We start from the raw sequence: 115,343 nt of genomic DNA, 5'->3' as shown, positions 1-115,343 counted from the left end.
TACCATTTATTAGAATGACTATTTCCTGGGCGGAGTACAGGAAGGATAATCTGTCCTGTTTTTCCATCATGAAAAAATAGTTCATTGTACATGAATTGACTATAATAACCGTTAAACATTGACAATTGTTGACTGCCATGAGTTGGATCATCAGTTGAATCTACGTCAATAACTATTCTCTTACGATCAGATAAACTTGAAACATATTTGTATAACCACGCATCACAAAACTTAAAAACAGCTTGTTTGTCAAAGCTATTCTCAAATCTTGATATAGTAGGTTGAGAAGCCAAATCACCTTGAAGAACATCTTTGAATAAAGGATCGTTATGTAAATGATTAACATCATTGGCGTCTTCATAGCCTAACATGATCATATAAACCCTTTGTTTTAACTGATGCCTTCTGGTATAAGTAATAAATCTAGAGTCTCGAGTATCAGGCAAAAGTTTACTGTAATAATGAATCAATCTATGATCTGGTTCTAGTTTTTCAAGCATGATTAAAGATCCATCAGAACTAATTTCTGATGATGAAAAAGTTAATTCAACAGAAGTCTTCCCTCTATAAAATAATGTGTTTTTATTCCTCATTTTTGGGCCTTATATAAAGTCGTTGTTTTTTAGTTAACCCTACTAAAATTAACACTTTATACCCAATATTGAAATATAACCATGAATAATCCAGGCTAAATAGAGAGAAGTGAATATCTTAGCTAAGATAATAGTAATTATTTGAATGGTGTTTTTTTATATAAACAAAAACAGACAGCCGTATAATTGACTGTCTGTTCCTAGATTAAGAGTGAAATAATTATCTAACTAGCTTTAGTTACAGTTACAGTATATGTTTTAGTAAAAGATGTATCAGTAGAATTAGTTACTGTATAATCAACATTAGTACTCCCGTCAACAGTAAACTCCTTAGGATTTCCACTACTAGGAGAAGATACAGCAGTAGCGCCATTTTGTACTTCAATTGTAGGAGTTAGAGTTACTTTGCCACTTGGACTTTCTGTTATATCACTAGGAACTTCTAATTTTATAGTATTTAGAGCATGATCAATTGTTCCGACAATATCAGAACCTAAATTTTTATCACTATTACCATCAGTATCTTTTTTAAACTCAAACTTACTAATATAAGGCCCCTTAATTGCTTGAATAGTGTATTCTGTTTTAGATCCTAAATCAGTTGTCAGAGTAATTTTACTACCAACAGTACTAATATCTCCAGATACCGCTGAAGCAGGAGACAGAGCACATCCTGTACTAGGATTGGTAGTATGAGTATAACTTAATCCTGTTAAATTAAATTCACTTTGATTATTCTTAGGAAACTTTAATTTTATTGTTCCAGTATTGCCATCAGTAGGATGAGTTAATGCAGCATCTACCTCACCTGCAATGCCATTATCAACCTTAGCCCCTATTTTAAACTCTGTCAATTGCGGCGCTGCTTCTTTAGTTATAGTTACAGTATAAGTTTTCTCAAATGAACTTAAATACTTATTTTGAACTTTAACCGTTGGAATACCACTATTGAAATCCATAGAAGTAGATGTAAAAGTACCTGTCTCAGTAGAAACAGTAATACTAGGCTTTAGAGTTGCTAGATTAACCATATTGGCAACTGTGATGGTTATAGTTCCAGTCGTTAAATTAGTATTAGTGATGGTGCCAGTATACGTTTGTCCAGTAGGGAAACCCGTATTATCTGTATTCTCAGTCTGTTCAAACTTAAACGTTTCTATTTTAGGCTCTTTATAAACTTTTACATTATAAACTTTTTTTCCTCCAGCAGGGCATACTGCGCTGTACTCTACAGCAGTTGTATGAGAGCTGCTGAAATCAGTAGGAGTTGTATTAGCCTCAGTACTACTAGCTCCTCCTTTATACACTGTAACGTTAGAAGTGCCTGCAACAGTTGGTACTAACCCAGTTAAAGTAGCATCATGAGGAACTTTAACGATTATATTACTGCCATTAATATGACCTGTAATATTATCACTCCCAAGATTTTTATCATTATTAGGGGAGGCTATAGCAAATATAAAACTTTGTATTTGAGGTTCAGCGTTTTGAGTTACAGTTACATTGTAATCGCTTGTAGTTCCATCTTGAGCTGTTACAGTATATTTTACTGTGTTACTATCACTAAAATTTTGCGCTGTATTAGTTCCTCCTGAAGGATCGGTAACACTAGCTCCGTTATATAATTCTATATCAGGAGTTAAAGCATCAAGTACTGCATCATGTGGAACTTTTACAGTTACTGTTTTAGCATCATGATCTATAATTCCTGTTACATCTTGAACAATTTTTCCGGTACCACTATTACTTCCAGTATCTTTTTTAAACTTAAAAGACTTCATCTTAGAATTCGACGACTTTACAGTAACACTATATGTTTTTTTAGAACCATTTTCAGCTGTTACAGTATAAGGTACAGCTGTACCATAAGTAAATTGCGTTTCTGTTCCAGAAGTTGGGCTTACCGTAGCTCCTGGAGAAACTACTATTTCAGGGTTCAACTTTACAGTAGTATCATCTACTCCATCTAATACTATCGTCATATCTACTGTAATACTTGGAGCAATAGAAGTACCATCTTTTTCTATTTTAAACGACGTAATCTCTGCTACATTACTTAATGTACCTATAATCACATTATATCTTCTAGTAGTACCATCTTGAGCTGTTACAGTATATACTACTGGCGTACCACGTGTGAAACTTTGAGGAGTTTGATTTTGTGGATTAACCGAAGCATTAGCGCTAAATTCTATAGTGGGCTTTAGATCATTTAAATCTGAAACTGTATGAGGAATTTTTGCAATATTCACAGTTACATCAGCATCTCCAGTAGCTGCAGGTATACTAGCTGCTGAATAATCTTGGCCAAGAGGCTTATCAGTATTTACAGAATGTTTAAATGTAAAAGAAGTCATACTCTTATCATTAGAAAGGTTCTTAGTAACAGATACTGTATACTCTTTTGTTTGACCATCTTCAGCTGTTACAGTATAAACTTTGTTATTATTAGTATTATAATCATGGGGCGCAATTTCTGGACTTATAGTAGCTCTTTCATGCTTAGTTATAGTAGGAATTAAAGCTGTTACATCTGCTGCATTTGATACCTTTACTGCTATAGTTCCAGCAGCGCTATCAGTATTATTAGTAATTGTAACATCAGCTGTTCTGGCCCCAGCAGAAGACCTAGTTAATTTTAGACCTGTATTATTGGTGGTGTCTTTTGTAAATGAGAATACAGAAATCTTATTGTTTGAAGATAAGTCTTTGATATAGCTTACTTTATAAACCTTTGTTGTTTTTTCATCTGCAGCAGTTACTGTATAATTTACTGTCGTTGTGGTAATACTGTTTTCAGTAGTGAAAACTAGTTCTCCTGAAGTAATACTAGCTCCTGTATGAATTACTGTAGGCTTTAACGCTTTGTCTAAAGTAGCAGCATCAGATACATGTAATGTTATAGTATTAACCCCATCAGTTTGACTAATAACACCCTCTCTATCTGCAAAAATCTTACCTTCATTATTAGTCTTCTCTAATTTAAAAGAACTAATAGAACAATCACTAGCTAAAACTTTAGTTATATAAACAGTGTACTCTTGAGATTTTCCTTCTTTTGTTAAGGTAAACACCTTTTTATAACGTTGGGAAGAAGGCTTTTTACTAGTTTCCTCGGCAGCCCCTTCAGAGACATCCTCATTAGTAGCTTCTTCTACAACGGCTTCAAAATCAACTGCCTCACCACTAGCAGGAGATATTGTAGTCCCTTCACATGGGGTTATATTAAACTTTAAGCCATCTAAAACAGCTGTATGAGGAACTGTTAATGATATAGTATGCTCTTCAGCATTTATCTGACAGTCTATATTAGACTCTAATTTTTTCCCCGCATTCTCAGAATCAAGAAGGGAAAATGATTCTATACATATATTTAAATCCTCTTCTATAATGTTCTTTTTATCACAGGAGAAAATAATTACCGACAACAATACAAAAGAGAAAATAATACTCTTTAAAAAATAATCTTTCTTAAACATAATTTTAGTAATATGATTGGTTAAAAAAAAACAACAATTATCTAAATACCATAGCATTCAAAGTATTAGCAATAAGACTTATCCTACTCTCTACCCCAAAAGACAGAAAACAGAATATCTTAGCTAAGATAATAGTAATTATTTAACCGTGTTTCTTTATTAATAACATAAAAAATAAAAACAGACAGCCATAATAACAGCTGCCTGCCCTTAGATTAGAGTTGAAATAATCCTCTATTTGGCCGAACTATCTTCTTTTTTAGTTACAGTAACTGTATACTCTTTTTTAAAATCAGAATATGAAGAATTTGAAGATGTTACTGTATACTTAACTTCACCACTAAAAACCCTGGCTGTAACAGCAGGATCAATAGTAGTACTAGTATTTTCTCCCACATCAATTGTCGGAGTTAGCTGTGCTGTAGTTAAATCTACCGTACTAGGCACTTGTAAAGTTATAGTACCAGCAGCATGATTAATTACCCCATTAGCTTCAGCAGTTATACCTGTATTAGTTCCACTACCACTGCTATCAGCAACAACAAACTTAAAACTTTTAATATATGGCCCTTTAATTGCTTCTACGGTATAAACACTTTTAGAACCTGTATCAGTTTTTGTTAGAGTAAATGTTTTATGGCTTTCACTACTAATATCTCCAGATATCTCTTGACCACTAGTTGGACTTACAGTATATCCATTGTTATTAGGCTCAATAGTAGGTGTTAATCCTGTTAAAACAATATCAGTGCTATGGTTAGCAACATTATAAGGAAACTTTAATTTTATTGTTCCAGTATTGCCACCATCAGTAGGATCAGTAAACGTAGCACCTACCTCAGCTGCAATGCCTTTTTCAGGCTTAGCCCCTATTTTAAAGCTTGTCAATTGTGGCGCTGCTTCTTTAGTTACAGTTACAGTATATGTTTTAGTAAGTTCAGGCAAATCCTTGTTTGTAACTGTAACCGTTGGAGTACCACTACTGAAATCCGTAGAAATAGATGTAAAAGCAGTGGTCTCAGTAGAAACAGTAATAGTAGGAGTTAGTTTTGCTACATCAACCGTATTAGCAACTGTGATGGTTACAGTTTTACCTGTCTCATCAACTGAACCAACATATGTTTTATTAGCAGGGAAACCAGTATTACCTGTATTCTCAGTCTGTTCAAACTTAAAGGTTTCTATTTTAGGCTCCTTATAAACCTTTACATTATAAACTTTCCTTCCTCCAGCAGGACCCACTGCACTATATTGTACAGGAGTTGAATGAGAGCTGCTGAAATCAACAGAAGTAGAATTAGCATCAGTAGTACCAGTTGCTCCTTTATATACATTAGTATCAGCCAAAGTAGAAGAAGTTGTAACAGTTGGAGTTAAATCGGTTAAGGTGGCATCATGAGGAACTTTAACAGTTATAGTTCCAGAACTATGATCGATAGTTCCTGATATATCATTTCCAAGATTTTTACTATTGTTAGAAGCAGTCATAAACTTAAATGACTCTATCTGAGGAGCAGCATTTTGAGTTACAGTTACAGTATACTCAGTAGTGCTTTTTCCATCCTGAGCTGTTACAGTATATGTTACAGAACTGCTACTAAAATCTTGCGCTGTATTAGCTCCTCCTGAAGGAGCGGTAACACTAGCTCCGTTATATACTTCTATATCAGGAGTTAAAGCATCAAGTACCGCATCATGCGGAACCTTTACTGTTACTGTATTACCAGTTATACTATTAACCACAATATCTTGAACAATTTTTCCAGCGTTCTGATTAGTTCCATCACTAGGTTTAAACTTAAAAGACTTCATCTTAGAATTCGAAGACTTTACAGTTACACTATATGCTTTGGCAGTACCATTTTCAGCTGTTACAGTATACGTTACAGGTTGACCATAAGTAAATGTAGTTTCTTTCTTAGATTCTGGACTTACTGAAGCGCCTGTAGAAAGTGATATTTCAGGACTAAGACTCACAGTAGAATTATCTTCTCCATCTAATACTATTGTATAGTTTTCATCATCTGACTTAGTCCATTCTATTTCTGATGTAATCTTTGAGTTACCACTATGATCTGAGGGCTTAATTTTAAACAAAGTAATCTCTGCTAGTGCATCTAATGTAGGAATGGTTACATTATATCTTCTAGTAGTACCATCTTGTGCTGTTACAGTATATGCTACCGGCGTACCACGAGTGAAACTCTGAGGAGTTCCATTTGCTGGATTAACCGAAGCATTAGCACTTATTACTATACTAGGCTTTAGGCCTGTTAAATTTGTAATAGTATGTGGCATTTTTGCAATAGTTATAGTTCCTTCCCCTTCTCCAGTAGAAGGATTATTTATGGTGCTATCATAATCCTGACTATTAAAGTTATTCTCAGTATTTTCAGAACTCTCAAATTTAAAACTGCTTATCTCTTTATCATTAGACAAATCCTTAGCAACAGACACTGTATACTGTTTTGTCTGACCATCCTGAGCTGTTACAGTATAAACTTTAGTAGCATTATTCTCATAATTTTCAGCTGTAATTTCTGGACTTATAGTGGCATCTTTATGTTTTGTTATAGTAGGAATTAAAGTTGTTATGGTTGATGCATTTGATACCTTTACTGATATAGTTCCAGTATTAGTATTACCATTACTACTAATTGTAACATCAGCTGCTCTACTTTCTACAACAGCAGAAGATCTAGTTAATTTTAGACCTGTATTACTATCAGTGCTTTTTGTAAACTTAAATTCAGAAATTCTATTATCAGAAGATAAGTCTTTGATAAATATTACTTTATAAACTTTTATTTTTCCATCTGAAGCGGCAACTGTATAATTCACTGTAGTTGTGACTATATTAGTATCAGAAGTAGTGGAAACAGGATCTCCTGAACTAAAACTAGTTCCTGTATGAATTATTGTAGGATTTAGCTCAGTTAAAGTAGCAGCATCAGATACATGTAATGTTATAGTAGAAGGATCAGTATCATCAGATTGAGTAATATCACCCACTCTATCTGCGAAAATCTTAGTTTCATTTTTAGATTTTTCTAATTTAAAAGAACTAATAGAACAATCACTAGCTAAAGATTTAGTTATATAAACAGTATATTCTTGAGATTTTCCTTCTTTCGTTAAAGTAAACACCTTTTTATAACGTTGAGGAGAAGGCTTTTTAGTAGTTTCCTCAAAAGACCCTTCAGAAACATCCTCAGTAATAGCTTCTTCTACAACTTCTTCGAAATCAACTGCCTCACCACTAGCAGGGGATATGGTAGTCCCTTCACATGGGGTTATATTAAACTTTAAGCCATCTAAAACAGCTGTATGAGGAACTGTTAATGATATAGTATAATTCTCAGCATCTATATCACAGTCTATATCAGAACCTAATTTTTTTTCTTCATTTTCAGAATCCAGCAAGGAAAATGATTCTATACATACATTTAAATCGTCTTCTATAATGTTCTTTTTATCACAGGAGAAAATAATTACCGACAACAATACAGAAGAGAAAATAATACTCTTTACAAAATAATTTTTCTTAAACATAATTTTAGTAATATGATTGGTTAAAAAAACAACAATTCTCTAAATGCCATAGCATTCAAAGTATTAGCAATAAGACTTATCCTACTCTCTACCCCAAAAGACAGAAAACAAAATATCTTAGCTAAGATAGTAGTAATTATTTAACTATTTATTATATCAATTAAAAAAAACAGACAGCCCTATAATTGACTGTCTGTTCTTAGATTAAATCTGAAATAATTATCTATTAGTCCTAACTAGTTTTTTTAGTTACAGAAACCTTATAACCCTTCTCCATATTATCTGCACCTCTTACCGTATAATCAACAGTAGTATTACCATCAGGAGTAAAAGCCTGAGCAGTTGGGGTAGCAGGCTCAATAGCAGCACTATCCCCTCCAACCTCAATTGTCGGAATTAGAGTTATTTTATTACTATCACCTGTATCCATCGTCACGTCCTTAAGAACTTCTAACTTTATAGTATTATCCTCATGGTTAATTGTTCCGACAATATCAGAACCTAGATTTTTATCAGTATTACCACTGGTACTTTGTAAAAATTTAAAAGAACTAATATAAGGCCCTTTAACTGCTTGTACAGTATATTCCGAGGTAGAACCTAGAGTAGTTGTTAGAGTAATTTTTCTATTCCCAGTACTAATATTTTCTGATATTTCGCTAGCAGGAGTTAAAGTAAATCCTGTACTAGGACTGCTAGTGTAACTTAATCCCGTTAAATCAAAAGCATGTTCATTATTCTTGTGAAACTTCAACTTTATTGTTCCAGTAGCAGAACCTTCTTCATGAGTTAGGTCAGCAGTTACATTATCTTTAATACCCTTTGCAGTATTAGCATTTATTGAAAAACTTGTCAACTTCGGCGCTGCTTCTTTAGTCACATTAACAGTGTACTCTTTTTCAAATGAAGTTAAATCCTTATTCACAACTTTAACCGTTGGAGTACCACTACTGAAATCCATAGAAGTAGATGTAAAAGTACCTGTCTCAGTAGAGACAGTAATACTAGGCTTTAGAGTTGCTAGATTAACCGTATTAGCAACTGTGATGGCTATAGTTCCAGTCGTTAAATTAGTATTAATGATAGTGCCAGTATACGTTTGTCCAGTAGGGAAACCAGTATTACCTGTATTCTCAGTCTGTTCAAACTTAAAGGTTTCTATTTTAGGCTCCTTATAAACCTTTACATTATAAACTTTCCTTCCTCCAGCAGGACCCACTGCACTATATTGTACAGGAGTTGAATGAAAGCTGCTGAAATCAACAGAAGTAGAATTAGCATCAGTAGTACCAGTTGCTCCTTTATATACATTAGTATCAGCCAAAGTAGAAGAAGCTCCAACAGTTGGAGTTAATCCAGTTAAGTCTGCATTATTAGGAACTTTAACGATTATATCACTACCATTAATCTGACCTGTAATATCATCACTCCCAAGATTTTTATTATTGTTAGAAGTAGTCGTAAACTTAAATGTTTCTATCTGAGGTTCAGCATTTCTAGTTACAGTTACAGTGTAATCAGTTTTACTTTTTCCATCTTGAGCTGTTACAGTATATGTTGCTGAACCGCTACTAAAATCTTGTTCTGTATTAGCATCTTTCTCTTGCCCTTTTATGGTAACCTTAGAGCCCTTATTTCCTAATACTTCAGGGGTTAAAGCTGTGACAACTGCATCATGTGGAACCTTTACTGTTACTGTATTACCAGTTATACTATTAACCACAATATCTTGAACAATTTTTTTGCCAGCATCAGTTTTAAAACCAAAAGATTTCATCTTAGAATTTGACGACTTTACAGTTACACTATATTGTTTGATAGCACCATTTTCAGCCGTTACAGTATAAGTTTTGGCTGTACCATAAGTAAAGGTAGTTTCTGCTCCAGAAGCTGGATCTACTGTAGCTCCTGCAGAAAATTCTATTGCCGGTTTTAGATTTATACTATCATCACCTTCTCCATCTAATGAAATATCTATTTTATGAGTGCCATTAGTATTTGATATATGACCTTCTACCTCTGTCAATCCTGAGGGAAACCTCACGTTAGAATAACCACTATGATCTGACTGTTTAATTTTAAAAGAAGTTATCTCCGCTGTTGCATCCAATGCAGGAATGGTTACATTATAATTTCTAGTAGTACCATCTTGAGCTGTTACAGTATATACTGCCGGCGTACCACGTGTGAAATCCTGCGCTATCCCATTTCCTGGACTTACTGTAGCATTATCACTAAGTCCTATAGTAGGCTTTAGGCCTGTTAAATCTGAAACCGTATGAGGAATTTTTGCAATATTCACAGTTACATCAGCATCTCCAGTAGCAGCAGGTATATTCTCTGCTGAATAATCTTGGCCAAGAGATTTCTCAGTATTTACAGAATTCTCAAATTTAAAAGAAGTCATACTCTTATCATTAGATAATGTCTTAGAAACAGACACTGTATACTCTCTTGTTTGACCATCTTCAGCTGTAATGGTATAAGTTTTCGAATCCGCATAATTATGAGCTGCAATTTCTGGACTTATAGTAGCACTAGTATGCTCTGTAGTTATAGTAGGAGTTAGAGCCGTTATAGTTGCTGCAGTAGATACTTTTACATTTACGGTTCCAGCAGAATTATCAATTGTAACATCGCTTGCTCTATCCCCAGCAGAAGACCTAGTTAATTTCAACCCAGCATTATCGTTATCACTCTTTGTAAACTTAAACTCAGAAATTCTATTATTAGAAGATAAGTCTTTGATATATTTTACTGCATAAACCTTTGTTTTTCCATCTGCAGCAGTTACCGTGTAATTAATTGTAGTTGTATTATTGCCTGTATCAGTAGTAAGCTCTCCTGAAGTAATACTAGCTCCTGTATGAATTATTGTAGGCTTTAACGCTTTGTCTAAAGTAGCAGCATCAGACACGTGTAATGTTATAGTAGAAGGAGTAGTATCAGTAGATTCACTAATAACACCTACTCTATCTCCAAAAATCTTACCTTCATTATTAGTCTTCTCTAATTTAAACGAACTAATAGAACAGTCACTAGCTAAAAATTTAGTTATATAAACAGTATATTCTTGAGATTTCCCTTCTTTTGTTAAGGTAAACACCTTTTTATAACGTTGAGTAGAAGGCTTTTTGGTAGTTTTCTCATCCGCCCCTTCAGTGGTAGCTTCTTCCTCAATAGATTCTTCTACAACTTCTTCAAAATTAACTTCTTCACCACTAGCAGGAGATATGGTAGTCCCTTCACATGGGGTTATATTAAACTTTAAGCCATCTAAAACAGCTGTATGAGGAACTGTTAATGATATAGTATGCTCTTGAGCATTTATCTGACAGTCTATATTAGACTCTAATTTTTTCCCCGCATTCTCAGAATCAAGAAGGGAAAATGATTCTATACATATATTTAAATCGTCTTCTATAATGTTCTTTTTATCACAGGAGAAAATAATTACCGACAACAATACAAAAGAGAAAATAATACTCTTTACAAAATAATTTTTCTTAAACATAATTTTAGTAATATGATTGGTTAAAAAAACAACAATTCTCTAAATACCATAGCATTCAAAGTCTTAGCAATAAGACTTATCCTACTCTCTACCCCAAAAGACAGAAAACAGAATATCTTAGCTAAGATAGTAGTAATTATTTAACTATACTTATTTATTAACTAATAGTAACTACATAAAAAAATAAAAAACAGACAGCCGTATAATTGACTGTCTGCTCTTAGATTAAAGTTGAATAATAATTATCTATTAGCCTGAACTAGCTTTAGTTACAGTAACCTGATAAGTCTTTTGCATATTTTCTTTACCTGTTACTTTATATTCAACAGCGGTATTCAAAGTAAACTCCTTAGAATCCAAACTAGCAGGCTCAACACTGGCGTTATCTCCTCCCACCTCAATTGTAGGAGTTAGCTGTATTGGGGTTGAATCCGCCGCCGAACCAGAAAGCGTTACTGCTAGTTTTATAGTATCAGCATCATGGTCAATAGTTCCTACAACAGGAGTAGTTATACTTGTATTAGTATCACCAGTTTCAAACTTAAACGACTTAATAAACGGCCCTTTAACTGCTTGAATAGTGTATTCTCTTTTAGATCCTAGAGTACTTGTTAAAGTAACTTTATTGTTGCCAGAACTAATATCTTCAGATATTTGACTAGTAGGAGTTAGAGTAGCTCCCGCAGTAGCGGTGCTAGTATAACTTAATCCTTTTAAATCAAACTCACTTTCATTATTCTTAGGGAATTTTAATTTTATTGTTCCAGTAGCAGAACCTCCTTCATGAGTTAGGGCAGCAGTTACATTATCTTTAATACCCTTACCAGGATTAGCGTTTATTGAAAAACTTGATAAAACTGGTGATGATTCTTTAGTTACAGTTACATTATATGTTTTAGTAAGTTCAGGCAAATCCTTGTTTGTAACTGTAACCGTTGGAGTACCACTACTGAAATCCGTAGAAATAGATGTAAAAGCAGTGGTCTCAGTAGAAACAGTAATAGTAGGAGTTAGTTTTGCTACATCAACCGTATTAGCAACTGTGATGGTTACAGTTTTACCTGTCTCATCAACTGAACCAACATATGTTTTATTAGCAGGAAAATCAGTATTACCTGCATTCTTAGTCTGTTCAAACTTAAACGTTTCTATTTTAGGCTCCTTATAGACCTTAACATTATACACTTTCCTTCCTCCATCAGGCCCTACTGCACTGTATTGTACAGCATTTGAATGAGAAGTGTTGAAATCAACAGAAGTAGAATTAGCGTTATCAGTATTACAATTTTCTCCTGTACACACTGTAACGTTAGAAGGAGCGGTGCTAGCTGTAATAGTTGGAGTCAACGCATCTAAACTTGCATTATGAGGGACTTTAACAATTATAGTTCCATCATCGTTAACATCACCTAATATCTCTGTTGGAATATTTTTTGAAGATTCAACGCCAAATTTAAACGTTTTTATTTTCGGTTCAGCGTTTTTCTGAACAGTTACAGTATAATCAGTAGTACTAGTCCCATCTTGTGCTGTTACAGTATATTTTACTGTGTTACTATCACTAAAATTTTGCGCTGTATTAGTTCCTCCTGAAGGATCGGTAACACTAGCTCCGTTATATAATTCTATATCAGGAGTTAAAGCATCAAGTACTGCATCATGTGGAACATTTACTGTTACTGTTTTAGCAACATGATCTATAGTTCCTGTTACATCTTGAACAATTTTTTTACTACTATTATTTCCAGTGTCTTTCTTAAACCCAAACGACTTCATCTTAGAATTTGAAGACTTTACAGTTACTTGATATGTTTTTTGAGAACCATTCTCAGCTGTTACAGTATAAGTTTGAGCTGTACCATAAGTAAACTCAGTTTCTGCTCCAGAAGCTGGGTTTACTGAAGCGCTTGTAGAAAGTGATATTTCAGGACTAAGATTTACAGTAGTGTCATCTTCTCCATCTAATACTATTGTATAGTTTTCATCATCTGACTTAGTCCATTCTATCTCTGATGTAATCTTTGAGTTACCACTATGATCTGAGGGTTTAATTTTAAACGAAGTAATCTCTGCTAGTGCGTCTAATGTAGGAATGGTTACATTATATCTTCTAGTAGTACCATCCTCAGCTGTTACAGTATAATCTACAGCTGTACCACGAACAAAATTCTGTGCCTCTCCATCTGCTGGACTTACTGTGGCACTAGCACTGATAGCTATAGTAGGCTTTAGACCATCTAAACTTGTAACAATAGCTGGAATTTTAACACTTACAGCAACATCATTATCTCCAGTAGAAGTTATAGTCTCGGATGGATAATCCGTACTACTAGCAAAATTCTTATCAGTATTTTGAGAACTCTCAAATTTAAAACTACTTATTTCTTTAGCATTAGAAAGGTTCTTAGTAACAGATACTGTATACTCTTTTGTTTGACCATCCTGAGCTGTAATGGTATAAACTTTAGTGCCATTATTAGTGCTATAATCATGAACGTCTTCAGCTGGACTTATAGTAGCTCTTTCATGCTTAGTTATAGTAGGAATTAAAGCTGCTACATCTGCTGCAGTAGACACTTTTACCTTTATGGTTCCATTAGTGTCATTAATTTCAACATCACCTGTTCTACCTTCAGCAGTAGAAGACCTAGTTAATTTTAGACCTGTATTATTGGTGTTATCTTTTGTAAATGCAAATGTGGAAATTTTATTATCAGAAGATAAGTCTTTGATATATTTTACTACATAAACCTTTGTTGTCTCTCCATCTGCAGCAGTTACTGTGCAATTAACTGTAGTTGTAGTAATACTAGTGCCAGAATCGGTAGTAGAAACAGGACTCTCTGAACTAAAAGTAGTTCCTGTGTGAACTATTGTAGGAATTAAACCATCTAAAATAGCTGCATCAGACACGTGTAATGTTATAGTAGAAGGAGTAGTATCAGTAGATTCACTAATAACACCTACTCTATCTCCAAAAATCTTACCTTCATTATTAGTCTTCTCTAATTTAAACGAACTAATAGAACAGTCACTAGCTAAAAATTTAGTTATATAAACAGTATATTCTTGAGATTTCCCTTCTTTTGTTAAGGTAAACACCTTTTTATAACGTTGAGAAGAAGGCTTTTTACTAGTTTCCTCGGCAGCCCCTTCAGAGACATCCTCATTAGTAGCTTCTTCTACAACGGCTTCAAAATCAACTGCCTCACCACTAGCAGGAGATATTGTAGTCCCTTCACATGGGGTTATATTAAACTTTAAGCCATCTAAAACAGCTGTATGAGGAACTGTTAATGATATAGTATGCTCTTGAGCATTTATCTGACAGTCTATATTAGACTCTAATTTTTTCCCCGCATTCTCAGAATCAAGAAGGGAAAATGATTCTATACATATATTTAAATCCTCTTCTATAATGTTCTTTTTATCACAGGAGAAAATAATTACCGACAACAATACAAAAGAGAAAATAATACTCTTTAAAAAATAATTTTTCTTCATTTTTTTTTTAAAAAATAATTAATTACAACTTGCCAATAGCTTTGAATATCAAAGTATCAGCCACAAGCTTCATTTTAATTCTTCCCCTAAATAGAGAGAAGTGAATGTCTTAGCTAAGATAGTAGTAATTATTTAGTTGCGGTTCTTTTTTTAAGAGTCATAATATTCTTTAAACAGAAAAAGGGGCCTAAAAGCCCCTTACCTATTGTAAATAATTGATTTTTTTCAAACAGTTATAAAATAACTAATACTATTTTAATCCCCTAATTTAACTAGCTGAATTCTTAAACGTCAACTTATAGTAAGTAGCTGATGTTCCATCTTGAGCTACTACTCTAAACTGAATACCATGATCAGTAGTTGAAATAGCAAACCCAGCAGCAGTTGTAGGATCTGTTACAAGATGATTACTAATAGCAGTAAAATTAGCAGCAGTCACATCTATAAAAGCTCCATTTGGAAGTGTTAAAACATCTACTTTGAATTTAGTATTAGCATCAAAACTAACACTTTGCACCAATTCTTGGGCTGCACTTGATGTTCCAGTCATCGTAAGCTCAAATGGAGATGCTTGAGTTCCAGCGCCAGCATTACTACTAGCCTTCGTAGGATACATTGGACTTGCAGCTGTAGCACCAGCTTTTATTTTTTCATTAGGCTGACCAGATGTCCCTGTAGTAAACCCAAGCCCAGTAACTGGGGTTTTACCGCCAGTAGCAGTGCCAGTAGCTAAAACTGAATTTGTTGAAGGAGTATCATGAATAAACATCACTTTAAATGATTTTTTAGCAATAACCTTATCGCCTTCTTTTTTAGAGATTTCAAAAATCTTACTAACACCAGTTTTTAGTTCACTATGAACTAATTTAGTTGTAATAACATGATCAAAAGAAAGAGCATTAGCATTAGCATCTAATTTATTACCATCTAAATAAACATTTTCACCAAGTTTTTCTTTTAAAGTGATAGTAGCTTTTAATGTTACAGGAGTAGTACTTGTTAATTTTGTATTAAACGGCACTATTACTTTAATAATACTATCCCCTTCAATATCTGCTTCAAATTCGTCATCTAATTCAACAGCAGGAGTTTTTGTTATAAATAGAGCTTTATAAGCATCAGAAACATTAGCGTTAGGAGCTGCAGGGGTAGCAGGAGATGCACTAGGAGTAGAAGCAGCTTTTGTTGCTGTGGTCCTATTTTTAGCTTTTGTAAAGACAATGCTTTTAATATTTGCTATTTCGTTCCCTGTTTCAGTTTCTTCAGTTGATTTATTACAAGAAAAAACCACAAGACCAAAAGTCAGTAATGATAAAATATTTTTAAAAATTTTGTTTGTTTTCATATCTAATATTGTTAAAAAATAAATGTCAACGACCTAAATGAATAACTAAGCCATTGACCCCAAAATTAAAACACTAAGGTAGTAGCTTTATTTTAATTGAGAAGTTTTTTTATTTATCCCTTGAACTAAAATGAACATAAAAAAACAAGAAGCTGCCTCGGTTTTGAGACAGCTTCTTATTGTAAATATTAGATTCTTAAATCTTATTAAGAATCCTTAAACGTCAACTTATAGTAAGTAGCTTTTATTCCATCCTGAGCCACTACTCTAAACTGTATGCCATGATCAGTAGTTGTTATAGTAAACTCAGTTGTAGGATCTGTTACAGTATGATTAGCATTACCACTACCTATCTCAAAGTCCCCAGCAGTTGCTACATCTATAAAAGCTCCATCTGGAAGTGTTAAAACATCTGCTTTGAATTTTTTACTAGTCCATGAATCTTCCAGTTCCTTATCTGATCCTTTAGTCATTGTAAACGCATATGGAGAATCTTTAGTTCCTGCCCCAGCAGTAGTAGCCTTTACTGGGCTCACAGGACTTGAATTTGTATTTTTAATTTTGCTATTAGGTTCATCTGTGCTAGGCTTAAACACAAGAGCAGTAAGTTTACCATTAGTACCAGTACCAACATCTAAAACTGATTTTGTTGAAGGATCAGTATTATGAATAAAAACTACTCTAAATGATTTTTTAGCAATAACCTTATCGCCTTCTTTTTTAGAGATTTCAAAAGTCTTACTAACACCAGTTTTTAGTTCACTATGAACTAATTTAGTTGTAATAGCATGATCAAAAGAAAGAGCATTAGCATTAGCATCTAATTTATTACCATCTAAATAAACATTTTCACCAAGTTTTTCTTTTAAAGTGATAGTAGCTTTTAATGTTACAGGAGTAGTACTTGTTAATTTTGTATTAAACGGCACTATTACTTTAATAATACTATCCCCTTCAATATCTGCTTCAAATTCGTCATCTAATTCAACAGCAGGAGTTTTTGTTATAAATAGAGCTTTATAAGCATCAGAAACATTAGCGTTAGGAGCTGCAGGGGTAGCAGGAGATACACTAGGAGTAGAAGCAGCTTTTGTTGCTGTGGTCCTATTTTTAGCTTTTGTAAAAACAATGCTTTTAATATTTGCAATTGCTTTATCTGTATCAGTTCCTTCAGTCCCTTCAGTTGATTTATTACAAGAAAAAACCACAAGACCAAGAGTCAGTAATGATAAAATGTTTTTAACTATTTTGTTTGTTTTCATATCTAATATTATTAAAAAATAAATGTCAACGACCTAAATGAATAACTAAGCCATTGACCCCAAAATTAAAACACTAAGGTAGTAGCTTTATTTTTATTGAGAGTTTTTTATTTATCCCTTGAACTAAAATGGACATAAAAAAACAAGAAGCTGCCTCGATTTTGAGACAGCTTCTTTTTCAAATAAAAATTATCTGACTTTTTACTTTATCATCTTATAATTTCTGTTTATAAAATCAGTCAACTCTTTTCCCTGCAGTAAGTTTTGAGACAGTCTAGCTAAATCTAACATATGAGAAATTAATTCCTTTTGTCTATCCTCCTTCTCTTTTGATAGATTTGATATCAATGGATGATTAGCATTAACTACTACATTATACATATCAGGCATATTGCCCATGATCATACCCCCTCCCCCAACTTGTTGCATCTCTTTCATTCTTCTCATAAATTCTGGTAGAGTTATAATAAATGGATTTTCAGAAGAATCTAAATTTTCTATCTTAACTATATATTTATCCTTTTCTATATTAGATTCTATTATCTCTTTGAGCTTTTTCTGCTCATCTTCAGACAATTTAGCAAGAGGCTTGTCATCCTTATTTATAAGCTTATCTACATGATCTGAATCTACCCTAGCAAAAGAAATACCCTCGTTATCTGTTTCTAATTTCTGTATGAGATGTGGAACTATAGGACTGTCTAATAATAAAACTTCATAGCCCTTATCCCTAGCTGTTTGTATGTAAGAATGCTGAGCCTCTTTATCAGAAGAATACAATAAAACTATTTTACCGTCTTTGTCTTTATGAAGATCCTTAACCTTGTCTTTAAATTCCTCAAAAGTGAAATATTCTCCTTCTACTGTAGGGTATAGAGCGTACTTATCCTTTGCTTTTTTGTAAAACTTTTCCTCAGATAACATTCCATACTCTATAACGACTTTTATATCATCCCATTTAGATTCAAAATCTTTTCTGTCTTTTTTAAACAGATCCTCTAATTTATCTCCAACCTTTTTAGTTATATATCCCGATATTTTCTTTACCGCTCCATCAGACTGAAGATAAGATCTAGATACGTTTAATGGTATATCAGGAGAGTCGATAACACCTTTTAACATAGTTAAAAATTCTGGAACTATACCTTCTACATTATCCGTTACAAAAACCTGATCTTGGTATAATTGAATCTTGTCTTTTTGAATCTCAATATTGTTTTTTATCCTTGGGAAATACAATATCCCCGTCAAATTAAATGGATAATCTACATTCAGATGTATATGAAACAAAGGATCTTCAAACTGCATTGGATATAATTCTCTATAAAAAGACTTATAATCTTCCTCTTTGAGATCTGTAGCTTGCTTTGTCCAAGCTGGACTAGTATTGTTTACTATATTATCTACCTCTATTTTTTCCTCTTTAGCATCATCGCCTTCACCTGTTTTTTTAGTCTCTTGTCTAGTTCCAAATTTTATAGGTATAGGCAAAAACTTGGAGTATTTATTTAATAGAGTACTTATTCTACTCTCTTCTAAAAACTCTGTAGAGTCATCGGCTATATGTAATATTATCTCTGTCCCTCTATCTTGCTTATCTATATTTTCTATGGTATATTCAGGAGAACCATCACATTCCCAACGCACCCCTTTAGAATCTTCCTTATACGATTTAGTTAAGATCTCAACTTTTTTAGCAACCATAAAAGAAGAGTAAAAACCCAATCCGAAATTTCCTATTATATTTGCTCCTTCAGCCTTATCCTTGTAGAGATTGACAAACTCCTTTGCCCCTGAAAAAGCTACTTGATTGATATATTTTTTCACTTCTTCTTCGGTCATACCAATCCCCTTGTCTATAACGTGAAGCTTTTTTCCATCTTTATCTACTTTAATCTCTATAGTGAGATCTCCTATATCTCCCTTAAATTCTCCTATTGTAGATAAAACATTCAATTTTTTACTAGCATCTACTGCGTTTGATGTTATCTCTCTCAAAAATATCTCATGATCAGAATACAGAAACTTCTTGATAATTGGAAATATATTATCCGCTGTTACATCAATTTTTCCTTTTGTCATTTTTATATAGAGTTTAAATTAAAAATCTTCCAACGAAATAGTGTAGCTCAACTTATATGCCAAAAATAGCAATATGCCATAATGACACTATAATTTTAAGACTATAGATAATAATTAGCATTATAGCTGAAAAAGACCTGATTATCTAATATTTCAACAACTGTTGAAAGACTAATTTCCAAGCCTTAGCTCACTCAAGAACCTGTGTTTGATTAATAAAGTTGTATTTAATAGTTTTATTAGAAGGAATACTTTTCAGAACTTTCTAGACATCAGCTTTTTAGAAAAGTCATACAACATAGCTTTTTTATCTTCACTAACTGATACTTGAGAGAGAATCGTTTTAGCCTTGTGATAGTAATGCTCTATCTCCTCACATATATGATGCTTGACATTTAGTTTATCATATATCCCTTTTACTGAACTTATTTTCAGGTCATCACTTTCTCTCTTTCTAAACCAAAATAAGAGATCTTCTCTCTCAGTGCAATTAGCCAGCTCCAAGGCTTTAATAAATAAAAAAGTTTTTTTATTCTCCAATATATCACCACCTATCTTTTTACCAAAACTGACAGATGTAGCATATAAATCTAACATGTCGTCTTGAAGCTGAAATGCTATTCCGATATTTATCCCAAATTCATATAAAAGATCAATATCCTTCTGTTTTGCATTTCCCAATACAGCCCCTATTTTCAAAGAGGCCGCTATTAAAACCGCTGTTTTATATTTTATCATTCTAATATACTCGGACATCTCTATTTTCTCTATATCCTCAAATAAAATATCTAGCCTTTGACCTTCACATACCTCTATAGCCACAGTATTGAAAATAGAAAAAACTAATTTCAACACCTCTGCAGGCAATGCTTCTAAAAACTGATAAGACTTTATGAGAATAGTATCTCCAGATAATATAGCTGTATTAGTATCCCACTTGACATGCACACTGGGCATGCCTCTCCTTATAAGTGCATCATCCATAAGATCGTCATGGACCAGAGAAAAATTATGAAATAACTCCACGGCCAAAGCTGGCTTTATAGCTATCTCTATATTACTGTCAAATAACTTGTAAGACATTAAAACCAAAGTAGAGCGAACTCTCTTGCCCCCCAAGCTCAATATGTAATCTATAGGATCGTCATTTACATTCGATCTATTTAAATCTCTATAATCCTCTATCCTTTTATTGATGAGATTTACCAGTTCTTTTACTTCATCCATAGAAGATTATCAACGATATACTATTTAAGTGTTTATTTTTTTATTTTCCTTTCTTATATACAAAAACAAAAAGACTGCTAGTGCAGATAATAAAATATATGGAAAGGCCATCAAATATAAAATACCTGAATTCAACCCTTTGGCTATACTATTGCCCCCTTGTATAGAAGACTCAGCCACAACCTTACACATGGAACACTGAGAGTAAACATCTGTTGCTAAAAAGCAAAAACTGAGAAATAACAAAAGAATACACTTACCTCTAAAAGCTTTCATAACTAAATTATCAATAATAAGGTCTCATCATAACGTATACTAACACACCAGTTATAGCAACATACATCCAAATAGGAAAGGTCCAACGAGAAATTTTTTTGTGTAACTTATCATTTCTAGTTAAACCTCTATACACAGATAGCAAACACAAGGGAACCACAACCGCAGATAACAATATATGAGTTATGAGTATAAAAAAATACAAATATCTATAAAATCCTTCTCCCCGATAAGCAACAGGGGGATGCTGTATTTTAGAAATCACATACGATAATAAGAATAATATGGATAGCCCCAAAGCCATAAGCATAGTTCTTTTATGTGATTCTATACGCCTATTCTTTATTTGATATAATGCGATAAACAATAATACAGCTGTAGAAGCATTTAATAACGCATGGAATAAAGGCAAAGTACCAGCCTCCATATCAAAAATATTATATCTATCGGGCAAGTATATCAACACCCCTACAACGATGGGGATGATTATCGATATAATACTTATTACAGGTATAAAGATTTTGTCTGCTCGTTTCAATCTAAAATAATTATCAGTCATTTAATAATACTTTTATATCGTCAATGAGCTTATATATATCCTTCTTATCAGTTCCAGAATAAACAGCTTTGGGATTACCATCTTCGAACCTACTCCTTATTCTACCTCTCTTGTCTATCAATATAAAATTACCGTCGTGAAAGAAGCCTCCAGGGGAATCTTTATCCTCATTAGCACTGATAAAAAACTCTTGGGCCAGATTATATATATCTTGCTTTTCTCCTCTTAAAAAATTCCAAATCTTGGTGTTTGCTCCTAATTTTTCTCCGTATTCTCTCAAGACTTGTTCTGTATCATTTTCAGGATCTACCGTGAAAGATACTATTCTAAAATCTGCATTGCCAAAAAAACTGTTCTGTACAAAAAGCATGTTGTTATTCATTTTCTCACAGATATCTGGACAAGAAGTGAAAAAAAACTCTACTACATAAACCTTTCCTTTATAATCCTCACTAGAGACCAATTCTCCACTCTGATTTAAAAAAGAAAAAGAAGGAGAAGAATCACTTATAACAACCATATCAGAGTTTTCTTTTCCTCTTCTGATAAATAGCTCTTTGATTACCCAAATAAGGGAAATCAGTATAATTATTACAAGACCAAATCTTAATTTTTTCATATTAAATCAAAAGTGACTTACCTCCTTAATGACTTACTAGCTTTATCCTTCAGCACATATTCTTTCAAAAGAATAGTTATATCATCTTTTAAATTATTCAAATCTCCAACTGACTGGCTATTGTAAATGGGATCAACATCTGCTCTATTTTCGTATTTTCTGCCGCGCAAATTAAGTCCTTTGTCTAACAAAAACAAATACATAGAAGAATTGTCTATATCAATACTATCGGTATCGTATATCGATTTGAAAAGATCTCTAGAATCCTCTGGACTAAAATCTAAACACAACCACTTATCAGATTTATAATCTGATAGCCTAGAAAGAGATTTTTTTAATTCCTCCACACCCCCTGTACAAAAAGCAACTATCTGAAAATCTCCAGCCCTAAAATTTTTCTTATAAACCTTAGAAAAAATATTGAAAACACTATTTCTGCCATTCGAATCAGGTCCGCCAGCGAAATACAATACGGAAATCTTTTTATCTAAAAGTTCAAATAGCTCAGGATATTTTTTAAATACACTATCCCTTACAGCGCTCTCCCGAACTGACAAAAACTTCATGTGATGCTTCCCAGTAAACAGGAAGAGATATATCGCAGCTGGTAAAAGTATTATTACAAAGAGTATAAAGTATTTCTTTACTCTATGCATTATCTAATTGAATAATACTGAATTTATATAATCCGACTCTACTAATACTATAAAAGCCAAATATGGAATTAATATATACAAGGGTATAGTAATAGACCATGTAAATATTTTTCCTTCCTCCTTTAAATGCATAAAATACCAAACTATATAATAAGCCTTAGTGATAGTCAAAACCATAAAGGTCCAGTTCAACAGACTAAAACGTATAAATGAATTATCTACTAGCACACTAGGCTTAATAATTCCCAAAATTACCTCTACAGATGTGATCGCAAACAAGATAAAAAATGTAATCCAAATCCATCTTGTGCCGTGTTGATTATTTCCCATAACCTATCGTTTTATTATATCAAGTAAAAAAATGTAAATACAAATACCCATACTAGATCTACAAAATGCCAATAAAGACCTACCTTTTCTACCATTTCGTAGTCCTTGCTTTTTTCAAACGTCCCCAAAAGGACATTACAGAATATTATAAAATTCAACAATACTCCAGTGAAGACGTGAACACCGTGAAATCCAGTTATGAAATAAAAGAAATTAGCAAAAGTAGTATGACCGTACTCGTTTTCTATCAGATTTGCACCCCTAACAATTTTTGCGCCTTGAAAATACTTGGCAGTATCTTCATTTTTTATAAACTCATTGTTCACCCTAAGGTTTAAATCCTTATTAGAACTAAAAGCTAATCTAACTCTCTCTAATTCATCCATATCATTCTCTTGATCTGAAATAAAGTCTGAGATGGCTATCTTTTCATTTTTGTTATCCACAAAAAGAGCTATGTAATCACTTTTTAGTCTCATAGCCCCATGAGAACCACTTATAAAATTACTCCACTCCCAAGCCTGAGATAATAAAAACACAAGTCCTCCCAATATTGTCAAAAACATCCAAGTAGCACATCTATTCTTTTCATTCTTGTGACCAGCATCTACAGCTAAAACCATAGTTACAGATGACACTATGAGTATAAAAGACATAAGAGCGACATATAACATTGGATAATGTCCGTGTAAAAAAGGAAAATGAGTAAATACTTCATCAGCTATAGGCCATGTTCCGTGAGATTGATATCTCATAAAACCATACGCAACCAAAAAACCAGCAAAGGTAAGAGAGTCGGAAACTATAAAAAACCACATCATAATCTTACCATAACGAGCTCCCATAGGAGACCTTCTTCTCTCCTCTACAAAATCAGGATTAATAACCATATCTGCCATTGTTAACTACAATATTATATTACAAAATAAAAAAATGAAACCAAATATAACCACAAAACGCCTAAAAAATGCCAAAATATATTACCCAATGACATTCCTAAAATCCCCTTATCCCTATAAACACCTCTTAGATTATTAATTATCATAAATAAAAGAGATATAATTCCTGCCACTAAGTGAGCTAGGTGTAAAATAGTTATGATATAGATAAAAGATCCAGCTATATTGCTATTTTCCCCTGTGAAATATACTCCTTCATCTATTAATTGCCCAAACCCTATGAATTGCAACACAAAAAAAAGTATCCCTAAAAAAAGTGTGATGAGCAAGTAGACATTAGTAGCAGAAACCTCCTTTTTTTCTGCATATTTCTTAGAAATATGAATCGTTAAACTACTCAGTACAATCACTAAAGCACTCCAGTAAAAAGCTGAAGGCAAACGGACAGACATCCAATCCTCAGCCTCCCTTCTAACTATTACGGCACTAGTCAGACCAGCGAAAGTCATTGTCAAACTGACCATAGCAAAGTACAAAAGCATCTTATATGTTAAAGCTTTTTCCTCTTTATCTCTAGTTATTAGCATTATTTCATAAGATTATTTATTACATAAACTAACTGAACCAAAGGTAAATATATCAACCCAGCAAACATTAGATTCCTAGCTGATGAATCATCCTTTCTATCTATCAACCTTATGGAAAAAGATAAAAAACCAACACCTGATAAAGCTATAATAGTAGCTGATACATAAGATATCTTTAAACTATTAAACACATCCATAACGGGAAACACAGAGATGGGAATCAGACAGAGTGTATATAAAAATATCAAAGACATGACCACTCCATCTTTTTCTTTAGAAGGCAATAATTTGAATCCAGACCTTTTATAATCTTCGTGTAACAATATAGCAACCGCCCAAAAATGAGGGAACTGCCAAATAAACTGAAAAGCGAATAAAAATCCCGCTTCAACACCAAAACTATTGGTAGAGGCAACCCAACCTAGGGCAGCGGGCATAGCTCCAGGAAAAGCCCCTATAAAAACTGATAATGGAGTCACAGATTTCAAAGGGGTATAAGCAAATACATACAAAATAGAAGATAATCCACTAAAAATTGCAGCTTTAGCATTTAGGCTATACAAAAGACACAAGCCTATGCTGATAAATGAAAAACCTATAAAAAGACTCTTATCTACTGATATCCTACCAGATGGTAAAGGCCTGTTTTTAGTGCGATTCATCAACTTATCTAAGTCTCTTTCTATAATTTGATTGAATATATTAGATGAGCCCACAACTAGATACCCCCCCAATATCAACTTTAATAAGCCGTACCAATCTATGGTGGTTGATGCCAATATATAGCTACATACAGAAGAAAATACCACGCTGAGAGAAAGGCCGAACTTAGTCAATTCTTTAAGTTCAGAAAACGACACGCTAAAAGCCCTAACCGAAAGGGCGCTTTGAATCTTAGTGAACATACCGTCCGCGAATGTAAAGAAGATATTCGGGAAGAGTAAATAATTTTTATAAAACTTATGAACTAAAGGATATTTTTTCCGCATCTTTGCAGGCAGTTTTTTTAATTTACTGATGAATATGAAAAAATGCATAGGCGCTATAGGACTCTTTTTACTAGGTTGGAAAGTAGATTTTAAAAATATCAAAAACGCAAATGGAATTATAATAGGCGCCCCTCACACATCGAATTGGGACATGCCAATAGGATTGTTTTTCATATGGAGGACTGGAATAAAAACTAAGTTTTTAATAAAGGAATACTACACTAAATCCTTTTTTGGTTTTTTATTTAAGTGGTTGGGAGCTATAGGGGTTAAAAGGGGTGAAGGTATAGATAACTCTTCTTTGATAGAAGATATAAACACTTACTTGAACAGCAAAAAAAACGCCGTAATTGCAATTGCACCTGAAGGAACACGAAAAAGAGTCGAAAAGTGGAAAACAGGATTCTACAGAATAGCAAAAAAGGCAAACAAACCTGTTTGCTTGGGATATGCAGATTATAAAAAGAAAATTATAGGCATAGGACCTATAATTAAACTAACTGATAGTGTAGAACACGACATGACCTTAATAGAAGAATTCTATAGAGACATAACACCTAAAAATCCAGATAACTTCAATCCTAAAATATTCTAACCCTGTATAGCTTTGAGACTCATATCTATACTATTTATGGAATGAGTCAGCTCTCCTATAGATATATAATCTACTCCACACCGAGCATATTCTAACACATTACCCTTATCTATACCTCCTGAGGACTCTACCTCTAATTCCCCATTGATAATATTTACAGCCTCTTTAGTATCCGAACAAGAAAAATTATCTAACATAATTCTGTCTACCCCCTCCTTTACACTCATAATCTCTATTACTTCATCTACATTTCTGGCTTCTATCTCTACTTTTAATTTTAGATTATTACTCTTCAAGTAATCCGTTACTTTACTGACAGCCTTTTTAATACCTCCTGCAAAGTCTATATGATTATCTTTTAGCATTATCATATCGTAGAGCCCAAAGCGATGATTCTCCCCACCACCTATCTCAACAGCCCATTTTTCTATAACTCTGGCATTAGGTGTGGTTTTTCTAGTATCTAAAATAGAGACATCAAAATCTTTGACCAAATTGACGTATTCCCTAGTATTAGAACTGATAGCACTCATACGCTGCATGCAATTGAGAACTATTCGCTCTGATTTCAATATGGATTGAGGATTACCCCTTATGATAAATGCTATATCCCCCTTTTTTGCCAATTGACCATCGCTCATAAAGACCTCCATATCTAAGTCAGAATCTACCCTATTAAAGATTTTATTAGCCATATCGACTCCAGATAAAACGCAATTACTCTTAATCAATAATTTGGCTTGACTCTTAAGCCCTCTAGGAACACATGCTATAGAACTGTAATCACCCCCTCCTACATCCTCTCTTATAGCACTGTCTATAAATATCTCTATCTCCTTATCAAAACAATTTTCTAACATAGTTTATCTGACTCTAAAATAAATTCTATAACGCACTCGTCTTGATAAATTAAAACAGACAGAAAAAAATGTTAACTGCTGACATTTTTAATTAAACTGCTAAAAATACTTTTTAAATCTCCATGGGGATTTTTTTTAAGATCCTCCATCTTAATATCTCCAACTATGCTTCCCCCATCTATAAAAATAATTCTATCACAAATATATTCTACCTCTTGCAGTATATGAGTAGAAAATAAAATCGTTTTATCTCCTTTAAATTTCTTTATCAGAACCCTAAAATCCTCTAACTGATTAGGATCTAAGCCAGTCGTCGGCTCATCTAATATCAAAACCTCTGGAGAGTGAATCATAGCTTGAGCCAAACCTATCCTCTGCTTATAGCCCTTAGATAATTTATATATTTTTTTGTCGAGCTCTGTCCTGAGATTTAACATATCTATTATATCTTCTACTCTTTTCTTAGAATCATCCACTCTATAGATAGCAGCTACAAAACACAAATATTCCCTTATGTACATATCCGTGTACAGAGGGTTATTTTCAGATAGATAACCTATTCTGTTTTGAACTTGTTCTGTATCTGTCTCTACATTAAAGCCCGCTAACTCCGCTACGCCATCACATGCTGAAATATATCCGTTCAATATCTTCATAAGTGTAGACTTACCAGCTCCATTAGGACCTAACAATCCTACTATTTCTCCCTTAGGTATATCGAAAGATACACCGTTTAATATCCTTCTCCCATTAAAATACTTACTTAAATCACTAACTTTTATACTCATATTATTTGTTTGTACGCATTTATAAGTCCATTTGTAGAACTGTTATGAGATTGTATTTTTCTCTCATGGTTTAACTCATCCAATATATCAACAGCTATATTTTTACCTAATTCCACACCCCACTGATCAAAACTGAAAATGTTTAATATCACACCTTGGGTAAATATCTTATGCTCATACATAGCTATAAGACTACCTAAACTCCTAGGAGTCAGCTCCTTTATCATAATAGAATTACTAGGTCTATTTCCCACAAATAGACTAAATGGCTTTGTACAATTTATTTTGTTATCATCTATCCCTATTTCATCACTTTTTGAATCTCCTTGTGTAGAACTATCTATTTTTCCCATCATAAGTGCCTCTGTCTGCGCAAAGAAATTAGACATCAACTCTTTGCTGTAATTGTTTTTTTTATCAAAAGGCTTTACTACAACTATAAAATCAGAAGGTATTATTTTAGTTCCTTGATGGATTAATTGATAAAAAGAGTGTTGCCCAATTATGCCATCGCCCCCCCAAACAACTGGACCTGTTTGATAATTTACTCGTTTACCACTTCTATCTACACATTTGCCATTGCTCTCCATACTCAACTGTTGAATATATGGAACAAAATATTTCATACATCTATTATACGTGAAAATAGCTTCGGTATCCATTCCAAAAAAATTATTATACCAAATGCCTATCAGAGCTAATATCACAGGAATATTTCTATTAATTGGAGTGTTTCTAAAATGCTCATCCATTTGGTGACCTCCTCTGAGTAATTCTTTAAAATTATCGAATCCTATGTACAGAGATATAGTTAACCCTACAGAACTCCAAAGAGAATAACGACCTACAACCCAATCCCAAAACTCAAATATATTTTCTCTACAAATACCAAATTCAAGTGCTTTATCTATATGGGCCGTTACCGCTATGAAATGTTTTGATATACAACTCTCATCTTTGGCCGTATCTAAAAACCACTTCTTTACTAAATTGGCATTGATGATAGTCTCTCGAGTAGTAAAAGTTTTAGATGCAACTATAACAAGTGTAGTTTCAGGGTTTAAATCATCTAACACACCCCTTATATAAGCTTCATCTATATCGTTTATGAAATGTATATTCAGACGCGTTTTATAGCACTCTAAAGCTTTACATACCATTGTGACTCCAACACTAGACCCTCCTACCCCTATGTGTACTACATCTAAAATATGTCTGCCAGAATACCCTTTCCACTCCTTAGAAATAACTGATTCGCTATTTTTTTTTATGCGCTCTAATACCTTCTCTATATCGTTATATATGCTCTCACAACCCAAATAATAACTACTACTATCTCTACTTCTAAGGGCGGTATGAAGAACAGATCTGCCCTCTGTAAAATTTATGTTTTCCCCATGGAACATCTTCTCAATAGCACTACACAGATTCATCTCTTCAGCTAGTTTAAACAAGTAATCTAAAGTCTGTTGTGTTATTATATTTTTGGAATAGTCTATGAGTATATTATTAAATTCCACAGATAGTTTCTCGAATCTATTTTCGTCATTAGAAAATAAATCCTTCATATGAACTGGCTTGATAGAAACAAAATGCTCCTGTAGTTTTTTCCAAAATTTTGTCTCGGTGGGATTTTGTATTCCTAACATTTATACTATAAATCAGAAAAAACAAAATTAACAATATTTATAACCTGAGTTGAATTAATAAAAAAGCTCACCCCCTTGAATTTATTGGGATTTAAGAGGTTGTCGGTGTGACTACTTAATCAATTTTATATACTCGTGAAGCTATTTAGTCGAAATTTTACACTTTTTACACAGAGATATTCAAATGACTATAAATATAATTCTATTTAATCTTAATAAGATCAAGCCTTTTAAGTGTTTTTAACAAATAACTTATTAGTTAAATAGAAAAAACGCATCTAATTTTGATTCAAAATATTTTAAAAATGAAAAAAAATTATCTATTTATAATTGCAGTCCATATACTCAAACCCGTCTCTTTGTCGTAACGAGTCCACACAGGTCTTATAACACCATTATAAGCACTGATATTGTTGAAATCTCCAAAAAAGACATCTTCAGGGATTTCTTCAAATGGTTTTTCTGATATGACTTCATTTTTCCATGTAATACCACCATCTTCAGAAATGGCTAGACTTACATCTGTTTTTAAACCTTCGTAATTACTTCGATCGTAATAAACTATATATATGTATCCAGTGATAGGATCGACGCTCATCCAAGTAAAAAACTGATGAGACTTAGTGTTGTCCTGATTTACCCGTATAGGCTCAGACCAATTATCACCTTGATCTGTAGACTTAGATATCCAAATATCCGTATTGTCGCTTCCATTTCTCTGATCGCTCCAGTTTACATAAATAGTTCCTCTATATTTACTATCACTTCTATCTACACATGTAACTGGAAAGCCATTGCATCTACCTATGCCAGATATATGACCTTTTTTTCCTTTTTGTTTAGATATGACAAGTCCATCGTAAAACCAAGCTTTCCCATCGTCTAAACTCTTAAAATATTGGCCATCGTGATAGGAATTTATATTTTCAAGTTGAGTGAATTCATGGCATTTACCCATGCCTAATATATTCTGACTTCCTCCTCCTTCTTGTTCAGATATAACGAGGCTGCTATTATATAACCACGACTTTCCATTATCTAAACTCTTATTAAAATATATTTTATCATCATACGACCATGAGACATATATTTCACCATTTAATCCATAAGCGGATGCTGATGCTTTAGACTCCTCTTCAGATGTAGAAGACATAATCCTTTCTACTTCCCAAGTATTACCTCCATCAAAAGAGTAACAATAACAATCTAAAACAGCACCTACTATCATGTTTTTTGTATTGGTAGTATCTATATCTATATGAGGCTCACAAGGTCCAAGCCATCCATTCCCTTCTAACTCGGAATAGATCATCACATTTTTATACTTATTTTTTTTAGGTATAGAACAGGAACAAAAAAAAGACATGGATACTACAATCAAACAAAATCTTATCGCCATTGTTGTTATATTGTTATAAAGTTTAGAGATCATCTTTAAGCCAGTAAATTTAAAACCTGAGTTTGATATTAATATTGTTTCAAAACAACTTAAGGGGATTTTTTCTTAGCCATTTTAACGGACGAAATTACACATTTTCATTGCGATAATTAAATCTACATTCACACTCTTTTAGGTAAAAAGTGCAAAGATGATTCTATCTTTTCTATCTCATCCATCCTTCTCTATCTAAGCTTCTGTATTGTATAGCTTCGGTGAGATGTCTGACTTGTATATTTTCCAAACCTTCTAAATCAGCTATCGTTCTAGACACTTTTAATATTCTATCGTACGCACGGGCTGATAGATTTAGAGTATCCATAGCTCTTTTTAAAAGATCTTTTTCTATATCTGATAATTTGCAAAAATCTTCTATGTGTCTTTTGTTCATCTGAGCATTGTAATTGACATTATCGCAATGTTGAAACCTCTCTGTCTGTATATTTCTAGCTCTAACAACTCTCTTTCTTATTTCACTGCTATTCTCTGACTTTTCATCTTTTGATAACTCTTCGAAAACTATGCTCCATCCGATATGGAACAAAAAGCAAAATATGACATGTATAGTGGTAATCTACTTCGGAACTTTGTAAACAATCAGTTACAATCTATTAAAACAAAAAAGAAAATCTCTATAGGTACCAAAAGAATGACCAATCATCCAACTAAAGGGTCACAAACAGGTCTGTAGACCTCATAAGTAGTGTAAATAATACCTCAACAAAACCCGTTACAGTTGACAGTGGGAAGAAACAATATCGTAATATGATGAACAACGAGGGTAGTCTATTCTTGCAACCACTTCTGGAAGAAATAGAGCGAATAAAGCAATTAATGATTGATTAGTTCTTAGGTATATCTACGTAGGATATTTTGTGTTTTAATTTCTAAATTTATCGGCTTCAACAAAGTGTTAATTAGCAATGATAAAGAGTATTCGTATTGTCAATTTTAGATCGATTAAAGAAATCTATATTGAGCCAAACCCTCTATGTGCATTGATTGGTGCAAACAGTGTAGGAAAAACAAATGTTCTGAAGGCTTTAGATTTAATTTTAGGTGAAGGGTGGGCTACCAAAGCTAAGGTTGCAAAAGAGCTATTCAATAATACAAATAAACCTATCAAAATCAGAGTTGACTTTAAAACCCCCATCGAACATTCGTATTATGAGAATACTGTCAAAATAGACTATATCACTTTGTGCATGAAAATGTACCCAGAATTCAAATGTAAAGTACGCCTAAAGAATAATGACGACACAAAAGATTATTATGTCAGTGATGAATTTAAACGAAAATGTCATTTCATTCACATACCATCGAATAGAGATTTGAATAGTCAGTTAAGAGTGACCAACTGGACATTACTAGGGAAACTAATGCGTGAAGTCTATAAGAATTATGTAAATCATTACAAAGGTGATGAGAAGGAGTTAAGGAATGAATTTAAAGAACATATGGATAAGCCCAGACAATTCTTAGAAAAAGATTTTGATAAAGACAGTCTTACATTCAAGAAGTTTGCAGATTCTTTTACCAGTCATTGCGCCACCAACTCAGTTGGACTCGCTTCTGGGATGAAGCCAGAATTGAACATCTACAATCTTAACTGGTTTTATAAAACACTGCAAATTACGCTTACAGAAAACGATTCGAAAAAAATATTTGATTCTGATGAGGTGGGTTCTGGAATGCAAAATCTAATATTACTTTCCATATTCCAAACTTATGCAGAGCTTATGGGTGGTAATGTAATATTTGGAATTGAAGAACCCGAAATTTATTTGTACCCACAAGCTCAGCGAGCACTGTATAAGAGTTTTCAAAAGATTACAGAAACCTCTCAGATACTCTATACTACACACAACCCAAACTTCATTGATGCCCTTAGAGCATACGAAATAGAAATTCTTACCAAGGACAAAGAAAATGGTACAATAAATACCAAAAAGAATAATAATTTCATTAATAGAATTGAAGCAGGAAAGCAGCGGTTCAAAATCTACTCACATTTCAATACTGAAAGAAACGAAATATTCTTTGCTAAAAAAGTAGTTCTAGTTGAAGGTGATTCAGATAAAATATTCTTGCACCATGTTATTGAATCGCATTGGGGTATAGACTTAGATAGGAATGGTATTTCTATCATCAGCTGTAATGGAAAAGGTGGTGTGTCCTACTTCACGGGATTATGCATTGCAATGGGGATAACAAAGTATTTCAGTATATGGGATGAAGATGAAGCTTTGGACAACTCAAAGCTTCTTGAGAATACACTAGAATCTAAGAAAGGTATCCAATTGTCACCTAATCTTGAGGAATATTTGAACAATAAATTAGGTGCAAGATTAACTGGAAAAAATAAAATAAATGAAGCATACAAAGCAGCGGATGAGGACATAAATGCGGAAAACGCTACAGAATTATTTGGAGAATTAAAGGCATTTCTAGAAGCATAATCGTCAACACATTTTGTTAGATTTTATCACCATCAATATGCCGATCAAAGGTGCTTATTGGATTGTTTACTGTACCATTCTGCACCTAGGTTAGCACGTCATTGGACTAATTTATAACTGAGAATCATGTTCCCTGATTAACCTGGATTATCCATGGTTATATTTCATATTTGATATTAGGTGTTAATTTTAAGGGATTTTAACGAAATCTAGACCACTTTAGATATTCCCCAAAAATGAGTAATAAAAATACATTGTTTATAACCTGAGTTAAATTGACAATTACTTGGAAATACTCTATAAAAACGATAGATTTAACCTGAAAAATTTATATGACTATGAATAGTCTGGTTTAAAATGAACTATATAGATAAAAAAATCAAAGATGATTCTATCTTTTTCTATCTCATCCATCCTTCTCTATCTAAGCTTCTGTATTGTATGGCTTCGGTGAGATGTCTGACTTGTATATTTTCCAAACCTTCTAAATCAGCTATCGTTCTAGACACTTTTAATATTCTATCGTACGCACGGGCTGATAGATTTAGAGTATCCATAGCTCTTTTTAAAAGATCTTTTTCTATATCTGATAATTTGCAAAAATCTTCTATGTGTCTTTTGTTCATCTGAGCATTGTAATTGACATTATCGCAATGTTGAAACCTCTCTGTCTGTATATTTCTAGCTCTAACAACTCTCTTTCTTATTTCACTGCTATTCTCTGACTTTTCATCTTTTGATAACTCTTCGAAAGGCACGGGAGCGACTTCTATATGAAGATCTATTCTATCTAAAAGAGGACCTGATATTTTACTAAAATAACGTTGCATTTCTAATTGCGATGAACTAAAGTTGTTATTTGTATCTGGAAAATATCCCGAAGGACTAGGATTCATAGAAGCTACAAGCATAAAACTAGAGGGATACATCACTGTGAACTTAGCTCTAGATATGATTATTTCTCTATCTTCTAAGGGTTGTCTCATAACTTCTAAGACACTCCTTTTAAATTCTGGCAACTCGTCTAAAAAGAGAACTCCATTGTGAGCTAATGATATTTCGCCTGGCTGTGGATAACTTCCTCCACCTACTAATGCTATATCAGATATGGTGTGATGAGGTGACCTAAAAGGGCGTTCTGTCATAATAGAAATATTCTTTTTTATATTTTTAGTAACACTATATATCTTAGTTGTTTCCAATGCTTCGCTTAGAGTTAAGGGAGGTAATATAGATGGTAATCTCTTTGCCATCATAGTTTTGCCCGAGCCTGGAGATCCTATTAAAATGATATTATGTCCTCCTGCAGCAGCCACTTCTAATGCTCTTTTTACACTTTCTTGACCTCTTACATCTTCAAAGTCAAATTCGTATTTACTGGAAGTTTCTCCAAGGATTTTTTTAATATCTATCACATAGGGCTCCATAGATTTCTTCTTTGACAAAAACTGAGCTACATCGACGATATTATTCATCCCATAAACACTTATTCCATCTACTATAGCTGCTTCTTTTTCATTTTGTTTTGGAACAATCAACCTTTTAAAGCCTTCTTCTTTGGCCTTTAATGCTATGGGCAACACTCCTTTTATAGGTTGTAGATCTCCGTCTAGAGATAATTCTCCCATTATTAAATACTCATCCAATTCTAGAGCTTCTATCTGTTTGGAAGAGACTAAAATACCTATAGCTATACTCAAATCATAACAAGCCCCTTCCTTTCTTATATCTGCAGGAGCCATATTTATGGTTATCTTCTTACCTGGCCAATTAAAGCCATTGTTCTGAAGAGCAGAATATATCCTCTTGCTACTCTCTTTTACTGCATTATCTGGCAAACCGACTAGATAAAACCCCACCCCTCGATTTATATCTACTTCTATTGTTACTATATATGCGCTAATCCCATATAGGGCGCTACCGTATGTCTTTGTCAACATATTGAAATATGATTTTTTATTCTCTAGCCAATATATCTAAATAAATCATATCTGTTTAATCCTCAGTATTGACAATCCAGATCATATCAATACTAGCTTAATAAATATTTTGGTATTCTTATGAATTGATTTATTTATAGAACTCATATTTTTAACCTGTTGTAAGCCCCATTTTCCCTTTAAAAGCTGTATTTATGAAAGGAGACAGGCCTTTTTATTAGTGGGGTCTGGATCTATGAGAGTATCGGCTCTATCTTTTCAAAGACTTATTGAAAATACCTTGTCTTTCATATGTGAGCAATAATCACATTGAAACTCATCATTAACAAGTAAGACCTTAAATTTTTTAATATGTGCGGAATGCAGATTATTTACATCTGCCATGTTCTTCATCTTATCCACCGTGGTGGATATTATCCTGTTTATTTTATAAGCATAGCTATTAAGGAGGTTTTCAAAGGACTCTGCGAAGATATCTGCGGTCATAGCATTACCTCTTATCTTGTAGGTTCTTATCTAAGTACTTGTCTTTTATGTATTTCGTTAATCGTATCTTGGTATCCTCATCTGTTACGAACTTCCCTAAATACAGTATATCGTTATTTTTAAAGTAGCTCAGTGCTTTGAAATCTGTTACTCCCAAGGGCGTGTATTGTGATTTATCAGCAATATCGCTATGATATTAGCGGCCAAACAATAATAGAAAAAGTTCTATTATAAGCAGTGTAGCTATTAAGCAAAAAATTAGTTTTATAGCACTATAAATTAGTTCCTTAATACTATAAGCTAGTTTTATAATGGTATCAATAAGTTCTTTAACAGTATTAATAAACTGTTTAATAGTATCAATAAATTCTTCCTTCGTCATAATTAAAAATTATTAAAATACCCTCCGTGATTTCTCAGCAATATCGCTATGACATTGCAGCAAATGTAACAAATGTTTATTGTAAACTATAGCAGTAGTTTAATTTTTTATATAACTGCTACTATCCTATCCCTGCTTTTTCAAGTTCAATAGAACTCATATTTTTAACATGTTGCAAGCCTCTTTTTTCCTTTAAAAGCTGTATTAATAAAAAGAGATACGCCTTTTATATTAGCAGAGTCTATCAATGAGGGTATTGGCTCTATCTTTCCAAAAACTTACTGAAAGTTGATAATCATCGACTGAGGTTGTTTTAAGAGTGAAATAATCTCAAATAGTTACCTATAGGTTATAAAAAATAGACTTTAAAAAACATACCTTTGCCTAAGTCCACTCAATTTAATTTTTTAATCTTAAGACAATGCCAAAAGGAGTTTTCAATGTTCCAATAGCTGTAAATGAACCAGTAAGAGATTACGATAAGGGAAGCTTAGAAAGAGAAGAAGTTCTAGATCAATACCAATCTTATTACCAAGGCGGTATAACCATATCTCAGTGTATAGGAGGTGAAAAAATAATAACTGAAGATTTGGTTGCTATATCTCCTCCACATGATCACCGACACATAATAGGTCATTACTACAGAGGAAGCCAAAAACATGTGAGAATGGCCATAGACAATGCCTTAGCATCTAGGGAAAAGTGGGTTAATCTAAGCTGGGAATACAGAGCTAGTATTTTCCTAAAAGCAGCAGAATTGATAGCGGGCCCGTATAGAGCTAAGATAAACGCATCTACTATGATAGGCCAATCTAAAAATATACATCAAGCTGAGATAGATGCTGCTTGTGAATTTGTAGATTTTCTCAGATACAACGTAGAATATATGAGTAATATATACAGAGAGCAACCTGAGTCTTCTGAAGGAATATGGAATAGGTTGGAATACAGACCGCTTGAAGGCTTTGTATATGCTATAACTCCTTTTAATTTCACCTCAATAGCTGGGAATCTATGTGCCTGTGTAGCTTTAATGGGAAATGTCGTGGTTTGGAAGCCATCTGATAATCAAATATTTTCAGCTCAGGTTATATTAGATGTGTTTAAAGAAGCTGGGCTTCCAGATGGAGTGATAAATATGGTCTTGACCGATGGAGAAGAAACAGCTAAAACTGTATTTAAAAACCCTCATTTCTCTGGAGTACACTTTACAGGATCTACCTCTGTCTTTAAAGAGATTTGGAAAACTATAGGAGAAAACATCAACATATATAAATCATATCCTAGAATAGTAGGCGAAACGGGAGGAAAAGATTTTATCTGGGCACATCCATCTTCCGACACACAATCAGTTGTAACGGCTATTTCTAGAGGAGCTTTTGAATTCCAAGGACAAAAATGTTCAGCTGCTTCAAGAGCGTATATTCCAAAAAGTCTCTGGGCTAAGATTAAGGAGAGTTTAATAGAAGATGTTAATTCTATGAAAATAGGCAGCCCATATGACACTTCAAATTTCATAAATGCTGTTATAGATAAAAAGTCTTTTGATAGACTTTCTGCTGTAATCGATAGAGTGAAAAATGACAAAAACGTAAACATCATAGCTGGGGGCACTTATGATGATTCTAAAGGATATTTTATAACACCAACTGTTATAGAATCTAATGACCCAGAGTATTTTACAATGACCGAGGAGCTCTTCGGCCCTATAATTACCATTTACCTCTACAATGATGAAGATTGGAAAAAAACATTAGACTTGGTAGACGAGACGTCTCCATACGCTCTTACAGGAGCTATCTTCTCTAGAGATATATACTCTATTGAATACGCTACAAAAAAATTGACAAATAGCGCTGGAAACTTTTATATAAATGATAAACCAACAGGCGCTGTGGTAGGTCAACAACCATTTGGAGGAGCGAGAGCATCGGGAACAAATGACAAAGCAGGATCAGCTCAAAACTTATTGAGATGGGTCAGTCCTAGATTGATTAAAGAGACTTTTATCCCTGCTAAAAATTATCGATACCCATTTTTAACAGAGTAGAAATTGTAATGCCCTTAGTTAAAGGAAATTATTAAAAAAACGGATGCCAATTTGAAAATTAGCATCCGTTTTTATTTTAAATATAAAAGCTGAAATTTTAAACTCTACTAGACTTTATTTAACTTTTATACTCCATTGGTATTCAAATTTTGAGACAGTGTTATTGTCTTGGTCTACACCCTCTGAAACCATATTTATTTTCTGTGGTTCTCCAGTAGATATAGACTTAGATATGGCTTCTTTTACAAGGTTGCCATCCAAGCAGGTAAAGGTGATCCTCCCCCTAGCCTTCTTCATAAAAGAACCTTTTTGACCTATCACTAACATGGATACATCTCTATGACTTCTCTTTATATACTTCATAAGTAACACTCCTGTAGACAATTCAGAAGCCATTCCTTGCACTGCCCAATACATAGATCTAAAAGGATTTTGATTTATCCATCTATATTTTACCCCCACCACAGATTTATCAAAATTTAAAAATTTTACTCTCGTTCCAGATAAAAAAGCTAAAGGAATTTTGTATATCAAAAACAAATTCAATCGTAAGGGCGTTAATTTCATAAAAAACTATTTTGATTTACAGACGAAAATAATGATTAAATAAGGTTCAAGACAACTTAAGGTAAATTTACATGCGTGTAACCCCTTATGTTATCTATGAAAAACAAGTATATAATTCGTTCAAGAATTTCTGAGGCAAAATTCAGGTCTATTTTACGGTTATTTTGCCTAGATATTGAAGCGAAAAAAGTTAGTAAATTGACTAATGTAAGTCGTTATACTATCAACAAAATTTTTGACAAATTACGTTTGTTAATTGTTCAAAAATGCGAAGAAGAAAGTCCCTTTAATCAAGGGGAAATAGAATTAGATGAGAGTTATTTTGGAGCTAAACGAGTTAGGGGAAAAAGGGGACGAGGATCAGGAGGAAAAGTTCCAGTATTTGGTATGTTAAAGAGAGAGGGTAAAGTTTATACACAAATTGTAAAAAACTGCTCATCATCAGTAATAATGCCTATTATAGAGAGCAGAGCAAGTAAAGAAAGTACAATTTATACTGATGGATTTAAGTCTTATGACGGCTTGGTAAACTATGGTTATAAGAGGCATTATAGAGTAAAACATAGTGAAAATGAATTTGCTAAAGGAGTAAATCACATTAATGGAATTGAGAATTTTTGGGGACTATGTAAAGTTCGATTATCCAGGTTTTAGAGGAGTCCATAAGCACAAGTTTTATTATCATCTAAAAGAGTGTGGAATTGAGGTTTAATTATCGAAATGAAAATTTGTATTTTTGTATGTTAAAATGGATAAGAAAAAATCCCCTTAAGTTGTCTTGAACCTTAAATAATAATACTTAGGATAATATTTTTATAGCTCTTACAAGGGCTTCTGACATTTTATCTATTTCCTCTTTAGTGTTATACATAGCAAGAGATAATCTAGCTGTTCCAGATATATCGAATCGTTTCATAATGGGTTGCGTACAATGATGTCCTGTTCTAATAGCAATGCCCATTTTATCCAAGATCAAACCCAAATCGTAGTGATGTATCTTATCTACGTTGAAAGATATAACCCCTATCTTTTCAACAGCCCTTCCATATATCTTTAATCCACTTATGCTCTGTAATTTTTCAGTGGCATAATAGAGTAATTCATCCTCGTATTTTGATATATTTTCTAGCCCTATACCACTTATATAGTTAATAGCTTTTTCAAAAGCTACAACACCCTCTATATTAGGTGTGCCAGCTTCAAATTTATTAGCAAGACAATCGTATGTAGTCTTCTCAAAAGAGACTTCTTTTATCATATTGCCTCCTCCTTGATATGGAGGCAGCTTATCTAAAATTTCTTCCCTGCCATATAGAACTCCGACTCCAGAGGTCCCATACATTTTATGGGCAGAAAAGACATAAAAATCTACATCTAAATCCTGAACATCTACTGGTAGATGAGCCACGTATTGAGCTCCGTCTATGAGTACTTTAGCATCGTATTGGCGAGCTTTATCAATTATTTTTTTTATATCATTTATCACCCCTAAGGTATTAGAAGCATGGCTTATAGCTATGATACTTGTTTTTTCAGATAATAGTTTTTCATATTCGCAAAAAATCAGCTCTCCTGAGTCTTCTATTGGAATTACTCTTAAAATAGCGCCTGTCCTATCACACAACATCTGCCAAGGAACGATATTTGAATGATGTTCCAAATGAGATATTATTATCTCATCACCTTTTTTTATTTGCCCTGTAATACAACTAGCCACTAAATTTATACTTTCGGTGGTTCCTTTAGTAAATATTACCTCATGGGAGTGTTTTGCATTTATATATTCTTGAACTGTTTTTCTAGATAGTTCAAATCTGTTGGTAGCTTCTTGACTTAGGGTATGAACACCTCTGTGAACGTTAGAACTTTCCTCTTTATAAAAGCTATCGATGCAATCTATTACACATAATGGTTTTTGTGTGGTAGCTGCATTATCAAAGTATATTAAATCTTGTCGATTAACCTTCCTTTTTAATATTGGAAAATCCTCCCTTATTTTTTTTACGCAAAACACGACTATAATATTTTGATTAAAATAACTCAGACATCTATCCCAAGTTTTTTGGATACGAAACTCTCTAAGTAATCTTTTAATTGAGGGATATGGATATTTTCTAGTATTTCACTGAAAAAAGCATACATGATCATTCCTTTGGCTACTTCTTCTCTCATACCTCTGGAACGCAAATAAAAAATGGCATCTTTATCCAACTGTCCAACCGTACAACCATGAGAACACTTGACATCATCTGCAAAGATTTCAAGTTGTGGTTTGGTATTTATCTTAGCCCTGTCAGACAACAATATATTATCATTTCTTTGAAATCCAGAGGTTTTTTGAGCATCCTTATGAACTATCACCTTACCATTGAAAACACCTCTTGAATTATCGTGGTAAATACCTCTATATATTTCATTACTATCACAATTTGGCAGGCGGTGTTCCACACAAGTGTGATTATCTACGAGTTGATTATCAGATAAAATACTAATTCCATATAAGTTCGCAGTTGAATGTTGTCCATCTAAATAAAAATTCAAATTATTTCTGATAAACTCACTCCCAAAAGAAAAAGTTCCAACACTTGCAGTACTACCCTTTTCTTGAGAAATAAAAGTATTATCTATCAAAGAATTAGTAGAATCGTCCATCTGTAATTTGTACAATTCACCACGTGCGTTTTTATCTACAAAAATCTCTGTAATATAGTTTACAAATACGTTTTCAGAGAGACTTTGATGTCTGTCTATAATCTTTATTTCGGCATTTTCATTTACTACTACCAAATTTCTCAAACTATTTATAGCTGGAGTATCGTGAAATGAAATATTTAAAATTTCTACAGGTTTATCTACCGTAGTATTGGCTGGCACCTCTATAAAAACTCCATCGTGAAACAGAGAAGTATTCAAATCTGAAATTATATCTCTGCTCAGTATTTTAGAGAAAAATTTCTTTACACGTTCATGGCTTGTATTTTCTCTTATGCTACTTATATTAAAAAACTCAGGCACACTAGAGAGTTCCTTAGAAATAAGCCCATTTATGACTATCACCCTATAAGTATCCATTCCCAAAAGATACTTCTCAAAATCATATTTTTCAGATGTATTTCTATTTAATTCTAAATTGTATTTTTTGGATACTATTTTAGATAAATCCGTAACCTTCCACTCCTCATCATTTACAGTGGGAAAATCACTTTGGGAAAATGACTCTACGGCATCTAGTCTAAATTTTTCTAAATCAGACTTAAAGTTTTTCTCATCAAAAAAGGATAGTATATGTCGTTTTAATTCAGTCATTACAGCTTATTTTAACCAATCATATCCCTTCTTCTCCAACTCCAATGCCAAATTTTTATCACCACTTTTTATTATCCTACCATTGTGAAGCACATGAACATAATCTGGAACTATGTAATTTAGCAATCTCTGATAGTGAGTGATTAATATAACAGAATTGTTTTCTGATCTTAATTTATTAACTCCATTTGCTACTATTCTCATAGCGTCTATATCTAAGCCCGAATCTGTTTCATCTAAAATAGACAGGGAAGGCTCCAACATGGCCATCTGAAATATCTCATTTTTTTTCTTCTCTCCTCCAGAAAACCCTTCGTTTAAGGATCTAGAGAGAAAATCCATATCGATTTCTAATAGAGAAGCTTTTTCCTTTATCATCTTGAGCATCTCCTTTGCTGGCATATCTTCTAGTCCATTAGCCTTCCTTTTTTCATTTACCGCTGTTTTGATGAAGCTTATAACTGAAATTCCACATATTTCCACTGGGTATTGAAAAGACATAAAAATACCTCTATGAGCTCTTTCCTCTGGAGATAATTCTAATATATCCTCTCCTTTAAATACTATATCCCCTGAATCTACTTCATACTCTTCTTTACCAGTTATAACAGAGCTAAAGGTACTTTTACCAGAGCCATTAGGGCCCATTATAGCGTGCACCTCACCTACATTTACCTCTAAGTTTATCCCTTTTAATATTTCCTTACCTTCGATAGAAGCTCTTAAATCTTTTATACTTAACATTACCTTCTGTTAATTTTTAATCTTTAGTATTTAAATATTTGTTTATTAAATTCGAATCAATGTTATACTCAGATGAGTAGTCATAATACAAATAGATCACGTTTTTTTTCAATCTAGCCCACACTACCCTCTAGAGATATCTCTAAGAGTTTTTGCGCTTCTACGGCAAATTCCATAGGTAATTTATTCAGTACTTCTTTGGAGAACCCATTGACTATAATAGCTATTGCTTTTTCAGTATCCAAGCCTCTTTGATTACAATAAAATATCTGATCTTCTCCTATCTTAGAAGTGGTAGCTTCATGCTCTAGCTGAGCCGTTTTATTATTGACATCTATATACGGAAAAGTATGAGCTCCACACTTATCTCCCATCAAGAGAGAATCACATTGAGTGAAATTCCTAGCGTTATCTGCATTTTTAGTAACCTTTACTAATCCCCTATAACTATTATTAGATAAACCTGCAGATATGCCTTTAGATATAATAGTACTCTTGGTGTTCTTTCCTATATGCACCATTTTAGTGCCAGTGTCAGCCTGCTGTAAATTATTAGTTAAAGCTATAGAATAGAATTCACCTATGGAATTATCTCCTTCCAATATACAAGATGGATATTTCCAAGTTATAGCAGATCCAGTCTCGACCTGAGTCCAAGATATCTTAGCTCTTTCTTTGCATAACCCTCTTTTTGTGACAAAGTTAAAAACTCCACCAATCCCCCTGCTATCGCCTGGATACCAATTCTGTACTGTAGAATATTTTACCTCAGCCCCATCTAGAGCTATTATTTCAACAACTGCAGCGTGCAACTGATTTTCATCTCTTTGAGGCGCTGTACATCCTTCTAAATAGCTCACATATGAATCTTCATCAGCTATTAAAAGTGTTCTCTCAAATTGACCAGTACCAGATTGGTTTATCCTAAAATATGTAGATAATTCCATAGGACACCTGACCCCTTTAGGTATATAACAAAAAGAGCCATCAGAAAAAACAGCAGAATTTAAAGCAGAATAAAAATTGTCTTGTTTTGGAACTACACTTCCTATGTATTTCTTAACTAATTCTGGATGCTCCTTTATAGCCTCTCCAATAGGGCAAAATATTATTCCCAATTTGCCAAGTTCTTCCTTGAAAGTGTTTACAACAGATACACTGTCTATTACTACATCCATGGCAACCCCAGATATCCTCTTTTGTTCCTCTATTGAGATACCCAACTTGTCGAAGGTTTTTAACAACTCAGGATCTACCTCATCTAGACTGTTGTACCTCTTCTTTTTCTTAGGAGCTGAGTAATAACTGATATCTTGTAAATCTGGTTTTTTGTAATTGATATTTGCCCACTCAGGCTCATCCATTTCCTTTAGTCTTTCAAAAGCATCTAATCTCCAATCTAACAGCCAGGCAGGCTCTTCGTTCTTCTTAGATATAATTCTTATTACATCCTCACTTAAGCCCTTTTCTATAGTATCGGATTCTATATCGGTTACAAAACCGTATTTGTATGTGGAAGAGGTTACCTCTTCTAAAATCTTATCGCTTTTACCTAATTCTTTCATTTATTGCATTAAAGTGAAAAACTCTCTCCACATCCACAAGTTCTAGTGGCATTCGGGTTGACAAACTGAAACCCCTTTCCACTTATTCCGCCAGAGTAGTCTAAAACAGTCCCCACCAAGTATATGTAGCTCTTCTTGTCAACCAATAACTTAATATCATCAGATTCAAAAGACTCATCATTATCACCTTTTATCGTATCGAAAGACAAGTCGTAATGTAAACCTGAACAACCTCCACTATTGACCTTAATTCTAACAAAAGATTTTTGTAAATCCATGTTGTCTTCTTCCATTAACTTGCGTATTTGTTTTTTTGCAGAATCGGAAATACTTACCATATTTGTCAAAAATTTTGTGGGAACAAGTACGCCGCAAATGTACGCATTTTAAACTATTTTAAAATGGACTATTTAAAAACAGAATATTAACTCTTGCTAATTTTTAAATTTAACTCAATGGATACACAAAACAAAAAATCACAATCTGAGATCACTCCTTCTACAGCAATTGATCTCCTAAAACAAGGCAATGAGCGGTTTGTACAAAAAGAGATGATCACCAGGGATTTTTCCTCTCAAAGAGAAGATACTCAAGATGGTCAATATCCATTTGCTGTGATACTGAGCTGCATAGATTCTAGAGTTCCTGTGGAAACTGTATTCGACTTGGGAATAGGAGATGTCTTTGTGTCTAGAGTAGCTGGAAATATTATCAATAAAGATATTTTAGGAAGTATGGAATACAGTTGTAAGGTATCTGGTTCCAAATTGGTTTTGGTTTTAGGACACACGCGTTGTGGAGCTATAAAATCAGCTTGTGACAATGTGGAGTTGGGAAATATAACTCATCTTTTAGACAAGATAAAACCAGCTGTAGATCGAGTTGAAGAGACAGGAGATAGATCATCAAAAAATGAAACCTTCGTAGATAAGGTGATTGTAGAAAACGTAAATCTCTCTATAGAGAATATCAAAAAGAACAGCGATATCCTAAACGAGATGGACAAAAAAGGAGAGATAAAAATAGTCGGAGGGGTTTACGATATATTGACGGGAATAGTGACTTTCTTATAAAAAAAAATTGGTTTAAGATAGTTATAAAGGATTTATATAATATATATAAAGTTATCTTAAACCAAGACTATTTATTTCAGGGGTAGAATATTTTTTAAGAAATTTATTGCCCTTCTAGACTAAGTCTAGAAGAAATAATCCTTTTTCTCTTTAAGTAATCTCTATCTTGGCTATCTCTATGATGAAATGGAACAAAATATTCTTTAAATTACATTTGAGAATTCTAAAAAAAAGATACTACATTGACGCTTATTATAGCGAGTTGTATAGATTGCAAATAATATTAAAGTCAAAATGATGTTAAAACAAATACTAAAAAAAAATAAAATTATTAGCCACCTAGGCTTATTGTTATTATTAAGTGTAAGCTGTTCAGACGATAAAATAGAAGAGCCAAAATCTTTTACGGTGAGGCACAATATAACTGCCAATCAAAATCTTAAGGTAGACTCCTCAAATAAGGATAATCTTATTATTACTAAGACAAAGGGAACTAAAGAGGCTACTGTAGAAGTTATATTTATTAAAGAAGTCGAAACCGTTAAACTCACCCTAAATGGTTCGCCTATGACTTCTAATACTGTGAAAGTAGATTTGTCAAGCGTAACTTTCAAAAACCCTAAAAAGGATTATACAGTGGAATCTATTGATGAGAATAACAGGAAACGGAAGTACGTTATAAGTGTAGTTTACGAAACCAACATTATTGAAAATTTGAAAGGGAAAAGGTTTAAAGCTATCAATATAGAGGTTGTCAGCAATATCCGAGCAGAGTTTGCAAAGAAATATAATATAACAAGAGATCAATTAGAGAGGGATCTTAATACTGTTGGTAGGATATCAAAAAGTCTCAACATAATGCCTGCTATTAATTTTAGTGAAGGGCACTCTATATTAAAAATTGATTTTCCTATTGAAGAAGAAAATACAGTTAGAATCTATTTAAAAATTTTAAAACATAATGGGACCTGTTGTATGAATACCGATTCTGATGGGAAAGTTAGATTGGGTTGGAAGAGCAGAACGCCAAAAAAGATTAATAAAAACACTTTCTCATTTGGCGGACCATTTGGCGAACCTTACGTGATATGGGATTCATCAAAAAGAAAATTATATGTGCAAGATATACCTGTAGAAGGTCTTGATCCTGTAACTGAAAGAAGAACTGGACCTATTGCAATGGCAAGAGTCAATTTTATTGAATTGAAATAAACGAGTGATAGAGATATTAGGTTTTATATATTCTAAACTTATTTTTAGTCAGCAGAACTGTAAAGCGATACGCTTATAAGCCGAGTTTGGATTATTTTCTAATGGACAAGAAGGGACTGATGGTTTAATAGAAGGCTGGATCCCAGGATCTACTCCTTTGAGATCTTTTCCGCATATCCACCTCAGGAATATATTCTTGGGTTTGGGAACTAGCATAGGATTAAAAGAGGAATCTCTATCTCTTGGAACTTTAATCTTGCTCTCTCCTAATGATGTCCTAACATTTTTTGTAGAATAGCCATTGCGGAAATTTGTATTCTTTGATTGCTCATATTTAGAATAATCCAAATGTGAATCTAATTCCCCTTCTAGAATATTTTCAATACCTCGTTTCTGAATATCTTTTAGAAATGACAGCAGACCTTCCCTGTTTTGAATTGTTTTAAGAATCCATCTTTTAACAACTCTTCTTTTTTTTCATTTGTGTAAAGTTTTAATTGGTTTTTTAAAAAAATATCTAGAATTTTTTATCCTAAATATAAACTTTACACATTTTACAGAATAGTGTCATTCTCCTAAAATACACTTGTTTTTTCATCCTATAATTTAGGGTGTATTCCTACATTTGACATCTAATATTTTTCATGTCATCAACAGAATCGAGAAAAGCTACAACGTGGTTAATGGCTATGTAAATAATGCTAGACAAACAAACGTTGAGGTGTTATATAAGATTGCGGAATTACTTGATGTAAATGTGAAAGAGTTATTATTTGAGAATAAAGAAGTAGAAGATTAAATATGGCAATAAAGAAATCTGAATTATACAGTAGCCTCTGGGAAAGCTGTGATAAGTTAAGAGGAACAGGTGGCATGGATGCATCCCAGTATAAAGATTATGTACTTACCGTGTTATTTGTGAAGTATGTATCAGACAAGTATGCTGGTAGCCCAATGAGTTTAATTGAAGTGCCTAAAGGCGCTTCATTTGATGATATGGTGGCTCTTAAGGGGCAACCAGATATTGGTGACCGTATAAACAAAGAAATACTTATGCCATTGTCTTTATCCGATGGATTAAAGGGATCTTTAGAGTTTGTCGATTTTAATGATGATGAAAAATTAGGTAGTGGTAAAGAGAAGGTAGAATTACTTTCTAAGTTGATAGCCATATTCGAGAATCCAGCACTAAACTTTAAAAACAACCGTGTTGAGGATGACGATATCCTAGGTGATGCTTATGAATTTTTAATGCGTCACTTTGCAACGGAATCTGGTAAGAGTAAGGGGCAATTTTATACACCAGCTGAGGTGTCGAGAATATTGTATAAGGTAATTGATGTAGATAAAGCCGACAAACCTTTTTATACTGCTTATGACCCAACTTGTGGTTCTGGTTCACTATTATTAAAAGTTGCTGGTGAAGCACCTAACGGTTTGACACTTTACGGACAAGAAAAGGATGTGGCAACTAAAGGTTTAGCGGTGATGAATATGTGGTTGCATGGTTACCCAGAAGCATCCATCGCTGGAAAGAATTCCATTTCATCACCTCAGTTTACCGAAGATGGTAAGTTAAAACGCTTTGACTTTGTAGTTGCAAATCCTCCATTCTCTGTTAAAAACTGGGATAGTGGAATTGTTCCATTAAATGATGAGTATAATCGTTTTAAAGGTTTTGGTGTACCACCAGAAAAGAATGGGGATTACGCTTTTTTATTGCACATCATCGCTTCTTTAAAGAGTACTGGTAAAGGTGCTATTATTCTGCCACATGGTGTTTTGTTTAGAGGGAATGCAGAAGCAGAGATTCGTAAAAACATTATAGTGCGTAAATGGATAAAAGGAATTATTGGTCTACCAGCTAACTTATTTTATGGTACAGGCATCCCAGCGTGTATTATAGTAATTGACAAAGAAAATGCCGAAAAACGAGAAGGTATTTTTATGATTGATGCCAGTAAAGGTTTTATTAAAGATGGTAACAAAAATAGATTAAGAGAACAGGACCTTCACAAAATTGTGGATGTGTTCAACTCCCAAAAACAAGAGGATAAATTCTCTCGCTTTGTAAAGTTTGATGAGATTGAAAAGAATGAATTTAACCTCAACATTCCAAGGTATATTGACACCCAAGAGGAAGAAGATATACAAGATCTCAACGCTCATTTAAGTGGAGGGATACCCAATGAGGATATTGAAAGACTGAATCATTTCTGGGAGGTATATCCTAGTCTTAAATCAGATTTATTTGCTCTCCTAAGAGATGGATATTCCAAACTAAATGTTCAAGCATCGGAAATTAAAAACACTATTTATAATCATCGAGAGTTTACAGGATACAGTGATGAGTTAAATGGTGTTTTTACTTCTTGGAAAGACAAAGTCTATCAGAACTTACAAGACATTAATAATACAACAGCACCTAAGAAATTAGCGGATTTAATATCAGAAACTTTACTGAATGAATACCACAATAAGCCATTGGTAGACAAATACAATATGTATCAGCATTTAATGGATTATTGGAATGACACTATGAAAGATGATGTTTATCTATTGGTGGAAGATGGTTGGATATCCAAGACCAAACGTATTACAGAAAAGAATAAAAAAGGGAAAGAAATAGATAAAGGCTGGACCTGTGACCTTATTCCAAAGCAATTGGTAATTGACAAGCATTTGAGTAGTGAGCAATATGAATTGAATGACTTAAATACTAAACTAGAAAGTACCCAAGCTGAAATAACTTCTTACCAAGAAGAACACGCTGGTGATGAAGGTTTGTTGTCTTATGCAACTAATGATAAAGGAACAATCACCAAGGCTATGTTAACCAAATACATTGAGGAAATAAAAACTGACCCAGCTGAAAAAGAAGCCTTAACAATAGCAAATGCCTTGTTAAAATTCTTCACCGAAGAGACTACATTAAAAAAACAAATAAAAACCAAAGAAGCAGAATTGGATGATTTAACTCTTAAGCAATACTCAAAACTAACCGAAACTGATATAAGAACCTTAGTGGTAGATAATAAATGGATTGCTTCTTTAAGTGCCTTAATGCAAAGTGAAATAGATGCCATCTCCCAACGCTTAACTGGTCGTATTAAGGAATTAGCAGAACGCTATGAGAACACTTTGGGCGAGTTAACTACCAGTACCAAAACATTAGAAGAAAACGTAAGTGCTCACCTTGAAAAAATGGGATTGGTATGGAGTTAACAAAAACAAAATACAAGCAAACTGAGGTTGGATTAATCCCAGAAGATTGGAATTACACGTCAATTGAAAGCTATATTGACTTGCTTACTGGATTTCCTTTTCCTAGTACCAAATATTCTTCGGATGGGATTAGATTACTTAGAGGTACTAACATTAAGAGAGGCGAAACAGATTGGAATAAAAATATTCTAACATATTGGAATGAAAATATATCTAGTTATTCTCAGTTTCAAATGCAAGAGGGGGACTTAGTTATCGCTATGGATGGTTCTCTTGTTGGAAGAAGTTATGCTCAGTTAAAGAAGAAAGATATACCAGCATTATTACTTCAAAGAGTAGGAAGGATAAGGTCAGAAAAACTTAGTGTTGATTTATTGAAGCATTTTATTGGTAGTAATTGGTTTATTAAATACGCAGATTCAGTAAAGACAGTAACTGCCATCCCACATATTAGTCCAAAAGATATTAGGGAATTCAAAATCCCTCTCCCTCCAACTATCACCGAACAAAAAGCCATAGCCACTGCATTGAGCGATGTTGATGACCTTATTTCCAATATGGATAAACTCATCTCCAAAAAGAAAGCCATCAAACAAGGTGCTATGCAGCAGCTTTTAACACCGCCACATAAAGGTGGTAAACGTTTAGCTAGATTTACTGGGGAATGGCAATTTTTAACTATTGAAGCGGTAGCTGATTGTCTTGATAACTTAAGAGTGCCATTAAATGGAGAGCAGCGAGGAAAAATGAATGGTGATATACCATATTGCGGGGCAAATGGTGTTGTTGATTATGTAAATGACTTTGTTATTGACGATGATATCATACTGATGGCGGAGGATGGGGGGTATTTTGATGAATATAAAACAAGACCTATTGCTTATCGAATGAAAGGGAAATGCTGGGTTAACAATCATGCACATATTCTTAAAGCTAAAAATGAGATTGACCAAGGCTTTCTATATTTCTCTTTAGTTCATAAAAATATACTTGATTACATTAATGGAGGGACGAGAGCAAAGTTGAACAAAGGTGAAATGAACAAGATTGAATGTTGGTTTCCAAAATCAAAAATTGAACAAGAAACTATTTCTGGAATCCTTTCCGATATAGATACTAATATTGAGCAATTAGAAACAAAAAAAGCAAAATACAAAGACATCAAACAAGGGATGATGCAAGAGTTATTAACTGGTAAAACGAGATTGGTATGAGTAATCAAATAGGTAAAAAAGAGCGTGACACCCAAAATAGAGTGATTCAACTTTTTCAAGATGAATTAGGGTACACTTATTTGGGTGATTGGAAAGAAAAAGTTCGCACCCAACCTATCGAAGAGGATTTATTGTTGGAGTACTTAACGAAAGACAGTAAATATTCTAATGAGTTGGCTCAAAAAGCAGTTGATGCAATTGTAAAAACTGCTACCAATCTTTCAGACGATTTATATGAATCAAACAAGGAAGTGTATAAGCTGCTTCGTTATGGGGTTACAGTTCGTGAAGAACTTGGTAAACCAAAAGAAACTGTTTGGTTAATAGATTGGAAGAATCCAACTATTAATGATTTTGCTGTTGCTGAGGAAGTGACTGTCGTTGGCAAACATACAAAGCGACCAGATATTGTGTTGTTCGTAAATGGAATAGCAATAGGCGTTATTGAGTTAAAAGGAAGCAAAGTTAGTGTAGAAGAGGGAATTCGACAGAATCTTGATAATCAAAGTCCCGAATTCATAGAAAAGTATTTTACCACCATGCAGTTGATAATGGCTGGTAATGATACCCAAGGCTTGAGGTATGGAACTATTAAAACACCTGAAAAACACTATCTAAAATGGAAGGAAGATAGTGATAAGGGATTTGATTATTTATTGGATAAACACATCTTTCAACTTTGTGAAAAGTCTAGATTATTAGAGTTGATTCATGATTTTGTGGTGTTTGATAAAGGAGTGAAAAAACTCTGTAGACCTAACCAGTATTTTGGGATTACAGCAGCACAGGAAAATATTCGTACTAAACAAGGAGGCATTCTATGGCATACCCAAGGTTCTGGTAAATCTCTTACCATGGTTTGGCTCACTAAGTGGATTCGTGAGAATGTGAAAGATAGTAGAGTGCTCATTATTACAGACCGTGAAGAACTCGATGACCAAATAGAAAAACTGTTTACTGGTGTAGATGAGAAAATCTACAGAACCAAAAGCGGCAGAGACCTCATCAATGTATTGAACGACAAAACCGAAATGTTGATCGGTAGCTTGGTGCACAAATTTGGTAAAAAATCAGATGAAGGTGATTACGATACTTTTATTGAAGATTTAAAATCGAGTCTAGAAAGCGATTTTAAAGCCAAAGGTGATATTTATGTATTTGTAGATGAGTGTCACAGGACCCAATCGGGTAAGCTACATGATGCAATGAAACTTATATTACCAGATTCTCTTTTTATTGGATTTACAGGAACACCACTACTTAAGAAAGACAAGCAGAAGAGCATTGAAGTGTTTGGTCCATACATAGGTAATCCTTACAAATTTGATGAAGCAGTTGAGGACGGTGTTGTTTTGGATTTGCTCTATGAAGCTAGAGACGTGGAACAATTTATAACAGACCAACAAAGTATCGATGATTGGTTTGAAGCTGAAACCAAAGGCTTAACAGATGTTGCTAAGGTAGAATTGAAAAAGCAATGGGTAACCATGCAAAAGGTCTTAGGTTCTAAATCAAGACTAGAGAAGATTGTATTCGATATAGTTAAAGACTTTAAAACAAAAACAAGATTATCAACTGGTCAAGGAAATGCTATGCTGGTATCTGGCTCAGTGTATCAAGCATGTAGATATTATGAGTTATTCCAGAACTCTGGATTTAAGGGTTGTGCTATTATCACTTCCTATCAACCTCATCCTGCAGATATTAAAGGAGAAGAAACAGGGGAAGATAACCCTACAGATAAGCAATTGAAGTATGAGGTTTACACTAAAATGCTCAATGGTAAAACGACTGAGGACTTCGAAGCTGAGGCAAAAGCTAAATTTATAAAAGAGCCTAGTAAAATGAAGTTGCTTATCGTTGTAGATAAGCTATTAACTGGGTTTGATGCACCTTCAGCATCTTATCTATACATTGACAAGAAAATGCAAGACCACGGCTTATTTCAAGCGATATGCCGTGTTAATAGAGTTGATACAGATGATAAGGAGTACGGTTATATTGTCGACTATAAAGATTTATTTAAAAGCCTTGAAAACTCCATACGGGATTACACATCAGAAGTGTTTGACAATTACGATAAAGATGATGTAAAAGGATTACTTAAAGATAGGCATACAGAGAGTAAAGAACGATTAGAAACTTGTTTGGAAGCTGTTAGAGCCATATGTGAGCCTGTTTATCCAAAAGATGAAATAGCCTTTATAAAATTCTTTTGTGGTAACACAGACAACCCAAATGACATTAAAGATACCCAAGAGAAAAGAGTTGATTTGTATAAAGCGGTAGGCTCATTAATTAGAGCCTATTCAAGTGTGGCTAACGAAATGCATAAACTGGGTTACAGTGATACAGAAGCCAATTCTATTAAGGATGAGGTGAAGTATTACTCTAATTTAAGAGAAACTATTAAAATAGCTAGTGCTGATCATGTTGATCTAAAGAGATTTGAATCTGGTATGCGTCAGCTAATGGATATGTATTTGGATGCGAAATCAAGCACCAAGATATCTGACTTTGAAAATAAATCATTGGTGGATTTGATTGTTAAGCTGGATGATGAGGTAAAAGGCACTCCTGAGGATAAAAAGAAAAAAAAACAAGAAGCTGTTGCTGAAACTATCGAGAACAATGTTAGGAAGGTAATTGTCGACGAATCACAAACCAATCCTAAGTATTATGAGAAAATGTCTAAATTGTTGGATGAGATAATACAACTTAGAAAACAAGAAAAGATATCTTATGAAAAATACTTAAAGAAAATTAAGGAACTCGCTAAAAAGGTTGCAGAACCGTCAAACAGTGAGTCTTATCCGAGTAGCATTAATTCAAGGGCTAAACAGGCGCTGTACGATAATTTAGAATCAAACGAAGAATTAGCAATTGAATTAGACCGTGAGATTCAAGATAATAAGCTAGATGGGTGGCGTGATGGAGGAATCAAAGAAAAGAAATTGATGTTAGCAGTAAATAATGTTATTGATGATAATGCTAAGACATTATCATTAATGGAGATAATAAAAGCACAAAGTGAGTACTAATCAAAAAACCATAGCTTTTGCCAACATCGAAATAGATGTGGTTAGGAAGGATATAAAAAATATGCATCTTGCAGTTTATCCACCACATGGTCGTATTCGATTGTCTGCTCCAAAGAAAACAGATGAAGAAGTATTGAGATTATTTGCAATATCTAAACTCGGCTGGATAAAAAAGCAGATAAAGAACTTTAAAGAGCAAGCCAGAGAAACCAAACGAGATTATGTTTCTGGCGAAAGCCATTACTTCCAAGGAAAGAGGTATTTACTGGAAGTTGAAGAGCATGATGGTTACAATTCTGTAAAACTAGTTGGTATCAAAAAGATAAAGTTGACAGTTAAAAGTGGTTCAACCACTGAGGATAAAGCTGTTGTAATGAAAGAATGGTATCGAAAACAACTAAAAAAGCAAATTCCAGAATTAATTGAACACTGGGAAAAAGTAGTTGGTGTTAAATCAAATGATTGGGGCGTAAAGCAAATGAAAACCAAATGGGGTTCTTGCAATACGGATGCTAAACGTATTTGGTTAAACTTAGAACTAGCCAAAAAACCAACTATTTGTTTAGAATACATTTTAGTGCATGAGTTGGTCCATCTGCATGAGAGAACCCACAATAATAGGTTTATTGCATTGATGGATAAGTTTATGCCTAAATGGAGGCTGCATAGGGATGAATTAAATAGTTTACCAATTGCATATAATGATTGGGGATATTAATAATTATGACGTTAATATCAATAAGAATACAAAATGTGAAGGGGATTGAAGACAAAACATTCAATCTAAATATTATAAGAAATCGACCAAGCTTGTTAGTGGCTCCGAATGGTTTTGGAAAAAGTTCATTCACATGTGCATTTGCGAGAATGAACAATGCCAGAATAGATCTTCATGATAATGAGAGGTGTCAAGGAGATAAAGGTAAAAACCCTAGAATTGAATTAACTATTAATAAACCAGATGGAACTACTCAGCGTCTATTTGCAAACCACGAATCAAATACGATTAAAACTCAATTGGATTGTTTTGTAATTAAAAGTCCATTAGTAGCAAAAGGCAAGGGTAGTCAATTTGGTCGTGCAACTGGGTCAATGGAAATTGAAGATGTAGTTCTCGTTAAGGGAATACCGCCAAGTCTGGGTTTTGGATATGATTTAAAAGATTTTAAAAATAGATTCGGAAAATGTGGAAGAGTCCTTTCTAAGTTATCTTTATCAGAAGTACTGGATAATAAGGTAATGGTTCAAAAACTATCTCAAGATTATTCGTTAATAAATCGTATTAATGGAGTAAAGGCAACGAATGCAATTAACGAATTTATAGGTAGAGTAAATCAGCAAACAGGAACAATTGAAAATCTTCTTGATTGGATAAAAGTTAATGAACTAGATACTTTAAAAGGTATCAAACCTCTGATGAACCTAACAAAAACTATGATTGACATGAAAGTGTCTAACGAAAATGTAGTAAATTTTCTATTGTATAGTATCCAAATTCATTGGTTATACCAAAATGATCCAAATCGATTCAAGGCAGCCTGTAAATACAGTAATTATAGGTTACATAAAGAAATGTTCGATGATTTATTAAATGATTTTAATACGACTTGGAAAAATATAAGAACAAGTCAAACAGGTGGCTCACTTGTAGTAAAGTTCCCTAAAGCACATGAGATTTCTAATGGGCAAAGAGATATTTTGAATTTTATATCCATGTTGTTTAAAGCCCAATTCAAGTTAAATAAAGGGAATTGCATATTAATTATTGATGAAGTTTTTGATTACTTAGATGATGCTAATCTAATCACTGCTCAGTACTATATAACAAAGTTTATTAGAGATTTTAAGAAGCAAGGAAGGAATATATACCCCCTTATTTTAACACATTTAAACCCTTTGTACTTTAAAAATTTCGCATTTAGTAAACAGAAAGTCTATTACCTCTGTAAATCTCAGATTAAGATAAGTAATGAGATGACTAAATTATTACTAGCGAGAGAGAATAAAGATTTAGATGAAGGGCTTAGAGATGATATTTCTGGAAAGTTGTTTCACTACCATACAATGAAAATTAATCAAAGCGATGAGTTTAAGCGCTTGCATATCCCAGAAATATGGGGACGAGAAGAACATTTTAAAAAGTTTACCCTAAAAGAAAAGGATAAATACTTATTAAATGATGTTGACTATGACCCTTTCGCAGTCTGTTGTGCTGTAAGAGTTCAAATAGAAGAATTGGTTTACCAACTAATCGGAGAAGATACACAGAGAACAGAATTTATTTCCATAAACGGCACAAGAAAAAAACTTGAGTATCTCCAAAGCGTGGGTTATGAAGTTCCAGAAATTTATTTCTTACTTGGGATTGTTTATAATGATGGTATGCATTGGGTGAATGGACAAGACAATATATCTCCTATAGCATCGAAACTTGAAAATTTGACGATTAAAAAATTAATACGGGAAGTATTCGAGTAGGATTATGCAGGACGTTATCACGTAAAGTGTAAAGTTTATTTTTAGGATTAAAGCACCACATTCAAAACGTGTTATTTTAATGGCATTAAAGAAAAAAGCACCACACTTTTAAAGTAACACGTTTTTATAGGCTAAAATTTTTCGAATACACCCAGGCCAAAAAGAGCAAAGTCGTATTTAACAGGGTCGTTAGAATCTAATTTGCGTAAGGTCGTATCTAGTTCTAATAGCGCTTTGGCATCGTTTTGTTTTCCCTTGAGCAAGCCTAATTTTCTAGACACATTTCCAGAATGGACATCTAATGGACAAGAAAGGGCTGATGGTTTAATAGAAGACCAGATCCCAAAATCTACTCCTTTAAGATCTTTTCTGCACATCCACCTCAGGAACATATTGATTCTTTTGGCGGCAGATCCCTTGTTTGGGTCACTGATGTGTTTAGTAGTTCTATTGGGGTGTTCTATGGAAAAAAATATTTTTTTGAATTCACAAATGGCATTTTGAGTGGAATGGTCAGTGGCATGATCCGAAAAAATTTTTTCTAAGCCTCCATGGTTTTTGTAGATATTTCTAAGAGACTTTATAAAATATTTTAAATCAATGGAATTGAATGTTCTGTGTACAAATCCATCTAATTGTTCTAAATGTTCCTCTCTGTGATCCATAATGAATTCATAGGGCATATTGCCCATTAGATCCATTAACCTATTAGCATTTTTGACTATCATCTTTCTATTACCCCAAGCAATAGTCGCTGCTAAAAAACCAGATATCTCCATATCTTCCTTCGAAGTATACATATGAGGTATAGATATAGGATCGGATTCTATAAAATCCGCATTGTTGTATTGTTCTACCTTAGAATCTAAAAAGTCTTTTATATCTGCACTAGGAAGTTTTAGATCCATATTTGAAGGAGAGATTGTTATTTTACAGTTTAGCTAAATTCCCTAATAGCTATATCCATTCTGTCTATCACTTCTCTCTTTTCTAGAATTTCACATATCTCAAATAAAGATGGGCCTGTACTTACCCCTGTAATGCATAATCTGAAAATAGGACCTGCACCGCTGAAGGCTAACCCCCTATCTTCTAAGAATTTTTTGAATATAAGATTCAGCTTATCTGATGTGAAAATATCACAACCCTCTAATAACTCTTTTAGTTCAGGCATAAAGTGTAGATTTTTTTTATGCTTTTCTGATATTTCTATACTCTTATAATCAGGTCTTTCAAATAAATACCTCCCTTCTTGTAGTATATCTGGTATAAAAGTAGCTCGCTCTTTCATTATTCCGCAGATCTTAATCAGTTTGTCTTTGGGAATATCTATTTTTTTCTCTTCTATTAAAGGATTGAGTTTTTCTGCTAGAACTTCATTATCGGTATTTACTATATACTTGTGATTAAACCACTTTGTCTTTTCAAAATCAAATTTTGCGCCTGTTTTTCCTACTCTATCTAGAGAAAAACTATCTATTAATTCTTCCATGGAAAATATTTCCTGAGGAGTTCCAGGATTCCAACCCAGTAGGGCTAACATATTTATAAAGGCGTCGGGCATGAATCCCTGCTCTCTGTATCCAGAATATTTCTCCTTGGTGTCGGGGTCGATCCAATCTATAGGGAATACCGAAAAACCCAAACGATCCCCATCTCTTTTACTGAGTTTTCCATTTGCATCAGGCTTTAAAATCAGAGGCAAGTGAGAAAGACTTGGGGCTTCCCAACCAAAGTACTTATAGAGGACTACATGCAAGGGAGCCGATGGCAACCATTCTTCCCCACGGATCACATGGGTTATTTCCATTAGATGATCATCGACCACATTAGCTAAGTGATAGGTAGGCATACCGTCTCCTTTAAATAAGATCTTATCATCCATATTATTGGTGTTTACTGATACCCATCCCCTTATCTCATCTAAAAACTTTATGTCCTCATCCCTGTTTAACTTTATTCTTATTACGTATTGATCATTATTTTTCAATCTATTTTCCACATCTTCTCTTGGAAGGGTCAGAGAGTTTTTCATAGAACCCCTGGTAATACTGTTGTATTGCCAAGTCTTGCCACCAGACTTCTTTACCCTATCTCTCATCTGTTCTAATTCTTCAGGTGTGTCAAAAGCGTAATAGGCATGCCCTTTATCTATTAAAAGATCGGCAAATTTTTTATATATATCCTTCCTTTTGGATTGTTTGTACGGACCGTAATTCCCACCTATATCATCTCCTTCATCTATTTTTATTCCACACCACTCTAAAGATTCTTTGATGTATTTCTCTGCTCCCTCTACAAATCTATTAGCGTCTGTATCCTCTATTCTAAGGATAAAATCTCCATTGTGTTTTTTGGCGAATAAGTAGTTGTAAAGCGCAGTACGGACTCCTCCCAAATGCAACGGTCCCGTAGGACTCGGAGCGAATCTGACTCTTATTTTTTTCATGAAAAGGTGAGATTAATAGGGGCGCTAATTTAGAAAAAAAAGTAACTTAAATTTTAATGTATAAAGTCGTAAATTCGCAGTTTTTAAACTAAAAAAGCACAATTATTATGGCATTTGAAATAACAGATTCAAATTTTCAAGAAGAGATATTAAATTCAGACAAAGTATCTCTTGTAGATTTTTCAGCTACTTGGTGTGGTCCATGTAAAACACTATCGCCAATAATAGACGAGCTGCATGAAGAGTTCAAAGGAAAAGCAATAGTAGGAAAATTAGACGTAGATAACAACCAAGAGACAGCTGGGAAATATGGAGTTAGAAGCGTTCCTACCATTTTGATAATAAAAAATGGAGAAGTGGTAGACAAACACGTTGGGGTAGCTAGTAAAGAAGAATTAGAGAAAAAAATAAATGCCCATTTATAAATTTATGAGGTTCAAACACCTGAATCGATAATATAAACGGATCAATATGCGTTTGGCTATTGTTGGTATGGGGCCTAGGGGAACATCCCTTCTAGAGCGCATTGTTTCTCATGTCATTGAATTAAAAATTACTGATAAAATAGAGTTATTTTTAATTTTTAAAAATAAACACTTGGGATCGGGGTGCCACGATCCTAAAATCTCTCAACATATCAAGATAAACACAGTAGCCAGTCAAGTGACCATGTATTTTGGTCAAGAGATGGGGGATTGCGATCCTATATATGAAGGGCCTAACCTCTATGAATGGTATTTTGAAAACAAATCACAGAATGTAGATAAAGGAGATTATCTCTCTAGAAAGGATTTGGGAGAATATCTCAATCATTTCTATCGGGAGCAGAAAAAACGTATGATTGACAATAATATTGTATTTCACGAAAAAAATGAAGAAGCAATAGATATTGTAGAGTGTGAAAATGGCGTTAAAATATACACTACTCAAAATGAGTATTTAGTTTGCAAATGTGTTTTGTGTAATGGGCATCAGACTTTTGAACAATCCCAATACGAGTATTTCAAGGATATATCAAAGATTGGAGAGCTAAGTAGAAAAACAGATAAATTCTCTATTGCCATACAAGGCATGGGGCTTACAGCCTTTGATATTATTAGTGAACTCACCGAAGGGGCAGGCGGCATCTTTCAAGATATAGACAATGGTAAGTTAAAATATATTCCTAGTGGAAAAGAACCACAGATATACTTATTTTCTCGTTCGGGGGTGTTCTTATCTGGCAGAGCTTATAATTCAGATACTGAGTATATCTATACACCGAGATTCTTCACTAAAGAAGCTGTGGATTTGCTCAAAAAGAATAATGCTAAACTAGATTTTAGAAGTAATATATTACCTCTTGTAGTAAAAGAATTAGAATTTGCTTACAAGGATAGGGGAGGCGAGGGAGAATTAGATATAGACAAGTTTTTTGCTCCAGAGAGAAATCTCAATACCTCCTCTCCAAAGGAGTTCAGAGACAGCTTTATGGATTATCTGCGTTGGGATATTCAACAATGTCGATTAGGTAAATTTAATAGCCCTTATAAATTCTGTCAGGATATTATCAGAGATATCAGAGATGTTTTGAGATATGCTGTGGAATACAAAGGTCTGACACGTGAGAGTTATCAAGATTTTATATCAGCATGGCAATCTATTTTTAATAAAATATGTGTAGGTCCGCCATATATGAGATTACAGCAGCTAGAAGCCTTGATAGAAGCTGGGGTTTGCAGTATAGAATACGCCAAATATCCTAAGATTAACAAAGGTGATAAATACATGCTTTATAGCACATACGACAGAGAAAATAATGAGGTAGAAGTAGATTCTTTGATAAAAGCCAGAATACCATCTTTGAATTATAGAAATAGTAAGGATTTGCTCATCAGTAATATTTCTAAGAGATATAAACTATTTAGATATGGTGATTTTTTTCATGGTGGTTTAGAAATAGACAAAACTCATAGGATAAAAACCGAGAGTGGTAAAGTCTGTGAAAATATATACGGTTTGGGTCTTATTACCGAAGGATCTAAATATTTCACACTGGTATTGGGCAGGCCCAATATGATATCTACATTTTTGTACGACAACAATAAGGTGGCTTCACATTTATTAGGTAGTTTTATATAGTTTTAGATTTAAATTTAAAAATCTACAGTTATTTTCGAGGGTTCTAGATAATTTAAAAATTAAAATTATGAGTGATAATAGCCTTTGTGAGAGATTGAAAATTAAGTATCCTATTATACAGGCGCCTATGGCTGGCGGGATAATAAGTCCAGAGGTTGTCTCGAAGGTTTCAAATTTTGGTATGTTGGGAAGCATTCCAAGTGGATACCTAACTATTGACGATATAGAAAAATTTATAGTTGAAGTTAAGAGTAAGACATCGCATTCATTTCAGGTAAATGTATTTGCAGATTATAATGAATACAATCTGTTAAATCTCAAAAAACCAGAAGAGATCATTAGTATTGAAAGAGAAATAGGGATGTATGAATCTGACTTTTTTGATATTCCATCACAATCTAAAGTCTCTGAAATTGTACAATTAACTATTGATCATAAGGTGAGAATTTTGAGCACCACATTTGGAATATTCAACAGTGATGATATAGAAAAATTAAAGAGGGCTGGTGTAAGGATAATGACCACTATCAATAATTTAGAAGAGCTTAAAATAGCTGTCAGTGACGGAGGATCAGATGTAATTGTCTTTCAAAATTCTGATGCAGGAGGTCATGTAGGAGGCTTTATAAGTGAGAGTTCTCATAGTGATTTTTTATCAGTTGATAATTTGAAAAGAGAATATCCTAGTATTTATATAATTAAATCTGGTGGAGTAATAGATAAATCTGGAGTTAAAAGTGCTTTGAATGACAGCTATGATGGAGTTCAAATAGGAACGGGTTTTTTAATGACCCAAGAGAGCACAGCCAATGATTTATATAAAAATGTGTTAGTAGAGACAAAAAACCAAGATGATATTATATTTACAAGTAGCATTACTGGCAAGATGGCAAAGGGTATCAAAAACAAACTGTCGTCATTAGAGATAAAAGGCAAAGTAGAATATCCATTTTTGCATTATGCCACTAAGGGTATTAGAAATTTTGCCAAGGGGAAATCTATGAGAGAATACCAATCTTTTTGGACGGGAAAGGGAGCTATTGAGATTAATGAGATCAATTCCTTGGAAGATTTTATGTCGTCTCTAATTTGACTTAAATTCCTTGAGATAGAAAAAAGAATAGTATGCAAAGTGAATTTATAGTCGTCTTAGGTGCCAAAGAGCATAATCTAAAAAACATAGATGTAAAAATACCTAAAAACAAATTGGTTGTAATCACTGGTTTGAGTGGCAGTGGGAAGTCTTCACTCGCCTTTGATACTATTTACGCCGAGGGTCAGAGGAGGTATATAGAAACTTTCTCTGCCTATGGCAGAAAATTCTTAGGTATTATGGAACGCCCTAATGTGGATAAGATAGATGGGCTATCTCCAGTTATTTCCATAGACCAAAAGACTGTTTATAAAAATCCTCGTTCTACAGTCGGTACGATTACAGAGATATATGATTTTCTACGCGTCTTGTACGCTCGTTGTGCAGATGCCTATTCCTATGAAACCTCTGAAAAGATGGTCTCTTATACCGATGAGGAAATAGTAGAAAACATACTAGAAAAAAACGACGGTAAAATGGTTTATATACTCTCTTCAGTAGTGAGATCTAGAAAAGGCCATTACAGAGAGCTATTCGAAAAAATTTCTAAAAGAGGATTTATACAAGCTTTTGTCGATAATGAATTAATAGAAATAACAAAAGATCTACAATTAGATAGATATAAACTTCACGATATAGATATAGTAATCGATAAACTCAGTATCAATAAGGCTAATATCAACAGGATATCAGCAAGTGTAAAAACGGCTTTGGACAACGGAGAAGGGGTTATGAAATTATACGATTCTAAAGCAAAGAATTTCGTCTATTTCAGCAGGAAACTAATGTGCCCTACTACAGGGATATCTTATTCTACTGCTGAACCTAACTTTTTTTCTTTTAATTCTCCCAAGGGCAGTTGTCCTGATTGTAAAGGCTTGGGTTATAGCTATGGTGTAGACGAGAGAAAAATAATTACAGATTTAGAAAAGAGTATAAAACAAGGGGGGATAACACCTTTAGTTGGAAAAAACAAGAGTTGGATTTACGATGAGATAGGTATAATACTATCTGTATATGATCTGACTTTTGATACTCCTATAAAAAATTTTCCAAAAGAAGCCATAGATATCATCTTGTATGGAGGGAATAAAAAGGTTTCCAAAGAAATAGGCAACATAGGTGTTTCCAAAGATTTTTATATAGATTTTAAAGGTATTGCTAATTTTATAAGTGATAATTACAATAATTCAGATTCTCCTACTCTAAAACGATGGGCAGAGAAATATATAGATAAGACTATTTGCCCGCAGTGTAAAGGGCTCAGATTAAATAAAATATCTCTGAGTTTTAAAATAATGGATAAGAACATTTCAGAATTATCACAATTAGATTTATTGACTTCTATTGATTTCATAAAAAAAATACCTGATTTTTTAAATCAAAGACAAAATCTGATTGCGCGGGAGATATTAAAGGAAATATCCCTTAGGGTAAATTTTTTAATTGATTTGGGTTTAGGATATCTCTCGTTGAGCAGGACTTCAGATACTCTTTCGGGAGGGGAGGCTCAAAGAATTAGGTTAACCACTCAGATAGGTTCGCAGCTTGTAGGGGTAACTTACATCTTGGATGAACCTAGCATAGGTCTACATCAAATAGACAACATAAAGCTGATTAGTTCTCTAAAGAAATTGAGGGATTTAGGCAATAGTGTAATAGTGGTAGAACATGACAAAGAGGTAATGGAACATTCAGATTACATATTAGACATGGGGCCCTTTGCAGGGGTGAAAGGAGGAGAGATAGTCGCTCAAGGCACTTTAGAAGATATTAAGAGTCAGAGTACTTTAACGGCTCAGTATTTGAATAATAGTAAGGCTATAGAAATTCCTGAAAAGAGAAGATGTGGTACAGGAAAAGATTTGATTTTAAAAGGAGCTAAAGGAAATAATCTCAAAAATATAGATGTGGTTTTCCCATTGGGAAAGATGATATGTATAACAGGTGTTTCTGGAAGTGGTAAGTCGAGTCTTATAAACGGCACTTTATATCCAATTTTGAGTAAGCATTTTTATAATTCTGTCAAGGAACCATTGTCATATGGTTCTATCGAGGGGATTGAAAATATCGACAAAGTAGTAAATGTAAATCAGGATCCTATAGGTCGTACTCCTCGTTCTAATCCAGCTACTTATGTGGGGGTATTGTCCGATATAAGATCTGTTTTTTCTGTGTTACCAGATTCAAAGATAAGGGGATATAAATCTGGTCGTTTTTCTTTTAATGTACCTGGAGGGAGATGCGAATCTTGTAAGGGAGCAGGTGTAAGCACTTTGGAGATGCATTTTTTGCCAGACGTTTACGTGTGTTGTGAATCTTGCAATGGTAATAGGTTTAATAGAGAAACTTTAGAGATAAAATACAAGGGCAAATCTATTTCGGACGTCTTAAATATGACTGTAAATACTGCTGTAGATTTCTTCAAAAATATACCTAAGGTATATAAGAAGTTAAAAACCATGAGAGATGTGGGTTTGGGATATATCACCCTTGGTCAGCCATCTAATACTATCTCAGGAGGAGAGGCACAACGTTTGAAATTAGCTTTAGAATTATCTAAAAGACATACGGGCAAAACTCTTTATATTTTGGATGAGCCAACCACAGGCTTGCATTTTGAAGATATAAAAGTGTTGTTAGATATACTCAATAAACTAGTAGAAAAGCAAAATACAGTTATTGTAATAGAGCATAATATGGATGTGATAAAAGTAGTTGATCACATAATAGATATAGGTCCCAAAGGAGGAGTAGAAGGTGGGAATATAGTGTGTTTTGGCACTCCAGAGAGCATAGCAGAAAATACTGAGAGTTCTACGACTATGTTTTTAAAAAAAGAATTAAATCTTAACGACACTCTAAATTAGGCTCTTTTTCTATTGGAGAAATATAACTATCTATTTATTATCTTAAATAGGATATAACTAAAAATAAGTATTTTCTTAATGAAAAAAACTTCGTAGGATCATTCAACAAAATCAAAAAAATACACTCAAACTTTTTTTCATATCCCAATGGCATGAGTTAGCCCGATAGGGTTAAAAAGCTTGCTGAAGACTTTAATATAAGCAAATCAATAGTTTATAAGTATTCAAAAGACCTAGGTTGAAGAGAGCTATTAGCAGAGTAGAATAAAAACAACCCCGATGATGCATTGCCTGATAATAATACCCGTATTGAGTTTTTAAATCCCCATAATTCAGGTGAGACCTTGGTAGATAGGTGCATAGCTTTTAATGAGGGCTTGGTAAACGATCTAGCTATTTTAATAGCCTACTATACAGCTAAGATAAACTCGTTATACACCTACGATGATAGTGGTAATGTTTTAAGCACATCAAATGAGAATATTCAGAAAATAAATACCATAAGCTAATAAACAAAGCTAAGAGAGACATGAAAGATCAGCTCAAGCCTTCAGAACTCAAACACCTCTATGATGTTCAGGAGAAGATTTCCAAGATAAACACTAAAGAAGAAAATATGGGATTTTCTACTTTTTTAGCTCTGAGAGAGGCTACAAAAAAATGATCCAAACCGATACTGAATTGAGGAATAATCCTAAATCAATTTTTAACTATTTTTGACGAAAGAGTTCGACTATGAATAAAAACAAAAAAATATGTCATTTTTTATTTACACACTCTAAGGGATAGTGTCCAGATAGAGCATTCTAGACATAGAAGTTTCGCTAATTTTCTAACCAATATCATTTCTGGACTTATTGCTTACAAGTTTTTCGCTTAAAAAACCCTCTATTAATCATCCAATCGTCAGCAATGCCTGTCTTAACTCCGTTTATTAATCTAACTAAAATCTCTAAATAAGAAACCCTTGTTTAAATTTCTGATTATTTATTTCTCCTTCTCATGAGATCTCTTTTTAAGAATAAGGAATTAAAATTTTCAGTGTTTTCTTTGATCATATTTTTTTTAATTTCTTCTAATTTTTCCTCAAAAATACTGCTTTCCACATGTGATATAGATGTCAATTTATTTAATGAAGATTTATTTTCAGATTCTAATACAAGTCCAGGCAAATTATGATATATATATGGTCCGATACCTATAGGAATTTCAGGAGAAAACCAAACTATATGATCAGGGTATTTTTTCAAGAAAGCTTTTATGCATTCGTAATTACTTATCCTCTTTCTTTCTTTGGTTATTTCCCATTCTAAAAAAGAATCATCATCTTGGACATGAACATCTGAATTGGAAATATTTTCTTTTGAATAAAGAGTATTATTGTTTTTGTATGCAAAAACAACATTATATGTACCTTTAGACCTTTCTCCCTGTTTTATAGAATCTAGAGCATAGATAGACGTATTTTCCCTTGAATCGTAAAACAAAGAATAAAAAAACTTAATTTTCTTTATTTCAGAAACAAGGAAATCATACATATCTAGATTTTTAAATTGACTCTTTAAATTCTTAATGGCGGCTGCTGTAAGCGGACTACTTTCGTAAGTAATTTTAAAAATTGGTTTATTTTTTTCCTGTCCCTTTGATTCAAAGAGAATAGTATTAAAAATAACTAGTAGGATAAAGAGTGTTTTCATAAAAGATTACTTATGAATAGATTTACGTTTACGCTTAAATAAAAAAGTTAAGGATAGCATAGTTATGACTATTAAATTAAAAGTTATATGTTGTAAAAACGTCATTTGAGAAATTACGCCTCCACATCCACATGTGGAGAATTTACCAATAATTTTCGCAAAAATTATGTAAAAAGTGAATGCTGTCATAGATAATAAAGAAACATGAATAGATTTTTTATGTCTTAACACTATTAAGGATATAACTAGTAGTTCTATTGCTATTACTATAAAAGATACAGGTTGAATAAGTTGTGGATAAAAAATACCTGTTTTAACTATATTAAGCTGGAAGCCTTGTATATTCAATATTTTGAAAACTGCCGTATAGGAAAAAATAATTAATGTCAATATCTCTACAAGTGGAGAATATGTTTTTTTAATTTTTTCTTTCAATCTTGTATAGGATTTTGTTGTCATAATCAGAAAAAAGGTATAAATCTTTATGTATTTTTTTTACAGTTATAGAACCTGAATTATAAAAATCAATAGTTTGATCAAATAGATAAGAACCAATATGTGTTTTATTTAAAACAGAGTATAATTCTAATAAAATTCCCTTTTTGTTAGCATTGAAGTTTAATAAATAGTCATCTATCGCAATAGAAGCAAAGTAAATTTCACCCACTTTCTTTTCTCTATACATATAGTTATAATATAGATCACCTGTAAATTTAAACTTATCAAGTGTAAGGTCACTAACTGGATGTCTGCTAGTGACAGTTATTAGTTTATCTTTTTCTAAATCCAAAACGTGTGTTTTATTCAAATAATAATTATTATAGGTAACCTTTTCTCCATTTAGAAAAAAATACCCTAACATCCTTAAAGAAGCTTCTACTGAATTTTTATTTAATTCTACCTCTTGTATTAACACGGGATTATTAAGAGAGTTAGAGTCTTTGTCAAGATAAAATCTATAAAACCCGTTAGTTGTTTCTTCATGTCTATCAGGTTTCCTTTTTGCTCCGAATACCAAGATATCTGTTTGAGAAATAATTACAAACTCATCAATAACAAAGTCTTTTGGAGGTCTTATCTCTTTAAGAGTATCATTATTTAAATCGTATATGCTAATAGAAGTTCTATTCTTTGAAAAGAATAAGTAATTATCGAAAATAAAAATAGATTCAAAACTCTGTAAGTATTTATAGACTTTTTGGTCTATCTTTATACTTCTTAGAGAATCTAGTTTTTCATCAAACACATTAATTTTTTTATTGTGATAGATGTATACATATTCATTATTTGATCTAATAACATCCCCTTTAATATTTTTAGATCCTACTTTTGAAATCTTAAAAACATCACTATTGTTTTTTATATTATCAAAAATTACAGATCCTCGCACGTTGTTGTATTTATCGTTTTTACATGAATTTAAAAAAATAACAGTTACAGCCAATAGATAGAATTTGAAATAAGACATTTATAATAATTTGTAAGGAATTAGATGGATTTTATTAATACTAAACCAGTAAAAACTGCTTCTACATAACATAAATAGTTTTTAACGCTTATCGAGATGCTTCACAAAATTTGGAGAAGAATAAACATAAGATTAACACAGAAGCACACAAGACAATTGTCAGAAGTAATATTTTTTTCATAATTCATTCTTTTAAAATTAAATGATAGGCGTGCTATCAAACATATAAATAATACTCAGTAACATTCGTTTTTTTTGAAAAAATTTTATCAAGTCTAAAAAAATCTCTGGCAACCCTCGTAAAATTAATAGAATCGCTTAACGAAAACATTTGAAAGTCTTTAAATAATTGTATCTTGAGAGAGATATGCTAATACTCATCTTATTCTGTATACTAGCGAGGTAATTTGTCGACACTCTGACACTTTTTTTGCAATCTTGCGATTTTGACTTCAAGCATAAGGATTTTATTTGTATTTATGTTAATTTCCCTTAAGAGGTTATCTTGAGTAAATAACATCAACATAATAATAAATGACTTTTAAAAACATCATCTCATGCCTGTTATTATCAACATCTATTTATTCTCAAACTAGAATTTTAAAAGGACATGTCTATGATAAAAAAAATCAAGAGATAGGAGGAGCAACACTTGTGTTGTATAGCGATAAAGATGATATAATTTCGTATACCACTTCTGACAAAAAGGGTAGTTTTGAAATCAAAGACTCTTTGAAAATAGAATATAGATTGGTAGTTAGACATGTTTCTTTTTTAGAAAAGACAAAGGTTTTCTCAAAAAAAGATTTGGAAAAAGAAGAGATTATTATAGATTTTATCTTAGAAAACAACACTCTCAACTTAGAAGAAATTGTAGTCACATCTGATAAAAAAGGAACTCATACACTTGATCTAAGCAAGCTAAATATACAAGAATCCGATGACTTAAAAACTATTTTAGAAAAAAATCCAAACCTTGCAATCGATGACAGTGGAGTTATAATTTACAAAGGGAAAAATATAGACAAAATTTTAATAAACAATAAAGAAGCTTTTGTCAACCAAAATGAACTAGCATTAAAAAGTGTAAAAAAGAGAATGATAAAGAATATTCAGGTAATAGATGATTACAAAGACGATTTTTATATCAGTTTTGATGAAGTAGGAGAAACCGTTTTAAACTTAAATACTAAGGAGAGTTTTAAAAATGTATTTACTGGATCTGTTTCCGCAAATTATGGCTATCACAACAAGTACCAATTAAAAGGAGACGGGTTTTTATTCTCAGAAAACACAAATGCTTTTGTCACAAACAACACGAATAATATAATAAGTACCAGTATCAGCAACATAGAACTCGGCAATATTTTTGGCCGGCATAGTTCTTTTTCTCCTTATGAGATCGCCGAGCTCAGTAAAATAATCTCATTGCAAAAACAGGTTAAGAATTATTTTTTTAGCATTTCTAACCTAACCTTGAGAAATACTATGGAAAAATTAAGACACTCTAGCGTATATTATTATATCAAACCCTCTAAGGTTAAAACTATTTACGAAAATATCAACACTCTTGAAAATAAAGCTTTGTCAAAGAGTTATAATGAGATGACCTCAAATGGAAATTCAGTTTTAGGAAGAACCTCTATAGACTATAAATTATCTAGAAAAATAATCGCATCTAATCTCGTAGGAATATACTTTGCAGATAATAACTATGACAACAACATAAAAAATACTCTCTTTAAAAATGAAAGTTTTAGCGATAATTACACTGAGTTCTACAGTTCTAATAGAGTATTTTCCATTTTCAATAACTCGGTATTAACAATGAAAACAGCTAAGAATATAATCCTAAAAGCTAACGTATATATGAAAATGGAAAACGACTCTATGAATAATAAATACACTATTGATGATATTCTATCAAACAATAATCAAGATTTTAATTTTAAAAGAAACATCATTGAGCCCTCTTTGTCTTTTAATCATAAATTGAACGAAGATTTTGAATATTCCATAGTTTCGGATTATACTTTTTCTAATGAATATTTGAAAGAGAAAATAAATGATAATAATTCCATAAAAAGAAGAATTAATAATTCTAGTATAGGTATAAAAATATGGGGAGAAATACTTGAAAATATAAGTTATGACGCGTCCTTTTCTCTGGCGAGAAATACCAACAAGCTCTCTCTTGACAAAGAGAATAACTCTTTATTTATCCCTATTCAATTTTATGTGAAGCATGAAAAAGGAAATCATAGTATTGTTTGTACTTTCAATAGAAGTGAATCTATTAATAATTTAGAATCAGGTATAAATAGAACTAGTAGTAGTAATATAATATTAATTGGAAGAGAAGATTATCCAATTGAATACAGCGAGTCAAATAATGGAAATATCTATTACAGTTACAATAATCTTTTCTACGGAGAGTCATTTTCTATAGGCTCAAGTTACTCTAAGCATAAAAACTATCTATCTAGAACTCTTTTAGACATAGAAGAAAATTTCTTCAAGTTTAGGCTTTTCACTGCAGATTCTCGAAGTACATACACTGTTTATTCTGATTTTAGTAAAACTTTGTTTCAAATAACTTATCCTGTAAAACTTTATTTGAAAATAAATGCTAGTAGTTCATTCTATCCATCTATGATAAATGAAAAAAAAGTGTCCCAAAATGAAGTGGCTCTTTATCCTAAATTTAAGATAGAAACTCTTTCCGATCATTTAATAAATTTCAAAACATCCTTTGGTCTTTCTTTTGGATATAATAAATTAACGAGAAAAACACATGATAGCTATATATACAATAGAGTTATAAAAAGTTCCTTTTCAATTCTTTTTAAGAATGAGAATTTGAATGGAAAAATGACTTTACTGTACAACAATAGGTTAATAAATAACAAGATTTACAACACACAAGAGATAAACGTATCTCTTTCTTACAAAATCGAAAAAATAACCTTTAGTATTTCTTCCAGGAATTTTGGGCAACTTTTCTCTATATATGATAATTTTCAGTATAAATCTCGTCTAACTATATCGGATGGAATTGATAAGGTAGTAATAAATAACAAACCTCTAGCATATATAATTTTTGGAATTACCTACGACTTCTAAATTTTTAAGGTTCAAGACAACTTAAGGCAAGTTTATATGTGTGCAAACCCTTATCCTATCTATGAAAAATGAGCATATAATCCGTTTGAGAATTTCTGAGGCAAAATTCATGTCTATTTTACGGTTATCTCACCTAGATATTCAAGCGAAAAAAGTTAGTAAATTGACTGATGTAAACCGTTATACTATCAACAAAATTTTTGACAGATTACGTTTGTTAATTGCTCAAAAATGCGAAGAAGAAAGCCTCTTTAATCAAGGGGAAATAGAATTAGATGAGAGTTATTTTGGAGCTAAACGAGCTAGGGGAAAAAGGGGACGAGGATCAGGAGGAAAAGTTCCTGTATTTGGCATGTTAAAGAGAGAAGGAAAAGTTTATACACAAATTGTAAAAAACTGCTCATAATAAGTAATAATGCCTATTATAAAGAGCAGAGCAAGTAAAGAAAGTACAATTTATACTGATGGTTTTAAGTCTTATGACAGCTTGGTAAACTATGGTTATAAGAAGCATTATAGAGTAAAACATAGTGAAAATGAATTTACTAAAGGAGTAAATCACATTAATGGAATTGAGAGTTTTTGGGGACTATGTAAAGTTCGATTATCCAGATTTAGAGGAGTCCATAAACACAATTTTTATTATCACCTAAAAGAGTGTGAATGGAGATTTAATTATCGCAATGAAAATTTGTATTCTTATCTGTCAAAATGGCTAAGAAAAAATCCCCTTAAGTTGTCTTGAACCGAATTCTATTAATACTAAACCAACAAAAACTGCTTCTACATAACAGAAACAGTTTTTATTGGCAAGAAGCGTAGAATAAGTTTACATATCCTTCTTTTCAATTAACGGGAACCTTTATCTATTACTATTGCTTTCAAATCTCCGCGAACTACTACACCCTCTGATTTATAACATATGCTCCGTGAACTTGAACAAACATACACCGTATCCTCTTCTTGATTAAAATTTGAAAAGGAATAAGCATAAGTTAATAAACAAGTACTTAAGGAAATTGTGAGAAATAATAATTTTTTCATAATTTGTTTCTTTAAATTAAACGATAAACATGCCCGAAATATATAAATAATTTTCAATAAAGTTCGTTTTTTTTGCAAAAATTTTATCAAATCCAAAAAAAATCTCTGGTAACCCTAGTAAAATTAATAGAATCGCTTAACGAAAACATTTGAAAGTCTTTAAATAACTATATCTTAAGAGGCATATGCTAATATTCATCTTATTCTATACACTATATCGGATGGAATTGATGAGGTAGTAATAAATAACGGACCTCTAGCATATATAATTTTTGGAATTACCTACAACTTCTAAATTTTTAATTCAATTTACATTCTCAGTAATAACCTTGCAAAATAACCGTAAAATAGACCTGAATTTTGCCTCAAAAATTCTCAAACGAATTATATACTCATTTTTCATAGATAAGATAAGGATTTACACGCATATAAATTTACCTTAAGTTTGTCTTGAACCGAAACATATATAGATATAAAAAATTACCTTTGTGCCCCTAATTCTACAACTCAAAAAATAATTTATTATCATGCTTACAGTATCCGATCTGTCCGTTCAGTTTGGCAAAAGGGTTCTTTTCGACCAAGTAAATATCAAATTTACAACTCAAAATTGCTACGGTGTAATTGGCGCTAACGGTGCTGGAAAGTCTACTCTCTTAAAAATCCTATCCAAAGAAGAAGAGCCCACATCTGGCTCTATACACATAGAACAAGGCAAAAGGATGTCTGTTTTATCTCAGGACCATTTTGCTTTTGACAAATATCAAGTTTTAGAAACTGTAATAATGGGCAATAAACCTCTTTATTCGGTAAAATCTAAGATGGATGCCATTTATGCTAAAGAAGACTTTTCGGAAGAAGATGGATTAAAAGTGGCAGACTTAGGTCTCAAATATGAAGAGATGGGCGGATGGGTAGCCGAAAGCGATGCCGCATCATTGTTATCCTCTCTAGGAATATTCGAAGACACACATTATTCCAATGTGGGAGAACTCACAGAAAAAGAAAAAGTTAGAGTTTTATTAGCCCAAGCTCTGTTTGGCAATCCAGATATCTTAATACTTGATGAGCCGACTAACGGACTTGACGTGGATACCATATCATGGCTGGAGAATTTTCTCGCAGATTTTGAAAACACCGTTATAGTGGTATCTCACGATCGTCATTTTTTAGATTCTGTATGCACGCGTATTGTAGACATAGATTACGGAAAAATAAATGTATTTACTGGAAATTATACTTTTTGGCATGAGAGTAGTCAATTGGCTTTAAAACAAAAGAGCCAGGATAATAAAAAGATAGAAGACAAAAGAAAAGAATTGCAGTCTTTTATAGATCGTTTTAGCGCTAATGCTTCTAAATCCAAACAAGCTACAAGTAGAAAAAAGTTATTAGAAAAACTCAATATAGATGAGATAAAACCATCTAATAGAAAATATCCAGGTATTATCTTCGAACAAGAAAGAGAGGTAGGAGATCAAATATTGCATGTCAAAAAAATGTCTAAATCCTTAGAAGGAGAATGCCTGTTCAAAAATATTGATATCAATTTAAACAAAGGAGATAAAGTAGCCATTTTATCTAAAAACAGTTTAGCCACCACATATTTTTATCAAATATTAGCAGGAGAAATTGAACCAGACTCTGGAGAATACAACTGGGGAATAACTACCAAAACTGCTTTTTTGCCTTATGATAACTCTGAGTATTTTCAAAGTGATGACAATCTGGTAGAGTGGCTGACTAGATATGCTAAAGACAATGAGAAAGATGAAATTTTTATAAGAGGATTTTTAGGTAAAATGCTCTTTTCTAAAGAAGAAGCTCTAAAGCCTTGTAATGTGCTTTCAGGTGGGGAGAAAGTCAGGTGTATGATCTCTAGAATGATGTTATTGAGAGCTAATGTGCTACTTTTAGATGAGCCTACTAGGCATTTAGATATGGAGTCCATAACTGCTTTTAATAATTCTTTAAAGACATTTAAGGGAACCGTATTATTGACAACACACGATCACGAATTTGTCCAAACAGTGGCCAACAGAATTATAGAGATAACTCCCAATGGCACTATAGACAAAAACTGTACTTACGATGAGTATATATCCTCTAGTGATATAAAAAAGATAAGGGAAGAGATTTATTCTAACTCTTAGTTTTTTGGCAAAAAAACTGTTAATTTTGAGGTCCAAATTAGGCTCCGTAGCATAACTGAATAGTGCACTTGATTACGGCTCAAGAGGTTGCAGGTTTGAATCCTGCCGGAGTCACTTTTAATTATAAAACTTTATTTTTTCCCTCCTAAATATTTAAACCTAAATATTTTAATCATTTTTTCTTTTAGCATGAATTAAAAGAGCTGTACTATCACAGTTTTTTACTCTCACAATGAAAGATTCGGATTCTATCTGATATATCTTACAAGAATCTAAAGAAGTATCGCTCTCGGAGAAATTTACATCTCCATCTTTCAACATTTTTTTTACTTGAAGGGTATCTATATCCAAACTCTCTAACTGTTGCTTTGATTCATCTGTGAATAATAAATATTTGCTATTTATATTTTTTAACACTCTGGCTGTAGGCATATACGAAAAAGAAATATCTCTATCTCTAAAAAAGAAATATGTTATTAATATACCTATTCCAATCCCTATTATGTAGTAATAAAACCTCTTTAATAATTGCACTGTATAATTCTGTTATATCCACTTAGTTTCATGTTAATCCGAACAGCTCCCTCTGGTATTATATCAGCAAACTTATCGCTCCACTCTATAAAACAATAATAACCAGAATAAAAATACTCTTCACATCCCGTATCGTAAATCTCAAATTTGTCATTTAACCTATAAAAATCTAAATGATAAATAGGCGAACTGTCCAAAGCAGAAAGATATTCATTTATGATTGAAAAACTGGGGCTAGAAGTATTATCTTCTACACCTAAAACTTTTAATATTTCTTTTATCAAAGTAGTTTTGCCAACTCCCATCTCTCCATTTAGACAAAATATCTTTGATGTTTTTCTCGTGATAATATCCTTTGCTATAGCAAATAAGTCTTCCTTATTTTTAGCGATATATTCCATTTTATATAACTTTGAATTATCTATATTCACTTAATACTTTTATCATTGCCTTTGCTTTTAACATACACTCTTGATATTCTTCTTCGGGAATAGATAGAGAGGTAATAGCGCCTCCAGTGATAAACGACACATACTTTTTTGTGCTATTATAAAGAATACTGCGTATTACAACATTAAAATCAAAATCCCCTCCAGGGGTGATATAGCCAACCGATCCAGAATATATACCCCTTTTTGTGCTCTCATATTTTTCTAATAATTGCATGGCTTTTATTTTAGGTGCTCCAGTCATAGATCCCATTGGGAAAGCCTTTTTTATCACATTTTCTATTGAAACATCACTTTTTAATTCCGCTGTTATAGTCGATATTAACTGATGTACTTGTTCGAATGTGTAAACCCCGCATAATTCTTCTACTTTAACACTATTGTCAGCAGCGAAATGAGAGAGATCATTCCTAACTAAATCTACTACTATTATATTTTCTGTTTGCTCTTTCAAAGAGTTTTTCAAGGATTCAATAATTAAAGGATCCTCATATTTATCTCCTCTTTTTGCCGTCCCCTTAATAGGTTGAGAAATGATTTTATCCTCTGTTTTCTTCAAAAATCTCTCTGGAGAAGCACAAATCAAAAACCGATCTTCAAACTTGTAAAAACAAGAAAATGGAGCTTTGGAAATACTATTTAAAGACTTAAATACATCTTCGGGTCGTATAGTGATCTCTTCTGCAAAAAATTCTTGACAAAAATTTACTTCATAGATATTTCCTTTTTGAATTTCTTCCAATAATTTTTTTACAGCCATTATATAGGCCTCTTTAGAAATGCGATTTTTTATCTCTATCTCACACTGTAAAACAGATGTATCAGTCTCCGTATTTAAATTTAATATTTGGAAAAAATCATTTTCTATTTCCTCGACACTTACATTTTTTAATGCTAAACACTCTAAAACATTACCCTTTAAAATAAAAATTTTTTGTGGCTGAAAAAAATACATAGATGGAAAATTAATTCCATCGAAATTTCTAGAATATACCTCTTCCGTATCGTTTTTTAAATCATAACTAAAATGACCAAAAAGCCAATCATCTACTTCTTTTCTAAAAGAAATCAACTCATCAAAAGCTCCTTTTTCAGATTCACATAATAATTCTCTTTCAACTCCCAATGCCAAGATGAAATCAAAAGTTTTGTATTTATCTCTATTGTATTGATTAGAATCTAACAGTATTGCTTTATCGTACTTAGAATTAGTCCATTTTAAGATCTGTGCCTTACAAATGTCTACATCATCTATGTATTTTGAAACTCTTATTCTATCTTTAAACTCAATATGCATTTCTAAAATTATAAGATATCAAAAGTCAAAAGTAAAATTCGCAGCACAGTAGTTCTCATCCTAAGAAAATATTATAGACACTCTTTCAAATTCAACCCCCAAAGATAATCCAACTTAAAATTTAATTAGTCTGTAAAATAATTACCCTTTCATTTCTTACACATTTTATAACTGCTCATTTTAATTACAAGCTTTTTATTTTTACCTTCGCGTTGGTCTGTTATTACGTATTTTAATACCTATTTTTACAATATTATTTTTATCCGACTGAGTATATGATTGAGCACATAGAGCAAGGGAAACATCTGTTTGTCGTTGGATTGAGTTATGAGAAGGCAAATAGCGAATTGAGAGGGCTTTTCAATATTTCTGAAGATCTTAAAGAAGATGTTTTTAAGTATGCTCTAGGTCTAGGGGTAGACTCACTGCTGATTATTTCAACTTGTAACAGAACTGAACTCTACGCTTTTGCTCATGATAAAAGTCTCTTAATCGATATATTCTGTAAATATTCCAATGGAAATAAAGATTTATTTGATAGCATAAGCTATACCTATACTGATCAAAAAGCTATAACACATTTATATGAAGTCGGTTGTGGTCTTAAAAGTCAAATATTAGGAGATTTTGAAATCATAGGACAACTTAAAAAAGCTGTTAGATCTTCTAAAAAAAATGGAGTGTTGAGCAGTTTTTTCGAAAGGCTTACAAACAGTGTAATGCAGGCTAGTAAAACTATAAAAAACAGCACTCTTCTAAGTGATGGGGCCGCTTCGGTCTCTTTTGCAGCTGCTAATTATATTATTAAAAATGTCGATACTCTGCCTCAAAAGACCATTTTACTATATGGAATGGGAAAAATGGGCAAAAATACTTGTGAAAATTTAGTAAAACACACTACTTGCAAAAGCATTAAACTATACAACAGGACAGTAGAAAATGCAGAAAAATTTGCCGGAAAAATGAAATTGGATCTAGTAGACCCTAAAGACATAACTGAGCAAATAAATTTAGCTGATATATTGATAGTTTCTACATCATCAACAGTCCCCCTAATTACAGTAAATGACATCTATTCTAAGAGAGACATTTTGATTTTAGATTTATCTATTCCTAGAAATGTAGATCACAAAGTACAAGAGATGAAAAATATAACTTACCTAGATGTAGATCAGATATCTAAAATAGTAAGCAGTACTCTAAAAAACAGAGAAAGTCAGATACCATTGGCCAAAGAGATAATACAAGAGCATAAAAAAGATTTTCTCGAGTGGGTAAAAACTAGGAAATTCGCCCCTACCATAAATGCTTTTAGAGATATGCTAAATGATATAAAATATGCCGAAATAGACTTTTTAGAAAAAAAAATGCCTTCTTTCAATAAAGAAGATGCCCATTTGATATCATCTAGGATGATACAGAGAATAACCACACAAATTGCCAATCACATAATTAAAAATGATGGCAGCTCTATTGACATTATAAATAATGTATTCGACCTAAAAAGCACTAAAAAAGTTATTAGCCCTAAGTGATCTTATATCATAAGATTGACAAAATAAGTACACTTGAAATAATTTATATCAACTATCTAAGCTAGTTTTTATATATCTCATTTTCAACAAAATTGAGATGTACAGAAGTATGATTATTACGGATAATAAAAGAGCTATCCTAGCTATATAGTCTCCATTTTTAGAGTAAAAAGTAAGGGATTTATTAATATGTAATTGACCTTCTAATACTCCTCTTTCACCATATGGTAGACTGTCTACTATCTCCCCTTTCTGATTTATTATGGCAGATATTCCCGTATTTGCAGATCTGGCTATTGATCTCCTATTTTCTATAGCCCTAATCTTAGAATACGCTAGATGTTGTTTGTGTCCTTGACTATCACTCCACCAACCATCATTGGTGACTATAAATAATAACTCTGCTCCTTTTTTTAAATATTCGGTGATATATTGTCCAAATACAGATTCATAACATATTATGGGGGCAACTTTAATCCCATTTTTATTGAAAAAAACCTCTCTACTATCTTGTGTTCCTAAACTTCCATATACCCCTCCCAAATCTACAAATCTATTGCCTATAATAGGCTTTACTATACTACTAAATGGCAATATTTCCACTCCAGGAACTAGTTTGGATTTGTGATATATATCTATACTATCCCCATCATGCAATTGTATAGCTGAATTATAAATATCATACCAAATATCGTAATCTATATACTTTCTGGCAGAATAGGGCAAAACATCCCCTTGATTGTAATCTCTTTTAGAAGTTATTCCTATTACAGTGTATAGTTCAGGATATTGACTTGTATATTTTTTTAATTCTAAAATACTTATTTCACTCTCTAATTCAGATGTGTCTATTTGATTGGGTAATGAAGTTTCAGGAGATATTAGATAGTCCTTTTCGGTTAAATCTACGTCCTTAACTAGATCAAATATATTTTCAATCATACTATAATTAGTAAAATTGAACTTTTCTGTGTAACTATCTATATTGGGCTGCAGTATACAAACATCTACCTTTTGACCATTTTCTTCATAGTTAGACAATATTAAATGGGATATAATTATGGGAGCTGTAATACACAATGCTATATATATGCTCTGTTTCCTCAATACAGACTTTTGCTTTGTTTTCCTGAAATACAGATAACTTTTAAAGGAGACCACATTTATAACCCAAATCCATAAACTACCACCTAGACTACCAGTGTATTCATACCATTGGACAATATCCGAATTATTAGAAAACACATTCCCTAAGTTGAGCCAAGGCCATGCCAAATCCCATATTGTCTGGAGCTTTTCATAGCAGATGAATAACATAACCAATAATATAAGAGATAAATTATATCCTAATATTTTTTTTACCTTACTGTATACTACAAATATAATGCTCATAAAAAGAGCAGTAGATGAAATAGTCAAAAAAGCACCTATAACAGTAGAATAAAACAGCCAATAGGTAGTAGATAGATTCCAGATAAATAAAGAGATATAAGAAAGACCAAAAACCTTTATAGTTCTAAACCTTTGGTCTCCTAAGCTATCTATGGCTAATAATAAAGGAACAAAAGAGAAAAAAATCAGATAAGATAATCCATAAGTCGGCCAAGAACAAGACAGAGCCAAGCCTGAAACTAAACTTAAAAAAGTAGCCTTCTTCATAAAGAAACTGAAATAAGAGTCTGCCTCTGGCTATATTACTGTTCTTTGTATTTTTATATTCCAGGTGAGAAAAAGCTATTGTCTAACACCTTCGTATTGTCTCCCTTTAAGGGATACCTCTCCGAGTTTATCCATAGCACACCTGAACCCTATAAATGCATTAGATAAATCCTGATGTAAAAACCTTCTATTTGAAGGATCTAACCAAAAAGCCCTATCTGCCCAAGAACCACCCTTATATACCCTAACATCATTATTTATGAAAGTGCTCCCCTTGGTGTCGTACTTCCCAGTTATTTTCCCCGTATTGTCTACCTCTACAGTATTCTTTGGATCATTATACATAGGCTTTTTAGCTCCGAAAGAAGCCTTAACAGATAATTCATCTCCGTCTAAATAATCCCTATTATCAGATATTTGATAATTTTTTCTCATATAAGTATCATTGGGTGTGATATTCTCTTCTAATAACTGACCAGGTAGATTCTTAGCCATAATCCTACCAGTTGCAAGAGTATCGTATTTTATTTCCTCTTCCCCAACCCTAACTCTATTACCTTCAGCATCCAATTTGGACTTTTTGAAAATATTACCTCTATGATACTTAAAATCTTCTAAATCTCCTTCTCCCTGAACACTAGGCCTATATACATCTAAAACCCACTCAGAAACATTACCAGCCATATCATATAAGCCATAATCATTAGGCGGATACGATTTTACAGGAGCAGTCACATCTGCTTTATCAGTAGTCCATCCAGCAACACCACTATAATTACCTTGACTTAATTTAAAGTTAGCTAATAAGTAACCATCGTCATCTGTTAGCTTTTTACCTGACCAAGGATAAAGCCTGCCTCCTTCTACATTACTACCTGTTCTTTCACCTATTAGTGCAAGTGCAGCATACTCCCATTCAGCTTCTGTAGGAAGCCTATACTTAGGTAATAAAATACCATCCTCTACATTTACATGTCTACCTTCAAAATTAGAATTTGTAACCTCTTCAGAAGAAGTAGTATAATCAGGTAAGCCCCTTTCATAAACCCCCTCAGTATTGCCACCAAACACCTTTTCTGGATCATCTAAATATGCATCTGTTACAAAATTAGAACCTCCCTTTATAATTTTATCCTTAGAACCATTTACGTCCTTTAGTACTCCCAAATCTATCAGAGCCTTTTCATTTACTCTATCCGTCCTCCACTCAGCGTACTTTGTAGCTTGAACCCAACTCACCCCAACAACAGGATAATCATTATACGCGGGATGTCTTAAATAATTATTGACATAAACTTCGTTGTAGGAAAATCTATCACGCCACACCAAAGTATCCGGGAGAGCCGACTTATAAATATTTTTGAAAAATTCTTCTGAAGGAGGGAAAACCCTCTGTAACCAAAATAAATACTCCCTGTACATAACATTAGTTACCTCGGTCTCATCCATAAAAAAAGAAGGAACGTGTTTCCTAATAGATGTAACATTCCAATCAGCCATTACATCATCACGAGACCTTCCCATAATGAAAGAGCCACCCTCTATAAAGACTAATCCTGGAGCTGCTTGCTGACCAGAATAACCAGTATTTACAGAAAAACCTCCATTTGCTGGATCATTAAAACCCCATCCAGTCGCACTACTTGCACCAGAACTACAAGAATTTAGAAAAATCAAGGACAAAAAAGACAAAACAAAAAATATTCTATCGAGAATAACGTTTTCTAGTATTTGCTTAAAATAAATCATATTCTTTTCTTTTTAAAGAAGCAGACAAATTTAAAGTATTATTTTATACAATCATAATTACAAAAACTAACCATCGAGTTACATATATATCAGTATAAAATTGAAATTTCAAATGTAAAATTAACTACTTGACACCAATCTAAAATCTTAAACGAAATAACAAAAAAACAGAAAACAGATACCTCCTGTTTTTACGCCGTAAGATAACAAAAATATACAGAAAACTATATCACATAGTTAACACCTATTGAAAAACTTATCCCAGAGGTATTATAACCATACATTGTCATAAAGTCTTTGTCGAGCAGATTGTATATAAATAGTGATAAAGTCAGATTCTTATCTTCTAAAAATTTATAATTAGCATGAAGATCTAATAAACCAAATGGCTTTAAAGTTTTTACGATACTCTTTTTCTCTTTCATATCATATACATTTTCCTCTCTTTTACTCGTATATCTATACTGCAGATTTAAATTAGAATTTTCAAATGGAATTATATTTACTCCTACTCCATATTTCTGTTTTGGAATTTTGTAAAATAATTCCTCTTTATCAGTCCATAAAAGACTAACATCTCCCAAAATAGATAACATGTAATTTATATCGTATTTCAAATTCAATTCACTACCATGAACTGTTCTCTTATCATCTATATTAGCATAACGCATGCGATCGTATATAATAGCATTATTTTCTTGCCTATGGAAATATAAAATATCCAAATTAAATCTGTTAAATGAATATAGAGATATCCCTCCTTCTATATTGTATATTTGTTCAGGCTTTAGCTCTTTGTATCCATACTTAGAAAATAATTGATATAAACTAGGAGCATTAAAAGAATTAGATAAATTCGTTTTTATTACTAAATCTGTATTATCAGTAATCCCAAATAAATAAGACAAACTCGTGTTATACACAAAATTCATTCCATAATTGCTATGATTATTTAATCTAGCTCCTAGATGAAAATTCAGCCCATTCCAATTAGAAAGAGTAGAAAAATAAGCATCTAAAACATCGTATTTACCTTTGTCAGTGTTTCCAAATGATAGATTATCCATAGAAAACCTATTATAGTCCGACCCAATCAATATTTTTAATCTCTCTGAAATAGTATACTTAAAATATAATTTCATATTGTGGGACATCCCTCTGTAAAAACTATTTCTCTTATCAAGAGAGGTAAAATCTTCCCTTTTTATATCGTTTAACAAATAATACAAGGAAACAGATAAATCTTCTGCAGGTTCATATACCCCTTTAATAGAAATATTCTTCTGCTTACTAACTCCATTTTGTTCGCCATCTGAGAATGATCCAAAATCGTAATCATGCTTGTATTTGGTATAACTCGCCTCTACCTCTGTAAATATATTTTCATATGGAGAACCCATAAAATTAACAGTTGCATTTTGCCTGTGGAATCCATCATTATCAAATTTTTCATCACTATTATTTGTCTTAGCAGATGAAAACCCATCAGAATAAGTATTACTGAGAAACATACTCGTATTGATATTTTCTGAATTTAGATACAATTGAATATTATTGTCAAAAGTATTGTGAGAAGAGTATCTATGATTGGTAGATAATGACAAATCCTTAGAGTATTTTTTTAGCTTTATATCTATTACTGTAGCTGCATTAGATCCATATAATGCACTTGCTCCACTTTTGACTATTTCTATCTGTTGCACTTGAGATAAGTCTACATTCCTGAGATCGTAAGTAAAAGAAATTCCTGAAGGATCTGTCAATGGCTTACCATTTATTAATATGAGAACATCCTTTGTCCTACCCCCTCTGATGTAATAAGCTAAATTATTACCCAAATTACCATGAGTTCCATTTATCTCTATACCAGAAACTTGATTTATTAACTGAGATATACTTTTGCCCTGTTGTTTTTCTATATCCTCTTCTGAAATAAGGACTACACTATTTCCCGAAATTTTCAGTGGAACCCTAAACTGAGTATCGGTAACTACCACCTCCTTTAACTCTTTAACTTTCTGTGCCATAGCACTTAAACTTAAATACATCAAAATCATTAATAAGCTTGTTTTTTTTCTCATAAGAATCATATAATTTTTTCGTCTTCTAAATAATTTATTACAGCCTTTTTTAAAAATATAGTTTGTTCTCCCACACTCATATTAGGAAGCTTCTCCACTTCAGAATAATGAGGCCATCCATCATGATCTATACCTTCCATAGCATAATAACCATATGGCTCCAACAGTCTACAAATGGCAATATGCATCAAGTTTACCTTTTGATCTTTTGAAAATTTTGTTTTAACCTGACCAAATTCTCTCAGTCCTATGATGTATAATACATTATCTATGTCTAAATTCTCTCCTTGGGAGAACCTAAGTGATAACACAGATATCACTTTATTCCATTTATCCCTTAAATATTTTCGATCTATATCATCCTTGTATACCATCTAAATTAGGAATGCTATCTGTTTTTGAGTCTGAGTCTGAGTCTGAGTCTGAGTCTGAGTCTGATTCGTATTCTATTTCATCTGTGATGTCCTCCTTTTTTAAGAATAATTCCTTTTTTTCCATATTCTCATATTTAATTATATGCGAATGCTTATTCTTATAACCTCCTAAAGCTGTTTTTTCATATATGTATCTGCTGTACAGACCCTTTGTTGGAGTGTTTATATCTTTGCCAAATATTTTTTTTGATAAAATATCATAAGTGACATCAAAGCCTATGAGCCCGTATTTATCTGGCTCTGTGTAGTATTTATTTCTATACCTTTTCAGAAATTCTTTTGTGTCTTCATCTCGATAATCTATATGATTCACATCTGGAAAATGTAATTCTACATTAGACAAATATTCGCTTTCCAATTTTTCAATCATATCTGTTTTTTCTAATAGAAAAATCTTGGGTATTACAGTATCTCCTAATCCATATACACTACTTATTAAATCTGTTGTGATAACATCATCTTTGGTAGCCAATATAAAATTGTTCACAGCAAATGAATCTATCTTAACCATAAGAGTATCTCTCTCCAATTTATGTTTTTCCAATAATATGGATTGTACACTATCTATAGGAGCTACCTTAGAAATAAATTTCTTAACCTTTAAAAATTCCTTATAGTCGTCGTAAGTTCCAACTATACATATTCTTCCAGAACTATAGTTCTGAACAAAATAAGATAGAATAGTATTATGCATATCCTCTGCATAAGAGACAGTATTAACTATATTAGGTCTCTTATCTAAGACTATTCTTTTAGATAGAGGCGAAACAATAATGGGAATACGCCCCCTTAACTTATCTGACAAGAATTCTACGTTTGAACTATAAAGAGGACCTATAATAATATCTGTATTAGAGAAATCATCTCGTTTTATTATGCTATCTATAATTCTCCTATCATTCCTTGTGTCGTATACTGATAGTTTTATATCAACCCCTTCTATACTAATAGAATCTAAGGCAAAACGCACCCCATTATAAAAGCTATAAGACACTTCTGATTTATTGAATGGCAACATAAGACAAACATCTAAAGATCTTTTATGTAATGTGTCTTTTACACTGACGTAATCGACTCGTTGTGCTGCTTTTATATCTAAGCTGTCATAATATCTCTGAGAATTATCCTCTGTAATCCCCAGCTCTATGCTCTCTACTCTTTTTTGGGTATCCAAGTCTGATTCTAATGCGACATCTACATCGTTTAAATCCTCTTCTTTCACCACTGGTATCAATAATACATTTCCTGCTTTAAGCCCATCTTTTAAAAAAGGATTTATTCTTTTAAGTTCATCTATAGATATATTGTACTCCCTGCTGATTGAAAAAAGCGTTTCCTTGCTCTTGACGTGATAACTAATATAGTTATCATCAACTATAATTACACTATCACCTATTTTAAGACTATCTCTATTAATATCAGGATTATATTTAAAAAACGCATCCTCCGAGATACTGTACATTTTACATATGCTGTAAACTGTTTCACCCTGAATTATTTTATGCAATTTCGTGTGTTTCTCTTGACCGTGGGATATATACGTAATTAAAAAAGTCAAAAGAAAAATTATATTTCTCTTCTTTTGGGAAAAAGAGATAAAATATCTAATCATAGATTGTGTACTTGAAAAGAGATGCAAATATATTTCTTTGTTTTATTTCAAAACTCCGTATCGTTTTTTTTATCATTGTATACCCCATCTTTACAATCTACATTTATTTTCATATTCTCAGGAGATTCAAAATTATCCATACTGACATTCAGTGTAGAATCGTTATAACACTTTCTCATAAACAAAGCCCAAATAGGCAGAGCTGTAGTAGCCCCCTGTCCAAATGTTAAATCTTCGAAATGCGCAGAGCGATCTTCATTTCCAACCCAAACACAAGTCGCTAAATTAGGCACTATTCCAGTAAACCATCCATCAGAATGATTATTAGTAGTCCCTGTCTTACCAGCTATTTCATTTACAAATGCATAAGGATAACCAGTAGAAGAATCAAAAGGATAACTCATGTGACTAGTCCTAAGCCGAACTCCAGTTCCATACTGGGTGACACCTGTCATAAGTTTTAATGTGGCAAAAGAATCTTCTTCACTCATGACCTCTCTCACTATTCCAGTGTTTTCTCGATTTAATAATACACTACCGTACCTATCTTCTATCCTAAGTATATATTTAGGTTCTATATACATGCCCTTATTAGCAAATACCGATAGAGCCCCAATCATTTCGTATACAGATAAATCTGGAGTGCCAAGAGATATAGAAGGTTGTTGAGGTATATCAGATGTAATTCCCATTTTCTTTGCAAGGGCGACAACTGGTCTAGGCCCTATCATCTTCATCAATCTAGCTGTGATGACATTTAAGGATCTAGCTAATCCCTCTTTTAGCGAGATCATACCACCGTATTTATCTCCTGCATTCTTTGGATACCAATCTTCTGCTATATCCCAATCTTCCTTTTTAAAAAGGACCCTGGTATTAGGCAACTTATAACAAGGAGATAAATGCAATTGATTTATAGCAGTGGCATATACAAATGGTTTAAAAGATGAACCTACTTGTCTCTTGCCCTTCTTTACATGATCGTATTTGAAATGTTTGTGATTTATACCACCTACCCAAACTTTAATGTGTCCTGTATTGGGCTCCATACTCATTATTCCAGCCTGCAAAAAATGCTTGTAATATCTTATGGAATCTAATGGAGACATCAATGTGTCTATGTCGCCTTTCCATGAAAATAAAGTCATTTTTGTTTTTTTATTAAATATTTCATCTATTTTGCTTTGGTCGACCCCATTCTTGACTAATTCCTTGTATCTACCTGTTACCTTAATAGAATTCCTCATAATAGTTTCTTCTTCCTCTTGAGTGATTTCAAGAAAAGGCGCTGTAATATTGTCTTTATGTGTTTTGAAAAATATCTCTTGTAGATTAGATAAATGCTCTTTCATGGCTTCCTCCATATACCTTTGCATCCTAGAGTCTAATGTGACGTAAATTTTTAATCCATCCCTATATAGATTGTATTTTTTTCCTGACTCTTTGGCGTATTCCTTAATCCATTGATTTAAATGCAGTCTCAAATATTCCCTAAAATAAGTAGCTATCCCTATGTTGTGATCTTCAACACTAAATTTAATATTTAAAGGAATCTGAATAAGAGAATCCCTTTCTCGTCTAGATATATTTTCATTTTTATACATCTGATCTATAACTACATTCCTTCTTTTTAAGGAATTTTCAGGGAATTTCTTAGGATTATACAAAAAGGGATTCTTAGCCATTCCTACCAATACGGCAGCCTCTTCTATCTTTAAACTATCTGGAGTACTATCAAAATAGATTTTAGCCGCTGACTTTATTCCTACAGCCTGATATAAAAAATCAAACTTGTTGAAATACATAGTTATTATCTCTTGCTTTGTGTATTGTCTTTCGAGCCTTACAGCAATTATCCATTCCTTTACCTTTTGCTTTAACCTCTCGAAAAAATCAGTAGAAGGGCTCTTGGTAAATAACATCTTTGCCAATTGCTGTGTTATAGTACTAGCTCCACCAGAATAGCCCAATTTAAGAGCAGCTCTAGCCAAAGATCTAAAATCAATTCCGGAATGACTAAAAAAACGAATGTCTTCAGTAGCTATAAGAGCATCGACTAAATGATTAGAAATATCTGTATACTTTACAGGTGTTCTGTTCTCTTCGTAAAATACTCCTATCACCTCTCCATTGGAAGATATTATCTCAGAAGCCAAATTTATTTTGGGGTTTTGTATATACTCAACAGGTGGCAACTCACCAAATTGACCATTGGCTCCTAGGTATAATAACGACCCCACAAAAGCAACTGCCGAGAGATATATAAATACAATTACACAACTGTAAAATTTATATTTTTTCACTTTACTCTACATCTGAATCGGTTACTCTCAACCCAACCTCTTCTATCCCTTTCAAAATATCTCTTCTCATACCTTGCTGCAAATGCAAATTATACAAACCCACATCATTAAAACTGAAAAAACTCTTATAGATAAGAATGTTTTGTATGCCCCCAAATATTCCAGAGCCCAACCATTTACCATTTATATCTGTCATCTCATATTCTAAAGTGTCCCTTATAACCACCCCTTTTGGGGTAATCATTTTAGTGAAAAAGTACAAGTTACTAAACTCGTATTCATCATTATTTTTAAGGTGTATAAATATATCCTTTTTATTCTTTATATCTTTTATCTCAAAAGAAAAAGAAACTATACTATCCTTAACCCATCCGCCTTCAATTACATAATCCCGATGGTAAATTACATCATTCTTACAGGCAGTAATAACAAAAAAAATAAAAAACCAAAACATAAAAGTCTCAATTAATACTTATACATCATCCGTTATGGCGTAGTCCTCTAAGGATATGACTTTTTTACCCATTTTGTTTTTATTTACCATATCGTGCACATCCTCTTTCTTTATTTTAAAAAGTCCTGAATCACTATCATCTTTATAGTAAAACCACATTATATCTTTTAAGATATCCATCTTGCTAAACAGAGCAACTCCCTTGGTCGTATATAGTTTTGACTCTTTAGGGAATGTCTTCAACACACTGGCATAGGAATCCAATTCATAATTCAGACAGCATTTTAATTTTCCACATTGCCCCATTACCCTTTCTGGATTTAAAGAGAGTTGTTGATATTTTATAGCCTTGGTATTCACAGATTTAAACTCTGTAAGCCATGTGCTACAACACAATTCCCTTCCACAAGATCCAATACCTCCAACAAGAGCCGACTCTTGTCTTTGATTTAGCTGTTTCATCTCTATTCTAACCCTAAAACGAACTGCTAACTCTTTTATCAAAATACGAAAATCTACTCTTTTCTCTGATGTATAATAAAAAAATGCTTTAGTATTATCTGCTTGATATTCCACATCAGATATTTTCATTTTCAGACTTAAATCTCCTACAATGCAACGACCTACAAATAGAGTATTATCCTCTTTAGCTTTAACCTCTTGCCATTTTTCTATATCTTTTTCAGAAGCTTTTCTAAGTATTTCATTTATGGAGCCATCATCTTCTTTGACCTTTTTTTTGCGCATTTGCATACGAGCTAATTCTCCAACAATGCTGACAGTTCCAATATCATAACCCATATCAGCTTGTACTACTACAGCCTCGCCCACTCGAATTTTTAGATTTTCGCTATTCTTGAAGAATTGTTTTCTATCGTTTTTAAAACGAACCTCCACACAGTTGAACACGGGATCAGATTCTGGCAATTTCATATTAGAAAACCAGTTAAATACATTTAATTTGGAACATCCCCCTGAGTTGCAATACCCATTATTTTTACATCCTATAGGACTTCGCCCATCTTGAGAACAACTCGAACAACCCATTTTTAGATTTTTTTAAAAAAATCCACCATCTGTCTACCAATAGACTAAAACAAAATATACTTCACAAGTAAAACAATCCTGTGGATAATAACTACTCAATACTTAGATGCCTTTTCTGACAAAAGGATCAAGTTTTCTCTAGAACCAATATCTCTTCTAAATTCTAGACCTTGCCTCATGACATATTTTTCAATTGCTTCATTAATCAAATCTGAAGCAGATTCTATATCCTCTGAAATACAACCAAATGCTATAACTCTAGATGTCTTTAACGTTTTATACTCAGTATAAGCGCCTCTATTGCCCAATTCTTCACAAAAAGAACAAAATATTGAGATCCCGAATTTGGACATTTCCTCTTTTTTTATGGAAAATAACGTTTCAGACTCACTTTTTTGAGGATATTCCTTAGCCACCAAATATTTAACTACACTTGCCTTGCCCACAAAAGTTATATTATCTTCAGATATCTTCTTATGCCATATATTCTCTAATACTGTAGATAATGGTTCGTTTAAAACACTCAACACGTTCATGGCTTCTGGATCTCCAAATCTCCCATTGTACTCCATAAATTTTATTCCATCTTTGGTCTTGAAAAAGCCACCATTCAAAATCCCATTGAAATTTAAATTTCTCTCTCTCATCTCCGACAATGTCTTTTTCATTATCTCTTTGCATTGATCCAAATCACTGTCACTCATAAAAGGAAGTTTTAATTCCGAATTTGTGAAACATCCCATTCCACCTGTTCCATCTCCCAAATCATTCTCATGCCTATATGGATAATCATACGAAGCAGGAGATAATACTAAGTTTTCACCATCGGTAAAACCCATAATAGTAAATTCTATACCATCTAATTTCTCTACGAGTAATACCCTCTCAGTAGGATTATTTTTTAGTAATATCCTAGAGTAATCTATACAATCCTCATATTTTTTTAAGTGATTAGGCATTAACTTCACCCCTTTGCCACCTGTCAAACCCTGTGGTTTTACAACTATATCTAATCTTCTTTTTTTGAATTCTTCTACTGCATCTACTAACTCTTTATCATTAGATACCACTAAGTAAAAGGGCACACACTCACCACAGACCTTCTTGACTAAATCGATAGAATAAATTTTATCCCACTCTATTCTAGTGGCCTCTTTTGTTCCGCCTATGGCTCTTATATTATTTTCTAATAATACATCGACAACTCCATTAGCCAAAGGCTGATCAGAACTTACAAAGACATAATCTATTTCATTATCTCTGGCAAAATTTAAGACCACATCAGGATCGTTCACATCAGCTACTAAATATTTTCCATGCGTATTTTGCACACATTCTACTATAGTGGGGTTTTTATGTTGTATAACAGCATATACAATACTATCGCTGGAAAGATTAATAGCAAATGCACTCTCTCTCGCTCCATTACCAACAACCAAAAACTTATTTTTCATCATATGATTTTATTTTTGCACAAACTCTATTTAAGGTAAATTTTGGGATTGAATTATTATCACAAATCTGAAATGATCAAAAAAAACACTTATTTTCTCTAACCATCTACATATATATTTCCTCCTTTTTCTACAAATTCTAAAGACTTCTCTTTTAAGCCTTTATCTATAGCCTCCTGTGTATCTAATCCCTTTTTCTTTGCATAATCCCTAACATCCTGAGAGATCTTCATAGAACAAAAATGCGGACCGCACATAGAACAAAAATGAGCTACTTTAGCACTCTCAGCAGGTAGAGTTTCATCGTGAAATAATCTAGCAGTATCAGGATCTAGAGACAAGTTAAATTGATCTACCCAACGAAATTCAAAACGAGCCTTACTTATAGCATTATCTCTGACCTGCGCCCCAGGATGACCCTTAGCTAAATCAGCAGCATGAGCAGCTATTTTATACGTTATTACCCCTGTCTTGACGTCTTCCTTATTTGGTAACCCCAAATGTTCCTTAGGAGTTACATAACAAAGCATAGCGCATCCATACCACCCTATCATAGCAGCGCCTATACCAGAGGTAATATGATCATATCCAGGAGCTATATCTGTAGTCAAAGGACCTAAAGTGTAAAAAGGCGCTTCATTACACTCTTTTAACTGCTTATCCATATTTTCCTTTATCATATGCATTGGCACATGACCAGGCCCTTCTATAATAGTTTGAACATCGTGTTTGTGAGCTATACGCGTCAACTCTCCTAAAGTTTCTAATTCCTTAAACTGAGCTTTATCGTTAGCATCAGCTAAGGACCCTGGCCTCAATCCATCTCCCAAAGAAAAAGCCACATCATAAGCTTTCATAATTTCACATATATCTTCAAAATGAGTGTATAAGAAACTTTCTTTATGATGGTGTAAGCACCACTTAGCCATGATAGAGCCTCCACGCGATACTATTCCAGTTACCCTGTTAGCAGTGAGGGGAATATACCTCAATAGCACTCCTGCATGTATTGTAAAGTAAGAGACTCCCTGTTCTGCCTGCTCTATAAGAGTATCCTTGAATATTTCCCAAGAAAGCCTTTCGGCTCTTCCATTTACCTTTTCTAAAGCCTGATAAATAGGCACAGTTCCTATTGGAACAGGAGAGTTTCTTATTATCCACTCTCTAGTCTCATGTATGTTTTTTCCAGTAGATAAATCCATGATAGTATCTGCTCCCCACCTACAAGCCCAAACAGCCTTCTCTACCTCTTCCTCTATGCTAGAAGTGACAGCAGAATTACCTATGTTAGCATTGATCTTCACTAGAAAATTCCTGCCAATAATCATTGGCTCCATCTCTGGATGATTTATATTTGACGGCAATACCGCCCGACCCATGGCTATCTCACTACGAACGAATTCTGGAGTTATCTCAGAAGGTATCATAGCCCCAAAACTATTGCCAGGGTGCTGTTTCACATATTCCCTGACCTCTGTAATTTTTTGATTTTCGCGTATAGCCACGTATTCCATTTCAGGGGTAATAATCCCTTGCTTAGCGTAATACATCTGTGACACATTCCTCCCTTGCTTTGCTCTGAAAGGGACATTTGTGTTTTTGAAGTACAGTTTACTACCATCGTTTAACACCTTTGCTGCATAAGAAGAGGAAGGGGTAGATAATTCATCTACATCGCCTCTATCCCTTATCCAACTTTCGCGTAACCTTTTCAAACCTGTAGTTATGTCTATGTCTACATCAGGATCTGTATAAGGACCACTAGTATCATAAACAATGATGGTATCCTTGCGTTGCTCACCTAAGGAATTATCAGTATTTGAACTAGTCAAAGTTATTTCCCTCATGGCAACTTCTATATCGTGTATACCACCCTTTACGTAAATTTTTTTGGAAGAAGGAAATGGGGCTCTGCTAACCGAGGCCTCTGTAGGTATTTTATTTGATCTTTTCATCTGACTTAAAATTACACATCAACCACCTTGAATTGCCCTTATTACAATCATTTTATCATTATCCTTAAATGTTTGCTTAGACCATAGAGCGCTCGATAAAATCTCATTAGAAAAAGCTACCGCAGTTCCACACTCCTCTACACCCATCTCAGATAATAAATCCGACACAGTAGTATCGGGAGATACCGACATGGGCTTACCATTTACCGTTATGTTTATCATCTTAAACTCAGTATATAGCAAATGAAAAAACTACACATAAACAACCTTTCCTATCTGCTCACAAAAACAAATAATATCGCACAAATGAAGAAAATTCGAGGGACAAATGTATATCTTTTAAATAAAAAATCAAACCAATCATAATATGTGTACAGTAGTCGCTCCTCTACCATAAACGTGCAATGGAGCATCATTGTATTTTACAATACCACTGTAATTAGATCTAAATAATTTGGATAATTCACATTTCAAAGTACCATTTCCCACACCGTGTATAAATACCACTTGTTCTATATCCAACTCTATAGCCTCATCCAATCTCTCTCTTGCTAGTGATATTTGCAGTCTAATAATTTCTGAATTAGATAAATTTACATACTTACCCGCTGTAGTTTCTATATGTAAATCAATCTCTATGAGTTTGGACCGTGATTTTTTAAAATTAGGTTTATCACGAACCTCAAAATCCTTACTGCTAAAATATTTCTTTGTATCAACACAATGTTTAGTTAAATCTTCACAGAGAACTAACTCATTTACCAAACATTCAAACTGCATCCCATCATCACTTACAAATGAGATATTATCATCTACTATGCTTACTATGATCCCATCTAAATCGTCATCTATAACCGACACTTTATCACCTATTTTTAGGTTTCGTGATTTTGAACTCATCTTTAGTTAAAAAAAGAATGACCAAAGTACATATTTTCGCCCCCCTAAAAAAGGTTTTTTAAAAAAAAAGTTTTACCTTTGCATACAGTGGAGAGGTTTTGATATAAAAAAAGGCTAGTTATGTTCTTACAAAAAGTTAATGTTATCCCTAATAGGTTTCTTATTTCTTGTCTTGTAGTATTATTGTCTTGCTCTTTATCATCTAGAGCTCAGCAATCATTCAATTCGTCGGGAGGTACAGCTAGCAACTCTGCTGGCAGCTTTAGTTATAGCCTAGGACAACTGTTCTTTAATACCCTTGAAGGGGAAGATGGCACTACCGTACACGAAGGTATTCAACATTCTTTTGAATTATTTGAGATTCTAGGAGATGATCCTATATCTGACGATGAACTTATCAAACCAACCTTTCCAGAAGGAAACTTCAAAGTCTATCCTAATCCTGTTGTTGATCTTCTGACAATAGAAATAGATGGAATTAACTCAGAGGGAGATATGGAGACTTTACTCAGCCAAAGGATTAAATACAAGATATATAGCTATGACGGAAAACTACTTTTGAATAAAGATATAACTTCAAATCTAACTCAAGTAGATTTACAAGATTTTCCAACTGCAGGGTATATTATGCATATAACCGACGGAAACACCTTATCTGCATCGTTTAAGATAATTAAGAATTAAACAACATACTATTACCAGTTCTAACTGTGAGCTCTGCGAAAAAAAACATAAAGCTAGCAGACATATTCTGTGTCTGCTAGCTTTTGTACATTAATAATACGTGTATCACTAAATATTTCTACTTGTTGATCATCTAATCTATATATTCTAATAGCTCTTTTGTTATTCTGTCGAGCTTTCTAGTGCCATTTTCAACTGTAGTCTTTAAATCTAACTCATCCATTTTGCTCTTTATAGATAAATAAAACTTTATCTTAGGCTCCGTGCCTGATGGCCTAATTGACACTTTGCTTTGGTCAGCAGTTTTTAACACTATAACATTTGATTTTGGTAAGATACTATCTCCATTTGGATTATTATCTTCTTCATAATCTATTATCTTTACTACTCTAGATCCATCTATTTTATCAAGAGGAGCATTTCTAAATCTTGACATGATGCTCAATATCTTTTCAGTGCCAACCATTCCATTTTTAGTAATCGAAAGAAGTTTTTCTTGATGATATCCGTATTTTCTGTACAATTCTATCAACCTTAAATAAAAACTCTCTCCTCTTTGTTTGGCTTCAGCAGCTATTTCACAAATTAATAAAGATGAAGTTACAGCGTCTTTATCTCTAAGAAAATCCCCTATCATATAACCATAACTCTCTTCTACACCTATGATAAATTTAGATTTACCTTCTAGTAATCTAACCTCATTGCCTATCCATTTAAACCCAGTAAATACCCTTTTACAATCTACTCCAAAATTATCGGCTATACTCTTAATTATATCACTAGTAACTATACTAATAGCTATGAAATTCTTCCCAACTAACCTTCCACTAGATTGTAATTTAGAGAGTAAAAAATCAACCATAACTGCTCCAGTCTGATTCCCATCTAACAGAATAATATTTCCTTCTAAATCCCTAACACCTATCCCAACTCTATCTGCATCTGGATCGGTGCCTATTATCAAATCTGCCTTTTTACTCTCTCCTAGAGATATCGCCATATTTAAGGCCTCTCTCTCTTCAGGATTAGGAGATTTTACCGTAGGGAAATTACCATCGGCTTTCATCTGATCTTCAACAGTATATACTTGTGTAAAACCAGCTCTTTCTAAGGCCTGTGGCAGAATATTAGTAGCAGTCCCATGTATGGGAGTGAAAACTATTTTTAAATCTTCCTTTCCTCTAACTGAAAAACAAGTGTTCTCGATTGCTTCCTCTAAAAAAAGATCGTCGATATCTCTGCCTATCTTAGTAATAAGTGATTTTTTATTTACAAATTTTACATCTTTTATATCTAAACTGTCTATCTCCTTTGTAATATTTCTGTCATTAGGCGGAACAACTTGAGCGCCATCATTCCAATATACCTTGTAACCATTGTACTCTGGAGGATTATGTGAAGCAGTGATGACTATGCCTGCATTGCACTTAAGATGCCTTATAGCAAAAGATAATTCTGGCGTTGGTCGTATATCATCGAATATGAAAACTCTTACGCCATTTGCCGATAGAACTTCAGCAACACTCTCAGCAAGATTTCTACTATTATTCCTACAATCATATGCTACTGCCACACTTAATAAGTGATCGTCGCCGTAGTATTTAAATAAATAATTACTCAGCCCCTGAGTGACTATTCCTAGTGTATATCTATTTATTCTATTAGTCCCCACTCCCATAATCCCTCTAATGCCACCCGTTCCAAAATTCAAGTTTTTATAAAATGATTCTCTTAACTCTTCAGGATCACTTAAAATGAGCTTTTCTACTTCTCTTCTAGTCTCTAAGTCATATGGTTGTGTCAACCAAGTCTTAGCTTTAGATATCGCATCATTGTACTCCATAACAAAAAGATTAAACTAGATTATTCATCATTTTATTTTTATCTCAAACATTTGCTCGCCTTCTAATCTGCCTACTAATAAATCATTGGGCTTAACTATAGATGAACCAAAAGGAGTGCCTGTAAAAATAATATCACCTATTTTCATTGTCATAAACTTAGATACATGTGATATTATATCATTTATACTAAAAATCATATCATTTATATTCCCACGCTGGACCTCTAAACCATTTTTTAATAAACTGAAATCATTTATTAGATTCTTCTTGTCTATAAATTTACCTATTACCATCGAGCCGTCAAAACATTTAGATTTTTCCCAGGGCAAATAATCTCTTCTTAGTTTATCTAATACATCTGTGGCAGTAAAATCTACTCCCAAGCCTATTTCATCATAGTACTTATGAGCAAATTCTTTTGATATATATTTCCCTATTCTATTTATTTTTACCAACAACCCCACATTGTGAAATATAGAATCTGAAAATTCGGGTATAAAAAAGGGTCTCCCCTTTAGCAAAATAGAACTGTCTGGTTTTAAAAAAAATATTGGTCCCTCACAAAGATGATCATCCGCTTCCAAAATGTGTTCTCTATAATTTGAGACTACACATATTATCTTCATTTTTACAATATTATTTTGTCTTTTCTATCACTATGGATTAACTTGTTTAAAACAATTTCCTTATCCATTAACAGTTGACATCTCAATGATTCCAAATCTGGAAACTTCTTCTCTTCCCTTATAAATTCTATGAATTCTACCTTAATATTAGAACCGTATATATCTCTGTTAAAATCAAAAATGTGAACTTCTACCTTAGAATTGGTATCAGACTCTAAATACACGGTTGGATTAAAACCTATATTTAGCATTCCATTAAAAATATCATCATCTAAGATTACTCTCACAGCATAGACCCCATTACTTGGCAGTAATTTATTTTTATCCTCTATATGTATATTAGCCGTAGGAATACCTATTTGATGCCCTATCTTATTTCCTCCTACAACTCTACCTGTTATATAGAAATCATAACTCAGAATTTTTTTAGCCAAACTAAACTCTCCCCTCTCAACAGCTATCCTTGCTTTAGTAGAGCTGATCAAAACCTCTTGATTTTTTCTCTCTTGAACCCTTTCAATATCAAAACCACATGCTCTAGAATATTTGATAAGATTATTATAATCCCCTTCTCTATTTTTGCCAAAACGATGATTATAACCTACTACGAGAGTTTTAAGTTTAATCTTATTTACCAGTATCTCCTCTATGTATTTAGAGGTGCTAAAATTAGAAAACTCCCTAGTGAAAGGATATATTATAAGGTGTTGTAATCCTATTTTCTCCAATAGTTCTATTTTCTCTTCTAACGTATTTAGAAGTTTGATATCACTATTTTCTTCTAAAACTATTCTAGGATGAGGGAAAAAAGTAAATAATACTGACTCTCCATCAACCTCATAAGATATGCGATTTAATTCTCTTATTATTTCTCTGTGACCAAAGTGAACTCCATCGAATACCCCAACTGTAAGAACGGCATTTTTTACAGGCTTAAATTTATCTAATGAACGATACACCTTCATTTTTTCTGATAAAAAAAACACTAATTAGTATAGTGTATAACTAATTTAATCCCTTTATCTGCCTGTTGTCTATTGCCAAATAAGACAGCGCCTAGAGCTGTATTTTTGTATTTAACTTCTAAGCCTAGCTTGACATTATCTCCATATTTCTTACGTTTTACACTTTTTGTCAAAATAGATTGAACATGTTTGGTAATATCAAAAGAATAAAAATACCCTTTATCGTCCTTACTTACACTTACCCCATAGTCTTTATAGGCTTGTGATAAACTTTCACCTGTACTATTTAAAGGTATCTGATCTGTTAATAAACGTTTGCTATCCTTATCAAATAATCTCAGCTGAGGATTATCTCTTGTAATATTATCAGTATATATTTTCAACTCTGCATTATTTACAGCCCACACCGAATCCCTAAGGCTCTTTAATTGAGTTTCATCAAATAATTCTATAGTAGTTGTGAGATCTGTGCTTCCCTTTACAAAAACCTTTGACTGCCCTTGAGTTTTTCTGTTATTATCACTTACAATAGACCTGATTTCCTGACTAGGAGTATATTCATATTTATTGACCCTTGCAGCATCGACTCCTTTAATCTTAAAATCAAAACGATTATTCTGGCCTGATTCGGTCTCATCGTTTTTGTAAAAAATAGTCAAAGTAATCTTTTCTGGATCTACAGAAATAATTGAACCATCTGAGTTATTATTACTATTTACTGTAACATACAACCCCTTGAGACTTTCTGTGAAATTCACATTATTTTCTAAGATAGGAGTCCCTTGATTATCTATTACTTTTTTTTTGAAAAAAGACTTATCTAAGTTCAACCAAAGTCCTGGAGGATATTTTTTTTGTTCTCCATTTATAAGTAAAGCGATAGAATCTATAGAGGGTTTAAAGGAAATATTAGCTATTGCTTGAGTTCCTAATGCAAAATTATGATTAGTGTAATATACAGAATCTTCATGCTTTATGCGTTCTAATAACTCTAAAACTTGCACATTTATACTTGAATTCCTGTTTCCATATATAGAATCTGTGTCAAAAATATTTGATGATGCTTTTTTAACACCATCAACCCCTCTAGCTAGATAAGGAATGTAAAGCGCAACAGAATCGATAACTGGATTAGTCCCAAACTTCTTATTTGAATTTGGATCTTTGCCTGGCACTTTATCTGGCAATTGAACTTGTAAAGCAAAAGAAGATTTTAAAGTGCCAAATACAGGATCTTTATAAACGCCAAAAGTATACAAATCAATGGGATTGGAATGAATCTTACTATCTATATCATTGTATATTACAACCCTAGAATCAGAATACATTCCAGTTTTTAGAGGAGTGTCTACCAACTCCAAGGGAATACTTACTGATTTCTCACAAGACAAAAGAGATACAACACATAAGGAAAAAAGTAAAAAATAAGAAAAACCTCCCATGATTCTCAATCTACATATCTTTAGCGTATAACTCTTGGTAAAAACTAACATATTCCTTGTCATCTTCTGGGCTTTGTAGCACATCTAAATCTGGATATTTTTCTAATATATTTTTTATATTATCATCAAATTCTTCTAATTCTCCTTTTATTACAAAATGAGAATTGTCTATAGCGGATTTTAATAAACTAGAATAATCAGCAGTATCGAAATAACCTATCTTTTCATTAGGGATTCCATCATATTTCATTTTATCAGCAATACTGTCCATCACTCCATGAAAATAATCATTGTATACTGAAACTACAATTTTTATTGAAGAAAAAGCGGGATCATTCTTATAGTGAGTATTCAAATAAAAAGGAAGTAAATAACCTAGCCATCCGTGGATGTGTATTATATCTGGAATCCAATTGGAGTTTTTTACCGTTTCTAAAACACTTTTTATAAAAAATAATATTCTCTCATCATTATCCTTAAACATAATTCCTTTATCGTCCTCAAACAACTTTTTACGCTTAAAGTACTCTTCATTATCTATAAAATAGACCTGTAATCTTTCATTAGGTATAGAAGCTACTTTCACTATTAAAGGATGATCTGTGTCATCGACTACAATATTCATCCCAGATAATCTTATAACTTCATGTAATTGATACTTCCTCTCATTTATATGACCGTATCTAGGCATAAACATCCTAACTTCATTTCCAGCGGAATTTACTTTTTTTAAGAGCTTAAAACTCTCAGAAGCACAAACAGACCCGTTTACATAAGGATTAACCCCATAAGAGACAAATAATATTTTTTTCTTTTTCATTCTTGCTTTAGGTTGGTTAAACGGGCGCTAAATTACAAAAAATAGAGGATTTTTTTATAAAAAGCAAAACAAAACCTATAAAATATTTATCTTAAGGGGCGTTTTCTCCGTCTACTTAGCTATGCTTACAGCACGTGTTTCACGGATTACTGTTACTTTCACCTGCCCAGGATAGGTCATCTCATTTTCAATTTTCTTAGAGATATTAAAAGCTAATTTAGAAGCTTCCTTATCTGAAATTTTCTCGCTCTCAACTATAACTCTTAACTCTCTACCCGCCTGTATAGCATAAGATTTATTAACTCCTGAATAACACATAGCTAGGTTTTCAAGATCTCTCAACCTCTTGGAGTATATATCAGCAGATTGATGACGAACTCCAGGTCTAGACCCAGAAATAGCATCACATACTTGAACTATAGGAGATATCAATGAAGTCATCTCAATATCATCATGATGGGCACCAATAGCATTACAAACTTCTTTATTTTCCCTGTATTTTTCGGCCCATTCCATTCCCAAAAGAGCATGTGGCTTTTCTGATTCTGTCTCTGGAACCTTCCCTATATCATGCAACAAGCCTGCTCTCTTTGCTAATTTAGGATCTAAACCTAATTCAGATGCCATAATAGCCGACAATCTAGCTACCTCCTTAGAGTGTTGTAAAAGGTTATGACCATAAGAAGATCGAAATTTCATTCTTCCTACTATTTTTATAAGTTGAGGATGCAACCCATGTATCCCTACCTCTATAACTGTTTTTTTACCTACCTCTATAATTTCTTGTTCTATCTGATTATTAGCTTTTGACACTACCTCTTCTATTCTAGCTGGATGAATACGACCATCTGAAACTAATACTTTAAGAGCTAGCCTAGCTACTTCCCTCCTAACGGGATCAAAACAAGATATAACTATAGATTCTGGTGTGTCATCCACTATTATTTCAACACCTGTACAAGCCTCTAAAGCTCTTATATTACGACCTTCCCTCCCTATTATACGCCCCTTCATATCATCGGAATCTATATTGAAAACCGACACAGAATTTTCTATTGAAGTCTCTACCCCAACTCTTTGTATAGTCTGTATTATTAGCTTTTTAGCCTCTGCTTCTGCAGCTATTTTAGTCTCTTCTAAAACATCTTGAGCATATACCATAGCCTCGGTATCTACCTCCTCTTTTAAACTTTTTAAAAGCTCTTTTTTGGCCTCTCCTACAGAAATATTAGATATATTTTCCAATATGGCAATTTGCTCTTTTCTGCTTTGTTCTAATTCCTCTTTTTTATTTTCGACTATGGATAAAAGTGTCCTATAATTATTTTTTTCAGCCTCTAATAAATCACTTTTTACTTTATACTCTTCCAAGTATTTATTGACTTTATGCTCCTTACTTTTAAGTATTTTTTCTATATGAGCTATCTTATTATTTCTAGATTTGATAACACTATCGTGTTTGCTTTTTATTTCAGCTATCTTTTTTTTAGCACTTAAAAGCTTTTCTTCCTTTATGTTCTCCGATTTTATTTTTGACTCTTCAACAATCCCATTAGCTTTTTTCTTTGCTTCTGATAGAAGTACACTTCTTTTTCTCTTGTCTAAAACATTAGACATGACAAAGCCTGTACCCACACTTACAATAGAAGCTAATATAAATAACGCATAATCCATAATCATTCACTTTTTAACAAAAAAAGCCCTGCACTAGCCTGACATATTTAAATAAACTTCATCTTTACACAAGATTAGAACTTACCTTGCCATTCAAGTTTCTACTGACTTCACAAAACAGAAAAGTGTAGCTTACTATAGGGACAACATCCGTTCTTATTATTAAATACTGTTAAGTTTACTAAAACTCGTCAGAACTAATACAAGACTTTTAAAATCACTTTGATTCACCAAAATACGACAAAATCTTTTTCAACTTATTTTTGATTGCAACCTCATCGTCTACATTGATTGTTTTTTGACGCTGCATTCTAAAAGCAAGCTGCAAGGCAGTCATATATATAGCATCGTGTTCATCTTCAAGACCATAACTCCTCTCTATCTCACTCACATAAGATTTTATGCACTTCTCGGCCTCTCTATAAGAAATTTCCGTATCGATAAAAACCCTCAAAGGATAAGACCTGGATCCTACAGATATTTTTATATTTATCTCTCTTTTTTTATCCAAAACTACCTTCTACTTAACTCTATTACACAATCATTCAACTGATTGACCAAATAATCTATCTCTTGATTTACTTCTTCTTTACCTTCGGATATAGAATCAAATTTAAGCGCTAAATTCTGTTCTGTTAATTTTTTACGTTCCTTTTCTAGCTCCCCTATTTTATCTAGCAAAAAAGAATTATACTCCTTAATCTTTTGATACTTTTCAAGTAGAATTTTAATCTGTTTCTCTATTTCTTCAACAAGCTGAAGTGAATTTTCACTCATAGTCCAAATCATCTGACGATCATGCAAATATAGTTGTTGAAACTATATTTTTCAAATATCATTTTTATGTATTCATAAAAATTTACTCATATAACCCTATCTACCTTATCCTATCTGAATATTTTATAATTCTATAATCTTTGATTATTCCTCTTAGAGATAAAAATAAAAATATCATATCTAATACTATAACGATGGGAATCAATACTTCTCTAATATCTGGATTCGATCCTCCGTACATGTAAAGAGCAAATAGAAACACTATTAATACCACAACTCTCATTAAAATATTTATACGAGTGAGGATCATCTGAATTTTCAATTTTCTAAAGCTAAAAATTGTAACTAGACTACCTATGAGCAACACGTATATGATATAATTCATACAGTCTAATATCGTTAGTTCATCACGATCACCCAGATCTGGACGATCAAAATTTAGAGCAAAGAGCATAAGGCCCCAAATTAAAAGCGAAAAAAGTAAATACAATGTTTGGATTCTCTGTATCATGACTAATAATTTTAATAGTTAACAAACCGCTAAGAGCAGCCACTAAGTAAAATAAAAATAATTATATATTTTTTAGATTATATAATCATGAAAGAGAAATAATTATCACAGTTTTGAGAGCAATACCCAATCCCCTTGCTCTATTAATACCTCAGCTTGCTTAAATTTAAGGGTTTTTTCCTCTCCAGTAGATATATTTTTGATAGAAACTTTTTCATTTCTGCCTATTTTGGAATCATTTACAATTGGTTGAGAACTGTTTTCTGTTTCGCTATTAGATGCCCCCACCCCCTTATAGACAACTTTATCTCTGCCTACACTTAATTTTTCTTTTTTCTTGATATTACTAGCTTGCTTTACCCTATTTTCATCTTGAGGAAAAAATCCTTTGAATAAAAAACTAACTATTTCATAGTTTATCTTGTTCAATACACCTTTGAACAGATTAAACGACTCGAATTTATAAATTAAAAGAGGGTCTTTCTGTTCGTATACAGCGCTTTGAACAGATTGTTTTAACTCATCCATCTCCCTTAAATGATCCTTCCAACAATCGTCTATAAAATGTAGAGTAATATTTTTTTCAAAATCTTTTATAAGCTGCTTACCCTTAGTCTCATAAGCCTCTTTTAGATTAGTGACTATATGCATAACCTTTACTCCATCTGTAAAAGGAACAGATATATTCTCAAATCTAGCCCCATCACTCTTATACATATTGTCTATTATAGCATAAGTAATCTCAGCTAGATTAGAACACTTTTCTATATAATGATTGTAAGCTTTATTATATACTTCATCTATTATTTTATCTGTTTTATCTCTATTAAATCGATCTTCAGATATATCAACTGGGAAAGAAAAAGCCTTTATATGTTCAAATTCTAAATTACTTAAATCTCCTGTCTCCTTATTAGAAGACACTATATTTTGACAAATATCATAAATCATATTTGCTATATCTATAGATAATTTAGTTCCAAACAGAGCATTATGACGACGAGTATAAATTACATCTCTTTGAGAGTTCATGACATCATCGTACTCTAATAAACGCTTTCTGACACCAAAATTATTCTCTTCTACTTTCTTCTGAGCCCTTTCTATAGATCTAGATATCATGGGATGCTGTATCACATCTCCTTCCTTATGCCCCATACGATCCATCAGCTTGGCTATTTTATCCGATCCAAACAATCTCATTAAACTATCGTCTAAGGATATAAAAAATTGTGAAGACCCTACATCACCTTGTCTACCAGAACGCCCCATAAGCTGTCTATCGACCCTTCTAGAATCATGTTTTTCAGTGCCTATTATAGCTAGCCCTCCCGCTTTTCTAGTCTCTTCTGTAAGCTTGATATCAGTACCACGACCAGCCATGTTGGTAGCTATAGTAACCACCCCAGACACTCCAGCTTCTTCTATTATGTCAGCCTCCTTTTTGTGTAGTTTAGCGTTCAATACGTTGTGTTTTATCTTGCGTATCTTTAGAGCTCTACTCAGCAACTCAGAAATTTCAACAGATGTAGTACCAACTAATACTGGCCTACCTTCACTGGACAACTTTACCACCTGATCTATCACAGCGTTAAATTTCTCACGAGTAGTTTTGTAGATTAAATCATCATTATCCTCCCTCTTTATAGGCTTATTAGTAGGCACTACCACCACATCTAATTTGTATATCTTCCAAAACTCACCCGCCTCTGTCTCTGCAGTACCTGTCATCCCAGAAAGCTTTTTATACATTCTGAAATAATTCTGAAGGGTGATAGTAGCAAAAGTCTGTGTAGCAAGTTCTACTTTTACATTCTCTTTAGCCTCTAGAGCTTGATGTAATCCATCAGAATAACGACGCCCTTCCATGATACGACCAGTCTGTTCATCAACTATCTTAACTTGACCATCTATAAGCACATAATCTTTATCTTTCTCAAATAAAGTGTGTGCCTTTAATAGCTGATTTACAGTGTGTATTCTTTCACTTTTAATAGAAAAATCTCTGTATATCTGTTCTTTCAAAACAGATAGCTTTTCGGGATCTATTTCTTCTCTCTCTAATTTGGCTATTTCCTCGCCGATATCTGGCATTATAAAGAAATCTGAATCATCACTGTCGGATAAAAACTCTACCCCTTTGTCAGTCAACTGTATGGAATTATTCCTCTCGTCTATTACAAAATAAAGAGATTCATCAACCTTGATCATTTCCTTATTCTGTTCTCTCATATAAAAGTTCTCAGTCTTTTGTAGTAGAGCTTTTACTCCCTCTTGACTTAAAAACTTTATCAAGGCTTTATTCTTGGGTAAACCTCTATAAACTTTCAATAAATTAAATCCACCCTCTGTAGTCTTGTTATCAGCTATCAACTTTTTAGCCTCTAATAAAACAGTGTTGAGATATTCCCTTTGAGCACTGACCAATCTATCTACTTTAGGCTTTAACTCATTAAATTCTTGTTTATCTCCCTTCGGGACCGGCCCCGAAATTATAAGAGGTGTACGAGCATCGTCTATAAGGACAGAATCCACCTCATCTATTATGGCGTAATTGTGCTTTCTCTGAACTATGTCATTGGGAGAATGAGCCATATTATCCCTGAGATAATCAAATCCAAATTCATTATTAGTACCGTAGGTTATATCGGCCAAATAAGCCTCTTTCCTAGCCTCAGAATTTGATTCATATAAATCTATGCAGTCTGTTCTAAGACCGTGAAACTCAAAAATTGGCCCCATCCAAGCCGCATCCCTCTTTGCTAAATAATCATTAACTGTAACTAAGTGAACCCCCCTACCTGTAAGAGCATTTAAATAGAGCGCTAAAGTAGATACCAAGGTCTTTCCTTCCCCTGTTGCCATCTCTGCTATTTTGCCGCTGTGAAGAACCGTACCACCTATCAACTGCACGTCGTAGTGTATCATATCCCAAACTATTTTCTTGGCCATCACATCCCAAGAATTTAGCCACACAGCCTTGTTGTCACGTATCTCGACGTGTTTATGAACAGCTGACACTCTAATGTCAAATTCATTAGCGGTTACGACCAACTCCTCGTTGTGAAAAAAACGATAAGCTGTCTCTTTAACTACAGCAAATGCCTCGGGCAAAATATCATTTAAACACTTCTCCTGTTCTCTATATATCCTCTCCTCTATTAGGTCTATCTTAGAATAGAGATTCTCCTTTTCTTCAACACTTATATCATCTGCTTTTACTCTGTTATATAAACCCTCAACAAGAGCAGAATCTTCTTTTACATAATCGCAAAGACGGAGCTTAAACTCTTTAGTCTTATCTCTTAATTCATCATTAGAAATATCTTTAAGAACAAGGCCTATGTCATTTATCTTTGATACCAAAGACATGGCATCCCTTATATCTTTTTTAGATTTATCACCTATAAAAAGAGTTAATATTTTGCTTATTACACTCATACTCTGATACTCTAATATTCCTCTTCATTCCACAAAAAGTCTTCATCTGTAGGATAGTCAGGCCATATGTCTTCTATGCTGTCGTATACAGCATCGGAATCATCCTCCTCTATAGCTTCAAGATTTTCTATAACCTCTAGGGGAGCACCTATTCTAATTGCATAATCTATCAATTCCTCCTTTGTAGCTGGCCAAGGAGCATCACTCAGATGAGAAGCTAATTCTAATGTCCAATACATAACTAATACTATTTTATAAAATAGTCGCGAAAGTACATATTAAAAATATACATCCAAAATATAACTATAGAAATTTATTTTTCCCAAAAAATCTCTCTGCCGTTAGCATTTTTTCTAGCTAACACGAATAATAAATCTGATAACCTATTGATATATCTCAATACTATTTGATACCGTTTAGCATCTTGATCTAATAGAACTATACTTCTCTCAGCTCTTCTGCATATAGCCCTAACAATGTGATAATGAGAAGATTCAACACTGCCCAAAGGAAGTATAAACCGCCTTAATGAAGGTAATTCATCAGAAATAGCATCTATCTCTCTTTCTAGAAAAATAATATCTTTCTCCTGTAGAGAACAACTAAAACTCTTATTCAAAGACGTTGCTAACATAGTCCCTACAACAAATAACTTATGTTGTATCTCAACTATAACCTCATTGCGATGTAATGAATTTATCAGGCCTAAATAAGCGTTTAGCTCATCTATCTCACCGCAACACTTTATCTGCAAATTAGATTTGCTAACCCTCTCAGAACCTATTAAGTCTGTGACTCCACTATCGCCTCTTTTTGTGTATATCTTCATCAACCAATAAAAATATTTGAGGGCCAATGTACACAAAAAATAAACTTAATAATCTGAGTTTCCATTGACTAAAACTGACATACTCTTAAAGCTAAGAGGTTTAAAGTTTTAGCACATCAAATAGCTCAAAATATATCTTTTTTTTATTATTTATTTCTGAATAATTATTAACCTAACTCATCTTAATAACCTGAGTTAGATTAATAATTTGTTTAGTGAAAATGTTTGTTTAGTGAAAATGCTTGAAAGCCTTGTATTAACTAGGGTTAAAGAAACTCGCATTTGTGATAAATTGAATGTTTTTGTGCAAAAAGTATCAGAATTCCATTAAATCGGCCTAAGTATACAAAAGAATTCCAATAACTACACTAGCAACCTCTTAAATCCCAATAAATTTAAAAGATTCAAGTGATTTTATTAATCGAACTCAGGTTAATAAGTACCTTTGGGCACCTTAAAAGTATTTTTTAAATGATAAAACTATGTCTAAAAAAGGGAAATTTGCCGTTATAGGATTAGGTCAATTTGGTTTTGCTATAGCCCGTACTTTAACAGAAAAAGGAGCTGACGTAATAGCTATAGATAACCGAAAAGAAGTAATAGATGAAATAAAAGATAAAGTGACTTATCCTGTAATGTTAGAATCTACAGATAAAAATGCTTTGATCTCTCAGGATATACAAAATATGGATGCCGTTGTAGTGGCTATAGGAGAAGATTTTCAGTCTTTATTGCTGACTACTTTCATACTTCAAGAACTGAATGTAAAGAGAATTATCTCGAGAGCCAATGGGGAAGATCAGAAGAAAATCTTAACCAAAATGGGGATTAAAGAACTACTTTCTCCAGAGGATGAGGTAGGCATTTCAGTAGCTCAAACACTTATTAATCCAGAATTGATAATGAGCATGCCATTGCCAAATGACTACGAAATAGTAGAAATTACCGCTCCAAAAAAAATAATCAATAGAAGCATAGAAGATATGGGTTTAAGACAAAAATATGAACTCAACTTAGTGACCCTTCTAAGGGAAGAAAAAATAGAAGGAGAACAAGAAAAAAGAGAAGGAGAAAGAGAGGAAGAAGAAATTAAAACAGAACATAACATTATAGGGGTTCCCGATAGTGATACCATTATAAAAGAAAATGATAGACTTCTGATTTTTGGCAAGATAAAAAAGATCGAAAGATTCATAGAGATAAATAAATAACTCTCTTTAAAAAATATAAATTACAACCCTATATTGAGGAAAACTCTTAAATACACAAATAAAAACATCCTCTTTTAAATAAAATGGCTACTAAGGTTAATACCCCAAAAGGGACTAAAGATATTTTACCAGATGAAATGGTAAACAGAAATTATGTCATAAACATAATAAAAAATCAATTTAAAAAATTCTGTTTTAACCAGATAGAAACTCCATCTATAGAGAATTCTTCCACACTTATGGGAAAATACGGAGAAGAGGGAGATAAATTAATATTCAAAATTCTCAACTCTGGGAACTATTCAAAAAATATAGACAAAAATCTCCTAGATAAACAGAATAAAGAAGATTTAAATTTTCTCACAAATACAATATCAAACAAAGCACTTAGATACGATCTGACCATTCCTTTTGCGAGATTTGTAACACAACATCAAGATAAACTCCATTTTCCTTTCAAAAGATATCAAATACAACCTGTGTGGAGAGCCGAAAAACCCCAAAGGGGAAGACTCAGGGAGTTCTATCAATGTGATGCTGATATAATAGGGTCTAAATCTCTGTGGCAAGAGGTAGAATTAATACAGTTATACGACCAAGTTTTCAACGATTTAAATCTAGATGTCACAATAGAACTAAACAACAGAAAAATCCTACATGGAATAACAGAGATAATTGGAGAAATAGACAAGATAACAGATATCACTGTAGCTCTAGATAAATTAGATAAAATTGGAGCTGAAAAAGTAAAGGAAGAGATATTATCTAAAGGAATAAGTAAAGAATCTGTAGACAAACTATCTGAACTGATATATATAGAGGGAGATAATCTAGAAAAGGTAAAAACATTAAAAAGAATACTCTCGACTTCAGAAATAGGGAAAGAGGGAATAAAAGAGTTAGAATTTATACTAGATGCCCTTGCAAATATAAAACTGAAAAGAGCGAAAATAGTTTTTAAAATAACTCTAGCTAGAGGCCTTAACTACTACACTGGAAGCATTTTTGAGGTTCGTTCAGACTATGGTGATATAGGTTCCATTGGAGGAGGTGGAAGGTATGACAACCTAACTGGAGTATTTGGATTAAAAAATATATCAGGCGTAGGTATTTCATTCGGTTTGGAAAGGATATATATGATTTTAGAACAATCTAAAATATTTGAAAAACTAGATAGAAATATCACTCAGGTACTATTTCTAAATCTTGGAGAATTAGGAGCTCTTGAGTCTATGAAATACATCTCTATATTGAGAGAAAACAATATAAATGCCGAAATGTTTCCAGATAGTCAAAACATAAAAAAACAGATTTCTTACGCCAACAAAAGAAATATCCCTTTTATAGCTATGATAGGAGATGAAGAATTAAAAAGTGATTTTATAACTGTTAAAAACATGTCTGAAGCAAAACAAGACAGATATACTATAGACGAACTGTTAAATATTTTTTCCTTATGAATAACACAAAAAAAGTGGCTGTTATAGGAGGAGGAAGTTGGGCCACTGCTCTAGTAAAAATACTTTCGGGAAATTTGGACCAAGTAGGTTGGTATATGAGAAATAACAACGCCATAGAGCACATATTAGAATACGGCACCAACCCTAATTATTTAAGCTTAGCAAAGCTAAATGTGTCTAAATTAGACATCAGCTCAGATATAAATGAAATAATTGAAAATTATAAACTCATAGTTTTTGCTGTGCCATCGGCCTTTCTGAAAAAAGAGTTAGAAAAACTCAATACCTCTTTAAAAGAAAAAATAATATTCTCTGCCATAAAGGGAATAATTCCTGAAGATAGAATTATAGTGGGTGATTTTTTTCAATTAAAATACTCTATAGACATCAAAAATATAGGAGTTATAACTGGGCCTTGCCACGCGGAAGAAGTAGCTTTAGAAAGACTTTCTTATTTGACAATAGCTTCTGAGAACCAAGCCAATGCAAAAGTAATGGCTAAATATCTGTCTTGCGATTATATAAAGACTATAATTTCCCATGATATCTTTGGAACCGAGTATGCTTCGGTATTGAAGAATATATTTTCAATAGCAGTGGGGATAGCAAATGGACTGGGGTATGGAGATAATTTCCAAGCAGTTTTAATGTCTAATGCTATAAGGGAAATGGATTCTTTTATAAAAAGGGTTCACCCTATAAATAGGAATATAAACGACTCTGCATATTTAGGAGATCTGCTCGTTACAGGGTACTCTCCCTTTAGTAGGAATAGAACCTTTGGAAATATGATAGGAAAAGGGGACTCTGTAGAGTCCGCTCAGAAAAAGATGAATATGATAGTAGAAGGTTATTATGCAGTTAAGAGTATATCCGTGTTAAATGAAAAATTGAAGATAAATATGCCCATTACGACTGCTGTGTACAATATTTTGTACAAAAATGAATCTCCAAAAAAGCAAATAGAAATTTTAACGAATAAATTAAACTAAAACTTCAGACACTATTTTTGGTGTTACTCCAAATGAGTTTTAAATCTTTAGAAGTTTATTATATTTATTCCTATTCTTTCCTTTACATTTGCGCCATACCCTGGAGGAGAAGCCCTACTTAAGTAGAGTTAAAATTACTTTGAGTATTTGGGGAGTTGTTATATACAGTTGATACCTTAAAAGGCGTTTTAAAATTCCGTCTTATAAAGAAATAGTGTAACAACTGATCGAAAAGGGGTTTTAAAAAATACGTGCGAAAAAGAACTAATATTAGTCTCAGTATAAATGGGTTTAAAAAATACCTACGAAAAGGAATTACTATTAGTCTTTTCACCGAATATAATTGCTCTTAAAAGTAAAAGATTAAATCAATAAACTATGTTAAAAAAAATATTAATATCCATATCCTCGTTAATTTTAGCGTGTTGTATGGGGTATAATGTATACACACCTGAGGATCATCAGAGAGATATAAAAATGGTAAAAAGCGGAACAATAGATCCGAATCTATTAGGTATTTGGATCGACATAACTATCCCTAATGATCCAAGTGATTCTACTATGCTAGAAATTTTTAGAAAAGATAAAGTATTAAATAAACAAGTTTTTTATAATAAAAAACTTAAAGAGTTTAGATGTGAAAGCTCTAAATTTGACGTACCTAATTCGTTTTGGTCAGTAAAAAGAAAAGGGTATTTTCATTGTGTATACGGTTACTTGCCACCTGGCAGAAATGTTATTTCTCGGTTAAGAGAAAAAAGATATATTATTAAAGATGGTATACTTCACACGGGGAATGATAGTGAATTATATTTTAGATCTAAAAAATTAGAAGATTACGATAAAGAGATGTATGATAAACTATTAAAAACAGATCTTCCTTGTATGAATTTGTCTACTATATATAGCGATTGAATATTAGGTGTTTTGGAATAGTCAAATTCATATAAATTTTATTGTATTTAATACTTTTAACTATTTGCGTTTTCCCCTTGGGGGATAGTCTCCCCACCCAAGGAGAGCTAAAACTAGTTTCAAAAACAAAAAAGAGAGGAAGCTGTCTCAAAACCGAGGCAGCTTCCTTTTTGTTTAAAAGTCTAGTCTCTTTTAGATCTTTTTAAAAAGGTCTCTCATTTTAAGAGTATCTAGACTAATCCTTGTGCTAACATGGCATCAGCTACTTTTACAAAACCAGCTATATTAGATCCCTTAACGTAATCTACAAAGCCCTTTTCATCTACACCGTACTCTATACAAGTATTGTGAATATCTTTCATAATAGACTTTAGCCTGCTATCTACCTCTTGTCTAGTCCAATTATATCTCAATGAATTTTGAGACATCTCTAATCCAGAGACAGCAACCCCGCCAGCATTAGAAGCCTTGCCTGGAGCATACAGCACTTTAGATTTTGTAAAGAAACTCACCGCTTCAGGTGTGGATGGCATATTAGCTCCTTCTACCACACATATTACACCGTTTTTGACTAAACTCTCTGCATCTTCTTGGCACAATTCATTTTGGGTAGCACAAGGTAGAGCTATATCACATTTCTCTGTCCAAGGTGTTTTAGATTCGTTAAATGAAACACCTGGATATTTATCGGCATATTCTTTTATCCTACCTCTCTTTACATTTTTCAACGTAATTATAAAGTCTAATTTTTCCCTATCTATTCCAGCACTATCGTATACATACCCAGAAGAATCAGACATTGTCAACACCTTGCCTCCTAATTCTATAACTTTCTCAGCTGCATACTGAGCCACATTGCCCGAACCAGATATTAAAACCTTTTTATCAACCATACTTGTATCTATACGTTTTAGCATATTCTCTGTAAAATACACTACTCCATAACCAGTAGCCTCTGGACGTATTAACGATCCTCCCCATTCTATGCCTTTACCCGTAAGCACTCCAGTGAACTCATTCCTGAGTTTTTTATACTGACCAAATAGATAACCTATCTCTCTTGCCCCTACACCTATATCCCCAGCTGGAACATCGTTATTAGACCCTATATGTCTATATAACTCTGCCATAAAACTCTGACAAAACCTCATCACCTCTAAATCTGATTTGCCTTTAGGATCAAAATCGGATCCTCCTTTTCCTCCTCCCATAGGAAGAGTCGTCAAGCTGTTTTTGAAAACTTGTTCAAATCCAAGAAATTTGAGAATACTTAAATTCACTGTAGGGTGAAAACGCAAGCCACCCTTATAAGGGCCTATAGCAGAATTCATCTGAACTCTATAGCCTCTATTTATTTGCACTTCTCCATTGTCATCTGCCCAAGGAACTCTGAAAATAATCACTCTCTCAGGTTCGACCATCCTCTCTAAAATTTTTCTATCCCTGTATTTAGGCTTATCTTTTATATAAGGTATTACAACACTGGCAACTTCGTGTACAGCTTGTAAAAACTCATCTTCATATTTATTACGTGCAGAGACGTAATCCATAAACTTTTTTATTTCACATTCCATTATAAAGGGTTTTTTATATTACAGGCAATTTTTAATACTTTATGAAAAAAATGATATTTAACATGAACATAACAAAAGTCTCATCTATCAGTAAAATTTATAACTCGTCGAAACAGACGGAGTAAAATTTAACCTTGTATGATATCCAACAGATAGATTTATATCTAAGGGAGAATATTTCATAGACACTCCAATATTATACGAGTCAAAATTACTATCTAAACCAATACGCACATAAACATATTTTTTTATAGAATGTTCCAGCCCCATTTGAAGACAAATATTGCTATACAACTCTTTCTGAAGTTGAGAATACAAAACCAAGTGAGAATTTATATTCCACTTAATACCCACTTGAAAATTACTTGGATATGATTTTTTGATATAACTGTGACTGTACTTATTTAATGTAGGATTTGAAATATGAACACCTATGGATAAATCATCATCAATTATAAATTGCAGCCCCATGCTAAAATAGAATAAATGCGACTTTTTAGTTGAAGTTATTACATCCAAAAATTGATAATACAAACCTATGCCTCCAAATATATTACTGTGTATCTTTTTTGCATATCCCAAGAATATTTTGTTTTCAGAGTATTTGTAAAAACCATAATTGGATAGTTCTACAGCAAAGACATTATTGGGATAAACATCAAAAGCTAGAGCAATACTCTTATTAGAAGTCTCTTTCAACGTAAACTTATTACTGTAATTCAGAGCTAGTCTCATTCCTGAAAACGAACATAGCCCAGAGATATTGTGATATAAAGAATAAAAAGAATTATCCGAAACCATAGCTCCAGCTAAAGACATTCCTTTGGCTTCAGTGTCTTTTGAGGTGTATTGCCCAAACGCAGCATTAGTAAATAGGAATAAAACATATACTACTCTGCTGATTTTCATAATTATAACTTAAGATTGTATCTATCTTATCTTATGATTATTCTTATGCCTATGGTGATCCCTTTTACCTTTAAAGTCTAGCATCTTATCAAAGGACTCTTGTAAATCCACTCCAGTTTGATTAGCTATACACAACAGTACGAAAAGCACATCTGCTAGTTCCTCGCCTAGATCTTTGCCTTTATCGCTTTCTTTTTCAGATTGTTCTCCATACCTTCTAGATATTATTCTAGCCACCTCACCTACCTCTTCAGTAAGTTGAGCCATATTTGTCAATTCGTTAAAATAACGAACGCCATGTTGCTTTATCCACTTATCTACTTCCTCTTGGGACTGTTTAATACTCATCTTATTATTCTCTGTTTCTAGAATCTATCCATATTGTAACTGGACCAGTATTTAATATATGAACATCCATATCTGCTCCAAATTCACCAGTCTGGACTTCTATTCCAGATATAGTTTTAAGTGTCTTTACAAAATCTTCATACATGGGAATAGAAAAGTCAGGTTTAGAAGCCCTTATAAAAGAAGGCCTATTCCCTTTTTTAACGTTACCATATAAGGTAAATTGACTCACCACTAATATCTCCCCATTTACATCTTTTAAAGAACAATTCATAAGACCCGATTTGTCATCGAA

87 protein-coding genes, 1 tRNA gene and 6 pseudogenes (2 of these 94 only partly in view) are annotated in these 115,343 nt (G+C 32.9%); 28 read left to right on the top strand and 66 right to left on the bottom strand.

Annotated features, from left to right (window positions below):
* The 16 genes from JBKA6_RS03130 to cyoE all read right to left on the bottom strand — a co-directional run.
* Positions 1-593: the start of an IS1380 family transposase gene (locus JBKA6_RS03130; protein WP_096685782.1), read on the bottom strand. The gene continues 706 nt to the left of window position 1, outside the view; the window shows 593 of its 1,299 coding nt (coding positions 1-593); the start codon lies at positions 591-593; its stop codon lies off the left edge, out of view.
* 224 nt (positions 594-817) lie between these two features.
* A complete protein-coding gene (locus JBKA6_RS03125) occupies positions 818-4,072 on the bottom strand; it encodes a DUF5018 domain-containing protein (protein ID WP_096685780.1) in 3,255 nt (1,084 codons plus the stop codon).
* Between the two features lie 234 nt (positions 4,073-4,306).
* On the bottom strand, positions 4,307-7,624 hold the full coding sequence (locus JBKA6_RS03120) for a DUF5018 domain-containing protein (protein WP_096685777.1): 3,318 nt from the start codon (positions 7,622-7,624) through the stop codon (positions 4,307-4,309).
* A gap of 232 nt (positions 7,625-7,856) precedes the next feature.
* Entirely contained in the window at positions 7,857-11,138 is a 3,282-nt protein-coding gene (locus tag JBKA6_RS03115; RefSeq protein WP_096685775.1) for a DUF5018 domain-containing protein, read from the bottom strand.
* Between the two features lie 249 nt (positions 11,139-11,387).
* The gene (locus JBKA6_RS03110; RefSeq protein ID WP_096685773.1) at positions 11,388-14,642 is read right to left on the bottom strand and encodes a hypothetical protein; all 3,255 of its coding nucleotides are present in this window, start codon (positions 14,640-14,642) and stop codon (positions 11,388-11,390) included.
* Between the two features lie 268 nt (positions 14,643-14,910).
* On the bottom strand, positions 14,911-15,987 hold the full coding sequence (locus JBKA6_RS03105) for a hypothetical protein (RefSeq protein WP_096685771.1): 1,077 nt from the start codon (positions 15,985-15,987) through the stop codon (positions 14,911-14,913).
* Between the two features lie 206 nt (positions 15,988-16,193).
* Positions 16,194-17,249 carry a hypothetical protein gene (locus tag JBKA6_RS03100; protein WP_096685769.1) on the bottom strand — a complete coding sequence of 352 codons (1,056 nt, stop codon included), beginning with the start codon at positions 17,247-17,249 and terminating at the stop codon, positions 16,194-16,196.
* Between the two features lie 201 nt (positions 17,250-17,450).
* Entirely contained in the window at positions 17,451-19,331 is a 1,881-nt protein-coding gene (htpG, locus tag JBKA6_RS03095) for a molecular chaperone HtpG (protein WP_096685767.1), read from the bottom strand.
* 255 nt (positions 19,332-19,586) lie between these two features.
* Positions 19,587-20,558 carry a polyprenyl synthetase family protein gene (locus JBKA6_RS03090; RefSeq protein WP_096685765.1) on the bottom strand — a complete coding sequence of 324 codons (972 nt, stop codon included), beginning with the start codon at positions 20,556-20,558 and terminating at the stop codon, positions 19,587-19,589.
* A gap of 286 nt (positions 20,559-20,844) precedes the next feature.
* Positions 20,845-21,393: a DUF420 domain-containing protein gene (locus JBKA6_RS03080; RefSeq protein ID WP_096685761.1), complete on the bottom strand. Its 549-nt coding sequence runs from the start codon at positions 21,391-21,393 to the stop codon at positions 20,845-20,847.
* Positions 21,386-22,012: an SCO family protein gene (locus tag JBKA6_RS03075; RefSeq protein WP_096685759.1), complete on the bottom strand. Its 627-nt coding sequence runs from the start codon at positions 22,010-22,012 to the stop codon at positions 21,386-21,388. Before JBKA6_RS03075 ends, JBKA6_RS03080 begins: the two co-directional genes overlap by 8 nt.
* Positions 22,013-22,029: 17 nt before the next feature.
* Positions 22,030-22,578 carry a hypothetical protein gene (locus JBKA6_RS03070; RefSeq protein WP_096685757.1) on the bottom strand — a complete coding sequence of 183 codons (549 nt, stop codon included), beginning with the start codon at positions 22,576-22,578 and terminating at the stop codon, positions 22,030-22,032.
* Between the two features lie 93 nt (positions 22,579-22,671).
* A complete protein-coding gene (locus tag JBKA6_RS03065; RefSeq protein WP_096685755.1) occupies positions 22,672-22,998 on the bottom strand; it encodes a cytochrome C oxidase subunit IV family protein in 327 nt (108 codons plus the stop codon).
* Between the two features lie 14 nt (positions 22,999-23,012).
* Complete coding sequence (locus tag JBKA6_RS03060) at positions 23,013-23,897, bottom strand: cytochrome c oxidase subunit 3 (protein WP_096685753.1); 885 nt, start codon at positions 23,895-23,897, stop codon at positions 23,013-23,015.
* Positions 23,898-23,911: 14 nt separating this feature from the next.
* Complete coding sequence (locus tag JBKA6_RS03055) at positions 23,912-24,484, bottom strand: cytochrome c oxidase subunit 3 (protein ID WP_096685751.1); 573 nt, start codon at positions 24,482-24,484, stop codon at positions 23,912-23,914.
* Positions 24,484-25,389, bottom strand: a complete 906-nt coding sequence (cyoE, locus tag JBKA6_RS03050) for a heme o synthase (protein WP_096685749.1) — start codon at positions 25,387-25,389, stop codon at positions 24,484-24,486. Before cyoE ends, JBKA6_RS03055 begins: the two co-directional genes overlap by 1 nt.
* Before the next feature lie 118 nt (positions 25,390-25,507).
* Between cyoE and JBKA6_RS03045 the strand changes: the two genes are divergently transcribed.
* Positions 25,508-26,068, top strand: coding sequence for a 1-acyl-sn-glycerol-3-phosphate acyltransferase (locus tag JBKA6_RS03045; RefSeq protein WP_157776905.1), 561 nt, complete (start codon positions 25,508-25,510; stop codon positions 26,066-26,068).
* On the opposite strand, the gene nadC is transcribed toward JBKA6_RS03045, so the two are convergent.
* From nadC to JBKA6_RS03020, 5 genes and pseudogenes are all read right to left on the bottom strand, one after another.
* Positions 26,065-26,928 carry a carboxylating nicotinate-nucleotide diphosphorylase gene (nadC, locus tag JBKA6_RS03040; RefSeq protein ID WP_096685745.1) on the bottom strand — a complete coding sequence of 288 codons (864 nt, stop codon included), beginning with the start codon at positions 26,926-26,928 and terminating at the stop codon, positions 26,065-26,067. The two genes, JBKA6_RS03045 and nadC, sit on opposite strands and share 4 nt — an antisense overlap.
* Positions 26,929-26,999: 71 nt before the next feature.
* The gene (locus tag JBKA6_RS03035; RefSeq protein ID WP_096685743.1) at positions 27,000-27,716 is read right to left on the bottom strand and encodes an ABC transporter ATP-binding protein; all 717 of its coding nucleotides are present in this window, start codon (positions 27,714-27,716) and stop codon (positions 27,000-27,002) included.
* Positions 27,713-29,365 carry a glucose-6-phosphate isomerase gene (pgi, locus tag JBKA6_RS03030; RefSeq protein ID WP_096685741.1) on the bottom strand — a complete coding sequence of 551 codons (1,653 nt, stop codon included), beginning with the start codon at positions 29,363-29,365 and terminating at the stop codon, positions 27,713-27,715. The genes JBKA6_RS03035 and pgi overlap by 4 nt, the downstream gene beginning before the upstream one ends.
* A gap of 316 nt (positions 29,366-29,681) precedes the next feature.
* On the bottom strand, positions 29,682-30,680 hold the full coding sequence (locus JBKA6_RS03025) for a sialidase family protein (RefSeq protein ID WP_157776904.1): 999 nt from the start codon (positions 30,678-30,680) through the stop codon (positions 29,682-29,684).
* Positions 30,681-30,969: 289 nt separating this feature from the next.
* Positions 30,970-31,326 (bottom strand): annotated as a pseudogene (locus JBKA6_RS03020) (magnesium chelatase subunit ChlI family protein); the annotation flags it as partial.
* Between the two features lie 400 nt (positions 31,327-31,726).
* On the opposite strand from JBKA6_RS03020, the gene JBKA6_RS03015 reads away from it, so the two are divergent.
* Positions 31,727-33,262: an ATP-dependent nuclease gene (locus JBKA6_RS03015; RefSeq protein WP_096685737.1), complete on the top strand. Its 1,536-nt coding sequence runs from the start codon at positions 31,727-31,729 to the stop codon at positions 33,260-33,262.
* Between the two features lie 401 nt (positions 33,263-33,663).
* On the opposite strand, the gene JBKA6_RS03010 is transcribed toward JBKA6_RS03015, so the two are convergent.
* Complete coding sequence (locus tag JBKA6_RS03010; protein ID WP_096685735.1) at positions 33,664-35,202, bottom strand: YifB family Mg chelatase-like AAA ATPase; 1,539 nt, start codon at positions 35,200-35,202, stop codon at positions 33,664-33,666.
* Positions 35,203-36,491: 1,289 nt separating this feature from the next.
* Here JBKA6_RS03010 and pruA point away from each other — a divergent pair.
* The gene (gene pruA / locus JBKA6_RS03000; RefSeq protein WP_096685731.1) at positions 36,492-38,120 is read left to right on the top strand and encodes an L-glutamate gamma-semialdehyde dehydrogenase; all 1,629 of its coding nucleotides are present in this window, start codon (positions 36,492-36,494) and stop codon (positions 38,118-38,120) included.
* A gap of 114 nt (positions 38,121-38,234) precedes the next feature.
* Here the strand turns inward: pruA and JBKA6_RS02995 are convergent, their stop codons facing one another.
* Positions 38,235-38,687: a hotdog family protein gene (locus tag JBKA6_RS02995; protein ID WP_096685729.1), complete on the bottom strand. Its 453-nt coding sequence runs from the start codon at positions 38,685-38,687 to the stop codon at positions 38,235-38,237.
* A gap of 87 nt (positions 38,688-38,774) precedes the next feature.
* On the opposite strand from JBKA6_RS02995, the pseudogene JBKA6_RS02990 reads away from it, so the two are divergent.
* Positions 38,775-39,469: pseudogene (locus tag JBKA6_RS02990) on the top strand (IS1595-like element ISIse1 family transposase).
* A gap of 17 nt (positions 39,470-39,486) precedes the next feature.
* Here the strand turns inward: JBKA6_RS02990 and JBKA6_RS02985 are convergent.
* From JBKA6_RS02985 to JBKA6_RS02965, 5 genes are all read right to left on the bottom strand, one after another.
* On the bottom strand, positions 39,487-40,701 hold the full coding sequence (locus JBKA6_RS02985; protein WP_096685727.1) for an aminotransferase class V-fold PLP-dependent enzyme: 1,215 nt from the start codon (positions 40,699-40,701) through the stop codon (positions 39,487-39,489).
* 26 nt (positions 40,702-40,727) lie between these two features.
* Positions 40,728-41,993 (bottom strand): Fe-S cluster assembly protein SufD, encoded by a 1,266-nt coding sequence (gene sufD / locus JBKA6_RS02980; protein WP_096685725.1) that lies wholly within the window; start codon positions 41,991-41,993, stop codon positions 40,728-40,730.
* 6 nt (positions 41,994-41,999) lie between these two features.
* A complete protein-coding gene (gene sufC, locus JBKA6_RS02975; RefSeq protein ID WP_096685723.1) occupies positions 42,000-42,737 on the bottom strand; it encodes a Fe-S cluster assembly ATPase SufC in 738 nt (245 codons plus the stop codon).
* A 113-nt stretch (positions 42,738-42,850) separates the two neighbouring features.
* A complete protein-coding gene (gene sufB / locus JBKA6_RS02970; RefSeq protein WP_096685721.1) occupies positions 42,851-44,302 on the bottom strand; it encodes a Fe-S cluster assembly protein SufB in 1,452 nt (483 codons plus the stop codon).
* Between the two features lie 8 nt (positions 44,303-44,310).
* Positions 44,311-44,640 (bottom strand): HesB/IscA family protein, encoded by a 330-nt coding sequence (locus JBKA6_RS02965; RefSeq protein WP_096685719.1) that lies wholly within the window; start codon positions 44,638-44,640, stop codon positions 44,311-44,313.
* A gap of 117 nt (positions 44,641-44,757) precedes the next feature.
* Between JBKA6_RS02965 and JBKA6_RS02960 the strand changes: the two genes are divergently transcribed.
* Positions 44,758-45,375 (top strand): carbonic anhydrase family protein, encoded by a 618-nt coding sequence (locus tag JBKA6_RS02960; RefSeq protein ID WP_096685717.1) that lies wholly within the window; start codon positions 44,758-44,760, stop codon positions 45,373-45,375.
* 297 nt (positions 45,376-45,672) lie between these two features.
* A complete protein-coding gene (locus tag JBKA6_RS02955; RefSeq protein WP_096685716.1) occupies positions 45,673-46,587 on the top strand; it encodes a hypothetical protein in 915 nt (304 codons plus the stop codon).
* Between the two features lie 189 nt (positions 46,588-46,776).
* On the opposite strand, the pseudogene JBKA6_RS08160 reads toward JBKA6_RS02955, so the two are convergent.
* Positions 46,777-47,102: pseudogene (locus tag JBKA6_RS08160) on the bottom strand (transposase); the annotation flags it as partial.
* A gap of 286 nt (positions 47,103-47,388) precedes the next feature.
* On the opposite strand from JBKA6_RS08160, the gene JBKA6_RS02945 reads away from it, so the two are divergent.
* Genes JBKA6_RS02945 through JBKA6_RS02925 form a run of 5 tightly spaced genes read left to right on the top strand, consistent with a single transcriptional unit; the run spans position 47,389 to position 56,545 of the window.
* Positions 47,389-49,812, top strand: a complete 2,424-nt coding sequence (locus JBKA6_RS02945; protein ID WP_096685712.1) for a type I restriction-modification system subunit M — start codon at positions 47,389-47,391, stop codon at positions 49,810-49,812.
* Positions 49,803-51,026, top strand: coding sequence for a restriction endonuclease subunit S (locus JBKA6_RS02940; protein ID WP_096685710.1), 1,224 nt, complete (start codon positions 49,803-49,805; stop codon positions 51,024-51,026). The genes JBKA6_RS02945 and JBKA6_RS02940 overlap by 10 nt, the downstream gene beginning before the upstream one ends.
* A complete protein-coding gene (locus tag JBKA6_RS02935) occupies positions 51,023-54,067 on the top strand; it encodes a type I restriction endonuclease subunit R (protein WP_096685708.1) in 3,045 nt (1,014 codons plus the stop codon). Before JBKA6_RS02940 ends, JBKA6_RS02935 begins: the two co-directional genes overlap by 4 nt.
* Entirely contained in the window at positions 54,057-54,785 is a 729-nt protein-coding gene (locus JBKA6_RS02930; protein ID WP_096685706.1) for a M48 family metallopeptidase, read from the top strand. The genes JBKA6_RS02935 and JBKA6_RS02930 overlap by 11 nt, the downstream gene beginning before the upstream one ends.
* A gap of 35 nt (positions 54,786-54,820) precedes the next feature.
* The gene (locus JBKA6_RS02925; protein WP_172843101.1) at positions 54,821-56,545 is read left to right on the top strand and encodes a hypothetical protein; all 1,725 of its coding nucleotides are present in this window, start codon (positions 54,821-54,823) and stop codon (positions 56,543-56,545) included.
* Positions 56,546-56,676: 131 nt separating this feature from the next.
* On the opposite strand, the gene JBKA6_RS02920 is transcribed toward JBKA6_RS02925, so the two are convergent.
* Together JBKA6_RS02920 and gltX are read right to left on the bottom strand one after the other, a co-directional pair.
* The gene (locus tag JBKA6_RS02920) at positions 56,677-57,453 is read right to left on the bottom strand and encodes a TIGR02757 family protein (protein ID WP_096685702.1); all 777 of its coding nucleotides are present in this window, start codon (positions 57,451-57,453) and stop codon (positions 56,677-56,679) included.
* Between the two features lie 29 nt (positions 57,454-57,482).
* Complete coding sequence (gene gltX / locus JBKA6_RS02915) at positions 57,483-58,994, bottom strand: glutamate--tRNA ligase (protein WP_096685700.1); 1,512 nt, start codon at positions 58,992-58,994, stop codon at positions 57,483-57,485.
* A gap of 107 nt (positions 58,995-59,101) precedes the next feature.
* Here gltX and trxA point away from each other — a divergent pair, with 107 nt between their 5' ends.
* From trxA to JBKA6_RS08155, 7 genes and pseudogenes are all read left to right on the top strand, one after another.
* Complete coding sequence (gene trxA / locus JBKA6_RS02910) at positions 59,102-59,419, top strand: thioredoxin (protein WP_096685698.1); 318 nt, start codon at positions 59,102-59,104, stop codon at positions 59,417-59,419.
* 46 nt (positions 59,420-59,465) lie between these two features.
* On the top strand, positions 59,466-61,115 hold the full coding sequence (locus JBKA6_RS02905) for an FAD/NAD(P)-binding protein (protein ID WP_096685696.1): 1,650 nt from the start codon (positions 59,466-59,468) through the stop codon (positions 61,113-61,115).
* A gap of 67 nt (positions 61,116-61,182) precedes the next feature.
* The gene (locus JBKA6_RS02900) at positions 61,183-62,208 is read left to right on the top strand and encodes an NAD(P)H-dependent flavin oxidoreductase (RefSeq protein WP_096685694.1); all 1,026 of its coding nucleotides are present in this window, start codon (positions 61,183-61,185) and stop codon (positions 62,206-62,208) included.
* A 32-nt stretch (positions 62,209-62,240) separates the two neighbouring features.
* Positions 62,241-65,078 carry an excinuclease ABC subunit UvrA gene (gene uvrA / locus JBKA6_RS02895; protein ID WP_096685692.1) on the top strand — a complete coding sequence of 946 codons (2,838 nt, stop codon included), beginning with the start codon at positions 62,241-62,243 and terminating at the stop codon, positions 65,076-65,078.
* A gap of 287 nt (positions 65,079-65,365) precedes the next feature.
* Complete coding sequence (locus JBKA6_RS02890; RefSeq protein WP_096685690.1) at positions 65,366-65,587, top strand: hypothetical protein; 222 nt, start codon at positions 65,366-65,368, stop codon at positions 65,585-65,587.
* A 20-nt stretch (positions 65,588-65,607) separates the two neighbouring features.
* Positions 65,608-65,742 (top strand): hypothetical protein, encoded by a 135-nt coding sequence (locus tag JBKA6_RS07910; protein WP_262490688.1) that lies wholly within the window; start codon positions 65,608-65,610, stop codon positions 65,740-65,742.
* Between the two features lie 114 nt (positions 65,743-65,856).
* Positions 65,857-66,016, top strand: a pseudogene (locus JBKA6_RS08155) (IS982 family transposase); the annotation flags it as partial.
* Positions 66,017-66,061: 45 nt separating this feature from the next.
* Here JBKA6_RS08155 and JBKA6_RS02885 read toward each other — a convergent pair.
* The 3 genes from JBKA6_RS02885 to JBKA6_RS02875 are packed head-to-tail and all read right to left on the bottom strand — an operon-like array spanning position 66,062 to position 68,243.
* Positions 66,062-66,775 carry a GLPGLI family protein gene (locus JBKA6_RS02885; RefSeq protein WP_096685688.1) on the bottom strand — a complete coding sequence of 238 codons (714 nt, stop codon included), beginning with the start codon at positions 66,773-66,775 and terminating at the stop codon, positions 66,062-66,064.
* A gap of 6 nt (positions 66,776-66,781) precedes the next feature.
* The gene (locus JBKA6_RS08085) at positions 66,782-67,234 is read right to left on the bottom strand and encodes a MauE/DoxX family redox-associated membrane protein (protein ID WP_394340183.1); all 453 of its coding nucleotides are present in this window, start codon (positions 67,232-67,234) and stop codon (positions 66,782-66,784) included.
* Entirely contained in the window at positions 67,194-68,243 is a 1,050-nt protein-coding gene (locus JBKA6_RS02875) for a hypothetical protein (protein ID WP_096685684.1), read from the bottom strand. The genes JBKA6_RS08085 and JBKA6_RS02875 overlap by 41 nt, the downstream gene beginning before the upstream one ends.
* Before the next feature lie 534 nt (positions 68,244-68,777).
* On the opposite strand from JBKA6_RS02875, the gene JBKA6_RS02870 reads away from it, so the two are divergent.
* Positions 68,778-71,366, top strand: coding sequence for a carboxypeptidase-like regulatory domain-containing protein (locus JBKA6_RS02870; RefSeq protein WP_096685682.1), 2,589 nt, complete (start codon positions 68,778-68,780; stop codon positions 71,364-71,366).
* 52 nt (positions 71,367-71,418) lie between these two features.
* A pseudogene (locus JBKA6_RS02865) lies at positions 71,419-72,111 on the top strand (IS1595 family transposase).
* A 630-nt stretch (positions 72,112-72,741) separates the two neighbouring features.
* On the opposite strand, the pseudogene JBKA6_RS08080 reads toward JBKA6_RS02865, so the two are convergent.
* Positions 72,742-72,822: pseudogene (locus JBKA6_RS08080) on the bottom strand (IS1595-like element ISIse1 family transposase); the annotation flags it as partial.
* Positions 72,823-72,937: 115 nt separating this feature from the next.
* On the opposite strand from JBKA6_RS08080, the gene JBKA6_RS02860 reads away from it, so the two are divergent.
* Together JBKA6_RS02860 and JBKA6_RS02855 are read left to right on the top strand one after the other, a co-directional pair.
* Positions 72,938-74,563 carry an ABC-F family ATP-binding cassette domain-containing protein gene (locus JBKA6_RS02860; RefSeq protein ID WP_096685680.1) on the top strand — a complete coding sequence of 542 codons (1,626 nt, stop codon included), beginning with the start codon at positions 72,938-72,940 and terminating at the stop codon, positions 74,561-74,563.
* A gap of 40 nt (positions 74,564-74,603) precedes the next feature.
* Positions 74,604-74,677 (top strand) — tRNA-Arg (locus tag JBKA6_RS02855).
* A gap of 54 nt (positions 74,678-74,731) precedes the next feature.
* Here JBKA6_RS02855 and JBKA6_RS02850 read toward each other — a convergent pair.
* From JBKA6_RS02850 to JBKA6_RS02840, 3 genes are read right to left on the bottom strand one after another with little or no spacing between them, the layout of a single operon-like run.
* Complete coding sequence (locus tag JBKA6_RS02850) at positions 74,732-75,097, bottom strand: DUF4258 domain-containing protein (RefSeq protein ID WP_096685678.1); 366 nt, start codon at positions 75,095-75,097, stop codon at positions 74,732-74,734.
* A complete protein-coding gene (tsaE, locus tag JBKA6_RS02845) occupies positions 75,085-75,498 on the bottom strand; it encodes a tRNA (adenosine(37)-N6)-threonylcarbamoyltransferase complex ATPase subunit type 1 TsaE (RefSeq protein WP_096687349.1) in 414 nt (137 codons plus the stop codon). Before tsaE ends, JBKA6_RS02850 begins: the two co-directional genes overlap by 13 nt.
* 16 nt (positions 75,499-75,514) lie before the next feature.
* A complete protein-coding gene (locus tag JBKA6_RS02840; protein WP_096685676.1) occupies positions 75,515-76,843 on the bottom strand; it encodes an anthranilate synthase component I family protein in 1,329 nt (442 codons plus the stop codon).
* 275 nt (positions 76,844-77,118) lie between these two features.
* On the opposite strand from JBKA6_RS02840, the gene hemA reads away from it, so the two are divergent.
* Positions 77,119-78,378, top strand: a complete 1,260-nt coding sequence (hemA, locus tag JBKA6_RS02835) for a glutamyl-tRNA reductase (protein WP_096685674.1) — start codon at positions 77,119-77,121, stop codon at positions 78,376-78,378.
* A gap of 48 nt (positions 78,379-78,426) precedes the next feature.
* Here the strand turns inward: hemA and lnt are convergent, their stop codons facing one another.
* From lnt to JBKA6_RS02775, 12 genes are all read right to left on the bottom strand, one after another.
* Positions 78,427-80,037 carry an apolipoprotein N-acyltransferase gene (gene lnt, locus JBKA6_RS02830; RefSeq protein WP_096685672.1) on the bottom strand — a complete coding sequence of 537 codons (1,611 nt, stop codon included), beginning with the start codon at positions 80,035-80,037 and terminating at the stop codon, positions 78,427-78,429.
* 75 nt (positions 80,038-80,112) lie between these two features.
* Positions 80,113-81,786: a gliding motility lipoprotein GldJ gene (gene gldJ / locus JBKA6_RS02825; protein ID WP_096685670.1), complete on the bottom strand. Its 1,674-nt coding sequence runs from the start codon at positions 81,784-81,786 to the stop codon at positions 80,113-80,115.
* Positions 81,787-82,010: 224 nt separating this feature from the next.
* On the bottom strand, positions 82,011-83,867 hold the full coding sequence (locus JBKA6_RS02820; protein ID WP_172843100.1) for a TonB-dependent receptor plug domain-containing protein: 1,857 nt from the start codon (positions 83,865-83,867) through the stop codon (positions 82,011-82,013).
* Positions 83,868-83,872: 5 nt separating this feature from the next.
* Positions 83,873-84,241 (bottom strand): hypothetical protein, encoded by a 369-nt coding sequence (locus JBKA6_RS02815; protein ID WP_096685666.1) that lies wholly within the window; start codon positions 84,239-84,241, stop codon positions 83,873-83,875.
* Positions 84,225-85,913, bottom strand: coding sequence for an amino acid ABC transporter substrate-binding protein (locus tag JBKA6_RS02810; protein WP_096685664.1), 1,689 nt, complete (start codon positions 85,911-85,913; stop codon positions 84,225-84,227). The genes JBKA6_RS02815 and JBKA6_RS02810 overlap by 17 nt, the downstream gene beginning before the upstream one ends.
* A gap of 47 nt (positions 85,914-85,960) precedes the next feature.
* A complete protein-coding gene (locus tag JBKA6_RS02805) occupies positions 85,961-88,216 on the bottom strand; it encodes a transglycosylase domain-containing protein (RefSeq protein WP_096685662.1) in 2,256 nt (751 codons plus the stop codon).
* Between the two features lies 1 nt (position 88,217).
* Positions 88,218-88,670, bottom strand: a complete 453-nt coding sequence (locus JBKA6_RS02800; protein ID WP_096685660.1) for a gliding motility lipoprotein GldH — start codon at positions 88,668-88,670, stop codon at positions 88,218-88,220.
* Positions 88,671-88,688: 18 nt separating this feature from the next.
* The gene (locus tag JBKA6_RS02795; RefSeq protein ID WP_231952076.1) at positions 88,689-89,603 is read right to left on the bottom strand and encodes a PSP1 domain-containing protein; all 915 of its coding nucleotides are present in this window, start codon (positions 89,601-89,603) and stop codon (positions 88,689-88,691) included.
* Positions 89,604-89,812: 209 nt separating this feature from the next.
* The gene (locus JBKA6_RS02790) at positions 89,813-91,171 is read right to left on the bottom strand and encodes a phosphoribosylamine--glycine ligase (RefSeq protein WP_172843099.1); all 1,359 of its coding nucleotides are present in this window, start codon (positions 91,169-91,171) and stop codon (positions 89,813-89,815) included.
* A gap of 98 nt (positions 91,172-91,269) precedes the next feature.
* Positions 91,270-93,126: a phosphomethylpyrimidine synthase ThiC gene (gene thiC / locus JBKA6_RS02785; protein WP_096685654.1), complete on the bottom strand. Its 1,857-nt coding sequence runs from the start codon at positions 93,124-93,126 to the stop codon at positions 91,270-91,272.
* An 18-nt stretch (positions 93,127-93,144) separates the two neighbouring features.
* Positions 93,145-93,348 (bottom strand): sulfur carrier protein ThiS, encoded by a 204-nt coding sequence (thiS, locus tag JBKA6_RS02780; protein ID WP_096685652.1) that lies wholly within the window; start codon positions 93,346-93,348, stop codon positions 93,145-93,147.
* A gap of 138 nt (positions 93,349-93,486) precedes the next feature.
* Complete coding sequence (locus JBKA6_RS02775; RefSeq protein WP_096685650.1) at positions 93,487-94,026, bottom strand: Smr/MutS family protein; 540 nt, start codon at positions 94,024-94,026, stop codon at positions 93,487-93,489.
* A 120-nt stretch (positions 94,027-94,146) separates the two neighbouring features.
* On the opposite strand from JBKA6_RS02775, the gene JBKA6_RS02770 reads away from it, so the two are divergent.
* Complete coding sequence (locus tag JBKA6_RS02770) at positions 94,147-94,710, top strand: T9SS type A sorting domain-containing protein (protein ID WP_096685648.1); 564 nt, start codon at positions 94,147-94,149, stop codon at positions 94,708-94,710.
* 133 nt (positions 94,711-94,843) lie between these two features.
* On the opposite strand, the gene JBKA6_RS02765 is transcribed toward JBKA6_RS02770, so the two are convergent.
* From JBKA6_RS02765 to JBKA6_RS02710, 12 genes are all read right to left on the bottom strand, one after another.
* Positions 94,844-96,553, bottom strand: a complete 1,710-nt coding sequence (locus JBKA6_RS02765; protein WP_096685646.1) for a phospho-sugar mutase — start codon at positions 96,551-96,553, stop codon at positions 94,844-94,846.
* A 27-nt stretch (positions 96,554-96,580) separates the two neighbouring features.
* A complete protein-coding gene (locus JBKA6_RS02760) occupies positions 96,581-97,180 on the bottom strand; it encodes a fumarylacetoacetate hydrolase family protein (protein WP_096685644.1) in 600 nt (199 codons plus the stop codon).
* A 2-nt stretch (positions 97,181-97,182) separates the two neighbouring features.
* The gene (locus JBKA6_RS02755; RefSeq protein ID WP_096685642.1) at positions 97,183-98,145 is read right to left on the bottom strand and encodes a bifunctional riboflavin kinase/FAD synthetase; all 963 of its coding nucleotides are present in this window, start codon (positions 98,143-98,145) and stop codon (positions 97,183-97,185) included.
* A gap of 20 nt (positions 98,146-98,165) precedes the next feature.
* A complete protein-coding gene (locus tag JBKA6_RS02750; RefSeq protein ID WP_172843098.1) occupies positions 98,166-99,587 on the bottom strand; it encodes a DUF4270 domain-containing protein in 1,422 nt (473 codons plus the stop codon).
* A gap of 10 nt (positions 99,588-99,597) precedes the next feature.
* On the bottom strand, positions 99,598-100,407 hold the full coding sequence (locus JBKA6_RS02745; protein WP_096685637.1) for a glycogen/starch synthase: 810 nt from the start codon (positions 100,405-100,407) through the stop codon (positions 99,598-99,600).
* 111 nt (positions 100,408-100,518) lie between these two features.
* Positions 100,519-102,081 carry a ribonuclease Y gene (rny, locus tag JBKA6_RS02740; protein WP_096685635.1) on the bottom strand — a complete coding sequence of 521 codons (1,563 nt, stop codon included), beginning with the start codon at positions 102,079-102,081 and terminating at the stop codon, positions 100,519-100,521.
* A gap of 217 nt (positions 102,082-102,298) precedes the next feature.
* Positions 102,299-102,592 (bottom strand): cell division protein ZapA, encoded by a 294-nt coding sequence (locus tag JBKA6_RS02735; protein WP_096685633.1) that lies wholly within the window; start codon positions 102,590-102,592, stop codon positions 102,299-102,301.
* Between the two features lie 2 nt (positions 102,593-102,594).
* Positions 102,595-102,858 (bottom strand): hypothetical protein, encoded by a 264-nt coding sequence (locus JBKA6_RS02730; protein ID WP_157776900.1) that lies wholly within the window; start codon positions 102,856-102,858, stop codon positions 102,595-102,597.
* 100 nt (positions 102,859-102,958) lie between these two features.
* Positions 102,959-103,369 (bottom strand): DUF4293 family protein, encoded by a 411-nt coding sequence (locus tag JBKA6_RS02725; protein ID WP_157776899.1) that lies wholly within the window; start codon positions 103,367-103,369, stop codon positions 102,959-102,961.
* A gap of 105 nt (positions 103,370-103,474) precedes the next feature.
* Positions 103,475-106,810, bottom strand: a complete 3,336-nt coding sequence (gene secA, locus JBKA6_RS02720) for a preprotein translocase subunit SecA (protein ID WP_096685627.1) — start codon at positions 106,808-106,810, stop codon at positions 103,475-103,477.
* A gap of 11 nt (positions 106,811-106,821) precedes the next feature.
* Positions 106,822-107,049: a DUF2795 domain-containing protein gene (locus JBKA6_RS02715; RefSeq protein WP_096685625.1), complete on the bottom strand. Its 228-nt coding sequence runs from the start codon at positions 107,047-107,049 to the stop codon at positions 106,822-106,824.
* A 74-nt stretch (positions 107,050-107,123) separates the two neighbouring features.
* Positions 107,124-107,639: a cob(I)yrinic acid a,c-diamide adenosyltransferase gene (locus JBKA6_RS02710; RefSeq protein ID WP_096685623.1), complete on the bottom strand. Its 516-nt coding sequence runs from the start codon at positions 107,637-107,639 to the stop codon at positions 107,124-107,126.
* 482 nt (positions 107,640-108,121) lie between these two features.
* Here JBKA6_RS02710 and JBKA6_RS02705 point away from each other — a divergent pair, with 482 nt between their 5' ends.
* The 4 genes from JBKA6_RS02705 to JBKA6_RS02690 all read left to right on the top strand — a co-directional run bounded on the left by JBKA6_RS02705 (position 108,122) and on the right by JBKA6_RS02690 (position 112,217).
* The gene (locus JBKA6_RS02705) at positions 108,122-108,850 is read left to right on the top strand and encodes a potassium channel family protein (protein WP_096685621.1); all 729 of its coding nucleotides are present in this window, start codon (positions 108,122-108,124) and stop codon (positions 108,848-108,850) included.
* 83 nt (positions 108,851-108,933) lie between these two features.
* A complete protein-coding gene (gene hisS / locus JBKA6_RS02700; RefSeq protein ID WP_096685619.1) occupies positions 108,934-110,310 on the top strand; it encodes a histidine--tRNA ligase in 1,377 nt (458 codons plus the stop codon).
* A complete protein-coding gene (locus JBKA6_RS02695; RefSeq protein WP_096685617.1) occupies positions 110,307-111,302 on the top strand; it encodes an NAD(P)H-dependent glycerol-3-phosphate dehydrogenase in 996 nt (331 codons plus the stop codon). Before hisS ends, JBKA6_RS02695 begins: the two co-directional genes overlap by 4 nt.
* Before the next feature lie 378 nt (positions 111,303-111,680).
* Entirely contained in the window at positions 111,681-112,217 is a 537-nt protein-coding gene (locus tag JBKA6_RS02690) for a hypothetical protein (RefSeq protein WP_157776898.1), read from the top strand.
* Between the two features lie 230 nt (positions 112,218-112,447).
* Here the strand turns inward: JBKA6_RS02690 and gdhA are convergent, their stop codons facing one another.
* From gdhA to dtd, 4 genes are all read right to left on the bottom strand, one after another.
* Positions 112,448-113,791 carry an NADP-specific glutamate dehydrogenase gene (gene gdhA, locus JBKA6_RS02685; protein WP_096685613.1) on the bottom strand — a complete coding sequence of 448 codons (1,344 nt, stop codon included), beginning with the start codon at positions 113,789-113,791 and terminating at the stop codon, positions 112,448-112,450.
* An 87-nt stretch (positions 113,792-113,878) separates the two neighbouring features.
* Entirely contained in the window at positions 113,879-114,700 is an 822-nt protein-coding gene (locus JBKA6_RS02680) for a hypothetical protein (RefSeq protein WP_096685611.1), read from the bottom strand.
* Positions 114,701-114,721: 21 nt separating this feature from the next.
* A complete protein-coding gene (locus JBKA6_RS02675; RefSeq protein WP_096685610.1) occupies positions 114,722-115,048 on the bottom strand; it encodes a nucleotide pyrophosphohydrolase in 327 nt (108 codons plus the stop codon).
* A 4-nt stretch (positions 115,049-115,052) separates the two neighbouring features.
* On the bottom strand, positions 115,053-115,343 hold the 3' portion of the coding sequence (gene dtd / locus JBKA6_RS02670) for a D-aminoacyl-tRNA deacylase (RefSeq protein ID WP_096685608.1). The gene runs 162 nt beyond the window's last position; only the last 291 of its 453 coding nucleotides appear in the window; its start codon lies beyond the right edge, outside the window; its stop codon occupies positions 115,053-115,055.

The sequence above is a fragment of the Ichthyobacterium seriolicida genome (assembly GCF_002369955.1).
Classification (GTDB): domain Bacteria; phylum Bacteroidota; class Bacteroidia; order Flavobacteriales; family Ichthyobacteriaceae; genus Ichthyobacterium; species Ichthyobacterium seriolicida.
This window is presented reverse-complemented; position numbering and strand designations above follow the sequence as displayed.

Excerpts from the sequence above, each read along its gene's own strand:
- tsaE (WP_096687349.1), bottom strand. The coding sequence starts at position 75,498 with ATGGAATATATCGCTAAAAATAAGGAAGACTTATTTGCTATAGCAAAG.
- JBKA6_RS03105 (WP_096685771.1), bottom strand. The coding sequence starts at position 15,987 with ATGAAAACAAACAAAATTTTTAAAAATATTTTATCATTACTGACTTTT.
- JBKA6_RS03075 (WP_096685759.1), bottom strand. The coding sequence starts at position 22,012 with ATGAAAAAATTAAGATTTGGTCTTGTAATAATTATACTGATTTCCCTT.
- JBKA6_RS02965 (WP_096685719.1), bottom strand. The coding sequence starts at position 44,640 with ATGGTAAGTATTTCCGATTCTGCAAAAAAACAAATACGCAAGTTAATG.
- sufD (WP_096685725.1), bottom strand. The coding sequence starts at position 41,993 with ATGACTGAATTAAAACGACATATACTATCCTTTTTTGATGAGAAAAAC.
- thiC (WP_096685654.1), bottom strand. The coding sequence starts at position 93,126 with ATGAAAAGATCAAATAAAATACCTACAGAGGCCTCGGTTAGCAGAGCC.
- sufB (WP_096685721.1), bottom strand. The coding sequence starts at position 44,302 with ATGAAAGAATTAGGTAAAAGCGATAAGATTTTAGAAGAGGTAACCTCT.
- JBKA6_RS03120 (WP_096685777.1), bottom strand. The coding sequence starts at position 7,624 with ATGTTTAAGAAAAATTATTTTGTAAAGAGTATTATTTTCTCTTCTGTA.
- JBKA6_RS02755 (WP_096685642.1), bottom strand. The coding sequence starts at position 98,145 with ATGAAGGTGTATCGTTCATTAGATAAATTTAAGCCTGTAAAAAATGCC.
- uvrA (WP_096685692.1), top strand. The coding sequence starts at position 62,241 with ATGCAAAGTGAATTTATAGTCGTCTTAGGTGCCAAAGAGCATAATCTA.
- lnt (WP_096685672.1), bottom strand. The coding sequence starts at position 80,037 with ATGAAGAAGGCTACTTTTTTAAGTTTAGTTTCAGGCTTGGCTCTGTCT.
- JBKA6_RS02745 (WP_096685637.1), bottom strand. The coding sequence starts at position 100,407 with ATGAAAAAGAAAAAAATATTATTTGTCTCTTATGGGGTTAATCCTTAT.
- pruA (WP_096685731.1), top strand. The coding sequence starts at position 36,492 with ATGCCAAAAGGAGTTTTCAATGTTCCAATAGCTGTAAATGAACCAGTA.
- JBKA6_RS02935 (WP_096685708.1), top strand. The coding sequence starts at position 51,023 with ATGAGTAATCAAATAGGTAAAAAAGAGCGTGACACCCAAAATAGAGTG.
- JBKA6_RS02705 (WP_096685621.1), top strand. The coding sequence starts at position 108,122 with ATGTCTAAAAAAGGGAAATTTGCCGTTATAGGATTAGGTCAATTTGGT.
- JBKA6_RS02885 (WP_096685688.1), bottom strand. The coding sequence starts at position 66,775 with ATGAAAACACTCTTTATCCTACTAGTTATTTTTAATACTATTCTCTTT.
- JBKA6_RS02695 (WP_096685617.1), top strand. The coding sequence starts at position 110,307 with ATGAATAACACAAAAAAAGTGGCTGTTATAGGAGGAGGAAGTTGGGCC.
- JBKA6_RS02690 (WP_157776898.1), top strand. The coding sequence starts at position 111,681 with ATGTTAAAAAAAATATTAATATCCATATCCTCGTTAATTTTAGCGTGT.
- JBKA6_RS08085 (WP_394340183.1), bottom strand. The coding sequence starts at position 67,234 with ATGACAACAAAATCCTATACAAGATTGAAAGAAAAAATTAAAAAAACA.
- JBKA6_RS02860 (WP_096685680.1), top strand. The coding sequence starts at position 72,938 with ATGCTTACAGTATCCGATCTGTCCGTTCAGTTTGGCAAAAGGGTTCTT.
- JBKA6_RS02920 (WP_096685702.1), bottom strand. The coding sequence starts at position 57,453 with ATGGATCTAAAACTTCCTAGTGCAGATATAAAAGACTTTTTAGATTCT.
- JBKA6_RS02675 (WP_096685610.1), bottom strand. The coding sequence starts at position 115,048 with ATGAGTATTAAACAGTCCCAAGAGGAAGTAGATAAGTGGATAAAGCAA.
- nadC (WP_096685745.1), bottom strand. The coding sequence starts at position 26,928 with ATGTTAGAAAATTGTTTTGATAAGGAGATAGAGATATTTATAGACAGT.
- JBKA6_RS02870 (WP_096685682.1), top strand. The coding sequence starts at position 68,778 with ATGACTTTTAAAAACATCATCTCATGCCTGTTATTATCAACATCTATT.
- thiS (WP_096685652.1), bottom strand. The coding sequence starts at position 93,348 with ATGATAAACATAACGGTAAATGGTAAGCCCATGTCGGTATCTCCCGAT.
- JBKA6_RS02790 (WP_172843099.1), bottom strand. The coding sequence starts at position 91,171 with ATGAAAAATAAGTTTTTGGTTGTTGGTAATGGAGCGAGAGAGAGTGCA.
- JBKA6_RS02795 (WP_231952076.1), bottom strand. The coding sequence starts at position 89,603 with ATGAAATTGCCAGAATCTGATCCCGTGTTCAACTGTGTGGAGGTTCGT.
- JBKA6_RS02760 (WP_096685644.1), bottom strand. The coding sequence starts at position 97,180 with ATGAAGATAATATGTGTAGTCTCAAATTATAGAGAACACATTTTGGAA.
- gltX (WP_096685700.1), bottom strand. The coding sequence starts at position 58,994 with ATGAAAAAAATAAGAGTCAGATTCGCTCCGAGTCCTACGGGACCGTTG.
- JBKA6_RS02955 (WP_096685716.1), top strand. The coding sequence starts at position 45,673 with ATGTTAAAACAAATACTAAAAAAAAATAAAATTATTAGCCACCTAGGC.
- secA (WP_096685627.1), bottom strand. The coding sequence starts at position 106,810 with ATGAGTGTAATAAGCAAAATATTAACTCTTTTTATAGGTGATAAATCT.
- JBKA6_RS03090 (WP_096685765.1), bottom strand. The coding sequence starts at position 20,558 with ATGGATGAAGTAAAAGAACTGGTAAATCTCATCAATAAAAGGATAGAG.
- JBKA6_RS02820 (WP_172843100.1), bottom strand. The coding sequence starts at position 83,867 with ATGAGAAAAAAAACAAGCTTATTAATGATTTTGATGTATTTAAGTTTA.
- JBKA6_RS02995 (WP_096685729.1), bottom strand. The coding sequence starts at position 38,687 with ATGAAATTAACGCCCTTACGATTGAATTTGTTTTTGATATACAAAATT.
- rny (WP_096685635.1), bottom strand. The coding sequence starts at position 102,081 with ATGGATTATGCGTTATTTATATTAGCTTCTATTGTAAGTGTGGGTACA.
- pgi (WP_096685741.1), bottom strand. The coding sequence starts at position 29,365 with ATGTTAGGAATACAAAATCCCACCGAGACAAAATTTTGGAAAAAACTA.
- JBKA6_RS02960 (WP_096685717.1), top strand. The coding sequence starts at position 44,758 with ATGGATACACAAAACAAAAAATCACAATCTGAGATCACTCCTTCTACA.
- JBKA6_RS03080 (WP_096685761.1), bottom strand. The coding sequence starts at position 21,393 with ATGACTGATAATTATTTTAGATTGAAACGAGCAGACAAAATCTTTATA.
- JBKA6_RS02715 (WP_096685625.1), bottom strand. The coding sequence starts at position 107,049 with ATGTATTGGACATTAGAATTAGCTTCTCATCTGAGTGATGCTCCTTGG.
- JBKA6_RS03110 (WP_096685773.1), bottom strand. The coding sequence starts at position 14,642 with ATGAAGAAAAATTATTTTTTAAAGAGTATTATTTTCTCTTTTGTATTG.
- JBKA6_RS03055 (WP_096685751.1), bottom strand. The coding sequence starts at position 24,484 with ATGCTAATAACTAGAGATAAAGAGGAAAAAGCTTTAACATATAAGATG.
- JBKA6_RS03060 (WP_096685753.1), bottom strand. The coding sequence starts at position 23,897 with ATGGCAGATATGGTTATTAATCCTGATTTTGTAGAGGAGAGAAGAAGG.
- JBKA6_RS02750 (WP_172843098.1), bottom strand. The coding sequence starts at position 99,587 with ATGGGAGGTTTTTCTTATTTTTTACTTTTTTCCTTATGTGTTGTATCT.
- JBKA6_RS02730 (WP_157776900.1), bottom strand. The coding sequence starts at position 102,858 with ATGAGTGAAAATTCACTTCAGCTTGTTGAAGAAATAGAGAAACAGATT.
- JBKA6_RS03045 (WP_157776905.1), top strand. The coding sequence starts at position 25,508 with ATGAAAAAATGCATAGGCGCTATAGGACTCTTTTTACTAGGTTGGAAA.
- JBKA6_RS02810 (WP_096685664.1), bottom strand. The coding sequence starts at position 85,913 with ATGATTAGATATTTTATCTCTTTTTCCCAAAAGAAGAGAAATATAATT.
- JBKA6_RS03065 (WP_096685755.1), bottom strand. The coding sequence starts at position 22,998 with ATGGGAAATAATCAACACGGCACAAGATGGATTTGGATTACATTTTTT.
- JBKA6_RS02775 (WP_096685650.1), bottom strand. The coding sequence starts at position 94,026 with ATGAGTTCAAAATCACGAAACCTAAAAATAGGTGATAAAGTGTCGGTT.
- hemA (WP_096685674.1), top strand. The coding sequence starts at position 77,119 with ATGATTGAGCACATAGAGCAAGGGAAACATCTGTTTGTCGTTGGATTG.
- JBKA6_RS02725 (WP_157776899.1), bottom strand. The coding sequence starts at position 103,369 with ATGATACAGAGAATCCAAACATTGTATTTACTTTTTTCGCTTTTAATT.
- JBKA6_RS02680 (WP_096685611.1), bottom strand. The coding sequence starts at position 114,700 with ATGAAAATCAGCAGAGTAGTATATGTTTTATTCCTATTTACTAATGCT.
- trxA (WP_096685698.1), top strand. The coding sequence starts at position 59,102 with ATGGCATTTGAAATAACAGATTCAAATTTTCAAGAAGAGATATTAAAT.
- JBKA6_RS02840 (WP_096685676.1), bottom strand. The coding sequence starts at position 76,843 with ATGCATATTGAGTTTAAAGATAGAATAAGAGTTTCAAAATACATAGAT.
- JBKA6_RS02770 (WP_096685648.1), top strand. The coding sequence starts at position 94,147 with ATGTTCTTACAAAAAGTTAATGTTATCCCTAATAGGTTTCTTATTTCT.
- JBKA6_RS02945 (WP_096685712.1), top strand. The coding sequence starts at position 47,389 with ATGGCAATAAAGAAATCTGAATTATACAGTAGCCTCTGGGAAAGCTGT.
- JBKA6_RS02905 (WP_096685696.1), top strand. The coding sequence starts at position 59,466 with ATGCGTTTGGCTATTGTTGGTATGGGGCCTAGGGGAACATCCCTTCTA.
- sufC (WP_096685723.1), bottom strand. The coding sequence starts at position 42,737 with ATGTTAAGTATAAAAGATTTAAGAGCTTCTATCGAAGGTAAGGAAATA.
- JBKA6_RS03035 (WP_096685743.1), bottom strand. The coding sequence starts at position 27,716 with ATGAGTATAAAAGTTAGTGATTTAAGTAAGTATTTTAATGGGAGAAGG.
- cyoE (WP_096685749.1), bottom strand. The coding sequence starts at position 25,389 with ATGTTCACTAAGATTCAAAGCGCCCTTTCGGTTAGGGCTTTTAGCGTG.
- gdhA (WP_096685613.1), bottom strand. The coding sequence starts at position 113,791 with ATGGAATGTGAAATAAAAAAGTTTATGGATTACGTCTCTGCACGTAAT.
- JBKA6_RS02710 (WP_096685623.1), bottom strand. The coding sequence starts at position 107,639 with ATGAAGATATACACAAAAAGAGGCGATAGTGGAGTCACAGACTTAATA.
- htpG (WP_096685767.1), bottom strand. The coding sequence starts at position 19,331 with ATGACAAAAGGAAAAATTGATGTAACAGCGGATAATATATTTCCAATT.
- hisS (WP_096685619.1), top strand. The coding sequence starts at position 108,934 with ATGGCTACTAAGGTTAATACCCCAAAAGGGACTAAAGATATTTTACCA.
- JBKA6_RS03015 (WP_096685737.1), top strand. The coding sequence starts at position 31,727 with ATGATAAAGAGTATTCGTATTGTCAATTTTAGATCGATTAAAGAAATC.
- JBKA6_RS02765 (WP_096685646.1), bottom strand. The coding sequence starts at position 96,553 with ATGGAGTACAATGATGCGATATCTAAAGCTAAGACTTGGTTGACACAA.
- JBKA6_RS02875 (WP_096685684.1), bottom strand. The coding sequence starts at position 68,243 with ATGTCTTATTTCAAATTCTATCTATTGGCTGTAACTGTTATTTTTTTA.
- JBKA6_RS03125 (WP_096685780.1), bottom strand. The coding sequence starts at position 4,072 with ATGTTTAAGAAAGATTATTTTTTAAAGAGTATTATTTTCTCTTTTGTA.
- JBKA6_RS07910 (WP_262490688.1), top strand. The coding sequence starts at position 65,608 with ATGAAAGATCAGCTCAAGCCTTCAGAACTCAAACACCTCTATGATGTT.
- JBKA6_RS03100 (WP_096685769.1), bottom strand. The coding sequence starts at position 17,249 with ATGAAAACAAACAAAATAGTTAAAAACATTTTATCATTACTGACTCTT.
- JBKA6_RS03070 (WP_096685757.1), bottom strand. The coding sequence starts at position 22,578 with ATGAAGTTTTTGTCAGTTCGGGAGAGCGCTGTAAGGGATAGTGTATTT.
- gldJ (WP_096685670.1), bottom strand. The coding sequence starts at position 81,786 with ATGATTTATTTTAAGCAAATACTAGAAAACGTTATTCTCGATAGAATA.
- JBKA6_RS02900 (WP_096685694.1), top strand. The coding sequence starts at position 61,183 with ATGAGTGATAATAGCCTTTGTGAGAGATTGAAAATTAAGTATCCTATT.
- JBKA6_RS02800 (WP_096685660.1), bottom strand. The coding sequence starts at position 88,670 with ATGTTTTGGTTTTTTATTTTTTTTGTTATTACTGCCTGTAAGAATGAT.
- JBKA6_RS02940 (WP_096685710.1), top strand. The coding sequence starts at position 49,803 with ATGGAGTTAACAAAAACAAAATACAAGCAAACTGAGGTTGGATTAATC.
- JBKA6_RS02815 (WP_096685666.1), bottom strand. The coding sequence starts at position 84,241 with ATGGTATACAAGGATGATATAGATCGAAAATATTTAAGGGATAAATGG.
- JBKA6_RS03010 (WP_096685735.1), bottom strand. The coding sequence starts at position 35,202 with ATGTTGACAAAGACATACGGTAGCGCCCTATATGGGATTAGCGCATAT.
- JBKA6_RS03115 (WP_096685775.1), bottom strand. The coding sequence starts at position 11,138 with ATGTTTAAGAAAAATTATTTTGTAAAGAGTATTATTTTCTCTTTTGTA.